This window comes from Pseudonocardia yunnanensis (assembly GCF_039534065.1).
Classification (GTDB): domain Bacteria; phylum Actinomycetota; class Actinomycetes; order Mycobacteriales; family Pseudonocardiaceae; genus Pseudonocardia; species Pseudonocardia yunnanensis.
In genome coordinates this window covers 201,393-313,969 of the sequence record NZ_BAAAUS010000008.1, presented here as the reverse complement: position 1 = coordinate 313,969, position 112,577 = coordinate 201,393, and the positions used below count along the sequence as shown (strand labels likewise).

General features: G+C 70.9%; 113 protein-coding genes and 1 riboswitch (2 of these 114 cut by a window edge). Of the genes, 58 read left to right on the top strand and 55 right to left on the bottom strand.

The features are described 5' to 3' along the window. On the bottom strand, positions 1-112 hold the 5' portion of the coding sequence (locus tag ABD743_RS12710) for an acetyl-CoA C-acetyltransferase (RefSeq protein ID WP_344722016.1). The gene continues 1,109 nt to the left of window position 1, outside the view; 112 of the gene's 1,221 nt are visible here — the first part of the coding sequence; it begins with the start codon at positions 110-112; the stop codon falls past the left edge of the window. A 136-nt stretch (positions 113-248) separates the two neighbouring features. On the opposite strand from ABD743_RS12710, the gene ABD743_RS12705 reads away from it, so the two are divergent. From ABD743_RS12705 to ABD743_RS12695, 3 genes are all read left to right on the top strand, one after another. Then, positions 249-704, top strand: a complete 456-nt coding sequence (locus ABD743_RS12705) for a pyridoxamine 5'-phosphate oxidase family protein (RefSeq protein WP_344722014.1) — start codon at positions 249-251, stop codon at positions 702-704. A gap of 147 nt (positions 705-851) precedes the next feature. After that, positions 852-1,202 (top strand): YciI family protein, encoded by a 351-nt coding sequence (locus ABD743_RS12700; RefSeq protein WP_344722171.1) that lies wholly within the window; start codon positions 852-854, stop codon positions 1,200-1,202. Next, a complete protein-coding gene (locus ABD743_RS12695; RefSeq protein WP_344722012.1) occupies positions 1,199-2,446 on the top strand; it encodes an RNA polymerase sigma factor in 1,248 nt (415 codons plus the stop codon). Before ABD743_RS12700 ends, ABD743_RS12695 begins: the two co-directional genes overlap by 4 nt. Here ABD743_RS12695 and shbA read toward each other — a convergent pair. After that, on the bottom strand, positions 2,443-3,069 hold the full coding sequence (gene shbA / locus ABD743_RS12690) for an RNA polymerase sigma factor ShbA (protein ID WP_344722009.1): 627 nt from the start codon (positions 3,067-3,069) through the stop codon (positions 2,443-2,445). The two genes, ABD743_RS12695 and shbA, sit on opposite strands and share 4 nt — an antisense overlap. A 290-nt stretch (positions 3,070-3,359) precedes the next feature. Here shbA and ABD743_RS12685 point away from each other — a divergent pair, with 290 nt between their 5' ends. Both ABD743_RS12685 and ABD743_RS12680 read left to right on the top strand, forming a co-directional pair. Beyond that, positions 3,360-4,724, top strand: a complete 1,365-nt coding sequence (locus ABD743_RS12685; RefSeq protein WP_344722007.1) for a cystathionine beta-synthase — start codon at positions 3,360-3,362, stop codon at positions 4,722-4,724. Between the two features lie 108 nt (positions 4,725-4,832). Next, positions 4,833-5,981, top strand: coding sequence for a cystathionine gamma-synthase (locus ABD743_RS12680; protein WP_344722005.1), 1,149 nt, complete (start codon positions 4,833-4,835; stop codon positions 5,979-5,981). 26 nt (positions 5,982-6,007) lie between these two features. On the opposite strand, the gene ABD743_RS12675 is transcribed toward ABD743_RS12680, so the two are convergent. Continuing rightward, on the bottom strand, positions 6,008-6,235 hold the full coding sequence (locus ABD743_RS12675; protein ID WP_241038735.1) for a hypothetical protein: 228 nt from the start codon (positions 6,233-6,235) through the stop codon (positions 6,008-6,010). 92 nt (positions 6,236-6,327) lie between these two features. Between ABD743_RS12675 and ilvA the strand changes: the two genes are divergently transcribed. After that, a complete protein-coding gene (ilvA, locus tag ABD743_RS12670; protein ID WP_344722003.1) occupies positions 6,328-7,578 on the top strand; it encodes a threonine ammonia-lyase in 1,251 nt (416 codons plus the stop codon). 40 nt (positions 7,579-7,618) lie between these two features. Here ilvA and greA read toward each other — a convergent pair whose 3' ends face one another. Beyond that, positions 7,619-8,104: a transcription elongation factor GreA gene (greA, locus tag ABD743_RS12665; protein WP_241038737.1), complete on the bottom strand. Its 486-nt coding sequence runs from the start codon at positions 8,102-8,104 to the stop codon at positions 7,619-7,621. A 590-nt stretch (positions 8,105-8,694) separates the two neighbouring features. On the opposite strand from greA, the gene mca reads away from it, so the two are divergent. The 4 genes from mca (at position 8,695) to ABD743_RS12645 (ending at position 12,985) form a co-directional block, all read left to right on the top strand. Further along, positions 8,695-9,606 (top strand): mycothiol conjugate amidase Mca, encoded by a 912-nt coding sequence (gene mca, locus ABD743_RS12660; protein WP_344722002.1) that lies wholly within the window; start codon positions 8,695-8,697, stop codon positions 9,604-9,606. A gap of 21 nt (positions 9,607-9,627) precedes the next feature. Beyond that, positions 9,628-10,041 carry a hypothetical protein gene (locus tag ABD743_RS12655; RefSeq protein ID WP_344722000.1) on the top strand — a complete coding sequence of 138 codons (414 nt, stop codon included), beginning with the start codon at positions 9,628-9,630 and terminating at the stop codon, positions 10,039-10,041. A 13-nt stretch (positions 10,042-10,054) separates the two neighbouring features. Next, on the top strand, positions 10,055-12,073 hold the full coding sequence (locus tag ABD743_RS12650; RefSeq protein ID WP_344721998.1) for a thioredoxin domain-containing protein: 2,019 nt from the start codon (positions 10,055-10,057) through the stop codon (positions 12,071-12,073). Between the two features lie 303 nt (positions 12,074-12,376). Next, a complete protein-coding gene (locus ABD743_RS12645) occupies positions 12,377-12,985 on the top strand; it encodes a hypothetical protein (protein WP_344722169.1) in 609 nt (202 codons plus the stop codon). Between the two features lie 67 nt (positions 12,986-13,052). Here the strand turns inward: ABD743_RS12645 and trhA are convergent, their stop codons facing one another. Beyond that, positions 13,053-13,724, bottom strand: coding sequence for a PAQR family membrane homeostasis protein TrhA (gene trhA / locus ABD743_RS12640; protein WP_344722167.1), 672 nt, complete (start codon positions 13,722-13,724; stop codon positions 13,053-13,055). A gap of 122 nt (positions 13,725-13,846) precedes the next feature. Between trhA and ABD743_RS12635 the strand changes: the two genes are divergently transcribed. Further along, a complete protein-coding gene (locus ABD743_RS12635) occupies positions 13,847-14,620 on the top strand; it encodes an isoprenyl transferase (RefSeq protein WP_344721996.1) in 774 nt (257 codons plus the stop codon). 172 nt (positions 14,621-14,792) lie between these two features. Here ABD743_RS12635 and ABD743_RS12630 read toward each other — a convergent pair whose 3' ends face one another. The 3 genes from ABD743_RS12630 to ABD743_RS12620 form a co-directional block, all read right to left on the bottom strand. Continuing rightward, positions 14,793-15,209 carry a hypothetical protein gene (locus tag ABD743_RS12630; RefSeq protein ID WP_344721994.1) on the bottom strand — a complete coding sequence of 139 codons (417 nt, stop codon included), beginning with the start codon at positions 15,207-15,209 and terminating at the stop codon, positions 14,793-14,795. 503 nt (positions 15,210-15,712) lie between these two features. Next, a complete protein-coding gene (locus ABD743_RS12625) occupies positions 15,713-16,102 on the bottom strand; it encodes a hypothetical protein (protein ID WP_344721993.1) in 390 nt (129 codons plus the stop codon). A gap of 574 nt (positions 16,103-16,676) precedes the next feature. Next, the gene (locus ABD743_RS12620; RefSeq protein ID WP_344721991.1) at positions 16,677-17,066 is read right to left on the bottom strand and encodes a hypothetical protein; all 390 of its coding nucleotides are present in this window, start codon (positions 17,064-17,066) and stop codon (positions 16,677-16,679) included. A gap of 1,286 nt (positions 17,067-18,352) precedes the next feature. Between ABD743_RS12620 and phoH2 the strand changes: the two genes are divergently transcribed. Beyond that, positions 18,353-19,690 (top strand): RNA 5'-3' helicase PhoH2, encoded by a 1,338-nt coding sequence (gene phoH2 / locus ABD743_RS12615; RefSeq protein ID WP_344721989.1) that lies wholly within the window; start codon positions 18,353-18,355, stop codon positions 19,688-19,690. Positions 19,691-19,749: 59 nt separating this feature from the next. On the opposite strand, the gene ABD743_RS12610 is transcribed toward phoH2, so the two are convergent. After that, positions 19,750-20,715, bottom strand: coding sequence for a quinone oxidoreductase family protein (locus ABD743_RS12610; protein ID WP_344721987.1), 966 nt, complete (start codon positions 20,713-20,715; stop codon positions 19,750-19,752). Positions 20,716-20,800: 85 nt separating this feature from the next. Between ABD743_RS12610 and ABD743_RS12605 the strand changes: the two genes are divergently transcribed. Next, positions 20,801-21,394 (top strand): TetR/AcrR family transcriptional regulator, encoded by a 594-nt coding sequence (locus ABD743_RS12605; RefSeq protein WP_344721985.1) that lies wholly within the window; start codon positions 20,801-20,803, stop codon positions 21,392-21,394. A gap of 47 nt (positions 21,395-21,441) precedes the next feature. Here ABD743_RS12605 and ABD743_RS12600 read toward each other — a convergent pair whose 3' ends face one another. The 5 genes from ABD743_RS12600 to ABD743_RS12580 form a co-directional block, all read right to left on the bottom strand. Then, positions 21,442-22,881: a GuaB1 family IMP dehydrogenase-related protein gene (locus ABD743_RS12600; RefSeq protein WP_344721983.1), complete on the bottom strand. Its 1,440-nt coding sequence runs from the start codon at positions 22,879-22,881 to the stop codon at positions 21,442-21,444. A 109-nt stretch (positions 22,882-22,990) separates the two neighbouring features. Continuing rightward, positions 22,991-23,830 carry an SAM-dependent methyltransferase gene (locus ABD743_RS12595; RefSeq protein WP_344721981.1) on the bottom strand — a complete coding sequence of 280 codons (840 nt, stop codon included), beginning with the start codon at positions 23,828-23,830 and terminating at the stop codon, positions 22,991-22,993. 153 nt (positions 23,831-23,983) lie between these two features. Continuing rightward, positions 23,984-25,501, bottom strand: coding sequence for an ATP-dependent DNA ligase (locus ABD743_RS12590; RefSeq protein WP_465270067.1), 1,518 nt, complete (start codon positions 25,499-25,501; stop codon positions 23,984-23,986). A 31-nt stretch (positions 25,502-25,532) separates the two neighbouring features. After that, positions 25,533-25,928, bottom strand: coding sequence for a type II toxin-antitoxin system death-on-curing family toxin (locus tag ABD743_RS12585; RefSeq protein WP_344721979.1), 396 nt, complete (start codon positions 25,926-25,928; stop codon positions 25,533-25,535). After that, positions 25,925-26,131, bottom strand: a complete 207-nt coding sequence (locus tag ABD743_RS12580; protein WP_344721977.1) for a ribbon-helix-helix domain-containing protein — start codon at positions 26,129-26,131, stop codon at positions 25,925-25,927. Before ABD743_RS12580 ends, ABD743_RS12585 begins: the two co-directional genes overlap by 4 nt. A 237-nt stretch (positions 26,132-26,368) precedes the next feature. Between ABD743_RS12580 and ABD743_RS12575 the strand changes: the two genes are divergently transcribed. Then, positions 26,369-27,319: a phosphate/phosphite/phosphonate ABC transporter substrate-binding protein gene (locus ABD743_RS12575; RefSeq protein WP_344721975.1), complete on the top strand. Its 951-nt coding sequence runs from the start codon at positions 26,369-26,371 to the stop codon at positions 27,317-27,319. Between the two features lie 54 nt (positions 27,320-27,373). On the opposite strand, the gene ABD743_RS12570 is transcribed toward ABD743_RS12575, so the two are convergent. The 8 genes from ABD743_RS12570 to glpX all read right to left on the bottom strand — a co-directional run bounded on the left by ABD743_RS12570 (position 27,374) and on the right by glpX (position 36,061). Continuing rightward, positions 27,374-28,375, bottom strand: coding sequence for an ABC transporter ATP-binding protein (locus ABD743_RS12570; protein ID WP_344721973.1), 1,002 nt, complete (start codon positions 28,373-28,375; stop codon positions 27,374-27,376). Further along, the gene (locus ABD743_RS12565) at positions 28,372-29,163 is read right to left on the bottom strand and encodes an ABC transporter permease (RefSeq protein ID WP_344721971.1); all 792 of its coding nucleotides are present in this window, start codon (positions 29,161-29,163) and stop codon (positions 28,372-28,374) included. The genes ABD743_RS12570 and ABD743_RS12565 overlap by 4 nt, the downstream gene beginning before the upstream one ends. Beyond that, the gene (locus tag ABD743_RS12560) at positions 29,160-30,062 is read right to left on the bottom strand and encodes an ABC transporter permease (protein WP_344721969.1); all 903 of its coding nucleotides are present in this window, start codon (positions 30,060-30,062) and stop codon (positions 29,160-29,162) included. Before ABD743_RS12560 ends, ABD743_RS12565 begins: the two co-directional genes overlap by 4 nt. A gap of 9 nt (positions 30,063-30,071) precedes the next feature. Further along, a complete protein-coding gene (locus tag ABD743_RS12555; protein WP_344721967.1) occupies positions 30,072-31,208 on the bottom strand; it encodes an ABC transporter substrate-binding protein in 1,137 nt (378 codons plus the stop codon). 183 nt (positions 31,209-31,391) lie between these two features. Beyond that, a complete protein-coding gene (locus ABD743_RS12550) occupies positions 31,392-32,594 on the bottom strand; it encodes an EAL domain-containing protein (RefSeq protein ID WP_344721965.1) in 1,203 nt (400 codons plus the stop codon). A 128-nt stretch (positions 32,595-32,722) separates the two neighbouring features. Next, on the bottom strand, positions 32,723-34,135 hold the full coding sequence (locus ABD743_RS12545; protein WP_344721962.1) for a class II fumarate hydratase: 1,413 nt from the start codon (positions 34,133-34,135) through the stop codon (positions 32,723-32,725). Positions 34,136-34,275: 140 nt separating this feature from the next. Then, on the bottom strand, positions 34,276-34,830 hold the full coding sequence (locus ABD743_RS12540; protein ID WP_344721960.1) for a L,D-transpeptidase: 555 nt from the start codon (positions 34,828-34,830) through the stop codon (positions 34,276-34,278). 154 nt (positions 34,831-34,984) lie between these two features. Then, the gene (gene glpX / locus ABD743_RS12535; RefSeq protein ID WP_344721958.1) at positions 34,985-36,061 is read right to left on the bottom strand and encodes a class II fructose-bisphosphatase; all 1,077 of its coding nucleotides are present in this window, start codon (positions 36,059-36,061) and stop codon (positions 34,985-34,987) included. Between the two features lie 171 nt (positions 36,062-36,232). On the opposite strand from glpX, the gene ABD743_RS12530 reads away from it, so the two are divergent. Further along, the gene (locus ABD743_RS12530) at positions 36,233-36,889 is read left to right on the top strand and encodes a DUF4245 domain-containing protein (protein ID WP_344721956.1); all 657 of its coding nucleotides are present in this window, start codon (positions 36,233-36,235) and stop codon (positions 36,887-36,889) included. 13 nt (positions 36,890-36,902) lie between these two features. Here ABD743_RS12530 and ABD743_RS12525 read toward each other — a convergent pair whose 3' ends face one another. The 3 genes from ABD743_RS12525 to ABD743_RS12515 are packed head-to-tail and all read right to left on the bottom strand — an operon-like array spanning position 36,903 to position 39,060. Further along, the gene (locus ABD743_RS12525; protein ID WP_241038761.1) at positions 36,903-37,118 is read right to left on the bottom strand and encodes an exodeoxyribonuclease VII small subunit; all 216 of its coding nucleotides are present in this window, start codon (positions 37,116-37,118) and stop codon (positions 36,903-36,905) included. After that, on the bottom strand, positions 37,115-38,443 hold the full coding sequence (xseA, locus tag ABD743_RS12520; protein WP_344721954.1) for an exodeoxyribonuclease VII large subunit: 1,329 nt from the start codon (positions 38,441-38,443) through the stop codon (positions 37,115-37,117). The genes ABD743_RS12525 and xseA overlap by 4 nt, the downstream gene beginning before the upstream one ends. Continuing rightward, complete coding sequence (locus tag ABD743_RS12515) at positions 38,440-39,060, bottom strand: lipid droplet-associated protein (protein WP_344721952.1); 621 nt, start codon at positions 39,058-39,060, stop codon at positions 38,440-38,442. Before ABD743_RS12515 ends, xseA begins: the two co-directional genes overlap by 4 nt. 100 nt (positions 39,061-39,160) lie before the next feature. On the opposite strand from ABD743_RS12515, the gene ABD743_RS12510 reads away from it, so the two are divergent. Beyond that, complete coding sequence (locus ABD743_RS12510; RefSeq protein WP_344721950.1) at positions 39,161-40,135, top strand: 4-hydroxy-3-methylbut-2-enyl diphosphate reductase; 975 nt, start codon at positions 39,161-39,163, stop codon at positions 40,133-40,135. Here ABD743_RS12510 and ABD743_RS12505 read toward each other — a convergent pair. Together ABD743_RS12505 and ABD743_RS12500 are read right to left on the bottom strand one after the other, a co-directional pair. After that, positions 40,047-40,622, bottom strand: a complete 576-nt coding sequence (locus ABD743_RS12505; RefSeq protein ID WP_344721948.1) for a DUF6542 domain-containing protein — start codon at positions 40,620-40,622, stop codon at positions 40,047-40,049. The two genes, ABD743_RS12510 and ABD743_RS12505, sit on opposite strands and share 89 nt — an antisense overlap. After that, positions 40,619-42,145 carry a DNA recombination protein RmuC gene (locus ABD743_RS12500; protein ID WP_344721946.1) on the bottom strand — a complete coding sequence of 509 codons (1,527 nt, stop codon included), beginning with the start codon at positions 42,143-42,145 and terminating at the stop codon, positions 40,619-40,621. Before ABD743_RS12500 ends, ABD743_RS12505 begins: the two co-directional genes overlap by 4 nt. Before the next feature lie 772 nt (positions 42,146-42,917). On the opposite strand from ABD743_RS12500, the gene ABD743_RS12495 reads away from it, so the two are divergent. Further along, positions 42,918-44,537 carry an amidohydrolase gene (locus ABD743_RS12495; protein WP_344721944.1) on the top strand — a complete coding sequence of 540 codons (1,620 nt, stop codon included), beginning with the start codon at positions 42,918-42,920 and terminating at the stop codon, positions 44,535-44,537. A gap of 145 nt (positions 44,538-44,682) precedes the next feature. Here the strand turns inward: ABD743_RS12495 and ABD743_RS12490 are convergent, their stop codons facing one another. Both ABD743_RS12490 and ABD743_RS12485 read right to left on the bottom strand, forming a co-directional pair. Then, positions 44,683-45,183, bottom strand: coding sequence for a methylated-DNA--[protein]-cysteine S-methyltransferase (locus ABD743_RS12490; protein WP_344721942.1), 501 nt, complete (start codon positions 45,181-45,183; stop codon positions 44,683-44,685). A gap of 28 nt (positions 45,184-45,211) precedes the next feature. Further along, positions 45,212-46,738, bottom strand: a complete 1,527-nt coding sequence (locus ABD743_RS12485; RefSeq protein WP_344721940.1) for a DNA-3-methyladenine glycosylase 2 family protein — start codon at positions 46,736-46,738, stop codon at positions 45,212-45,214. 112 nt (positions 46,739-46,850) lie between these two features. Between ABD743_RS12485 and ABD743_RS12480 the strand changes: the two genes are divergently transcribed. The 3 genes from ABD743_RS12480 to ABD743_RS12470 all read left to right on the top strand — a co-directional run bounded on the left by ABD743_RS12480 (position 46,851) and on the right by ABD743_RS12470 (position 49,599). After that, on the top strand, positions 46,851-47,177 hold the full coding sequence (locus tag ABD743_RS12480; protein WP_344721938.1) for a hypothetical protein: 327 nt from the start codon (positions 46,851-46,853) through the stop codon (positions 47,175-47,177). Next, entirely contained in the window at positions 47,164-48,789 is a 1,626-nt protein-coding gene (locus ABD743_RS12475) for a sensor histidine kinase (protein ID WP_344721936.1), read from the top strand. The genes ABD743_RS12480 and ABD743_RS12475 overlap by 14 nt, the downstream gene beginning before the upstream one ends. Positions 48,790-48,939: 150 nt before the next feature. Further along, a complete protein-coding gene (locus ABD743_RS12470) occupies positions 48,940-49,599 on the top strand; it encodes a response regulator transcription factor (RefSeq protein WP_344721934.1) in 660 nt (219 codons plus the stop codon). A gap of 4 nt (positions 49,600-49,603) precedes the next feature. Here ABD743_RS12470 and ABD743_RS12465 read toward each other — a convergent pair whose 3' ends face one another. The 4 genes from ABD743_RS12465 to ABD743_RS12450 form a co-directional block, all read right to left on the bottom strand. Further along, positions 49,604-50,050: a hypothetical protein gene (locus tag ABD743_RS12465; RefSeq protein ID WP_344721932.1), complete on the bottom strand. Its 447-nt coding sequence runs from the start codon at positions 50,048-50,050 to the stop codon at positions 49,604-49,606. Positions 50,051-50,110: 60 nt separating this feature from the next. Beyond that, positions 50,111-50,797, bottom strand: coding sequence for a hypothetical protein (locus tag ABD743_RS12460; protein WP_344721930.1), 687 nt, complete (start codon positions 50,795-50,797; stop codon positions 50,111-50,113). Positions 50,798-50,878: 81 nt separating this feature from the next. Next, entirely contained in the window at positions 50,879-51,565 is a 687-nt protein-coding gene (locus ABD743_RS12455) for a DedA family protein (RefSeq protein WP_344721928.1), read from the bottom strand. After that, positions 51,508-52,104 (bottom strand): class I SAM-dependent methyltransferase, encoded by a 597-nt coding sequence (locus tag ABD743_RS12450; RefSeq protein ID WP_344721926.1) that lies wholly within the window; start codon positions 52,102-52,104, stop codon positions 51,508-51,510. Before ABD743_RS12450 ends, ABD743_RS12455 begins: the two co-directional genes overlap by 58 nt. 135 nt (positions 52,105-52,239) lie before the next feature. On the opposite strand from ABD743_RS12450, the gene ABD743_RS12445 reads away from it, so the two are divergent. The 6 genes from ABD743_RS12445 (at position 52,240) to ABD743_RS12420 (ending at position 56,757) form a co-directional block, all read left to right on the top strand. Continuing rightward, positions 52,240-53,460 (top strand): sensor histidine kinase, encoded by a 1,221-nt coding sequence (locus tag ABD743_RS12445; protein ID WP_344721924.1) that lies wholly within the window; start codon positions 52,240-52,242, stop codon positions 53,458-53,460. Further along, positions 53,391-54,065 carry a LuxR C-terminal-related transcriptional regulator gene (locus tag ABD743_RS12440; RefSeq protein ID WP_344721922.1) on the top strand — a complete coding sequence of 225 codons (675 nt, stop codon included), beginning with the start codon at positions 53,391-53,393 and terminating at the stop codon, positions 54,063-54,065. The genes ABD743_RS12445 and ABD743_RS12440 overlap by 70 nt, the downstream gene beginning before the upstream one ends. A 22-nt stretch (positions 54,066-54,087) precedes the next feature. Then, positions 54,088-55,161, top strand: coding sequence for a redox-regulated ATPase YchF (ychF, locus tag ABD743_RS12435; RefSeq protein ID WP_344721920.1), 1,074 nt, complete (start codon positions 54,088-54,090; stop codon positions 55,159-55,161). A 42-nt stretch (positions 55,162-55,203) separates the two neighbouring features. Beyond that, positions 55,204-55,434, top strand: a complete 231-nt coding sequence (locus ABD743_RS12430) for a hypothetical protein (RefSeq protein ID WP_344721918.1) — start codon at positions 55,204-55,206, stop codon at positions 55,432-55,434. Further along, a complete protein-coding gene (locus ABD743_RS12425) occupies positions 55,431-55,832 on the top strand; it encodes a TA system VapC family ribonuclease toxin (protein ID WP_344721916.1) in 402 nt (133 codons plus the stop codon). Before ABD743_RS12430 ends, ABD743_RS12425 begins: the two co-directional genes overlap by 4 nt. Before the next feature lie 136 nt (positions 55,833-55,968). Then, positions 55,969-56,757 (top strand): GNAT family N-acetyltransferase, encoded by a 789-nt coding sequence (locus ABD743_RS12420; protein WP_344721914.1) that lies wholly within the window; start codon positions 55,969-55,971, stop codon positions 56,755-56,757. Between the two features lie 69 nt (positions 56,758-56,826). On the opposite strand, the gene ABD743_RS12415 is transcribed toward ABD743_RS12420, so the two are convergent. The 3 genes from ABD743_RS12415 to ABD743_RS12405 all read right to left on the bottom strand — a co-directional run bounded on the left by ABD743_RS12415 (position 56,827) and on the right by ABD743_RS12405 (position 58,494). Then, complete coding sequence (locus tag ABD743_RS12415; protein WP_344721912.1) at positions 56,827-57,219, bottom strand: hypothetical protein; 393 nt, start codon at positions 57,217-57,219, stop codon at positions 56,827-56,829. Then, positions 57,216-57,413: a type II toxin-antitoxin system HicA family toxin gene (locus tag ABD743_RS12410; RefSeq protein WP_344721910.1), complete on the bottom strand. Its 198-nt coding sequence runs from the start codon at positions 57,411-57,413 to the stop codon at positions 57,216-57,218. Before ABD743_RS12410 ends, ABD743_RS12415 begins: the two co-directional genes overlap by 4 nt. 220 nt (positions 57,414-57,633) lie before the next feature. Continuing rightward, a complete protein-coding gene (locus ABD743_RS12405) occupies positions 57,634-58,494 on the bottom strand; it encodes an arylamine N-acetyltransferase family protein (protein WP_344721908.1) in 861 nt (286 codons plus the stop codon). 403 nt (positions 58,495-58,897) lie between these two features. Next, a riboswitch (guanidine-III (ykkC-III) riboswitch) is annotated at positions 58,898-58,967 on the top strand. Between the two features lie 13 nt (positions 58,968-58,980). Here ABD743_RS12405 and ABD743_RS12400 point away from each other — a divergent pair. Next, positions 58,981-59,295, top strand: coding sequence for a DMT family transporter (locus ABD743_RS12400; protein WP_344721906.1), 315 nt, complete (start codon positions 58,981-58,983; stop codon positions 59,293-59,295). A gap of 44 nt (positions 59,296-59,339) precedes the next feature. Further along, positions 59,340-60,089, top strand: coding sequence for an SDR family oxidoreductase (locus ABD743_RS12395; RefSeq protein ID WP_344721904.1), 750 nt, complete (start codon positions 59,340-59,342; stop codon positions 60,087-60,089). Positions 60,090-60,115: 26 nt separating this feature from the next. Here ABD743_RS12395 and ABD743_RS12390 read toward each other — a convergent pair whose 3' ends face one another. From ABD743_RS12390 to ABD743_RS12355, 8 genes are all read right to left on the bottom strand, one after another. Beyond that, positions 60,116-61,033: a Vgb family protein gene (locus tag ABD743_RS12390; RefSeq protein ID WP_344721902.1), complete on the bottom strand. Its 918-nt coding sequence runs from the start codon at positions 61,031-61,033 to the stop codon at positions 60,116-60,118. A gap of 225 nt (positions 61,034-61,258) precedes the next feature. After that, complete coding sequence (locus tag ABD743_RS12385) at positions 61,259-62,737, bottom strand: MFS transporter (protein ID WP_344721900.1); 1,479 nt, start codon at positions 62,735-62,737, stop codon at positions 61,259-61,261. A gap of 150 nt (positions 62,738-62,887) precedes the next feature. After that, entirely contained in the window at positions 62,888-63,841 is a 954-nt protein-coding gene (locus ABD743_RS12380; RefSeq protein WP_344721898.1) for a glycoside hydrolase family 25 domain-containing protein, read from the bottom strand. A gap of 471 nt (positions 63,842-64,312) precedes the next feature. Beyond that, complete coding sequence (locus ABD743_RS12375) at positions 64,313-64,624, bottom strand: hypothetical protein (protein WP_344721896.1); 312 nt, start codon at positions 64,622-64,624, stop codon at positions 64,313-64,315. A 130-nt stretch (positions 64,625-64,754) separates the two neighbouring features. Further along, on the bottom strand, positions 64,755-65,153 hold the full coding sequence (locus tag ABD743_RS12370; protein ID WP_344721894.1) for a rhodanese-like domain-containing protein: 399 nt from the start codon (positions 65,151-65,153) through the stop codon (positions 64,755-64,757). Next, complete coding sequence (locus tag ABD743_RS12365) at positions 65,150-66,268, bottom strand: LLM class flavin-dependent oxidoreductase (protein ID WP_344721892.1); 1,119 nt, start codon at positions 66,266-66,268, stop codon at positions 65,150-65,152. The genes ABD743_RS12370 and ABD743_RS12365 overlap by 4 nt, the downstream gene beginning before the upstream one ends. Further along, a complete protein-coding gene (locus ABD743_RS12360; RefSeq protein WP_344721890.1) occupies positions 66,265-67,635 on the bottom strand; it encodes an NtaA/DmoA family FMN-dependent monooxygenase in 1,371 nt (456 codons plus the stop codon). Before ABD743_RS12360 ends, ABD743_RS12365 begins: the two co-directional genes overlap by 4 nt. 169 nt (positions 67,636-67,804) lie before the next feature. Beyond that, positions 67,805-68,992, bottom strand: a complete 1,188-nt coding sequence (locus ABD743_RS12355; RefSeq protein WP_344721888.1) for an LLM class flavin-dependent oxidoreductase — start codon at positions 68,990-68,992, stop codon at positions 67,805-67,807. Positions 68,993-69,512: 520 nt separating this feature from the next. On the opposite strand from ABD743_RS12355, the gene gad reads away from it, so the two are divergent. The 6 genes from gad (at position 69,513) to ABD743_RS12325 (ending at position 75,530) form a co-directional block, all read left to right on the top strand. Continuing rightward, complete coding sequence (gene gad / locus ABD743_RS12350; RefSeq protein WP_344721886.1) at positions 69,513-70,901, top strand: glutamate decarboxylase; 1,389 nt, start codon at positions 69,513-69,515, stop codon at positions 70,899-70,901. Between the two features lie 90 nt (positions 70,902-70,991). After that, a complete protein-coding gene (locus ABD743_RS12345; protein WP_344721884.1) occupies positions 70,992-72,377 on the top strand; it encodes a chloride channel protein in 1,386 nt (461 codons plus the stop codon). Positions 72,378-72,416: 39 nt separating this feature from the next. After that, positions 72,417-73,025 (top strand): DsbA family oxidoreductase, encoded by a 609-nt coding sequence (locus ABD743_RS12340; RefSeq protein ID WP_344721882.1) that lies wholly within the window; start codon positions 72,417-72,419, stop codon positions 73,023-73,025. Between the two features lie 149 nt (positions 73,026-73,174). After that, positions 73,175-73,873, top strand: coding sequence for an alpha/beta fold hydrolase (locus ABD743_RS12335; RefSeq protein WP_344721880.1), 699 nt, complete (start codon positions 73,175-73,177; stop codon positions 73,871-73,873). Positions 73,874-73,950: 77 nt separating this feature from the next. Then, positions 73,951-74,295: a YciI family protein gene (locus ABD743_RS12330; protein WP_344721878.1), complete on the top strand. Its 345-nt coding sequence runs from the start codon at positions 73,951-73,953 to the stop codon at positions 74,293-74,295. Continuing rightward, positions 74,292-75,530 carry an RNA polymerase sigma factor gene (locus tag ABD743_RS12325; RefSeq protein WP_344721876.1) on the top strand — a complete coding sequence of 413 codons (1,239 nt, stop codon included), beginning with the start codon at positions 74,292-74,294 and terminating at the stop codon, positions 75,528-75,530. Before ABD743_RS12330 ends, ABD743_RS12325 begins: the two co-directional genes overlap by 4 nt. Positions 75,531-75,591: 61 nt before the next feature. Here the strand turns inward: ABD743_RS12325 and ABD743_RS12320 are convergent, their stop codons facing one another. Next, complete coding sequence (locus ABD743_RS12320; protein WP_344721874.1) at positions 75,592-76,650, bottom strand: 3-deoxy-7-phosphoheptulonate synthase; 1,059 nt, start codon at positions 76,648-76,650, stop codon at positions 75,592-75,594. Between the two features lie 159 nt (positions 76,651-76,809). After that, positions 76,810-77,499: a DUF2848 domain-containing protein gene (locus ABD743_RS12315; protein ID WP_344721872.1), complete on the bottom strand. Its 690-nt coding sequence runs from the start codon at positions 77,497-77,499 to the stop codon at positions 76,810-76,812. A gap of 102 nt (positions 77,500-77,601) precedes the next feature. Here ABD743_RS12315 and ABD743_RS12310 point away from each other — a divergent pair, with 102 nt between their 5' ends. After that, positions 77,602-78,960 (top strand): MFS transporter, encoded by a 1,359-nt coding sequence (locus tag ABD743_RS12310; protein ID WP_344721870.1) that lies wholly within the window; start codon positions 77,602-77,604, stop codon positions 78,958-78,960. Here the strand turns inward: ABD743_RS12310 and ABD743_RS12305 are convergent. Further along, positions 78,932-79,591 carry a GntR family transcriptional regulator gene (locus ABD743_RS12305; RefSeq protein ID WP_344721869.1) on the bottom strand — a complete coding sequence of 220 codons (660 nt, stop codon included), beginning with the start codon at positions 79,589-79,591 and terminating at the stop codon, positions 78,932-78,934. The genes ABD743_RS12310 and ABD743_RS12305 overlap by 29 nt on opposite strands. Positions 79,592-79,622: 31 nt before the next feature. On the opposite strand from ABD743_RS12305, the gene ABD743_RS12300 reads away from it, so the two are divergent. After that, positions 79,623-80,411 carry a carbon-nitrogen hydrolase family protein gene (locus tag ABD743_RS12300; protein ID WP_344721866.1) on the top strand — a complete coding sequence of 263 codons (789 nt, stop codon included), beginning with the start codon at positions 79,623-79,625 and terminating at the stop codon, positions 80,409-80,411. Positions 80,412-80,420: 9 nt separating this feature from the next. Here ABD743_RS12300 and ppk2 read toward each other — a convergent pair whose 3' ends face one another. Together ppk2 and ABD743_RS12290 are read right to left on the bottom strand one after the other, a co-directional pair. Continuing rightward, positions 80,421-81,215: a polyphosphate kinase 2 gene (gene ppk2, locus ABD743_RS12295; protein WP_344721864.1), complete on the bottom strand. Its 795-nt coding sequence runs from the start codon at positions 81,213-81,215 to the stop codon at positions 80,421-80,423. A 26-nt stretch (positions 81,216-81,241) separates the two neighbouring features. Then, a complete protein-coding gene (locus ABD743_RS12290; RefSeq protein ID WP_344721862.1) occupies positions 81,242-81,568 on the bottom strand; it encodes an ArsR/SmtB family transcription factor in 327 nt (108 codons plus the stop codon). Positions 81,569-81,656: 88 nt separating this feature from the next. Here ABD743_RS12290 and ABD743_RS12285 point away from each other — a divergent pair, with 88 nt between their 5' ends. Next, positions 81,657-82,850: an MFS transporter gene (locus ABD743_RS12285; protein ID WP_344721860.1), complete on the top strand. Its 1,194-nt coding sequence runs from the start codon at positions 81,657-81,659 to the stop codon at positions 82,848-82,850. A 6-nt stretch (positions 82,851-82,856) separates the two neighbouring features. Here ABD743_RS12285 and ABD743_RS12280 read toward each other — a convergent pair whose 3' ends face one another. The 4 genes from ABD743_RS12280 to ABD743_RS12265 are packed head-to-tail and all read right to left on the bottom strand — an operon-like array spanning position 82,857 to position 86,111. Then, entirely contained in the window at positions 82,857-83,153 is a 297-nt protein-coding gene (locus ABD743_RS12280) for a 4a-hydroxytetrahydrobiopterin dehydratase (protein WP_344721857.1), read from the bottom strand. Positions 83,154-83,212: 59 nt separating this feature from the next. Further along, positions 83,213-84,073: an ABC transporter permease subunit gene (locus tag ABD743_RS12275; RefSeq protein WP_344721856.1), complete on the bottom strand. Its 861-nt coding sequence runs from the start codon at positions 84,071-84,073 to the stop codon at positions 83,213-83,215. Beyond that, positions 84,070-85,044 (bottom strand): ABC transporter ATP-binding protein, encoded by a 975-nt coding sequence (locus tag ABD743_RS12270; protein WP_344721854.1) that lies wholly within the window; start codon positions 85,042-85,044, stop codon positions 84,070-84,072. Before ABD743_RS12270 ends, ABD743_RS12275 begins: the two co-directional genes overlap by 4 nt. Next, positions 85,041-86,111, bottom strand: a complete 1,071-nt coding sequence (locus ABD743_RS12265) for a LolA family protein (RefSeq protein ID WP_344721851.1) — start codon at positions 86,109-86,111, stop codon at positions 85,041-85,043. Before ABD743_RS12265 ends, ABD743_RS12270 begins: the two co-directional genes overlap by 4 nt. 75 nt (positions 86,112-86,186) lie before the next feature. On the opposite strand from ABD743_RS12265, the gene ABD743_RS12260 reads away from it, so the two are divergent. The 14 genes from ABD743_RS12260 to ABD743_RS12195 all read left to right on the top strand — a co-directional run bounded on the left by ABD743_RS12260 (position 86,187) and on the right by ABD743_RS12195 (position 105,228). Next, a complete protein-coding gene (locus tag ABD743_RS12260; RefSeq protein WP_241038895.1) occupies positions 86,187-86,870 on the top strand; it encodes a response regulator transcription factor in 684 nt (227 codons plus the stop codon). A gap of 16 nt (positions 86,871-86,886) precedes the next feature. Further along, the gene (locus ABD743_RS12255; RefSeq protein ID WP_344721849.1) at positions 86,887-88,281 is read left to right on the top strand and encodes a sensor histidine kinase; all 1,395 of its coding nucleotides are present in this window, start codon (positions 86,887-86,889) and stop codon (positions 88,279-88,281) included. 305 nt (positions 88,282-88,586) lie between these two features. After that, positions 88,587-89,447 (top strand): NUDIX domain-containing protein, encoded by an 861-nt coding sequence (locus ABD743_RS12250; protein WP_344721848.1) that lies wholly within the window; start codon positions 88,587-88,589, stop codon positions 89,445-89,447. A gap of 414 nt (positions 89,448-89,861) precedes the next feature. Continuing rightward, positions 89,862-90,743, top strand: coding sequence for an endonuclease domain-containing protein (locus ABD743_RS12245; protein ID WP_344721846.1), 882 nt, complete (start codon positions 89,862-89,864; stop codon positions 90,741-90,743). Positions 90,744-92,931: 2,188 nt separating this feature from the next. Then, on the top strand, positions 92,932-94,860 hold the full coding sequence (gene typA, locus ABD743_RS12240; RefSeq protein ID WP_344721844.1) for a translational GTPase TypA: 1,929 nt from the start codon (positions 92,932-92,934) through the stop codon (positions 94,858-94,860). A gap of 83 nt (positions 94,861-94,943) precedes the next feature. Then, positions 94,944-96,836 (top strand): ABC transporter substrate-binding protein, encoded by a 1,893-nt coding sequence (locus ABD743_RS12235; protein WP_344721843.1) that lies wholly within the window; start codon positions 94,944-94,946, stop codon positions 96,834-96,836. A 228-nt stretch (positions 96,837-97,064) separates the two neighbouring features. Continuing rightward, positions 97,065-98,813, top strand: a complete 1,749-nt coding sequence (locus tag ABD743_RS12230) for an ABC transporter family substrate-binding protein (RefSeq protein WP_344721841.1) — start codon at positions 97,065-97,067, stop codon at positions 98,811-98,813. 139 nt (positions 98,814-98,952) lie between these two features. After that, positions 98,953-99,933 (top strand): ABC transporter permease, encoded by a 981-nt coding sequence (locus ABD743_RS12225; RefSeq protein WP_344721839.1) that lies wholly within the window; start codon positions 98,953-98,955, stop codon positions 99,931-99,933. Beyond that, positions 99,926-100,867: an ABC transporter permease gene (locus ABD743_RS12220; protein WP_344721837.1), complete on the top strand. Its 942-nt coding sequence runs from the start codon at positions 99,926-99,928 to the stop codon at positions 100,865-100,867. Before ABD743_RS12225 ends, ABD743_RS12220 begins: the two co-directional genes overlap by 8 nt. A 65-nt stretch (positions 100,868-100,932) precedes the next feature. Further along, positions 100,933-101,982: an ABC transporter ATP-binding protein gene (locus ABD743_RS12215; RefSeq protein ID WP_344722165.1), complete on the top strand. Its 1,050-nt coding sequence runs from the start codon at positions 100,933-100,935 to the stop codon at positions 101,980-101,982. A gap of 70 nt (positions 101,983-102,052) precedes the next feature. Further along, positions 102,053-103,108, top strand: a complete 1,056-nt coding sequence (locus tag ABD743_RS12210; RefSeq protein WP_344721835.1) for an ABC transporter ATP-binding protein — start codon at positions 102,053-102,055, stop codon at positions 103,106-103,108. An 84-nt stretch (positions 103,109-103,192) separates the two neighbouring features. After that, on the top strand, positions 103,193-104,095 hold the full coding sequence (mshB, locus tag ABD743_RS12205) for an N-acetyl-1-D-myo-inositol-2-amino-2-deoxy-alpha-D-glucopyranoside deacetylase (protein ID WP_344721833.1): 903 nt from the start codon (positions 103,193-103,195) through the stop codon (positions 104,093-104,095). Further along, complete coding sequence (locus tag ABD743_RS12200) at positions 104,088-104,486, top strand: hypothetical protein (RefSeq protein ID WP_344721831.1); 399 nt, start codon at positions 104,088-104,090, stop codon at positions 104,484-104,486. Before mshB ends, ABD743_RS12200 begins: the two co-directional genes overlap by 8 nt. Beyond that, on the top strand, positions 104,479-105,228 hold the full coding sequence (locus ABD743_RS12195; protein ID WP_344721829.1) for a hypothetical protein: 750 nt from the start codon (positions 104,479-104,481) through the stop codon (positions 105,226-105,228). The genes ABD743_RS12200 and ABD743_RS12195 overlap by 8 nt, the downstream gene beginning before the upstream one ends. 10 nt (positions 105,229-105,238) lie before the next feature. Here the strand turns inward: ABD743_RS12195 and ABD743_RS12190 are convergent, their stop codons facing one another. Next, positions 105,239-106,204, bottom strand: a complete 966-nt coding sequence (locus ABD743_RS12190) for a GNAT family N-acetyltransferase (protein ID WP_344721827.1) — start codon at positions 106,202-106,204, stop codon at positions 105,239-105,241. A gap of 113 nt (positions 106,205-106,317) precedes the next feature. Between ABD743_RS12190 and fdxA the strand changes: the two genes are divergently transcribed. The 3 genes from fdxA to ABD743_RS12175 are packed head-to-tail and all read left to right on the top strand — an operon-like array spanning position 106,318 to position 108,975. Beyond that, positions 106,318-106,644, top strand: a complete 327-nt coding sequence (fdxA, locus tag ABD743_RS12185; protein ID WP_169396823.1) for a ferredoxin — start codon at positions 106,318-106,320, stop codon at positions 106,642-106,644. 31 nt (positions 106,645-106,675) lie between these two features. Continuing rightward, entirely contained in the window at positions 106,676-107,773 is a 1,098-nt protein-coding gene (dapC, locus tag ABD743_RS12180) for a succinyldiaminopimelate transaminase (protein ID WP_344721825.1), read from the top strand. Then, entirely contained in the window at positions 107,770-108,975 is a 1,206-nt protein-coding gene (locus tag ABD743_RS12175; RefSeq protein ID WP_344721823.1) for an MFS transporter, read from the top strand. The genes dapC and ABD743_RS12175 overlap by 4 nt, the downstream gene beginning before the upstream one ends. A gap of 4 nt (positions 108,976-108,979) precedes the next feature. Here the strand turns inward: ABD743_RS12175 and dapD are convergent, their stop codons facing one another. Further along, on the bottom strand, positions 108,980-109,939 hold the full coding sequence (gene dapD / locus ABD743_RS12170) for a 2,3,4,5-tetrahydropyridine-2,6-dicarboxylate N-succinyltransferase (RefSeq protein WP_344721821.1): 960 nt from the start codon (positions 109,937-109,939) through the stop codon (positions 108,980-108,982). A gap of 70 nt (positions 109,940-110,009) precedes the next feature. On the opposite strand from dapD, the gene dapE reads away from it, so the two are divergent. The 4 genes in view from dapE to folP are tightly spaced (at most 55 nt apart) and all read left to right on the top strand, a layout consistent with a single transcriptional unit that may run on beyond the window. Continuing rightward, positions 110,010-111,074 (top strand): succinyl-diaminopimelate desuccinylase, encoded by a 1,065-nt coding sequence (gene dapE, locus ABD743_RS12165; RefSeq protein WP_344722163.1) that lies wholly within the window; start codon positions 110,010-110,012, stop codon positions 111,072-111,074. A 55-nt stretch (positions 111,075-111,129) separates the two neighbouring features. Then, positions 111,130-111,909, top strand: coding sequence for an LOG family protein (locus ABD743_RS12160; protein ID WP_344721819.1), 780 nt, complete (start codon positions 111,130-111,132; stop codon positions 111,907-111,909). Then, positions 111,906-112,469: an LOG family protein gene (locus ABD743_RS12155; RefSeq protein WP_425566913.1), complete on the top strand. Its 564-nt coding sequence runs from the start codon at positions 111,906-111,908 to the stop codon at positions 112,467-112,469. The genes ABD743_RS12160 and ABD743_RS12155 overlap by 4 nt, the downstream gene beginning before the upstream one ends. A 1-nt stretch (position 112,470) precedes the next feature. Further along, positions 112,471-112,577, top strand: the 5' portion of a protein-coding gene (gene folP / locus ABD743_RS12150) for a dihydropteroate synthase (protein ID WP_344721815.1). It continues 751 nt past the right edge of the window; only the first 107 of its 858 coding nucleotides appear in the window; the start codon lies at positions 112,471-112,473; the stop codon falls past the right edge of the window.

Below are 112,577 nucleotides of genomic sequence, written 5' to 3'. Positions count from 1 at the left end.
CGGCGCGCACGAGCTGGACGGTCAGGTCATCGGGTCGGATGGTGGTCAGCGACCCCTTGTGGGCGCGGCCGATCGGGGATCGGGCCGCCGCGACGATCACGGCTTCGGGCATCGTCTTCTCCTCGCACTGGGTATGGCTACCGGCCGGAGAATACCCGCGGGTAACCGCATCAGGGGATCAAATCGGATGTGACCCTGCCGGGTGGAACGTGACCCGAGTTGTCAGGTTTCGGCCTCATGATCCCGGCATGGCCACATGGAAAGACGTCGAGATCGCCGAGCCGGGGTTCGCCGCCCGCGTACGGAAGATCTTCGACGCGCACAAGCACAAGACCGTCGCGACGCTTCGCTCCGACGGCTCGCCGCGCATCTCCGGAATCGAGGCGCAGTTCGCCGACGGCGAGCTGACGTTCGGGTCGATGCCGGGGGCGCGCAAGGGCGCCGACCTGCGCCGGGATCCGCGGTTCGCGCTCCACAGCGCCTCGGAGGACCCGGGGGAGGGCAACGAGGCGGCCTGGTCCGGTGACGCGAAGATCGCCGGCCGGGCGTTCCACGCCGGCGACGTGGACGGTGACCTGTCCGGCGACCTGTTCCGTGCCGAGATCGACGAGGTCGTGCTCACGGGCCTGAACGAAGCCGCAAGCATGTTGGTGATCGAGGCCTGGACACCCACACGCGGACTGCGGCGGATCGAACGGGAGTAGAGGCCGGCACAGGGCCGGTGACCGACACCGAGCAAGGTGTACCGGTTGTGTCGATTTCGCCCCGGGTCGTTCGTCGTCATGCTGTGGTGGCACCCCGGCCACCCATGTCGACCCCGTGACGACGACAGGGAGCATCTCGTGAAGTACATGCTGCTGATCTACGGTGCCCAGCCCACCGAGCCCCCCACCGAGCAGGCGATCCAACAGGAGATGGACGAGTACTGGGCCTACGAGAAGGCCGTCGCCGATGCGGGCGTGCGGCTGTCCAGCGACGCGCTGCAAGGCGTCGAGACCGCCACCACCGTCCAGATGCGTGACAACGGCGAGCGGGTGGTCACCGACGGGCCGTTCGCCGAGACGCGCGAGATCCTCGGCGGCTACTACCTGATCGACGTCCCCGACCTCGATGCGGCGCTGGACTGGGCGGCCCGATGCCCGGGTTCGCACCGCGGCGGGAAGGTCGAGGTGCGCCCGATCATGGAGTTCGAAGCGCCGTGACCCTGGGGGCAGCCGGCTCCGTCGAAGCAGTGTTCCGTGAGGAGCGGGGCCGGCTGCTCGCCACTCTCGTGCGTCAGTTCGGCGATCTCGACCTGGCCGAGGAGGTCGCCTCCGAGGCTGTTGCCGCCGCGCTCGAACACTGGCCGGTCGACGGCGTGCCGACGAAACCGGCGGCGTGGCTGCTCACGACTGCGCGCCGCAAGGCGGTCGACAGGCTGCGCCGGGACAAGGCCTACGCCACCCGGCTGGCCGTGATGCGGGCCGAGGCCGAGCGCGAGGGCGCGGCCGTCCCCGCCACGGAGGACGAGGACGTCCCCGACGAGCGGCTCCGGCTGTTCTTCACCTGCTGTCATCCGGCCCTGCCACTCGAGGCTCAGACGGCGCTGACCCTGCGATGCCTCGCCGGGCTGGGCACGCCCGAGGTGGCGCGTGCGTTCCTCGTGCCGACCGCCACGATGGCGCAACGCATCGTGCGCGCCAAGCGCAAGATCCAGGCGGCGCGCATCCCGTTCCGCGTGCCGGACGCGCGCGAGTTGCCCGGCCGGCTCCCGGGCGTGCTGCGTGTCATCTACCTGATCTTCACCGAGTCCTACGCGGCGAGCGCCGGGCCCGAGCTCCTGCGCGCCGATCTCGCCGACGAGTCGATCCGGCTGGCTCGGATCCTGCACGGCCTGCTCCCCGGAGAGCCGGAGGTGTCGGGGCTGCTGGCTCTGATCTTGCTGGTCGACGCCCGGCGAGCCGCCCGCATCACCCCGGACGGGGACCTGGTGCTGCTCGACGAACAGGACCGGTCGCTCTGGGACCGGGACCGCATCTCCGAGGGACGCAGGCTCGTCGTCGAGGCGCTGCGCCACGGCGCACCCGGGCAGTACGCGCTACAGGCGGCCATCGCGGCACTGCACGACGAAGCAGCGGACGTCGCCACCACCGACTGGCCCCAGATCGTGGCCCTCTACGACGTGCTCGGAGACGTTGCGCCGTCACCACTGGTGCGGCTCAACCGGGCGGTGGCGGTTGCGATGCGGGACGGTCCGGCAGCCGGACTCGAGCTCCTCGACGCCCTGGCTGACGACGAGCGGCTGCGCGGCTACCACCTGCTGCCCGCCGCACGTGCCGACCTCCTGCGCAGGCTCGGTCGCCACCGCGACGCCGCGCTCGACTACCGGCGGGCGCTACAGCTTGTGGGCAACGAACCGGAGCGGGCCTACCTGGAGCGCAGGTTGTGCGAGGTGACGCGCTCCTAGGTTCGCTCGGCGGCGAGCTGGCGCAGCTTGGCGAGCGCCCGGTGCTGGGTGACGCGCACGGCGCCTGCCGTGGAATCGACGGTGCGGGCGGTCTCCTCGGCGCTCAGGCCCAGCGCGATCCGCAGCACGAGCACCTCGCGGTGGTGCTCGGGGAGCTGATCGAGGAGGTGGCGCAGCTCGGCGATCTGGGTGCCGAGCACGGCGATCGTCTCGGGGCCCGCAGCGGCGTCCGCCGCGTCGGGAAGCGTGTCGGTGGGGACGGAACGGTTGCGCCCGGCAGCACGGAACGCGTCCACCACCTTGTTGCTCGCGATCCCGTAGACGAAGGCCATCACCCGCGTCTCGCCGGGACGCCAGCGCTCGAGCGCGTTGTAGAGCGCGATCAGCACGTCCTGGGCCACGTCGTCGGGCGTGGCCATGCCGACCGTCACGCCGATCCGCGCGCGGCAGTAGCGCACGACCAGCGGGCGGACCTCGTGCAACAGCTGCTCCAGCGAGAGCTTGTGGCCGTCGGCGGCGCGCCTGGCGAGCTCGTCCAGCTCGGCGTCACGGATGGCGAGGCGCTGGGCCTCGGCCCGGTCGCGGTCCTCGACCCCGTAGACGTCGTCGCCGACCGATGGCACCGGTGCGCCCCTCCTGCTCATCGGTCCTGGCCGGGAACGGCCGGGGAGGCCGGACCGCAAAAGTCTCCGGCCCCCGGCCACTCTCGGGAGTCGTCGGATCAACCGGCCGCGGCCCGCTCGGTCGGTGAGGTTCGTCCCGTGTTGGGGAAGACTAGTCCGTTCGCCACGTTTTGTGCTCCCGATCGGCCGGACGACTGAACGCGCAACCATTCGACTCTGCGCAACTCCCCACGTCGCAGGTCATGCGGCACCCCCGGGGCGCCCCGCGCACAGGGTGCGACCATTGAGCTATGCGCTACGTCGAGCACGTCACCGACCTGGTCGGGAACACCCCGCTCGTCCGGCTCGGCACGGTCGCGGAAGGGGTCGCCGCGCCCGTGCTCGCCAAGGTGGAGTACTTCAACCCGGGCGGCAGCGTGAAGGACCGGATCGCGCTGCGGATGATCGACGCCGCCGAGGCATCGGGGGAGCTGCGCCCCGGCGGCACGATCGTCGAGCCCACGTCGGGCAACACCGGCGTCGGCCTCGCCATGATCGCCCAGCGCCGCGGCTACAAATGCATTTTCGTGTGCCCGGACAAGGTGAGCGAGGACAAGCGCAACGTCCTGCGCGCCTACGGCGCAGAGGTCGTCGTGTGCCCCACCGCCGTCGAGCCGGACCACCCCGACTCCTACTACCGCGTCTCCGACCGGCTGGTCGCCGAGACCGAGGGCGCCTGGAAGCCGAACCAGTACGCCAACGAGCACAACCCCGAGTCCCACTACTTCGGCACGGGCCCGGAGATCTGGGAGCAGACCGAGGGCCGGATCACCCATTTCGTGGCCGGGATCGGCACCGGCGGCACCATCAGCGGCACTGGCCGCTACCTCAAGAAGGCGTCCGGTGGCCGCGTCCAGGTGATCGGCGCCGACCCCGAGGGATCGGTGTACAGCGGTGGCGGCGGCCGTCCGTACCTCGTGGAGGGCGTCGGCGAGGACTTCTGGCCGACGACGTACGACAAGGACATCTGCGACCGGATCGTCGCGGTCTCCGACGCCGACTCGTTCCACATGACCCGTCGGCTCGCCCGCGAGGAGGCGCTGCTGGTCGGCGGGTCCTGCGGAATGGCGGTGGCGGCGTCGCTGGTCGTCGCGCGCGAGCTCCCGGCCGATGCGGTGGTCGTCGTGCTCCTGCCCGACGGCGGCCGTGGCTACCTCGGCAAGGTCTTCAACGACTCCTGGATGGCGAGCTACGGGTTCCTGCCCCCGGCGCAGGGCGCCACCGTCGGCGACGTGCTGCGTCGCAAGGACGGTGCGATTCCCGCCCTCGTGCACGTCCATCCGAACGAGACCGTGGCCGACGCCGTGCAGTACCTGCGCGAGTTCGGGGTCTCGCAGATGCCCGTGGTCCGGGCGGAGCCGCCGGTGATGGCCGCGGAGGTGGCGGGCGCCGTGGTCGAGCGCGACCTTCTCGACGCGCTGTTCACCGGCCGGGCGCAGCTGTCGGACCGGCTGGAGAAGCACATGTCGCCGTCGCTGCCCACCATCGGTGCCGGCGAGGCGCTGGCCACGGCCATGAGCGCGTTCGCCACCGCTGACGCCGCGCTCGTGCTCATGGACGGCAAGCCTGCGGGCGTCGTGACCCGTTCCGACGTGCTGGCCTTCCTCGGCAGCTGACCCCGGCCACGAGCCACGTTCACGCCATCGGATGGCGTGGACGTGGCTTTACGCCGACAGGGGCCACCACACGGCCGGGGCCGGCTGCGGTCCGCGTAGCGTGCTCACATGCGCGGCTTCTCCACCAACGCCATTCACGCCGGCCAGGAGCCGGACCCGACGACTGGCGCGGTGATCACACCGATCCACCAGTCGTCCACCTTCGCCCAGGACGGGGTGGGTGGGCTCCGCGGCGGTTACGAGTACTCGCGCAGCGCCAACCCCACCCGTACCGCGCTACAGGAGTGCCTCGCCGCGCTCGAGGGCGGGCGTCACGCGCTCGCGTTCGGCTCCGGAATGGGCGCCTCCGACGTCCTGCTGCGTGTGCTGCTGCGCCCGGGTGACCACATCGTCATCCCGCACGACGCGTACGGCGGCACGTTCCGGCTCGTCGACAAGGTGCTGGTGCCCTGGGGGATCGAGTACACGCCTGCTGACCTCTCGGACATCGACGCGCTGCGTGCGGCGCTGCGACCGACCACCCGTGCCATCTGGTGCGAGACCCCCACCAACCCGCTGCTCGGCATCGCCGACATCGCGGCCCTCGCCGACATCGCCCGATCGGCCGACGCGCGGCTCGTCGTCGACAACACGTTCGCGTCGCCCTACCTCCAGAACCCGCTCGGCCTCGGCGCCGACGTCGTGCTGCACTCCACCACCAAGTACGTCGGCGGCCATTCCGACGTGGTGGGCGGTGCGCTCGTCACGAGCGACGACGAACTCGCCGAGCGGCTGCGTTTCACCCAGAACTCGGTGGGGTCGGTTCCCGGCCCGTTCGACGCGTGGCTCACCCTGCGCGGGGCGAAGACCCTCGCGGTGCGGATGGAGCGCCACAGCGACAACGCGGAGCGCATCGCCGAGCTGCTCGCCGGGCACCGAGGCGTCGAGCGCGTGCTCTACCCCGGTCTGCCCGAGCATCCCGGCCACGAGGTTGCGGCGAAGCAGATGCGCCGGTTCGGCGGAATGGTGTCCTTCACCGTTTCGGGTGGCCGGGAGGCGGCGCTGCGGGTGTGCGGCGCCACCACGCTCTTCACGCTGGCCGAGTCGCTGGGGGGCGTCGAGTCGCTCATCGAGCACCCCGCCGCCATGACCCACGCCTCGGTGGCAGGTTCGGCGCTGGAGGTGCCGGACAACCTGGTGCGGCTCTCGGTGGGCATCGAGGACGTCGAGGACCTCGCGGAGGACCTCCGGGAAGCGCTGGACACCGCCACCCGCTGAGCCGTGGGCAACAGCACCCCGGCGGATCAGCTCTTCGCCGGGGTGTCCAGGTCGGCGGTAGTGGGCGGCTGCTGGGCGGGCTCGGGCACCACGAGGTCGCCGGGAGCGATGCAGCCGCCCACAAGTTCGTAACCGTCGGCGTTCAGCTCGTAACGGCCGGGATCGTCGCAGCCGGCGCCTTCAACGGTGGCAACGGCCACCGCTGCCAGCACGGCGGCCACGAACAACGGTGCCATCGCCCGCAGCCGAGTCATCCGACCTCCCCGCCAGCGGCTCCGTCGGATGCCGCTACCCACTGGTTCACAGGTTACCGGGGGGCGTGGGCCCTCGCCTCCACGGTGCGAGGATGGGTGACATGGTCACCGTCGGTTCCGTCGCGCCGCCCGTCGGGCTCGCGGACGTTCGTAGCGCCGCTGAGCTGCTGCGGGGGGTGGTCGCTCCCACGCCGATGGCAGGGTCCCGTGCGCTGACGGAGATGTGCGGTGGTCCGGTGTGGCTGAAGTGCGAGAACCTGCAGCGCACCGGGTCGTTCAAGATCCGTGGCGCGTACACCCGGCTCGCCCGTCTGGATGACGAACAGCGATCCCGTGGGGTGGTGGCGGCCAGCGCCGGCAACCACGCCCAGGGCGTGGCCCTGGCCGCCCAGATGCTGGGGATCGAGGCCACAGTTTTCATGCCCGAACAGGCGGCTATCCCGAAGGTCGGCGCCACTCGTGGTTACGGCGCACAGGTGCATCTCGTCGGCCAGACGATCGACGGCAGCATCGCCGCGGCCACCGAGTTCGCCGAGCGCACCGGGGCCGTGTTCGTGCACCCGTTCGACCACCGCGACATCATCGCCGGCCAGGGGACGGTCGGGCTGGAGCTGCTCGAACAGGTGCCGGACGTACGCACCGTGCTCGTCTGCACCGGTGGAGGCGGCCTGCTCGGCGGCATCGCGGCAGCGGTCAAGGAGCAGCGCCCCGATGTCGCTGTGGTGGGGGTGCAGGCCGCCGGCGCCGCCGCCTGGCCCCCGTCTCTCGCCGCAGGCGAGCCCTTGGCGTTGGAGTCCATGCGCACGATCGCCGACGGCATCGCCGTCGGGCAGCCGGGGAAGGTGACGTTCCCACAGGTGGCGAGCCTCGTCGACGAGATCATGACGGTCGACGACGATGCCCTCTCCCGAGCCCTGTTGCACTGCTTGGAGCGCGCGAAGCTACTGGTGGAGCCTGCGGGAGCGGCAGCGGTGGCCGCTCTGTTGCAGCACCCGCGCCGGTTCGCCACACCTGCCGTGGCCGTGCTGTCCGGCGGCAACGTGGATCCCCTCGTGCTGCTGCACGTGATCCAGCACGGCATGGCCTCCGCCGCCCGCTACCTGTCGTTGCGGGTACGCGTGGGAGACCGGCCCGGCGCGCTGGCCGAGCTTTTGGCACACGTGGGTTCACTCGGCGCCAACGTGCTGGACGTCGAGCATTCACGTATCTCGGGCACGCTCCCACTGGGAGAGGTGGAAGTGGCGTTGGCGCTCGAAACTCGTGGCCCTGATCACTGCACGGAGCTGGTGGAAGCGCTGCGCGGCACCGGCCACGACGTGGTCGAGGTGGCCGGGCCGCGTTGAACCGCGCTCCGTGCGATGTAGCCGGGGTGTCGAGTGCGGATCAGCCTCGGAACGGCTCCGCTGACACGAGCGCAACCTTCATGTTGCCGCCGTCGGGAAGCTGGTACTCGCGCGACTCGCCGACCCGCGCGCCGAGCAGCGCGGCTCCGAGCGGCGAGTTCGGGGAGATCACCTGCAGGTCACCGTGGCTGCCCTCCTCGCGGGAGCCCAGCAGCACGGTCTCGGTGTCCTCGTCGTCGTAGCGGATCTTCAGCACCATGCCGGGAGCGGCGACATCGGAGGACGTGGGCGGCGTGCCGACGTGCGCGGTGCGGAGGAGCTCCTGGAGCTGGCGGATGCGCGCCTCCTGCTGGCCCTGCTCCTCGCGCGCGGCGTGGTAGCCGCCGTTCTCCTTGAGGTCGCCCTCTTCGCGGCGGGCGTTGATCTCAGCAGCGATGACGGGGCGGTTCGCGATCAGCTCGTCGAGCTCCTGCTTGAGCCGATCGTAGGCATCCTGGGTCAGCCAGGTCACCTGGGTTTCCGTCACGGTCATCACTCCTCCAGCCTGTCGCGGTCCATGCAGCCACGGACCGTTCGCCCGCGGGGTCGGGCACCGCCGGTGCGCAGCCCCGTTCTCGAAGGCGGCACTAGCCCCGAGTAAGGAAAAACACGACCCGCCTGCGGGCCGTGTCGGCTCACGGTAACACGGTGGCAGCCGCTCGTCGCAGCTATTCGACGAACGGTTGGGGCGTTCGGGAAGTTCCCGGCAACGTCATCGTCGCAGGTCAGTGACCCTGCGAGACCGAGGCCGACCGGTGGCTGCGGCCGGACGGGGGTCCGGTTGACCGCTCAGGGTAGCGGTGCCGGGCGTCTCCTGTCCGCAGGTCGGAATCCCCGGCGTGCCGCGCGTCGGACGCCCGTGCGGACGGTTGCACAGCGTCACGAAGCGGGCACCGACGCGGTCACGGGGAGCCACCACAAGGGGATCGCGAACCGGAGGGGAAGTACGTGGGGACCATCGGTGTTGACCAGGAAGGAACAGGTTGTCGGGCCGATCTGACACCATCGTTCCGGTAGATGATCTGTCCGAATGATCTATCCGACGCATGTTCGACCGGAAGGACCGCAGCGACCGCCATGTCCTCACTAGCACTGCACAACTCGGGACCTCTGCGGCTCATGGCTGTGCACGCGCACCCCGACGACGAGTCCAGCAAGGGTGCCGCCACCATGGCGCGCTACGTCGCGGAAGGCCACGAGGTCATGGTCGTCACCTGCACGGGTGGCGAGGCCGGAAGCATCCTCAACCCGGCGATGGACCGGCCCGGCGTGCTCGACGACCTCCCGGCGGTCCGGCGTGCCGAGATGGCCCACGCCGCCGAGATCCTCGGCGTGGAGCACCGCTGGCTCGGCTTCGTCGACTCCGGCCTCCCCGAGGGCGATCCGAAGCCGCCCCTCCCCGAGGGCTGCTTCGCGGTGCAGGACCTCGAGGTCGCCACGAGGCCGCTGGTGGCCCTGATGCGCGAGTTCCGCCCGCACGTCGTGATCACCTACGACGAGACCGGCGGCTACCCGCACCCCGACCACATCCGTTGCCACGAGATCTCGGTGGCGGCCTTCGACGCTGCGGGCGACCCCGACCTGTACCCCGGCACCGGCGAGCCGTGGCAGCCGCTCAAGCTCTACTACTCCCACGGCTTCTCCAAGAAGCGCATGGTCCTGTTCCACGAGGCGCTGCTCGCCCGCGGTCTCGAGTCGCCCTACCACGAGTGGCTGCAGAACTGGGCCGACCGTCCCGACGCGTCGGAGCGCGTCACCACCCGGGTGCAGTGCGGCGACTGGTTCGAGGTTCGTGACAGGGCCCTGCTCGCCCACGAGACGCAGATCGACCCCACGAGCCGCTGGTTCTTCGTGCCGCTGGACATCCAGCGCGAGGTGTGGCCCACGGAGGACTACGAACTCGTCCGCAGCTTCGTCGATTCACCCACTCCGGAGGATGATCTGTTCACCGGTGTCGATGCCGGGGTGGCGGTGCGCCCGGCCGTCTGACCGGCGCGTACCGTTCTTCGGGTGAGTCCCGTCGAGCCGCTTGTGGCCGAGCCCTTCCTGATCCACGGGAATGGCGCGGCTCCGGTCGTGCCCGTGGTGATGGCGGTCCCGGCGCAGGACCCTGCGCCCCCGCCGGGAAAGGGACCGGAGTTCGGCGAGGCATCGCCCGTTGCGCTCGTCGTCATCGTCTTGCTGGCGATCGTCACGATCTTCCTGATCCGGTCGATGACCAAGCGGCTCAAGCGCCTGCCGCCCAGCTTCGGGCCCGTCGAGGACGAACCCGACAAGGCAGGCGACAAGCCGGAGGCGTCGGCGGACGACGAAGCCGACGACGACAAGGCCCAGCTCACGGCCAACGGCAAGAAGACCGGGGCCGAACGCGGGGCAGGCGAGGCCGAACACCGCCCAGAGGATGCCGGGGGCAGCCGGGCCTGACAGGGTTGACGGCATGCCGAATCGGCTCGCCACAGCCACCAGCCCGTACCTGCTCCAGCACGCCGACAACCCCGTCGACTGGTGGGAGTGGTCCGACGAGGCCTTCGCCGAGGCGGCCCGCCGGGACGTCCCCGTGGTGCTGTCCGTGGGGTACGCGGCCTGCCACTGGTGCCACGTCATGGCCCACGAGTCGTTCGAGGACGAGGCCACCGCCAAGCAGCTCAACGCCGATTTCGTCGCGGTGAAGGTCGACCGGGAGGAGCGCCCGGACATCGACGCCGTCTACATGGCGGCCACGCAGGCCATGACCGGCCAGGGCGGATGGCCGATGACGTGCTTCCTCACCCCGGCCGGTGAGCCGTTCCACTGCGGCACCTACTACCCGCCCAGCCCCCGCCCGGGCATGCCGGGGTTCCGCCAGCTCCTCGACGCCGTCACCAGGGCATGGCGCGAAGACGGCGAGCGCGTGCGCCGCTCGGCCGGGGAGATCGCCGCCCGCCTGGCCGACAACGCGGCCGCGGCGCTGCCTCCGTCGCCCGTCGATCCGGAGTCCCTGGACCGGGCCGCCGCCACCCTCATCGAGATGTTCGACGGGCGGTTCGGTGGATTCGGCGGGGCACCGAAGTTCCCGCCGTCGATGGCGCTGGAGTTCCTGCTGCGCCACTACGAGCGCACCGGCGCCGAGCCCACGCTGCGCCCCGCCGCGCTCACCTGCGAGCGGATGGCCCGCGGTGGCATGTACGACCAGCTCGCCGGCGGCTTCGCCCGCTACAGCGTCGACGCCCAGTGGATCGTGCCGCACTTCGAGAAGATGCTCTACGACAACGCGCTGCTGCTCCGGGTCTACGCACACCTCGCGCGGATCACCGGCGAGCCGTTCCCGCGCCGCATCGCCGAGGAGACGGCGGCGTTCCTCCTCGGCGACCTGCGTACCGCGGAGGGCGGCTTCGCCTCCGCGCTCGATGCCGACACCGACGGCGTCGAGGGACTGACCTACTCATGGACGCCACAGCAGCTGCGCGACGTGCTGGGCGACGACGACGGGAACTGGGCCGCGACCCTGCTCACCGTCACCGAGCGGGGCACGTTCGAGCACGGCTCGTCGACGTTGCAACTGCTGACCGACCCCGACGACCCCGAGCGCTGGGAACGAGTCCGCGCCGCGCTGCTCGCGTCACGCAACACGCGCCCGCAGCCGGCCAGGGACGACAAGGTGATCACAGCGTGGAACGGGATGGCGATCCTCGCGCTCGCCGAGGGAGGCGCGGCGCTGGACCGTCCCGACTGGGTGGACGCCGCGGCCCAGGCCGCTGATCTCCTGCTGCAGCTGCACGTCGTGGACGGACGGCTGCGCCGCTCGTCCCGGGAAGGTGCGGTGGGCAGCGCCGCCGGGGTTCTGGAGGACTACGGCTCCTTCGCCGAGGGGCTGCTTGCACTGCACCAGGCCACCGGCTCGCCGCGCTGGCTCGCCGCGGCCACCGAACTGCTCGACGTCGCGCTCGAGCACTTCGCCGACCCGGAGCGCCCCGGCTCCTTCTACGACACGGCCGACGACGCGGAGACCCTCCTGCACCGGCCGCGCGAGTTCACCGACAACGCCACCCCGTGCGGGAGCTCGGCCACGGTGTCGGCCCTGCTGACGGCATCGGTGCTGGTGGCCGACCCGACCCGGTACCGGGACGCCGCCGAGGAGGGCCTGCGCGGAGCGGGCACGCTGGCCGAGCACCACCCGCGGTTCGCCGGCCACTGGCTCACCGCCGCCGAGGCGATGGTGCGCGGGCCGCTGCAGGTGGCGGTCGTCGGGCCCGACGGTGACGCGGGCCGGGACGCGCTGCTCGCCCACGCCCGGCACATCGCCGCAGGCGGCACCGTCATCGTGCCCGGTGAGCCGGGCGCGGCCGGGGTCCCGTTGCTCGCCGACCGCCCCCTCGTCGACGGCGTTGCCGCGGCGTACGTCTGCCGGGGCTTCGTCTGCGATCGCCCCGTGACGGCGACGGAGGAGCTCACAGCAAGCCTCGGCCTACGCCCCTGACCCTGCCCCGCGAGTCGCCCGGTTCCCGCGGGTGAGTGGCGTGGATTCCGTCCGTGAGTGGCCCGGTCGGTGTGTCTTGCGCGCTGGACCTCGTGGGGGACGTCCCGATCCTGTGCGTGATCCGGGGCGACACCGGCTCGGGCGTCGCCTGCGCCCGCGGGCGGGTCGTCCGCTTCGCCTCTGAGTCCCCCGATCGGGTGGGCCGTCCGGTTCGCTCACCGTGAAACTCTGCGGTGCAGCGGTGTTGCTGTGTAATCTCGTAATCGGCACACAGCAGTGGAGGTGGAGCAGATGTCTGGACGGATGCACCGTGGGTGGCACGGGCCCGGTGGCCGAGGTGGTCGCGGTCCTGGCCGGGGTGGCTGGCAGCAGGCGGACCTTCCCGGTGCGGACGACGCTGCGGCGTGGCTGCAGGGGCGGCTGCCGGACGCGTGGTTCGTCGACGCCCCGGACGTGACGGTGGACCGTGAAGAGATCCTGATCGTGGGCGAGCTCCCACCGATCGACACCGAGTTCCCCGACACGGAGGCAGGTCGGGCGGATCGGGCAGCGGCGGTGGCGGGGCGCATCTCGCGCTTCCGCGAGTCCACGCGTGACGAGCGCATCGAGATCGCTCGCCAGGCGGAGCACCGCTATCAGCGCAAGGTGGCCTGGGGCGCCCGCCTCGGAAGCACCATCGAGCTGTTCACCGTCGCCTCGGTGCCGGTGATGACGCGGCTGCGCCAGCCGGAGCGCATCGTGCTCGACACGCTGGTCGACTCGGGCGTGGCCCGCTCCCGTTCCGACGCGCTGGCCTGGGCGGTGCGGCTTGTCGGGCAGCACGCCGACGAGTGGCTGAACGAGCTGCGCGAGGCGATGGCGAAGGTCGACGAGCTGCGTGCGAAGGGTCCGACCGGCAACGACGGCGCATGACCGACGCATCAAGGGGCCACCGCACGACCGGACGGGGCGGCTCGCGACTCGCGGGCCGTGGCCGGGTTCAGAAGAGGATCAGCCAGATCGCGATGTAGTGGCAGATCGCGGCGAGCACGGTGGCTGCGTGGAAGAACTCGTGGTAGCCGAACGTGGCCGGCCACGGGTTCGGCTTGCGGGTCGCGTACATCACCGCACCCACGGTGTAGAGCAGGCCACCGGCCAGGATGAGCACAAGCGCCGCGACGCCGCCGCCCCTCAGGATCGCGGGGAGCACGAAGACGGCCACCCAGCCGAGCGCGACGTAGATGGGCACACCGACCCACGCCGGGGCGTGTGGCCACACCGTCTTGAGCACGACCCCGGCGAACGCGCCCGCCCAGACCAGGATGAGCACCCAGCGTGCGGTGCCTGGGTCCATCGCGAGCGCCGCCACCGGCGTGTACGTGCCCGCGATGAACAGGAAGATCATCGAGTGGTCGAGCCTGCGCATGACGGCCCGGCTGCGGGGGGTGCGCCAGGTGCGGCGGTGATAGAGCGCGCTCGTGCCGAACAGGCCGAGGATCGTGACGCTGTAGACCGAGGTGGCGAGGGCGGCCCACGACCCCACCAGCGCGGCCGAGACGGCGATCAGCGTGGCGCAGGCCGCGATCGACACGGTGAACGACCAGAAGTGGAGCCACCCGCGCATACGCGGCTTGACCAGCGGCGCGCCGGGAGGCACGGGGACGGTCCGCATGCTCACCTGAGCGAGGCTACGGCACTTCCGTCGACGCCCTCATGTACCGGCGGTGAACCGCAGGCTGCCAGGTGGACCGCGCGTCGAAGGGGGTGACGGCCGCGGGCGTACGCTGACTGCCCGTGGGCGTCCGTGACGTGCTGTACTCGCTGTACGAACGCAAGCTCCGCCTCGAACTGGGCAGAGGGCCGGCAGAACGACCGCGGCACGTCGCCCTGATGCTCGACGGCAACCGCCGATGGGCGCGCGGAGAGGGATACGCCGACGTCAACGACGGCCACCGCGCCGGTGCCGCCAAGATCGCTGATCTGCTGGAGTGGTGCGAAGAGGCCGGCGTCGAGGTCGTGACGCTCTGGTTGCTCTCGACCGACAACCTCAACCGCCCGGCGGAGGAGCTCGAACCGCTCCTCGAGATCATCACCGGCGTCGTCGACGATCTGACCGGGCCGGCCACCCGCTGGCGCCTGCGGATCGTGGGAGCGCTGGAGCTGCTGCCGTCGGAGATGGCGCACCAGCTCTCCGCTGCAGCGGCTCGCACCGTCGGACGCACGGGGCTCGAACTGAACATCGCCGTCGGCTACGGCGGACGCCAGGAGATCGCCGACGCGGTGCGCAAGCTCCTGCTCCAGCACGCGGAGTCGGGCACCTCCATCGAGGAGCTCGCCGAGGTGCTCGACGTCGACCACATCGCGGCCCACCTGTACACGTCCGGCCAGCCGGATCCGGATCTGGTGATCCGCACCTCCGGCGAGCAACGGCTCTCGGGCTTCCTGATGTGGCAGTCCGTGCACTCGGAGTTCTACTTCTGCGAGGCCTACTGGCCCGCCTTCCGGCGGGTGGACTTCCTGCGCGCCCTGCGTGACTACGCGGCCCGCCACCGTCGTTTCGGCTCCTGACATCGGGGATGGCCGGTCGCAGAGAAACGGCCGGCGCGGTGTAGCTCCGTACAAGGCGAATGCCCTTCCGACCGGTGACGGGCCCTTGGCAAGTCCGTCACCGAGTCAGAAGGGCATTCACGGGGTGCGACCCGATGGCGCCGGTCTACTTCTCGCCGGCGTCAGGCCTCGATCAACCGCCGAGAGGGGCCGTCACAGGGGCCGACTGGTTGAAGGAGTCGGTGACGCTGTAGTCGTCGTCCTGGCGGTTGTCCTCGAAGGTGAGGTTGTCGCAGCTCGCGATCGGGGCCCCTGCCTGAATCGGCGCGGTGACCGGGGCGAATGCCTGGGTCAGCACGTTCGCGGCCGCGCCGAGGAGCGCGATGCCGGTCGAGGTGCCGTCGTTCGCGTTGGCGGTCTCCGCGGTGTTGTCGTAGGCACAGTCGGCTCCGTCGTACTCGGAGTCGATGTCGAAGAACCCAACCGTCGAGCTGTCGCCCCCGCGGGGACCGTTGTCCGAGCCGCCCCTGTCCGCCGCGAAAGCCAGCGGAGCCACGGCGAGCAGACCGGCGGTGGCCGCAGCCACGACAATTCCAGCCTTCTTCAGCACAGTTCATCTCCTGTTGATTCATCGGAGCCGACCAGGGGTCGATCCTCATCAGAGTCAGCGGCATGACTGGGGGAGCCCTCGCTGACCAAGGAAAATCTAGCAATGTAGCGGGATCGGAACAAATTCCCTACTTCTATCGTGTGAAGCGATCACTCTGTGTTTGGTTACGCCTTCTTTTGGACACGTTTCTGTGGGCGATTCGTCGAGTGGAGAACGGCATTGTTGTACGGTGTGTCACCGCGATTCACTCGCCAGAGCCCGTATCCTTTTTGCGGCGTGCGCGGTGTGACTGCGTCCGCGGGGCGTACCGTCGGGAAGACGCTGCGGGTCGGCCTCAGCCGCGCAGATGTTCCGGCGTGCGGGTGCTGGACCGGGCCGGCCGCGGCCTGCCGCACCGCCGCGGAAGAGAAGTCGAGGCCCAGTGTTGCAGAGGGCGGCGTGCAGAAGCGGGCCCGGACCGTGTCGGTCCGGGCCCGCTTCTGCGGCTCGAGATCAGGCGAAGATCACCCGTTGAGCGAGCGCTGAATAGAGGTGTCGTTGTCCGTGCTGTTGTCCTCGAAGGTGATGTTGTTGCAGCTTGCGATCGGAGCGATGGCCTGAATCGGCGCGGTGACCGGGGCGACCACCTGAGACAGCGCGTTCGCCGCCGCGCCGAGCAGTGAGAAGGAGTTCGAGGTGCCCGCATTGTCGTTGGTGACCGCTGCGTCGTTACCCATGTAGCACGCGGCCCCGTCGTACTCGGAGTCGACGTCGACGACCCGGACCGACGCGTTGTCGTTCCCGCGGTCCGAGCCGCGGTCGGAATCTCCCTTGTCTCCCGCGAAGGCCAGTGGGGCCACGGCGAGCAGACCGGCAGTGGCCGCAGCCACGACAATTCCAGCCTTCTTCAGCACAGTTCATCTCCTGTTGAGTCATCGGAGCCGACCGGAGCCGATCCCCATTCAGAGCCAGCGGTGTGATGGGGGGAGCCCTCGCTGACTGCCGAAAATGTAGCGGCCGGGGCGGAGCTGAAACAAATTCCGTAACACGATCGTGTGAACCAATTACGCAGCGTTTTGGTTACGCCTTCTTTTGGGGGGCTTCAGGAGTCGGTGCTTCGGGTGGATCGTGATTCTGCCGCACGATGCGTGACTGCTCATCACCCGCACGGTCGCGTATCCTTTTTGCTGCATACGCAGCGTGTTCGTCCTTCGGAGGCATGCCGCAGCGGATGGGCCTGCGAAATCGTGCGACTCGTGCAGACGTGCCGTCGCGCTGGAGAACCGAGTCGGGCCGGTGGCATCCGGCTGATCACCGTGGTGCGCCGATCGATCTGGTCGGCCGGCGGAGTGACCGGCGCCGTATCGGCCGCACGGCTGCACCGTCTTTTCGCCAGCGGGCTTCTCGTAGGGCAAGCGTCGGGCATGAAGAGGGGCCCGGACCGACACGGTCCGGGCCCCTCTTCAGCGGGTTGCCGTCAGGCGAGGGTCACTCGTTGAACGACCCTTCGACTGCGGTGTCGTTGTCCGTGCGGTTGTCCTCGAAGGTGAGGTTGTCGCAGGCCCCGACCGGGGCCAGCGTCTCAACCGGCGCAAAGGCCGGGGTGAACGTCTGGGTCAGGGCGCCCGCCGCCGCGCCGAGCAGCGCGAGGGTGTTCGCGGTGCCCGCGTTCTGGTTGGCGGCCTCCGAGTAGTTCCCGTAGTCACACGTGGCCCCGTCGTACTCGGAGTCGACGCCGACGTATCCGACCGACTCGCTGGAGCTCCCGCGGTCCGCGCGGTCGTTGGAGTCGCCCCTGTCTGCCGCGAAGGCCAATGGGGCCACGGCGAGCAGACCGGCTGTGGCCACGGCCACGACAATTCCAGCCTTCTTCAACACAGTTCATCTCCTGTTGTGTCATCGGAGCCGACCGGAGCCGATCCCATTCAGAGTCAGCGACATGACGGGGAGCCATCGCTGATCGAGCGGAAAGCTAGCGGTTGGGCCAGGCCTGCAACAATTTGGTTACGACTATCGTGTGAATTGATAACGTTACGTTTGGTTACGCCTTCCTTCGGGGGTGTTCTGGAGCGTGCTCTCCGGCTGGAGTGGGGGTTCGACTCACAATGTGTGAGCACTTATCACCTGGAAAGTACGTACCCTTCCGGCCACGGAAGCGTTTGCACGGCCCTGCAGGTGAGGCCGCTCGGCGCTCCGGGACGCTGTTGAGGCGCTTTCCCGTGACGCTTGTCGGAGTCTATGAGGGCTGGTCTCCTCCATGATCAGCGTTTGGGGCGGGGCGCCGTGTTATCTGCGGTTGGGGGGTCCGTTCCGGCGATCATGGGTTCGCGGGCTGGGCTGGGCCGGTGGGCGAGTGGCCCGTTCATCCGGATCTATCGCGCGAATGGGCCGCTCGTCGGAGCCGGAGCGGACCCGATGCGGACCGGCGCTCGCGTGCCCGAGCTCGTTGGCTGAGGGCTTGCATGCGCGGTTCCCGACGCATCGGAGACCCCGGATGCCGACGAGTCGGGCAGTTCTCGGAGGCGTGCTCGGTGGCGGGCGCGCCGGCTGGACCGCCCATCGGGCCAGGCGCCGAACGATCGGGCCTCTCGTCCAATAGGTCTGCTCGGACGGCCCGCTCGCTCGGTCTGTCGGAACTCCGGTCCGGCGATCCTCACCCCGGTGAGGGAGGTCTGCGCCGGTTGCTCCATTTGGCTGGCCGGGCCCTGGCCAGAGCCATGTAGCCCGACCGCCCTTCTAGCAGCGGAACTTCGCGAATCAGGCGAAAGTGCCAAAGATCACGACAGACGGTGGCCTCTCATCGGTAAGTGGTAGGCCGTTACGGGAGATCTTGCCGTTAGCGGACGACTCGACACGGTCTTGCTGTTGACCGGACCGGGGTGACCGCCGGTAGCGTTCTCATCAGCGGGCCGTACCCCATGCGGACCGCTCGGGAGGCCCTGGTCGTGGTGTCACTTGCACCCGAGGGGGCCGGCACCCGGCCCTCGCGGGCGTGGACGGCGGCGAACGTCAGGCCGCCGGAAACGCCCGGGCCAGGGCCGGCCGGCCCACCGGTGACGTGGGCGCGGTGCCGCGCCCACCAGGGAGCAATCGTCGGCCGCTCATCCCGAGTCGCCTCTGACGACTCGGGGTTCGGCTGAGACGAGCGCTAGCGAGGAGCCTTCGTGACCGACCGTCGTACTGCCCCCGCTTCGCACACGACCCGCTGCTACGTCCTCGACACCTCGGTACTGCTCGCCGACCCGTGGTCGATGACCCGGTTCGACGAACACGAGGTCGTCCTGCCGTTGGTGGTCATCTCCGAACTGGAGGGCAAGCGGCACCACCCGGAGCTCGGTTGGTTCGCCCGCACAGCACTGCGCATGCTCGACGAGCTTCGTATCGAGCACGGTCGTCTGGACGCCCCGGTGCCGATCGGTTCAGCGGGCGGCACGCTGCACGTCGAGCTGAACCACACCGACCCGGAGGTGTTGCCGGCCGGATTCCGCACCGACTCGAACGACAGCCGCATCCTCGCCTGCGCGCTGAACCTGGCCGCTGAGCGCAAGCTCGAAGGCCGGGGAGCGGTGGTGCTGGTCAGCAAGGACATGCCGCTGCGGGTGAAGGCCGCTGCTGTCGGGCTGCAGGCCGACGAATACCACGCCCTCGACGTGGTGCCGTCGGGGTGGACCGGCATGACCGACCTCGACGTGACGTCTGCGGACGTGGACGCCCTGTTCCGGGACGGAGTCATCGACCACGACGCTGCTCGTGACCTGCCGTGCAACACCGGTCTGCGGCTCACGGGTGGCGGTTCGGCGGCGCTCGGTCGCGTCACGGCGGACAAGCGGGTACGACTGATCCGCGGTGACCGCGAGGCATTCGGTCTGCACGGACGCTCCGCCGAGCAGCGGGTTGCCCTGGACCTGCTCCTCGACCCCGAGGTCGGGATCGTCTCCCTCGGCGGCCGGGCCGGCACCGGAAAGTCGGCGCTCGCGCTCTGCGCGGGCCTGGAAGCCGTGATGGAGCGCCAGCAGCACCGCAAGGTGGTGGTCTTCCGTCCGCTCTACGCCGTGGGTGGGCAGGAGCTCGGCTACCTGCCGGGCAGCGAGAGCGAGAAGATGGCGCCGTGGGCGCAGGCCGTCTTCGACACGCTCGGCGCGCTGGTCAGCCAGAACGTGCTGGAGGAGGTCATCGCCCGCGGCATGTTGGAGGTGCTGCCGCTCACGCACATCCGCGGTCGCTCGCTGCACGACAGCTTCGTGATCGTCGACGAGGCGCAGTCGCTGGAGCGCAACGTGCTGCTCACGGTGTTGTCGCGGCTGGGCACGGCGTCCCGCGTGGTGCTGACCCACGACGTCGCGCAGCGCGACAACCTCCGTGTTGGGCGGCACGACGGCGTGGCGGCGGTGATCGAGAAGCTGAAGGGCCACCCGCTCTTCGCGCACGTGACGCTCACCCGCAGCGAGCGCAGCCCGATCGCCGCGCTCGTGACCGAGATGTTGGAGGGTCCGGCCGCCTGATGCGGTCCTGACGGAGAGGCGCCCTCCCGCCGTTGGCGGCGGTGGGAGGGCGCTGTTGTTCAGGGGACGAGCACGAGCTTGCCGCGCGCCGCCCGGGATTCGATGTGCCGATGGGCCTCCTCGGCGTCCTCGAGGGTGAATGTGCGGTCGATCGAGGGCGTGAGCATCCCGTCAACAGCAAGTGTGAGCGCCCGGCTGCGCCCGGTCGTCACACGCTCCATCCAGCCTGCGCCGCCGCAACCCGTCAGGGTCAGCCCGCGGGCCAGCAGGTCCATCGGTGCGATGTCCGGTGGGCCCGCGAGCAACCCGTAGAGCAGGATCCGGCCGGCGCCGGGTGTCATCGCGTCGAGGTGGCGCGCTGTCGTCGCGCCGCCGATCGAGGTGAAGGCCAGGTCGACCGTCGCGCCCGCGGCCTCGGTGACCTGGTCGGGCCAGTCCGGATCGGTGTGGTCGAGCACGACGTCCGCGCCCGCTTTCAGTGCGAGGTCACGTTTGGCGGCGCCGCCGGCGGTCGCGACGATCCGCCGCACGCCGTGCGCCCGCATGAGCTGGGTGACGTATCCACCGATGAGCCCACTCGCGACCTCCACGAGCACGGTCTCCTCGTGCTGGCCCTGCCCTGCGACGCACAGTGCCAGTGCGACCGATCCCTGCAGCGCGAGTGCGACGGCGTCGGGGCTGCTCAGCGTCTCGGGGATCGGCGTGATCGCCGAGGCCGGCACGGCGACCCGCTCGGCGTACGTGCCGCCCTGGGAGGTGTCGACGGCGACGACGCGCTGCCCGATCAGCCCGGGGTCGGTGCCCTCGCCCACTGCCTCGACCGTGCCCGCCGCCTCGAAGCCGAATACCGCGGGCAGCGGCACCGGCATCGGGAAGGCGCCCGTGCGCATGGCTGTCTCGTGGTAGCTGACGCCTGCGGCTTCGACGCGGAGGAGCACCTGGCCGGCCCCTGGGACGGGCTCGGGGACGTCTTCCAGCCTCAGTACCGCAGGCCCTCCGTGCTCGTGCATGACAATGGCGCGCATTGGTTCCCTTGCTCGTGGACTAACTGGACCGCTGGTCAAGATCGAGCGTACTGGACCGGAGGTCCACTTTTCTAGGAGGTCCTACGTGCGTGAACGTGCCGACGCTGCCCGGAACCGGCGCTTGATCCTCGCGGCGGCCGAGGAGCTACTCGCCGTTCACCGTCCGGATCAGGTCTCGGTGGAGCAGGTCGCAGCGGCCGCCGGTGTAGGCAAGGGCACCGTCTTCCACCGGTTCGGCAGCCGCAGGGGACTGATGGTTGCGCTCGCCGAGCAGCGGGCCTTCGCGATGCACGAGGCAGTGCTCTCCGGGCCACCGCCACTCGGGCCGGGCGCCTCGCCCCGCGAGCGGCTCCTGGCCTTCCTCGACGCGATCGTCGAGCTGGTCTCGCGCAACATCGGCCTGATGGCGGCGCTCGACCACGCGACCGTCACGCACCGGACGGAGGATGAGCAGGACGGCCCACATCCACTGCACGTCTTCTGGCACGGGCACATCGCCGGGCTCCTCGCGGAGTCCCGTCCCGACCTCGACGCCGAGCTGCTCGCCCACATCCTGCTGGGCGGGCTGCGCAGCGACGTCGTGGTGCAGCTCGTGACGTCGGGCGAGACCGCGCGCCTTGCCGCGGCGCTGCGCACCACGGCGACAGCGCTGCTGGACACCCCGACCGACGGGGCATGAACCTCGGAGCGGCTACGAGTGCCTCCGCCCTCGTAGCCCGCCACCCGTCACAAACCGTGCGGTGTGCCTTCGATGAAGCCCGCCATCGTCTGCACGCCCACCACCGCTCGCTCGTGGAAGTCGTCGAGAGTGCGTGCGCCCGCGTAGGTGCACGCCGAGCGGACGCCGGAGCAGATGCCGTCGAGGACGTCCTCCACGCCGGGACGGGCCGGGTCGAGGAGCTGCTTCGAGCTCGAGATGCCCTCCTCGAACAGGGCCTTGCGGGCCCGCTCGAAGCTGCCCTCGTCGCGGGTCCGAGCGCCGACCGCGCGCTTGGACGCCATCCCGAACGACTCCTTGTAGGGCTGCCCGTTCTCGTCGCGCAGCAGGTCGCCCGGTGACTCGAAGGTGCCGGCCAGCCAGGAGCCGATCATCACCGCGGACGCGCCGGCCGCGAGGGCGAGGGCGACGTCACGAGGATGACGCACTCCGCCGTCGGCCCACACCCTGACGCCGTGGTCGCGTCCGGCCTCGGCGCATTCGAGCACCGCGGAGAACTGCGGTCGCCCGACGCCCGTCATCATCCGCGTGGTGCACATCGCACCCGGGCCGACGCCGACCTTGATGATGTCGGCCCCCGCCTCCGCAAGGTCGCGCACGCCCGCAGCCGTCACCACATTGCCTGCCGCGATCGGGACCGCCGAGCCCGCACCGGCGACGACCTTCCGTACGGCCCGCAGGGCGTCGAGCATCTTGTCCTGGTGGCCGTGGGCGGTGTCGACGACGACCACGTCCACCCCCGCCTCCAGCAGTGCCTCCGTCTTGACCGCGACGTCACCGTTGATGCCGACCGCCGCCGCGGTGCGCAGCCGCCCCCGGGCGTCGAGCGTGGGGGAGTAGATCGCCGCGCGCAGCGCCCCGAGCCCGGTGAGCAAGCCTGCGAGGCGGCCGTCCGCGTCGAGGCCGAGGGCCACCCGCCGCGTGCCGAGCGCGTCGAACACCTCACGAGGCGGCGTGTCGAGCGGCAGCGTGAGCGGCGAGGGGTCGAGCACGTCTCCGAGCCGCGTGAAGCGGTCGACGCCGGTGCACGCGCCCTCGTCGACCGTGCCGACCGGGCGCCCGTCCCCGTCGACCACGACGATCGCGCCGTGAGCCCGCTTGGACAGCAGGTTGAGCGCATCGGCCACGGCGTCGGCGGGCGTGAGCACGAGCGGCGTGTCCCAGACGGGATGCCGGGCCTTGATCCAGGCGACGATCTCGGCGACCGCGTCGGAGGCCACGTCCTGCGGCAGCACGGTGAGCGCGCCCCGGCGGGCGAGCGTCTCGGCCATCCGCCTGCCGGCGACCGACGTCATGTTGGCCGCGATGACCGGAACCGTGGCGCCCGAGCGGTCGGCGGTGGTGAGGTCGACGTCGAACCGCGACGCCACGGATGACCTGCCTGGAACGAGGAACACGTCGTCGTAGGTCAGGTCGTGGTGGGGCTCTTTGCCCTCGAGGAATCGCACGAAACGGCAACGCTACGCGCGTACGGCGCATTGCGCTTCCCGTCGTGCGCCGGATCGACTGCTGCGGTCTCGTCGCCGCACGTCACAGCGGTGGCGACGGTGCCTGGTCTCAGCGCTTGCGGCCCATTGCAGCGGCGAAGAGCGTGTGCACCGCGCTGTCGACGGGCGTCTCCTCGTCGGGGCGCCAGTCGTTGGCGTAGACCAGGCCGGGCTCGATCAGGTCGAGCCCCTCGTTGAACCGGCGTAGCTCCGCCCAGGTGCGGAAGCGACCCGTGCCGAGTCCGCCTTCGAGGAACGCCCTCTCGAGCTCCTTGGCCCGTGGCTCGTCGTCGTCGACGAAGTTGGCGAGCAGGAGGTAGGCGCCGGGGTTCAGCCGCGCCTTGAGCGCCTCCGCCGTGACCAGAGCGTCCTCATCGTGCAGGTGATGCAGGATGCTCACCGCCAGCACCGCGTATGGCTTGTCGTAGTCGATGAAGTCGCGGGTGGTGGGGTTGTCGAAGATGGCGTCGGGGTCACGGATGTCGGCGGTGATCACGGTGGTGCGCTCCTCGTCGGCGAGCAGCGCGCGGCCGTGCGCGAGCACGATCGGGTCCTTGTCGACGTAGACCACGTGGACGCTGGGGTCGACGCGATGGGCGATCTCGTGCACGTTGCCCACGGTGGGCAGGCCCGAGCCGATGTCGATGATCTGGCGGATGCCGACGTCGGCGACGAGGTGCTTCACCGTGCGGCGGATGAGGTCCCGGCCGGATCTCGCGAGGTCGCCTGTCTCGGGCACTGCGGCGTAGAGCGCGTCGGAAGCGCGTCGGTCGACCTCGAAGTGGTCCTTGCCTCCGAGGATGAAGTCGTAGGCACGGGCGACGGAGGGGATGTTCAGGTCGATCTCCGGAGGCGGCACCGTGCCGTCCAGCCCGCGGTTCTCCGTGGAGGGTGCCCGGTCGAACTTCACGCTTTTCCTCCAACTGACGCATCGAGCCGGCGCCCAGCCCCGGCGCCGGAGCGGCTGCCCGCTCGATGCTGATCATGCACTGTTCTCATACCTCAGCGCACGCGCTGGGCGGATTTGTTCAGTAGAACGTTGCGGGTCGCCGGTCGCCGAGCGTCAGTCGCGCAGGAGCGCGCGGACGGTGTCGATCGAGTCGGCCTCCGCGGGAGTCTTGTCCGGGCGGTAACGCAGCACCCTGGCGAACCGCAGCGCCACACCACCCGGGTAGCGAGGGCTGCGTTGGGCGCCGTCGAGCTCGATCTCGACGACGAGCTCGGGCCGCAGCAGCACCACGTGGGCGGACTGCTCCCGTGCGAGGGCCGGGAACGTGCTGGTCTGCCAGGCCAGCAGCTCGTCGGTCATGCCCTTGAACGTCTTGCCGACCATGATCGGCTCGCCGCCGTCGGGATCGCGGGCACCCAGGTGGATGTTCGAGAGCTGGTTGGAGCGGCGGCCATGGCCCCACTCCGCACCGAGCACGACGAGGTCGAGCGTGTGGACCGGCTTGACCTTCTGCCACGCCCGGCCGCGGCGGCCGGCGGCGTAGGGCGCGTCGAGCGACTTGACCATGACGCCCTCGTGGCCGGCCGCGATGGCCTGGTCGAGGAGCGCGGCGGCCTCTTCGCCGGTGGGGGCCACCAGACCGGGCATGCGGTGGCCGCCGACGGCGGTGTCGAGGGCGTCGAGCCGCTGCGCGAGCGGTGCGTCGAGCAGGTCGGTGCCGTCGAGGTGCAGGCAGTCGAAGAAGAACGGTTGGAGCAACAGTTCGCCCGCCGCCGCACCGAACCGGCTCATCGTCTCCTGGAACGGGCGGGGACGGCCGTCGTCGCGCAACGCGAGTGTCTCCCCGTCGAGCACGACCGAACGGCACGGCAGCGATCGCACCAGCTCGACGAGCTCCGGGACGCTCGAGGTGATCTCGCGCAACGTACGGGTCCAGACCCGTACGTCGTGGCCCTCGCGGTGCACCTGGATGCGAGCGCCGTCGAGCTTGTACTCGACGCTCGCGCGCGGCCCGATCTCGGCGAGTGCGGCATCGAGAGTGTCGGCGGGCGAGGCGAGCATGGGCCGCACCGGCCGCCCGACCTGCAGCGAGACGGCATCGAGACCCGCGACGCCTTCGGTGAGCGCGAGCCGGGCTGTGGCAGGCAGCTGCCCGGAGAGCATGAACGCGCGCCGGACCGCCGCCGCGGGCACCTCGGCCGCCGCGGCGATGGCCTCCAGCATCACGCCTTCCAGAGCGCCCTGACGCAGCTCCCCGGTGAGCAGCCGGCGCAGGAACGATTGCTCGTCGGCGGTGGCGGCGCCGAACAGCTCGGCGAGCAGCGCGGCTCGGCGCGCCGTGGAGCCGGCGCCGGTGGTGGCTGCCAGTGCGTCGAGGGTGGCGTCGACCGCGGCGACCTCCAGCCCAGGCTCGGCCGCCGGCGCTGCGTCGATCGCGACGAGGGTGCGCCAGCCGGTGCCGAGACGGTTCTGCCGTGGCTCACCCGCCAGCCACGCTGTGGCCGGCTCGACCTCGTCGCCCTCGGCCCGGCGCAGGAGGGCGGCGAGCGTGGCCGCCTTGGCGGTGCGGGAGCGCGTGGCTCCCACCTCCGCTGATGCGGCGACGACGTCGGCGAGCAACACGTGGCCCATCCTGACAGCGCACACCGACATTCCGCGCCCGTTACGAGGACGCCCTCGGCTCGGTGGCGCGGACGAGCTCCTGCCTGATGTGGTCGACGTCGTCCAGCGGCGCGTTCCTCGCGGCGACCCCGACGACCAGCCGGAAGATCTCGTCGTCGGTTGCGACCACGTCATACCCGTTGATCCACAAGAAGGTCGCAGTGGCAAGCCACCCCAACCGCTTGTTCGCGTCGACCAGGCCGTGATTGCTCACCAGCGACTGCAGTAGCGCGGCCGCCTTGCCGTGCAGGCTCGGATACGCGTCCTTCCCGAACACGGTGGCCTGATGGCGCGCCAGCGCGGACTCCAGCAGCCCGTAGTCACGCACCTCGGGTCTGCCCGCGACAGCATGCCGCGCGATCTGCATCAGTGACTCGAGCGTGAGGAATTCCGTCACGCCTTACCGAGCCGGTCGAGCAGCTCCTCGTAGCGCGGCGTGAGTACGTCGAGCGCGCCGTGAACCCGGGACAGGTGCGCGTGGCGGGCGATGTACTCACGCACGGCTTCGCGGGCGACGTCCTGCATGGAGCGGTGCTCGATCTCGGCCTGCATCCGCAGGGCCTCGGACTCGTCGTCCGTGAGCCGGAGTGTCATGGCCATATGCGGATGATACCACTATGATACCGACGAGCGGGAGGTGGCGCGAGCACGCCGAAATGAGCGGGCATGGGTTCGGAAGCGTCGGTCCTCGTTCCGCTCCGCGCAATCCGCCGGACCGCCCGCCAGCACAACCGGCTCGGACGCTCGGCCCATGCCGGAAGTCCGGGCGACCCCGAATCGAATTGTCCTTCCTCTGCCGCCATCGACCCCCTGTGAACAGGGAGGTCACCGACTGCGATGAATCGCACCCTCCGTCGCGCGTTGCCAGCCGTGGCCGCTGTGCTCCTCGCATTTCTGGCCGGTTGTGGCGCGAGCGCCTCCACCACCGCCCAGAGTGGAGCGGGAGGTTCCGACCCGGACACGCTCGTGTTCTCCGCGGTGCCCGGAGAACAGACGACGCGGATCCAGCAGCGCTACGCGCCCGTCCTCGACATGCTCTCCAAGGTCACCGGGAAGAAGATCGAGTTTCACCAGGCCACGAACTATGCGGCCGTGATCGAGGCGCAGCTCGCCGGGCAGGTCCAGATCGCCGAGTACGGCCCGCTCTCGTACGTGCTCGCCAAGGAGCAGGGCGCCGACATCACGGCTGTCGGCGCCTCGATCGACCACAAGGGCGAGTCGCCCGGCTACCACTCCTACGGGATCACGAAAGCCGGGTCACCGATCACGTCGATCAAGGACTACGCCGGAAAGAAGATCTGTTACGTCGACCCGGATTCGACGTCCGGATTCCTGTATCCGTCGGCGGAGCTGCTCCGGAACGGGATCAACCCGATGACGGGTGTGCAACCGATCTTCGCCGGTGGGCACGACGCATCCGCGCTCGAAGTTCTTTCCGGACGATGTGACGCCGGGTTCGCCGACGACTCGATGGTCGACACGGTTCTGCCGCAGTCGGGTCAGCTCAAGCCCGGGCAGCTGAACATCCTCTGGCGCTCCGACGTCATCCCGGGCTCGCCGGTGGCGATCAGCAACTCGCTCTCGCCTCAGCTCAAGACGGAGCTGATCGACGCCTTCCAGAACAAGGCGAACATCGACTACCTGAAGGCCAACGGCTTCTGCGGGCAGGACTGCGCGTTCGGGGCGAGCGGTACGTGGGGGTACGCACCGGTCGACGACGCGTTCTACAACCCGATCCGACAGGTCTGCGCGGTCACCAAGAACAAGAACTGCACAACAGGATCCTGATCTCGGACGGCCGCCGCCACCCGGGGGGAGACCGGGTGGCGGCGACCGTGCGGGTCAGGGGGCGAGCGTCACCGTGGTCGGCTCGCCGACGCCGGGAAGGCCCGGGCGGCTCGTGACGTCGACGATCAGCTCGCCGACCTCACTGGTGACCACGAGCCGGGTGACCGCACCGAGGAACGTGCTGGTCAGCACGGTGCCCGGAAAGCCGTCGGGTTCTCCGACGGTGAGCCCTTCCGGACGCACCTGACGCGTCGGCGCGTCGGGCCGGATCCGCAGCCCGGCGCCCTCGTCGACGGGGACGTGGTTGGTGACCCCGACGAACTCCGAGACGAAGTCGGTGGCCGGGCGGGTGTAGACCTCCTGTGGGGTGTCCACCTGCTCGAGCCGACCCTTGTTGAGCACCGCCACCCGGTCGGCCACGGCCAGGGCCTCTGCCTGGTCGTGGGTGACGAACAGCGTGGTGATGCCCTCCGCGAGCTGCACGCGGCGGATCTCGTCGCGCAACTGCACGCGCACCCGCGCGTCCAGCGCCGAGAGGGGCTCGTCGAGCAGCAGTACCGACGGGGAGACGGCCAGCGCGCGGGCGAGCGCCACGCGCTGCTGCTGGCCGCCGGACATCTCGTGCGGGTACGAGCCGCCACGGTCACCCAGGCCGACGACCTCGAGCAGCTCGGCCGCCCGCTTGGCCCGCTCGGCCGCACCGACCCGCCGCATGCGCAGCCCGAAGCCGACGTTCTCGGCAGCCGTCATGGTGGGGAAGAGGCTGTAGGCCTGGAACACCATGCCGGTGTCGCGCTTCGACGCCGGAATGCCGGTGACGTCCTTGCCGCCGATCAGCACCTGGCCGGACGTCGGGGTGTCGAAGCCGGCCAGCAGCCGCAGCGCGGTGGTCTTCCCGCACCCCGACGGGCCCAGCAGGGCCAGCAGCTCACCGGGCTTCAACGCCAGGTCGAGCCCGTCGAGGGCGTGGGTGGTGCCGTAGCTGCGCCGCAGGGAGCGGAACTCCACGGCGGTGCCGCGTTCCGTCGCCGGCGGTGCGGTGATGACGTCGGTCATGCGGAGGTCCTCCTCGAACGGGTGCGGCCGCCACCGGCGAACGACACCGCCAGCAGCAGCAACCACGTGAGCAGCAGGCTGGCCAGCGACAACGCCACCGAGACGCCCGCGGCGCTGCGCCCCACCTCGACGACAGCGATGGGGAAGGTGTCGGTGTAGAGCAGGATGCGGGCGATGACGATCTCGCCGAGCACGAGCGCCAGCGTCAGGAACGCGGCTCCGAGCACGGCCGTGCGGATCGCCGGCAGGACCACGCGCACCAGGGCCGACGACAGCCCGGCGCCCAGGTTGCGAGCCGCCTCCACGAGCGTGCGCAGCGGGATCGCCGCGAGCCCGTTGTCGACCGCCCGGTAGGCGAACGGAAGTGCGAGCACCACGTAGAACGGGGTGAGCGCGGTGGTGGAGGAGGCGAACAGGGTGCGGAACACCGGGCCGCCGAGGTTGGCCTGGACGAACGCGATGCCGGCCGCCATCACGACGGGCGGCACGACGATCGGCAGGATCGTGGCGCTTTCCAGCAACCCGGCCACCGAGGGGAAGCGCAGCCGTACCCACACCGCTGTGGGTACGACGAGCACGAGCACGACCACCGCGGTGAGCACCGCGATCTGCAACGACGTGAACAGCGCGGTGAGCAGCACGTCGTCGCCGGCGATCGCCAGGTAGTTGCCCACGCCGTAGCCACCGCCGGGGATCCGCAGGCTGAACTCGGCTGCGGACAGCAGCGGCACCAGGAAGTAGATCGCCGCGATCGTCAGGACGACGACGCGCCAGCGCCGCCCCCTCATCGGGCGCTCCAACGGGCGGCCCGGCGCTGCAGCACCAGGTACGCGACCATCACGATCGCGATCACGACCACCATGTCGACGCCGAGCGCGAGCCCCACGTTCTGCTGGTTGGCGAGCACGTTGCCCGAGAGGGCGGACGCGATCGCCGTGGGCAGCAGTGGGATCGAGCCGCTGGTGAGCGCGAGCGCCGTGGCGTAGGCCGCGAAGGCGTTGCCGAACAGCACCAGCGTGGCACCGCCCAGCGCGGGCGCGAGCACCGGCAGCGCAACGTGCCGCCAGTACGTCCACGCGGACGCGCCGAGGTTCTCCGCCGCCTCACGCCACTGCGGCAGCAGTCCCTCCAGGGCCGGGGTGATCAGGATGACCATCAGCGGCACCTGGAAGTAGACGTAGGTGAGGCCCAGACCGGTGAGGGAGTCGATCCGGAACCCACCCGCGTACAGGTCGATGCCGATGCCGCGCAGGAAGACGGTGGCGAGCCCCGTCTGGCCGAGCGCGGCGATGAAGGCGAAGGCGAGCGGCACGCCGCCGAAGTAGGCGAGCACACCGGACGCGGTGGCCACGATCCGGCGCAACGGGCTGTCGGGGCGGGAGGTGAGCACGGCCTGTGCGAGGAACGTGCCGAACACCGCGCCGATCACGGCCGTGATGGCCGAGATGAGCAGGCTCGACAGGAACGCCGCGCGGTACTGCGGCTCGCTCACCGACGCCACCAGGTTGGCCAGTGTGGGCCGCCCGTCCGCGTCGGCGAATGCGCCGTTGATGACGAAGAAGAGTGGGCCGCCGAGGAAGACCAGCATGTAGCCCAGGAACGGCACCAGGCCCAGCGCCGCGGTCCAGGACCGGGTGGCGCGCACCCGTTCCGGGGGCGCGGCGGGGGCCTCGAGCAGTGCGGTCATCACCGCTCCTTATGCGGTTGCACCGGACCAGCCCTCGGCGACAACCTTCTGAGCCGCGTCGGTCTGGGCCTGGGTCGGGAACTCCGGCTCGCCGCTCACCGGGGGAAGCGCCGCGGCGAGATCCTTGTCGACGGTGCCGGCCTTGGTCATCGCGTCGAGACGCACCGGGCGGGCCTTACCCGCCAGCCAGAGGTTCTGGCCCTCGTCGGAGTAGAGGAACTCCTGCCAGAGGCGCGCCGCGGCCGGGTGCGGGGCGTTCTTGTTGATCGCCTGCGTGTAGTACTGCGCGAAGAGGCCGTCGGACGGCACCGCGACCTTCCACTCGAACGACGCCTTCACCTTGTCGGCCTGTGCGACGTTCAGGTAGTCCCAGTCGAGGACGATCGGCGTCTGCCCGCTCTCGACGGTGGCCGGCGTCGGGTCGACCTTGAGGAGGTTGCCGCTCTTCGCGAGCTTGCCCCAGAACTCGACGCCGGGGGCGATGTCATCGAGCGACCCCCCATTGGCGAGCGCTCCCGCCCAGACGCCGGCGAACGCGGCAGCCGCCTGCGTCGGGTCGCCGTTGAGCGCCACCTTGCCCGAGTACTCCGGCTTGGCCAGATCGGCGAAGGTGGTGGGGCAGGTCGGGATCAGCTTGGCGTTGCAGCCGATCGACATGAAGCCGCCGTAGTCGTTGACCCAGGCGCCACCGGCGTCCTTGTTGCCGGACGGGATGGAGTCCCACGTCTGCACCTGGTACGGCGCGAAGAGGGGAGTGTTGCCGGTGGCGAAGGACTGCCCGAGGTCGAGCACGTCGGGGGCGCGGTCCTGGGTGCCGAGCTGCTGGACGGCGTTGATCTCGTCCTGGCTGCTTCCCTCGGGGTTCGCCGAGTTGACCTTGATTCCGTACTTGTCGCCGAAGGTCTTGATGATGGCGCCGTAGTTGGCCCAGTCCGGCGGAAGTGCGATGACGTTGAGCTCGCCTTCGGCCTTGGCGGCGGCGACGAGAGCGTCGAACCCGCCTCCTGCCTGGGCGGAGGTGGCGGTGGCCCAGCCGGCGCCGCCCTCTGTGGGCGCGCTGCTCGAGCCACCTGAGCTCACGCATCCGGCCGCGCTCAGCGCCAGCGCGGCGCCGATCGCGGCCACCAGTACGCGGCGTGCGGTCATGGGGAGCTCCTTTTCCCTGATCACCCGATGGGGACGCCGCAGCGTGCGCTGTTGACGTTTCCGGTTTGTGGAGATCATCCGGCCAGGGCATGTATCAGCGGATACTGGCGCATTGCGAGAGCGTCACGGAAAGGTCGCGGCCGTCCGGGCCGCACTGCCACGAAGGCCGGGACGAGGCGCGGCTCAGGCGGCCGACGGGCTCCCGGCTGCTTCCTGCACCAGGTCGGTCACCCGCACGATGCCGATGCACACGCGGTTGCCGTCGAGCAGCACCAGGTCGTCGTAGCTGCGGCTGCGGTCGCCGGACAGGCAGTACTGGAGCGCGCCGCGAGCGTCCACGGTGGTCGGAATGGTGCGCGGCTGCTCGGCGAGCGCCATCGCAGGCCTGTTCGCGTACAGCGCGCGGCCGAACGGACCCGAGATCGCCAGCATGAAGCGGTTGCGGTCGAGAAAGCCGGTGGGGCGCCCGTTCGCGTCGAGCAGGACCACGCTGCCGGCCTGCGGGTGGTCGGCCAGCGCCTGGCGGACCTTCTCGGCGGTGGCCGTCTCGGGCAGGGCCACCGCGGCCTGCGCGAGGTCGGCCAGGGTGTGGCGGGTCTGCTGGGGTTGCTGCTGGCCGACGGTGGCGGGGGCGTGCTGCGACGGCTGCCGCGACGCGTGGGCCTGCGGCATCAGCTCCACCGGCAGCAGGATCCCGCTCGTCGACGGGCGCCTGCGGGGCTCGGCGAGCAGCGGGCCCTGCGCCCAGGGGACGCCGTGGTCGCGTACCGCGGCGAGTTGGTCCGGGGTGCTGACGCCGGTGGCGGACACGCGTACGCCGACGGCGTGACAGACCTCGACCAGCGCCTGTACGACGGTGCGCGCCCGAGGTGTGTGCGGCAGCCGTGCCACCAGCCCGGGGTCGATCTTGACGAGATCAGGCTCGAGTTCGGCGACGAGGTCGAGCCCGAAGCCCCGGCTGACCGCGTCGAAGCCGATGCCGAAACCGTCGGCCCGCAGCTCCGCCACTCCCTCGGCGAGCGCGTCGGGCGGTGCCGCCGACAGTGCCGGGTTGATCTCCAGCAGGATCGGCGGCGTGAACCCGCTGGGCTCGCGCTTCTGCAGCGAGGAGCGCAGCTGGGTGACGCGGCGGCGGGCCGTCACCACCGTGTCCGCCAGTACGTCCACGTGCAGCGGCACCGTGGCGTCGTAGCCGGTGCCTGCCAGCACGGAGGCGATCGCGATGCCGGAGTCGAACTCGGCGAGCTGCCGGGTGCCCCACACCGACTGGCGCGCGACGACCTGGACCTGGTCGCGCGCCTGGGCGCGCCGCACCTCCATGCCCACGGGCCGGCCGTTCACGAGATTGAGCAGCGGCTCGAACGTGAACCTGCCGTGATCGCTCATCAGGCCCCCTTCCGCTGCGCGTGAGGGAACTCAATCACGTGGCGTAGCGCGAAGGGTGAACATCGGATGAATCATCACCGAGGGCTACAGGCTTCGAACCCTTCGGGTGATATTTCGCGCCCGATCGGTCAAGAAGTCTTGCTTCCCCGCGCCATCGTCAGGACGTCCAGCGCGGCGTCGAGTTGGTCGGCCGTGAGCTTGCCTGCGTCCACGTGACCGCGTTCGAGCACGACCTCGCGGATCGTCTTGCGCTCCTTCAGCGACTGCTTCGCGATCGACGCCGCCTCCTCGTAGCCGAGGTACCGGTTGAGCGGCGTGACCACGGACGGCGAGGACTCCGCGAACTCGCGCGCCCGCTCGACGTCCGCCTCGGCCCCGGCCACCACCTTGTCGGCCAGCAGGCGGGCCACGGCGGCGAGCAGCCGCGCGGACTCCAGCACGTTGCGTGCCATGACCGGCATCATGACGTTCAGCTCGAGGTTGCCCTGGCTGCCGGAGAACGCGACCGTGGCGTCGTTGCCGATCACCTGGGCGGCCACCATCATCGTGGCCTCACAGATCACCGGGTTGACCTTGCCGGGCATGATCGAGCTGCCCGGCTGCAGATCCGGCAGGTGCAGTTCGGCAAGCCCGGTGCGGGGGCCCGAGCCGAGCCAGCGGATGTCGTTGGCGATCTTGAACAACGAGACGGCCACGGTGCGGAGCGCTCCGGACGCCTCCACCAGACCGTCACGCGCCCCCTGGGCCTCGATGTGGTCGGGCGCCTCGGACAGCACCTCCAGCCCGGTGGCCGACCGCAGTTCCTCGACGACGGCCGCGCCGAACCCGTCCGGTGCGTTGAGGCCGGTGCCCACCGCGGTGCCGCCGATCGGGAGCTGCCCCAGCCGGGTGAGGGTGTCGTGCAGCCGGGCGGCCCCGTACTCGGCCTGCGTCGCCCAGCCGCCCGCCTCCTGGCCCAGGGTGATCGGCACAGCGTCCATCAGGTGGGTGCGCCCGGCCTTGACGACCTCGGCCCACTCTGCGGCGCGCCGGCGCAAGGTGGCTGCGAGGTGTTCCAGCGCGGGGATCACGTCCGCGCCGACCGCCTCGGTGGCGGCGAGATGGATCGTGGTGGGGAACACGTCGTTCGACGACTGCGACGCGTTCACGTGATCGTTCGGGTGCACCTCGACGCCGGCACGGGCGGCGACGGAGGCGATCACCTCGTTCGCGTTCATGTTGGAGCTCGTGCCTGACCCGGTCTGGAACACGTCGACGGGGAAATGGGCGTCGTGCTTGCCGGCGGCCACCTCGTCGGCGGCCGCGGCGATCGCATCGGCGACCTCGGGGGAGAGCACCCCGATCCGGCCGTTGACGCGCGCAGCAGCACCCTTGACCAACCCCAGTGCGCGGATCTGGGCCCGCTCGAGACCGCGGCCGGAGATCGGGAAGTTCTCCACGGCACGCTGCGTCTGAGCCCGCCACAGGGCATCGACGGGCACCCGCACCTCGCCCATCGTGTCGTGCTCGATGCGGAACCCGGCCTCGGCGTCGTCGCTCATGTGGCCCAGTCTTCTCGTCGGCCCGGCCGTGCGCATCGAGGAGTGCTCGACGGCACGGTGCGACCGTCTGCGGGGTGGCCGCCCAGGAGGGTGCTGAACAACTTCGCCGCGCAGTAGGGCCGAGTTGTTCAGCGCGCTCCTTAGGGGACGACCTGCACGACGTCGCCCGTCTGCAGCGTGTTGAAGAAGTTCTGGGCGGCTGCGCGGGAGAGGTGGACGCACCCGTGGGAGAGCTGCCGGAGGCTGCCCTGGTGGAAGGCGACGCCGCCGTTGAAGAACACCGAGTAGGGCATCGGGGCGCTGTTGAACAGCGAGCTCTTGTGGTTCATGTCCTTGAACGACACCCGGAAGGTGCCGGGCGGGGTGAGGAAGCCCTGGCGTCCGTGGGTGATCGGCACCGGGCCGTACTGGACCTTGCCGTCCTGCATCAGCCAGGCGCGGTTGGCGGACAGGTCGATGCACGCCCTGGCGCTCGACGAGCAGGGCGTGCCGGCCGCCGTCGGTGCCGTGCCGCTGCCCGGGTCGGGCGTGTTCGCTACCGGAGCGGCGGGCGGCGGTGCGTGCACAGGGGCGGGTACCGCCGGGCTGGGCGGGTTGATCGAGGCCTCAGCGGGAACCGCTCCGACCGCAGCGCTCCCCAGGAACACCGCCGCGGCCGTGGCCCCGGCGAGACCGAGGAGCTTCAGTGCACGCATGAACGAACCCCAATCGACGACCCTCGTGCGGGTCGCTCAACCCCCGCTTCTGTAGCTATCCGAAGCATTCCGTGTCGCCTTCGGGCGGATCAACCGTGATGGCGGTCCCACACCCTGACGATTCCATTACGGAATGGTGCGTTTCGAAATGAGGCTACGGGAGTGGCGGGGCGGAGTGCTCCACTGCGGCCAACTGCTCATCGGACAGATCGAAGTCCACTGAGGAGTACTCGCGCAGCTTGGTCAACCGGTGGTAGCCGTCGATCATCCGGACGGTACCCGACTTCGACCGCATGACGATGGACTGCGTCGTGCACCCACCCGCCCGGTAGTGGACACCGCGCAACAGGTCGCCGTCGGTGATGCCGGTGGCGCAGAAGAACACGTTGTCGCCGCGGACGAGGTCGTCGGTGGTGAGCACCCGATCCAGGTCGTGACCTGCGTCGATGGCCCTGGCCCGCTCCTCGTCGTCCTTGGGCCAGAGCCTGCCCTGCATCGCGCCGCCCATGCACTTCATCGCCGCCGCGGTGATGATCCCCTCGGGCGTGCCGCCGATCCCGTAGAGCAGGTCGACACCCGTGTTGGGGCGGGCCGCCGAGATCGCTCCGGCCACGTCGCCGTCGGAGATGAAGTGGATGCGAGCGCCCGTGCGGCGGATCTCCTTCACCAGAGACTCGTGGCGCGGCCGGTCGAGTACGCACACCGTGACGTCCGTGATGTCGGTCTGCTTCGCCGCCGCCACCCGGCGGATGTTCTCCGCCACCGGCACCGTGATGTCGATGACATCGGCCGCCTCCGGCCCGACGGCGAGCTTCTCCATGTAGAAGACCGCGGACGGGTCGAACATCGCTCCACGCTCGGCCACAGCGAGCACGGCCACCGAGTTGGGCATGCCCTTGGCCATCAGGGTGGTGCCGTCGATCGGGTCGACCGCGACGTCGCACCACGGGCCTTCGCCGTTGCCCACCTCCTCGCCGTTGAACAGCATGGGCGCCTCGTCCTTCTCGCCCTCGCCGATCACGACGACCCCGCGCATCGACACGGTGCCGATGAGCTGGCGCATGGCGTCGACGGCCGCGCCGTCACCGCCGTTCTTGTCGCCGCGCCCGACCCATCGTCCGGCGGCCATCGCGCCGGCCTCCGTGACGCGCACGAGCTCCATGGCCAGGTTGCGGTCGGGCGCCTCGCGGCGCCGCTCGCGGGGGGTGCTGGCGTCCTCCGCCGAACTCATCTACGGCCTCCTTCTCCCCGGTGGCTTCTCCCCGTGGCGAGCACGCGCGGTGCCAGCGGGGGCCGTTCGGGGTTGCTTCAGATCCTGGCAGATCGGTCGCAACAACGGTTGTCCAACAGTCCGAAACCATTGCGGCTGAGACGATGCGCACGTGCTGGGAGGATGGGACGCGTGACTTCCCAGCCGGATCCGACGCCGCGGCCGTCCGCCCGCCCCGCCGCGGGTCCGCCGTCCAAGCCGCCGCGGTCGGCGATGACCATGCGGGACATGCTCGTGGCGCTGGGCGTTCTCGTGCTCATCGTGATCGGGTTCGGTGCCCTGTCCGGGTCGTGGTCGTTCGCGCCCACCGGGCCGTCCATCGACCCCGGCTCCGTCCCGGTCGTCGACGCTCCTGCTGAGCTGGGCAGGCTCGCGCCGCTCATGCCGTTCCCCGTCCGGGACCCGTCGGTGCCGGCGGGCTGGCGGGTGAACTCGGTGGACCAGGACCCCATCACCGGGGGTGGCCAGGCCGTCCGCTCCGGGTACGTCACGCAAGGTGGCCGCTACCTGCAGTTGCTGCAGAGCGACGCTCCGGAGGCGGCGTTGCTCACCACGGCGGCCGGGCAGGCGCCCGTCCCGGGACGCGGCCCCGTCGACGTCGACGGACAGCAATGGGTCGTCTACGGCGGGCAGGACAGTGCAGGGGCACGCGCCGAGCCCGTCTGGATCACGGAGGTCGCCACGCCGGGTGGCAGCCCGGTACGCATGCTGCTCACCGGCAGCGCCAACGAGGAGGAGTTCCGCACCCTGGCCGTCGCGGCTGCCGGTGCGACCCCGCTCCCGCGCTGACCTGGCTACCGCGTCAGTCGGATGCGGGCGGATCCAGCACCTTCTGGACGCGTTCGCGCGCTCCGGCGAGCTGCTGCTCACAACGCCGGGCGAGCGCCTCGCCCCGCTCCCACAGCGCCACCGACTCGTCCAGGCCGAGGCCGCCGGTCTCCAGGGTGCGCACCACTTCGGCGAGCTCGTCGCGGGCCTGCTCGTAGCCCAGCCCGTCGACGCCAGGCTGTTCGGTCATGTCGTGCTCGCCCTTCTCCTGCGTGGGCGGGCGCCCGGCGGCTTCGCCGTCCCGCTGTCCACGGCCCCGCTCTCAGCGCCCCCTGCGTGCGTGTCGTCCCCGACGGCGGCGGTGACCGCTCCGTCGGCCACCCGGATCCGCAGCCGGTCGCCGGGTCCGACCTCGGTGACCGACCGCAGCACGGGCAGCACCGTTCCCGGATCGGCGCCGTCCGACAACCGCTGCACCACCGCGTAACCGCGCGCCAGGGTGGCGGCCGGCCCGAGTGTGGTCAACCGCGCCCGGACGTGCTCCAGGTCGGCGCTCCTGCGGTCCAGGCCGCGCAGCAGGCAGGACCGGGCCGCCTCGCGCAGCCGCTCCACCTCAGCGGCACGTGCGTCGATGGCCTGCAGTGGGTCGGCCAGCACGGGGCGCCCGCGCAGGGCTGTGAGCAGCCGTTCCTCGCGGTCCACCCATCCCGCCAGTGCGCGCCGCGCCCGGTCGCGCAGCCCGGCGATGCGGGACGTCTCCTCCGCCAGGTCCGGTACGAGCCGCCGGCCGGCCTCGGTGGGCGTGGAGCAGCGGACGTCCGCGACGTGGTCGACGAGGGGAGTGTCCGGCTCGTGCCCGATCGCCGACACGACGGGCGTGCGACAGGCCGCCACCGCGCGGCACAGCGTCTCGTCGGAGAACGGGAGCAGATCCTCCACGCTGCCGCCGCCCCTGGCCAGCACGATCACGTCGACCTGGGGGTCGCGGTCCAGTGCGCCGAGCGCGTCGACGATCTGCGGGACCGCCAGCGCGCCCTGCGTGGCCGTGTGCTCGATCCGGAAGCGAACCGACGGCCAGCGCGCCGTCGCGTTCGACACGACGTCGTGTTCCGCCGCCGACGCCCGGCCCGTGACGAGGCCGATGCAGCCGGGCAGGAACGGGGGCCGTCGCTTACGTGCCTGGTCGAACAGGCCCTCGGCGGCCAGCAGTTTGCGCAACCGCTCGATCCGGGCGAGCAGCTCTCCGATGCCGACGGCGCGGATCTGGTCGACTCGCAGGTTCAGCGTGCCGCGGCCCAGGAAGAACGACGGCTTCCCGTGGACGACGACCCGGTTGCCCTCGGCCACCGCAGGCCCACCGTCCCGGACGAGCCCGATCGGCGCCGTGAGCTGGAGCGACACGTCAGCGGCGGGATCACGGAGCACCAGGAAGGCGGTGCCGGTGCCGGCGCGCGCGGTGACCTGGGCGAGCTGGCCCTCCACCCACACGGCCCCGAGCCGGTCGACCCACTCGGCGATCTTCCTGGCGACCGTGCGGACCGGCCACGGCTGGTCGGCCGAGTTCGGGTGGGTCACCCCTCGTTGACCGTGGTGATCCGGTTGGAGAGCATCGTGACGAACGGCGGCCGGTTGTCGTGGGCCGTCTCCCAGTCCAGGAGCGCCTGCAGGTCGTCCACGGTGAGGTGGCGCAACCGGCCGCGCAGCTGCGGGATCGTCAGGTCCCGGTAGCCGGGCAGGACGTTCGGGCCGGTCGCGGTGTCGGCCGCAGGCGCGTGCCGCTCCGGCGCCGCGGGTGTCGCCGTGTCTGCGGCGGTCTCTGCTGCGACCTCGGCGGCCGTCTGCACGGGTGCCTCGGGCTGGGCAGTCTCGGCTGCGAGCGTGACGACGGCGTCGCGCGCGGACCGCTGGTGCAGCGTGCTCACGGTGCTTGCGCCGTTGCGCTCCATCGGCTCCTCGTCGTCGAAGACGGCCCAGGCAGGCCGCTCCTCGACGGGACGTAGCGTTCCCAGTGCGCGATCGCCCTTGATGGCCAGCTCGGTGACCTTCTGCTGCACGCGCATCGACGCCTGCAGGGCCTGGCTCACGGCGGTGACGGGAAACTCGACGACGAGGCGGGGCAGGTCACGGGCCTGTTCGACAGCTGTGGCGACAAGGCCGGCGGCAAGCCGCACCGGCAGCGGCAGCGGGCTCATGACCCCCAGTCTCCTCTGCCGGGCCGCAGGGAGCAGCCTGGGGGTTTCGGGTGGATGCGTGACGTCTGCGAGAACAAGAGGGGCCCGTACGCTGGGGCCCATGTCCGGAGCGAACAAGCGCGTCCTGCTGGCCAAGCCGCGCGGATACTGCGCAGGCGTCGACCGGGCCGTCGAGGCCGTGGAGCAGGCGCTCGAGCAGTACGGCCCGCCGGTCTACGTCCGGAAGCAGATCGTCCACAACGTGCACGTCGTCGAGACGCTCACCGAGCGCGGAGCGATCTTCGTGGATGACGCCGACGAGGTGCCCGAAGGCGCGCTCGTGGTGTTCTCGGCCCACGGTGTGTCCCCCGCGGTCCGCGACCAGGCACGCGAGCGGCAGCTGCGCACGATCGACGCCACCTGCCCGCTGGTCACCAAGGTCCACCAGGAGGCCAAGCGCTTCGCCCGCGAGGACTTCGACATCCTGCTCGTCGGCCACCACGGCCACGAGGAGGTGGAGGGCACCTCGGGCGAGGCGCCGACGAACATCCAGCTCGTCGAGACGGCGGCCGACGTAGCGAGCGTCACCGTGCGCGATCCGGAGCGGGTGGTGTGGCTGTCGCAGACCACGCTGTCGGTCGACGAGACGATGGACACGGTCCGCGCGCTGCGCGAGCGTTTCCCGTCGCTGCAGAACCCGCCGAGCGACGACATCTGCTACGCCACGCAGAACCGCCAGGTCGCCGTGAAGGCGATGGCCGCCCAGTGCGACCTCATGCTGGTGGTGGGGTCGCGCAACTCGTCCAACTCGGTGCGGCTGGTAGAGGTGGCGCTGCAAGCAGGCGCAGGCGCCGCCTACCTCATCGACTACGCCCGGGAGATCGACGAGAGCTGGCTCGAGGGCGTGGGGACGATCGGGCTCACCAGCGGCGCCTCCGTGCCCGAGGTGCTGGTGCGGGGCGTGCTCGACCACCTCGCCGAGCGTGGCTGGACCTCCGTGGACGAGGTCACGACCGCCGAGGAGACCCTGACGTTCTCGCTGCCCCGCGAGCTGCGGCCCGCCCGCGGCCCGCAGCAGAGCTCCGCCGCGGGCTGACGGGCGGTTCGTCGGGCGCGGTGGCGGCCGGGGTGGGGGCGTCGAGCGGGCGCTGCACGATGAGCCGGACCAGGCCGATGACCAGCACGATGCCGGTGGTCGATGCCATGGTCGGGAACGCGTTGACCAGCGGTGCGCCCACGACGAGCAGCCGCTCGGCCACCCCGGCGCCCGGCTTGGGCGAGCCCGCGAGCAGCACGACCACCGGCACGGCCACGGCCACCAGGAGCGGCGGCTGGACCATCGGCCCGAACAGCCCGTCGCGACGCACCCACGCGACCGCGAGGACACACCCGGCGATGTAGCAGATGGCGAAGACCATGCCGAGGCTTCCGATGCGCACGAGGTCGCCGATCACGCCGACCGCGGTGAGCGCAGCGCCGACGCCGACCGCCGCGACGGGTGGGATCCCGAGGACAGTCGGGACCACCGACCGGTCACTCATCGGCCACCTGCCGCCCGCGCCGCGTTCACCGCGATTGGTCACCTCGTCACGGTAGCTCTGCCCTCCGGACGGCCTTCGCCTGCGGGTCGTTCCCCGCGGGCCAGCTCGTGCAGGGCGACCAGCGAATCGTCGGCCGAGGCCACCAACTCGGGTGCGGCAACGGTGCGCGGAGCCCGCTCGACCTGGGCCGGAGCCCCGATCTCGTCGTCGGCGACCTCGAGGTCGGTGAACTTGCGGGCCGTGACCAGCACGCGCGCCTCGAGCGAGGACACTGTCTGGTTGTAGCTGGCGACGGCCGAGTCGAGGCTGCGGCCGAGCTTGGCCACGTGGGTGCCCATGGTGGCGAGGCGGCTGTGGAGCTCCTTGCCGAGCTGGTGGACCTGGGCCGCGTTGCGCGCCAGCGCCTCCTGCCGCCAGCTGTAGGCGACGGTGCGCAGCAGGGCGATGAGGGTGGTGGGCGTGGCGACCACGACGTTGTGCGAGAAAGCGTGCTCCAGCAGCGCAGGATCGGACTGCAGCGCGGCCTCGAGGAACGGATCGCCCGGCACGAACAGCACGACGAACTCCGGCGACGGCTCGAACGCCGCCCAGTAGTTCTTGGCCGAGAGCGCGTCGACGTGCTGGCGCAGCTGCCGGGCATGGGCGGCGAGGCGCTCGCGGTGCACGTCGGGGTCGCGGCTCTCGACGGCCTCGAGGTAGGCGGCGAACGGCACCTTCGCGTCGACCACGATCTGCTTGCCGCCGGCCAGGTGCACGACCATGTCGGGCCGTACCCCGCCGTCCTCGCCCTGGCCGGTGACCTGAGTGGAGAAATCGCAGTGCTCGACCATCCCGGCCAGCTGCACGATCCGCTCCAGCTGCAGCTCACCCCACCGGCCGCGCACCTGGGGCGCGCGCAATGCGTTGACCAGCGCCTTCGTCTCGTGCTGCAGCTGCTCCGAGCTGAGGCGCATGGCGCTGACCTGCTCCCGGAGCCCCGCGTAGGCCGACTCGCGCTCCTTCTCGACCGTGCGTAGCTGGCCCTCGACGCGCTGCAACGTGGACGCCACCGGGTCGAGCAACTGTGCGATGGCCTGGGCGCGGTTCGTGGCGTCGCCCTCGGCCTTGGCGTGCAGCGCCGCGGTGGCCTCCTTGATCCGCCCCTCGGCGAGGGCCACGAACTGCTCGTTGTTGCGGGCAAGTGCGTCGGCCGAGAGCGCCTGGAAGGCCTGCCGGAGCTCGGCGTCGCGCCGGGTGAGCAGGTGCTCGCGCTGCGCCCCGGCCTCGCGCTCGCTCTGCAGCGCCGCCAGGGCCGCAGCCGCCTCCGACTCCGCACGGCGTAACCGCTCGGTGGCGCGTTCGTGCTGCTCCATGAGGTCCTCGAGCCGCTCCAGCAGCCCGGCGCGTTCGGCACGCAGCCCGGCCGCGTCCGCCCGCGCCATCGCGGAGGCATCGGCCGCCGCCCGCCCGGCCTCCGCCGCCGCCACGCGGGACCGGGACGTGACGAGGAACCAGACGACGCCCGCGCCGAGCACGGCGCCGACGATCAGGCCGATGAGCAGCACGGAGACGGCGGCGGTGTCCACGGCGATCAGCGTGCACCGGCCCTCCGACGGAAACCGGGCAGACTCGCCGAACCCCTGGGTCCAGCGGGCGACACGAATCGGTGAACGGTCGAACAGATGGTCGAGGTCGGAGGTCACCCGATCGGGCGGTTCCGGGTACGGCGGACTGACGGGCCGCTCGTCGTGCGCGGGTGCGTGTGGCGGGTTGGGTGGTCTCGAACGAACCTCGCGCCCTCAGCGGGTGGAGTTGAGCGATCTGCTGCGGCGGGTCGCGGAGTTGGATGAGCCGGCCGGGCTGGGGACGGTATTCGTCGTTGCCGGAGCGGGAAGTCATCGCTGTGGGGCGGATGTGCGGGCTGGGGGTGCGGGCGATCGCGCGGTTGTTGGGCGGCCTCGGCGGTGAGTCGGGAGATCGCCGCTTGGATACTGGCTGACTAAATCCCCGGATGTGCCTTGCGAGGCTCGTTCCTCCCTTCGGCGGGTGACAAATGGCGAGGCCTGTCACTCGGGTGTCACTCGCTGTTCGCGTTGTTGGGAGGGCATTTCTGGATAGGGTGACAGAGAATTTCGGGGAAGCGAGTGAGGCTCCACACGTCGTCGTTCGCAAAGTGAAGCCCGTCAGGGTTCATGACCATCAAATTTGCGGGCCATATCGTGGAAGGAATGCCGTCCGCATGATACGTAACTTGCCGCTGGGCGCCCATGAGTCCCCCATCACGGGCGAATACCCGCACCGGCGCGACAAGCAGGTCGCCAGGAAGGTGAATGCTGTCCTGATCGGCCGGTCCGTTCGATGAGTGCTGCATCCGCCGAATCGGTGCATCCCCGCATCCACCTCGCGCGCCGCGTGATCACTCCGGCTGGGCCGCGCCGGGCCGTAGCGGTGATCGGTGGGCTCGTCGCCGCGACCGGCGAGCCCGACGAACTGCGGGCCCGGTTCCCGGGCGCCGGGGAGACCGACCACGGCGACGCCGTGATCGCGCCGGGCTTTCGGGACGCACACATGCACCCGTGCTTGGCTGCGATGTCTGCCCTGGAGATCGACGTCGAGACCCTGCAGTCGAAGGACGAGCTGCTGTCCGCGTTGCGCGAGACAGCCCGGTCGACCCCGCTGGGCGGCTGGGTCCGGGCGTGCCGCTACAACGACGCGCGCATCGGGGGCGGAAGACTCACTCGTCAGGAACTCGACGCAGTCACCGGTGGTGTACCGACGCTGGTGGGGCACATCGCCTACCACTGGGGAGTGGCGAACTCGGCGGCGTTGGAAGCAGCCGGTTTCAGCGAGGATTCGCAACCACCGCACGGCGGGGAGTTCGGACGTGACGCCGACGGTCGCCTCGACGGGACGGTCTACGAGCGGGCGTTCTCCGCCTTCCTGACGGGCGACAACGAGCGGGCTGCGATCATCCCGCCTCACGCGCTCGAGGACCAACTGCGTTCGCTGTGCGAGCTGCAACAGCGGTTTCACGCCGCCGGAATCACAGCGGTCTGCGATGCGTACGCTTCGCCGGAAGCCATCGAGCTGCTCACGGCTGCGCGCGCCCGGGACGCGCTGAGCATGCGTGTCAGCTTCCTCGTCCCGTTCGACCGCTACTCCGGGCTACGGTTCAGCGGAGTGCACTCCGGCTTGGGCGATGACCGGCTCCGCTTCGTCGGCGTCAAGGCGTTCCTGGACGGTGCGGTCGCGGGCCGTACCTGCCTTCTCGACGAACCGCACGCCGAGACCGGTGAGCACGGCCTGCAGAGCCTGACCGATGCCGAGCTTGCCGAGATCGTGCACACGGTGCACAGCGCGGGCGACCCGTTGTGCGTGCACGCCAACGGCGACCGCGCGATCCGGCTGCTGCTCGACCACGTGGAGGCAGCGCAGCGGGAGCACCCCCGGCCTGACCTGCGCCACCGCGTCGAGCACTGCGCCTTCGTGGACGAGGAGATCCTCGAGCGGCTGTCGGCGGCACGGATGATCGCCGTGCCCGTGTCCGGCTACGTCGCATTTCACGGTGGCCGGTTCATCGACTGGTACGGCGACCGCGTCCACCGGATGATCGCGTACCGTTCGCTGCTCGACCACGGCGTCTCGGTCGCCGGCTCGTCGGACTACCCCACCTGCCCCTTCGAGCCGCTCCTGGGAATGCAGAGCATGGTCACCCGCACCGGTCTCGACGGAGTCGAGGTCGGTGTCTCGCAACGGATCTCCAACGACGCCGCGCTCGCCGCCTACACCACCGGCTCGGCGTTGGCCACCGGCGAGCACGGCCGCGTCGGGGAACTCGCACCAGGTCAACTGGCCGACATGGTCGTGCTCGACGACGACCCACTCGAGGTCGCCGGCGGCGAGATCGCCGCGATCCAGGTGCTCGGCACCTACATCGGCGGCAAGCAGGTGTGGCCGAACAACCAACCCGCGGACTGACCTCCCGCCCGCCATCGCCCACCCGGTATGGAGCACCCCCGAAAGGACGCGGCGGTCGATCGCTCAACGGCCCGCGTACACGGGGAAGCCTCCTCCGCGGGTGTGCTCCATCGTCGGTTGAACTCGGCCACTGCTTGTGCCGTGCTCAGCCGCGGGGGCTCTCGTGCTGCAGAAGCCAGCGCTTGGCGTCGATGCCCCAACGGAAGCCGCCCATCGTGCCGTCGAGGCGGAGCACCCGGTGGCACGGCACGAACAGGGCGGCGGCGTTGCGGGCGCACGCCGAGGCGGCGGCGCGGACCGCGGCGGGGCGGCCGGACTTCGCCGCGTACTCCGTGTACGTGACGGGGGCGCCTGCCGGGATCGTGCGCAGCACGTCCCAGGCGTGCTCGAGGAACTCGCCCGACCGCTGCTTCACCGGCACGTCGTCCACAGCGGACACATCGCCGTCGTGGTAGCGGACGATGACGTCGCCGACGGCACCGAGATCGCCTTCTGCCAGCTCGGTGGGCCGCAGGGTCGGGTGGATCTGCGGGACGAGCTCATCCAGCGACGCCGTCCAGCCGGAGGCGATGACGGCCCCGTCCTCGTCGACGATGGCCGTGAACGGTCCGATGGGCGTGTCCAAGGTGGACCAGGTGGCGTTCATGAAGTCCTCCGGATTCTCGGTGTGGTGGCTAGGGGGTGAGGGCCGAGGCGCGCGTCAGGTGCATCGCGGCATAGGACCGCCACGGCTTCCAGTTCTCGCCGTGGGCCACGAGCGGGCCGGCCTCGGACGGCAGACCGAGCACACCGGCCCCGCGGCGCACCGCGAGGTCGGTGGCGAGAAGTTCGTCGGGATCGCCGAGCACGCGGATCGCGAGGTAGCCCGCGGTCCACGGCCCGATGCCGGGCAGGGCGGTGAGCGCCGCCCGCATCTCGGCCGGGTCGCGCCCGGCGTCGAGCACGAGTGACCCGTCCGCCATCGCCTCGGCCAGCCCGAGCACGGTCGCGATGCGCGTGGCCGGCCCGGTCAGCACCTCGGCGCCACGTTCGGCGATCGTGGCGGCCGTCGGGAAGAGCAGGTCCGCCGTGCCCGCGGATGGATCGTCGGCGGCGCCGATGAGCTGGGTGGGCAGCCGCTCGCCCAGCGCCGCGGCCAACCGGGACGCAGCCGTGCGCGCCGCGGCCACCGACACCTGCTGCCCGAGCACCGCGCGCAGGGCCGTCTCCACGCTGTCGACGCTGCCCGGGAGCCTGATCCCCGGCGTGGTGGCCACGGACGGCGCGAGCGCGGGGTCGGCCCCGAGCAGCGCGTCGACGGCGAGCGGGTCGGCGTCGAGATCGAGCAGGCGCCGGAGCCGGGCAACCGCGGGGCCGAGGTCGCGCGGGTCGCCCAGGCGCACGGTCGCGACGACGTGCTCGGCGCCGGCGGCACGTCGACTGCCGTTGCCGGGCGCGGTGGGTCGCAGGTCGAGCGCCACGGTCGCGGCCGCGTGCGGCAGCCGCAGCGTCCGCCGGTACGTCCCGTCCACGACGGACTCGACGCCGGCCAGCGCACGTGCGGAGAAGAACGAGAGCAGGCCGTTGCCGTCGAACGGCGGGCGGTACGGCAGCCGCAGCACGAGCGTCCCGGCCGCGGTCGGCATCGCTCCCCGGCGGCGGCCGGCTTCCGTGCGCAGCGTGGTCGGCGGAACCCCGTAGACCTCGCGCACGGTGTCGTTGAACTGCCGGACGCTGGCGAAGCCTGCCGCGAAGGCGATGTCGGCCATCGCGAGCGGCGTGGTCTCGACCAGCAGCCGGGCGGTGTGCGCCCGGTGCGCCCTGGCGAGCGCGAGGGGCCCGGCTCCCAGTTCGGCCGTGAGCACCCGGTTGAGATGACGCTCGGAGTAGCCGAGTCGGGTGGCGAGGCCCACGACCCCCTCGCGCTCGACCACGCCGTCGGCGATCAGCCGCATGGCTCTCGCGGCGAGGTCGGCACGGATGTTCCAGTCCGGCGAGCCGGGCACTGCGTCGGGCTGGCAGCGGCGGCAGGCGCGGTACCCGCGTTGCTGCGCGGCGCCCGCGGTGGGCAGGAACTCGACGTTGGCCCGCTTCGGAGTCATCGCCGGGCACGACGGCCGGCAGTAGATCCGGGTCGTGCGTACCGCGGTGATGAACTGCCCGTCGAAGCGGGCGTCGCGAGCAGCGACGGCGCGGTAGCAACGTTCCTCATCGAGTAACACGGCGACGACTCTGCCACCGTAAACGTCCTCACACTGGCGGGAATCGGACGCGAACAGCAGATGAGAGTCCTCTCATCTCCGTCTCACGTCGTGGTCACCTGCGCTGCCCAGCATGGTCGTTGTGCGCCTCCCCCTCACGATCGTGACCACCGTGCTGCTCGTCGTCGGTGTCGTGGTGGGCATGGCAGCGCTGGGTTCGGCGCGGACAGGTGACGGCGAGTCCTTGGACCCGATCACGGTGCAGGCCCCCGCTGCTCCCGATCCGGGCGTGCGCCCACCCGAGCAGCCACCTACGGACCCTCAGGGTTACGTCGCCCCGCCGCCCCCCGTGCGCGACGGGGACGACGACGGGCCCGGTGACGACGGCGGCGACGACGGACCCGGCGATGACGGCCCCGGTGACGACGGTCGCGATGACGGGCGCGATGACGACGACTGACCGTCCCGCCGAACTGGGCCCCCGACCCGATCTCGGCGACGATGGACCGCACCGGCGCCCCACCGATCGGGCCGGCGCCCCGGAGGCCACGACGAGGACGCCGATGCCCGCGACGCTCGACCGCTCCGACCCGCGGGCCGACAGAGGGACCGCCGTGGTGCGCCGGGCCGTTCTCCCACGGTTGCGCACTGTGCTGTGGACCGCGCGCACCCGGATCATCGGCTGGGTCCTGCTGCTCGTGCTCGGCGCCCTCGCCGTGGTCACGTTCGTGACGTGGCGGCTGCTGATCCAGGCGACCGACGAGCGGATGGAGGACGCGCTGCGGTCCGAAGTGGACGAGTTCGCCGAGCTGACGGCCACCGGGATCAATCCGCGCACCGGCTTGCCGTTCGCGACGGTCGGCGACGTGATCGGGGAGGCGATCGCGTACAACATCGCGCGGCCCAACGAGAAGTTCCTCGGTTACGTCGACGGTGCGTACCGGTCGCAGAGCCGTCAGGAACCGGGCACACCCGAGGTGCTTGCGCGGGACCCGGAGTTCGCGAGCCTGGTGGCCGCCGTGCCGGTGCCGCGGGACGGGCGCTACGAGAGCCCGGAAGCAGGGGAGGTGCGCTACCTGGCGATCCCGGTCTCGCTCGAGGGCGACCCGTCGCGCGGGGTGATCGTGGCCGCTTACCTCGCCGACGCCGAACGTGCCGGCGCCGACAGCGCCGCCCGGCTCATGCTGCTGGTCGGGGGCATCACGCTCCTCGGTGCGGCCGCGGGAGCCTGGCTGGTCGCCGGGCGCATCCTGCGCCCGCTGCGTGACGTCGCCGCGACCGCCCGCACGATCACCGACACCGACCTGTCCGGACGCATCCCCGACCCCGGCGAGCGTGACGAGCTCGGCGACCTGGTGCGCACGGTCAACGCCATGCTCGACCGCGTCGAGATGGGGGTTGCGGCGCAGCGCCGGTTCGTCGACGACGCCGGGCACGAGCTGCGCACGCCGATCACGATCGTTCGCGGGCACCTCGAGGTGCTGGATCCCGCCGACCTGTCCGACGTCGCCTCGACGATCGCGCTGGTCGACGACGAGCTGGGCCGGATGAACCGGATGGTGTCGGACCTGCTGCTGCTCGCGCGCTCGGAGCAGCCGGCGTTCCTGCAGCTCGAACAGGTGGCCGTCGGGGAGCTCACCGAGGACGCGTTCGAGAAGGTCGCGCGGCTGGGGGACCGGGAGTTCGTGCTGGAGACCGTCGCCCGGGTCGACGCCGTGCTCGACCCGCAACGGATCACGCAGGCGATCGTCGCTCTCGCCGACAACGCGTGTCGCTACACCCGTCCCGGCGACCGGATCGCGATCGGCTCGCAGCTCGCGGGTGGCCTGCTGCGCTTCTGGGTCTCGGACACCGGCCCGGGCGTCACCGCCTCCGACCGGGCCCGGATCTTCGAGCGGTTCGCCCGCGGCGCGGCGGCGGGCCCCCGGTCCGACGGGGCCGGTCTGGGACTGTCGATCGTCCGGGCCATCGCCGTGGCGCACGGCGGCCAGGTGCTGCTGGACAGCGTGCCCGGAACGGGCGCCACGTTCACCGTCGTGGTGCCACCGGTCCCGCACCCGGTGGCGTCGTGAGCGAGCTTGCGAGCTCACCATCGGGCGCAGCAGCCCTGCGAACGCGGCCGACGAGCGTCAGCGAGGTGGGCTCGTGAGCGAGCTTGCGAGCTCACCATCCGGCGCAGCAGCCCCGCGAACGCGGCCGACGAGCGTCAGCGAGGAGGGCTCGTGAGCCGCATCCTGATCGCCGAGGACGAACCACGCATCGCGGCGTTCGTCGAGAAGGGACTGTCGGCCAACGGCTTCGCCGTGACGGTCGTCGGCGACGGCCCATCGGCCTACGACTACGCGATGACCGGCGGGTTCGACCTGATGGTGCTCGACATCGGCCTACCGGGAATGGACGGGTTCGCGGTGCTGCGCAAGCTCCGGGCGGAGCGTTGCCCGATGCCGGTGATCGTGCTGACCGCGCGTGACAGCGTGCAGGACACGGTCGCCGGGCTGGAGGGAGGCGCCGACGACTACATGCCCAAACCGTTCCGCTTCGAGGAACTGCTGGCCCGGGTGCGGCTGCGGCTCGCGACCGACCGGACCGCGGAGCCCACGGTGCTCGCGCACGGCGGGCTCCAGCTCGACCTGCGCACCCGCCGGGCGCGGGTGGGTGGGCGCACGGTCGATCTGTCGGCCCGCGAGTTCGCGATGACGGAGACGTTCCTGCGGCACCCCGGGCAGGTGCTCTCGCGTGAGCAGTTGCTCAGCCACGTGTGGGGCTACGACTTCGACCCGGGCTCGAACGTGGTGGACGTCTACGTCCGCTACCTGCGGCGGAAGCTCGGTGCCGAGCGGATCGTGACGGTACGCGGGATGGGCTACCGGCTCGACGGCTGAGGCGTCACCTGTTGCAGATCTCGCCGCGCATGCGCCCGTCGTCGCACGCCTGCCGGAACTGGGCCGTCCACCGGCGGAAGGTCTCGTCACCACGGTCTGACCTGGAGTCGGCCTGGTGCTCGTCCTGCGCCCGGGCCGCGGCCGCCTTGGCGGCCTGCGCCTTCGCTGCTTCGGCTGCCGCAACCTGTGCGCGTTCCGCGATGATCGCGTTGACCCGATCGCGGGCCGGGGTCAGGACGAGACCTGCGATCTGCGCTCCCGTCACGGGGGGCACGATGGCCGGCGCACCGGTGGCGCCAACGGGGGTGGGGGTCGCGGCGTGGGTGTCGAAGTCGGGCACCTTCACCGCCGCGTGGGCACTGGGGGGCGCCAGCGTGAGGACTGCGGTGCTGCCGGCGGCCAGAACCCCGATCACCGAGCTCGCGAGCATCCCCCGGGACGAGAAAGCCACGATTTCCCCCATTCCACGCCGACGAGATCCATCTGGACCATCGACGCAGAGCGACGGACGTTAGCCAAGACCACCCGAACGGGTGACGCCGGTAAGGAGGCCGCCTCCCCCACACGCCAGTGCGCCGACGACCGGCAGTCGCTCGCAGGTGCCCAGCACGGGACGGCTGATCCCGTCGATCAGCCTGCCGACGGTGCGACGGCGCTCGTCGTCGGTCCGCGGGATGACGACGATCCTGCGCAGACGCTCCTCGACGCGGCGCTCCGAGTCGAGGGAGGGCTTCCGGGCAGCCGTGCTCCGCTCCGGCTTCTTGCGCTCGGGCGACTCGGATTCAGCAGCCCTGGGCTTGGCAGGGGCGGAGGCCTTCGCGGTGGACCTCTGGGGCGCAGGCTCGGCCCGGCGCGATGGTGCATCTGCCTCGGACCGGACGGCAGGCTTGCGCAGCACCACGTCCTGCTCCTGCCGCTTCACGCTTCTGTTCGCGCGCTCGGTGGCGGCCGAAGCCTGCTGCTCAACGGCTTCGACCACAGGTGCTGTGACCGGTGGCGGCGCGGGCGCGGCCACCGCTGGGGCCGGCGCCTCGGCGACCCGGGCTGGTGCGGCGGCGGGAGCCCTCGGGGCGGCGACCGCCTGTGTGGCGGCCGCGGGCGTGGGGGATGGCGTGGCCAGGGTGAACACCGCACCCCCGCTCGCGACCACCGCGGCGCCGACGGCGGCGGCGAGCAGGATCCTGATGGTGGAACGCACGGGCTGCCTCCGCGGGTCGGCCGGCTCCGGAGGGCCGAACACGGTCCGTATCTGGTCTAGCTCATCCGGGTGAGCGGCACTCTACCGAACGGCCGACCCGGCCGCGATGGTCTTGTGGCGGCATCGTGAGTGCAGCATCAAGGCCCCGATCAGCAGCGCCACGACCACCAGCGGCACCGCCCCGACCTGGGTCAGCACGTGCGGCCCGACCTGGTTTCCCAGCAGGACGAGGGTCGCGGCCCACGCGGTGCCCGTGAGCATCAGCGGTGGTCCGGCGATCAGGTACGGCACTCCCGCCCCGCCGGCGACCCGCGGCATGAGCGGCCGGGCCGCAGCAGCCCAGTGCCCGCAGGCGAGCAGCGCGGCCGTCGCCACCGGTCCGCGGCCCGCGAGCCATCGGTGCGCCCGGGCCGTGCCGGTCCGGATCACCCGTCGATGCCTTCCGTCCCCGTCCAGCGCCGGTACCCCGCGGCCGGATCGGCCCCGCCACCAGCCGATATGGGCGCCGGCGACCGTGGCGGCGGCCGACATCGCGATCGCGGGCACCAATGCGTCGGGGCGGATGTGCGACCACAGCCCCAGCGCGACCAGCAGCGTGGTGCCCGGCAGGGCGACGCCGACAAGGGTGCCGCTCTCGACCACCAGCACCATCGCCGCGACGACGAGGACCGCCGCTGCCGGCCAGTTCGCGATCGTGTCGAGCAGAGCCGTCAGCACGCCCGGGGGCCGCGGCAGACGAAGAGCCTCGACGGTGGCACGTTGCGCCACACCGGCTCGGTCGCGACGACCTCGCCGAATGTGGCCTCCAGGTTGCGGCGCAGCTCGCGTACCCGCGCCGGCAGCGCGGTCAGGGTCGTGATGGTGGTGAAGACGCCCCCGGGGGCGAGGGTGGCCGCGATCCCGGCGAGCATCTCGCACTGCTGCTGCGGGGGCACCAGCGTCCACGGCAGCGACGAGACGACCGCGTCCACGGGCCCGACACCGGCGTTCGCGAGTAGCGCCGGGAGGTCCGCGGCGTCGCCCTGCAGCACGTGCAGCCACGGCATCCGGTGTCGCAGGTGCGCGACCAGCTCGGCGTCCAGTTCGACGGCGAGGTAACGGGCGCCGGGGGCCAGCCGGGCGCTGATCGCGGGGACGAGCGCCCCGGTGCCCGTGCCCAGCTCCACCACGGTCGGCGCACCCGTCGCCGGCAGCACTGCTGCGATCGCCGCCGCGAGTGTGGGGCCGGTCGGCGCGGGCGCCCCGATCAGGGCGGGCCTGCGCAACGCGCGGCGCAGGAAGGTGCGGTGGTCGGTCCATGCGGTCATGGCGATCACACTCGTGCCGCCGGGGCCACAGAACCATGAGGCTGGACCGCCTCTGGGTGGGTGGGCTGGCCCGACGGTGGATGGTGGGTCCAGCCCCACTGCACGTGCCGTCCGTGATCGGCCAGACTGGCCGGCGTGACGAGCATCCGGGTCTGGCTGCTCGCCGCCGGACGGCTGTTCGCCTCGATCGTCACGGCCATGATCGCGCTGGTGCTGCTCCTCGCGCTGGTCACCGGGTTCGTCCTGGTGCCGGTCCTCGGGCTCGGCGTGCCGGTGGTGGCAGGCGCTCTCGGCGCCACCCGCGTGCTCGCCGACCTGCACCGCCAGGAGGCCGGACGCGTTCTGCGTGTCGAGCTCGTCGCCTCCTACAGCTCAGAGCCCGGGTGGGGTTGGCGCGACCTGCTGGCATGCCTGCGCGACCCGCAGAACGGCCGGGATGTCGTCTGGCTCGGCGCGCACGCGGTGGCGGGAATCGTCGTCTTCTGGGTGCTCTACGCGCTGCTCGCCGCGGTCTCGAGTCTCGCGATCGGTGCGAACGGCCCGTTCTCGGTGCTGACGATTCCGGTGCTGGTGCTCGTGGCGGTGATCTGGTGGACGGTGCCGTGGGCCGTGCGCGGGTTCGCGCTGCTGGTCCGCCTCCTCCTGGCTCCCGACACGACGCTGGCCCGGCGGGTCGAGCAGCTCACGGAGTCGCGCGCGGCGGCCGTGGACGCGCAGGCCGCGGAGCTGCGCCGGATCGAGCGTGATCTCCACGACGGGGCGCAGGCGCGGCTCGCCGCCGTGGGCATGGCGCTGGGGCTCGCCGCACAGGCCGTCCGCTCCGACCCCGACCGGGCCGCCGCCTTGCTGGAAGAGGCGCGTGCCGACGCAGGCAAGGCGCTCGCCGAGCTGCGCGACCTCGTCCGCGGCATTCATCCGCCGGTGCTCGCCGACCGCGGTCTCGTCGGCGGGCTCGAGGCCGCCTCCCTGCTGTGCCCGGTGCCCGTCGCGCTCGACTTCGACCTGCCCGCGCGGCCGCAGGCCCCGGTCGAGTCGGCGCTGTACTTCACCGCGACCGAGGCCCTGGCCAACGTCGGACGGCACTCGGGTGCGACGAGGGCGTGGCTGCGCGCCCGCTACACACGCGGTCGCCTCACCGTCCTCGTCGGCGACGACGGCCGCGGCGGAGCCGACCCCCGGCGCGGCACCGGCCTGCGCGGCATCGAGCGCCGCCTCGCCGCCTTCGACGGGACGCTGCACGTCAGCAGCCCGCCCGGCGGCCCCACAGAGATCACGATGGAGTTGCCGTGCGCCCTGCCCCCGCCGGTCTCAGGACCGTCATCGCCGAGGACCACGTCCTGCTCCGCGACGGTCTGATCCGGCTGCTCACCGCCAACGGCTTCGACGTCGTGGAGGCCGTCGACAACGGTCCGATGCTGCGTGAGGCACTGGTCCGCAACCGTCCGGACGTCGCGGTGGTCGACGTGCGGCTCCCGCCGACCTTCACCGACGAGGGCCTGGTGGCGGCGATCGCGGCGCGCCGGGACGTCCCGGGACTGCCGGTACTCGTGCTCTCGCAGTACGTCGAACAGCTGTACGCCCGCGAGCTGCTCGCCGACCAGGCCGGCGGGGTCGGGTACCTGCTGAAGGACCGCGTCGGGAACGTCGAGGAGTTCGTCGAGGCGGTGCGCCGGGTGGCGGCAGGTGGCACCGCGATGGACGCCGAGGTGATCGGCCAGCTGCTCGGCCGCCGCTCCGCACCGCTCACCCGGTTGACGGCGCGTGAGCGCGAGGTGCTGGAGCTCGTCGCCGAGGGCCGCTCGAACGTCGCGATCGCCGCCGCGCTGTTCGTCACGGAGAAGGCGGTGGGCAAGCACATCAGCAGCATCTTCGCGAAGCTCGACCTGCCGCCCTCCGACGACGACAACCGCCGCGTGCGGGCCGTGCTCACGTACCTGCAGGCGGCACCCGGAGCCCGCTGACCCGCGACTACCCTGGACTCCCGTGTCACTCACCCTCGGCATCGTCGGCCTGCCCAACGTGGGCAAGTCGACGCTGTTCAACGCCTTGACCCGCAACGACGTCCTCGCCGCGAACTACCCGTTCGCCACGATCGAGCCGAACGTCGGTGTGGTGCCGCTGCCCGACCCTCGCCTCGACGTGCTCGCCCGCATGTTCTCCTCGGCGAAGGTCGTGCCGGCCGTCGTCTCGTTCGTCGACATCGCGGGCATCGTGAAGGGCGCATCCGAGGGTGCGGGGCTGGGCAACAAGTTCCTCGCGAACATCCGGGAGTCCGACGCGATCTGCCAGGTCGTGCGCGTGTTCGACGACCCCGACGTCGTGCACGTGGACGGGCGCATCGACGCAGCGGGCGACATCGAGACGATCTCCACCGAGTTGATCCTCGCCGACCTCCAGACGTTGGAGAAGGCGGTTCCGCGCCTCACCAAGGAGGCGCGGATGCAGAAGGACCGGCGCCCGGTGCTGGAGGCTGCTGAGCGGGCGGTCGAGATCCTCAATGGCGGCACCACGCTCTTCGCCGCCCGCGTCGACCCCGAGCCGCTGCGCGAGCTGACCCTGCTCACCACGAAGCCGTTCCTCTACGTCTTCAACGCCGACGAGGGCGTGCTCTCCGACGAGGCGAAGCGCAAGGAGCTCATCGAGCTCGTGGCTCCCGCCGACGCCGTCTTCCTCGACGCCAAGGTGGAGGCGGAGCTGCTGGAGCTGGACGAGGAGTCCGCCCGCGAGCTGCTGGAGTCGATCGGCCAGCACGAGCCCGGCCTGCACGCCCTCGCCCGCGCCGGCTTCCACACGCTCGGCCTGCAGACCTACCTGACCGCCGGGCCCAAGGAGTCACGCGCCTGGACGATCAAGAAGGGCGACACCGCGCCCCAGGCGGCCGGGGTGATCCACAGCGACTTCGAGCGCGGGTTCATCAAGGCCGAGATCGTCTCCTACGACGACCTCGTCGAGGCCGGGTCGATGAACGCGGCCAAGGCAGCGGGCAAGGTGCGGATGGAGGGCAAGGAGTACGTCATGGCCGACGGCGACGTGGTGGAGTTCCGGTTCAACGTCTGATCGCGAGTCCTGCATCGCCGCTGATGCAGCTATGATGCGGCTATGCGCACCACCGTCGACCTGCCGCCGGGCGTGCATCGGCGCGCCCTCGAGATCGCCGAGCGCACCGGGCGCTCATTGTCGGCCGTGGTCGCCGATCTGACGATCCGGGGTTTGAGCCAGCTCGACGAACCGGTCGTGGTGCGCACCGACGATCGGTCCGGGTTCCCGGTCATCAGCGTCGGTCGCAGGGTGACGTCCGAGCAGGTGGCGGCGGCGCTCGACGAGGAGTGACGACCTACCTGCTCGACGCGAACGTGCTGATCGCGTTGACCGTCGCCGAGCACGAGCACCACGAGCGGGCGACTATGTGGGCGGCGGAGAGCGGTCGGTTCGCGATCTGCCCGGTGGTGGAGGGCTCCCTGGTTCGGTTCCTCGTGCGCAGCGGCGAGAGTCCGGCTGTCGCGAACCGGCTGCTCGGGGCGATCCACGCGATGCGCAGCTGCGAGTTCTGGCCGGATGGGGTGTCCTATGTCGATGTGGATCTCCGGCACGTCCGCGGGCACCGGCAGGTCACCGACGCCTACCTCGTGAGTCTGGCGGCAGCTAGGCCTGGCGCCAAGTTGGCGACGATGAATGAGGGGCTGTGCCAGGAACTGCCTGATCTGACGCTCCTGGTGCCCAGGATCTGACCGGTTCGCCACGTTGATCGGCGGCGCCGCTTGGTGGAGTTCAGCTAAAACGCGTAGGTCGCTTCCGTTCACCGTGTGGCGCGGCGACTCCGTAATCGGTTTGTCGTTCCAGCCGCGGGCCACCACTGTGATCGCGATGACGGGCACGACGCTTCTCCTGCGGGCGTACGACGAGCAACTGCGTACCGATGCCGAGACGCCGAGCGCGGTCTCGGTCATCCGGCACGGCCCGCTGCGCCTGGCGAGGTTCGGCGGCGGATGGGGGTTCGTGACCTACCGCGACCTCGGCGGAGCCGACGCCGACGAGATCGCCCGCCTGGTCACGGAGGTGTTGACGCACTACCGGGCCGACACCGGGATCGAACGGGTGGAGTGGAAGACGCGTGGTCACGACCACGCCCCCGGACTCCACGAGGCGCTGGTGGGCAACGGGTTCGTCCCGGATGAGCCAGAATCGATCATGGTCGGTGACGCTGCGGTCCTGATCGCCGAAACACCTCTGCCGGAGGGAGTCACCCTGCGTCGGGTGACCGAGGAGCCGGACGTCCGCGCCATGAGCGCGATGCAGAACGACGCGTTCGGTGAGCCGGCCTCCGAACGGACGGCTGACGCGCTGCTGCGCCGGCTCGCGCTCGGTGACGGGGTGGAGTTGTGGGTCGCTGAGGCGGGGGGTCGGATGGTCGGCGCCGGCCGACTCGAACCGGCCGCAGGCAGCGACTTCGCCGGGATCTGGGGAGGCGCGACACTGGAGCAGTGGCGCGGTCGGGGTATCTACCGTGCGTTGACGGCGGCGCGCGCCCGATCCGCGCTCGCCTGCGGTAAGACGCTCATACACAGCGACTCGACCGAGTACTCCCGTCCGATCCTCGAACGCGCAGGTCTCGTGAAGGTGTCGACGACGACTCCTTACGTGTGGCGGCGCTGAGAGGTTGTTCGGCCGCGCAACATGGTCGAGTTCCGCTTCAACGTCTGACCGCTGGGCAATGAGCTGCGGCTAGCTGACCAGCTGTTGCACGCGGCCGTAGCTCACCCCGAGCACGATGGCCGCGTCTCGCAAGCTCAGATGGTCATCGCGGACCAGCTTCCGCGCTGCCTGACGCCATGTCTTGGCTGCCTCGCTGTTGATGGCCTCTGCCCTGGCTTGCTCGGCTCGTGCCTGGTTCATGAGGGTCAGGGCGTCCGGGTCGATCCGCGAGTAGTCCATCTCGACGGAGATCGTCTCGGGGTCGACGTCGAGCCAGAGCGCGATCAAGGTTCGTGCGGTGTCGGCCGCGGAAGCCAGGGTGCGTGTCTGTCCGACGGCGTCGATCTCGGGGACCTCGATCACCCACAGACCGCTGTCGCGGAACGCCTGCACCGTGTAGATGCGTGCTTCGGTGGGGGTCACCGCCACCACTCCTTCCCGAGGCAGGGCATCTGCTGGCCGATCTTGCCGATCACATACGAGGAGACTTCGTGGCGGGGCACTGCAGTCTGGTGCTTGCCGACGCAGTTGCAGCGCCAGATTTCGTGTTCTCCACCCTCGCGGACGAAGTAGACGTCGTGGTCGCGTAGTCGCCGTGTGACCTCGGTGTACTTCATCTTCGGAGGCTTAGGCACAGCGTATGTGTAGCAGCCCTACACGGCAAGCGTTAAGAGGGGCTACACGCGAGGGGAGGCACGAGACGACGAAGCCCCGCCCGGGGCTCCCGGGCGCCGGGACCAGCCGCGGTTCGGACCGGTGTCCCGACCATCCATCCGGCAGGCTGCCGTGCGTCGATCGTGCGGAGGGCGTGCCGCATCGGGTGCCGGAAACCCGCGATCAGAAGAGCGTCGTGAGGGCGCGGTCGAGATCGGGCAGGCCGGAGAGGTCGATGAGAAACTGATCCTCGAGGGCACGACGGACAGCGGCCGGTGACTCCAGAGCGCGGCGTTCGCTGGGGCCGTCGACGTGGTGCACGGCAAGGCTCAGCCCGGTGGACCTGCGGCCACTGAGTGCGTAGCGGCGGTCGGTGTCGGCGCGGCCGATCAACAGCCCCCCGACCATCATGGAATCGGGATGGTGCGAGTTGTAGAAGTTGCTCATCGAGAAATCGGCCATGTACGACTCGGCGAGGTCGAACCGGTACAGCGCCATCCAGCGCCCGCCGAGCCTGGCCTCCATCACGAACGCAGATCCATCGGGCCGAATGCGAAGAAGTCCGTGCGGTGTCGGCTGCTCCGTGTCCGACTCGAGTGCCAGCACGCCGGTGAGTCTGAGTCCGAAACCTGCATCGACGATGTATGGGCCTTGTGGCAGTTCGACACGAAGCAGCATGTGGGTGCGCGGCGGCATCGGTGTGTCGGCCGGCCGGCCCCACAGGACGCGCCCGGTGAGGAGGGTAGTGGTGTAGCCGAGGGCGTCGAGCACACCGCACAGAAGCAGATTATGTTCGTAGCACCCGCCACCGCGACGTGACCGGACGATCTTGGTGATCAAGGATGCCTGGTCGAGGTGCACCTCGCGGCCGGTGAACTTGTCCAGGTTCTCGTAGGCGATCGCCTGCCCGTGAGCAGCGACGATGCGCGCCAGTGTCGCAAGGTCCGCCGGAGGTCGCGCTCCTTCCCACGCACCGGACAGGCCGATTCGATGCAGGTAGGCAGCGATGTCGAAGTCGATCTCTGTTGTCGTGGTGACGCTCACGGACCCTCCTTGCGGGGGCGTGGATATGTGACGGGCCGGCTGTCCGAATCGCCGTTGTTCCATCGGGCCGCTCTTCGCGTGCAGCTGAATGCTATGTCGAGGTGCCTGCGGCATGCTCGATTCTAGCTGGAGTCGACGAGTCCGAGCTCGGACATATGTCGCATTATTCGGCGAAGGGACTCGACTATTCTCATTCAATGAGAGTTTCCCAGGTCACTCTCGCTACCCGCACCGGCGCAATGATGGTCGGCCGGTGACGTCGATCCAACGTATTGGTGGGGCTTTCCTCCGCGCGGCATGGCGATGCTGCGCGTCACGGACACCGACGTTCTACGGCCCGGGCTGGAGACCAGGGCCACCACGCTGCGACGTTGCCCCGTCGGGCAGTCTTTGAGACGCTCGGGTCGGGCTCCTGAGAGCGGGGCTTCCTGGACGAGCGGCGCCGTACCCAGACCGCGACAAGACGGCGACCTTCAGGAGCCTGTCATGGCTTGGTTGGTGCTCATCCTGTCCGGGGTCTTCGAAGCGGTGTGGGCGACGGCTCTCGGGAAATCCGTCGGTTTCACGCGGTTGATCCCCTCGATCGTCTTCCTCGTCGGGCTCATCGTGAGCATGGGAGGCCTTGCCTACGCTCTGCGTACCCTGCCGGTCGGCACTGCCTACGCCGTCTGGGTCGGCATCGGGGCCGCCTCGACCATTGCCTACGCGATGGGAACCGGCGAAGAGTCCGTGTCCGCACTCAAGGTTGTCTTCCTCCTCGGCATCATCGGCTGTGTCATCGGCCTGAAGGCACTCCACTAGTCGGGTGTGCCGGGACGACGCGCGGCAAGGAAGAGGAGAACATCGTGCGGATAGCAGTCGCCGGCGCGACCGGGAACATCGGTTCCCTCACCGTCAGCTCCCTCGAACGGGACGGGCACGACGCCGTGCGCATCAGCCGGTCGCTCGGGGTGGACCTGACGACCGGTGACGGGCTCGACGAGGCCCTGGCCGGTGTGGAGGCGGTCATCGACGTCACCAATGCGCCGGCAGCCGACCGGATCGGGTCGGTGGCGTACTTCGCCACCACGACGCAGAACCTGCTCGCCGCCGAGGAGAGGGCCGGTGTACGCCACCACGTGCTGCTCTCGATCGTCGGGATCGATCGCGTCGAGGGCAATGCGCACTACGCAGGCAAGCTGGAGCAGGAGCGCCTCGTCGCCGCGGGACCGGTGGCGTGGACGATCGTCCCGGCCACGCAGTTCCACGGCTTCGCCGAGATGGTGGCGAGCTGGGCCGAGCAGGACGGCGTCGCCACGATCGCGCCGCTGCTCGTGCAACCGGTCGCCCCCGCGGACGTGGCCGACATCCTCGCCGAGGTCGCGGTGGGTGAGCCGCAGGGACGACATGTCGATGTCGCCGGGCCCGAGACGCAGGACCTGGTGGACATGGCCCGGCGCACCAACGATGCGCGCGGCCGCGCGGTGAAGCTCGTGCCGACGTGGGCGGCGCTGTACGGCCCGGCGATGGCCGGCAATGTGCTGCTGCCCGGCGAGGGGGCTCGCATCGCGCCGACCACCTTCGACGAGTGGCTCGCAGGTCAACGACAAGGCTGACGTCGACGTCCGATCGGAACGGCTGTTCACCCCGCGGCGGCCGTGTCCCGGTCGGTGATCGGGGCCCGGGCAGGGGAGTCGTCCTGGCCGGTGAGGTGCGCCAGGGAGCCTGCTTCCAGGGCGACCCACAGCGACTCGTCGGCGGCGATGGCGATGCCGTGCGGTTCGGCTCCCGGCGTGAAGTTCGCCTCGGCGATGATCTGTCCGTCGCGGTCGAGCCGGACGGCCGAACTGGTGGCCCACAGCGTCGCCCAGCACCCCCCGTCCGCGGTGCTCGCCACCGCGTGCGGGCGGCAGGATCGATCGGGAAGGGGGAACTCGTCGATCCGGCCGTCGGGATGGATCCGTCCGATCTGACCGGCGCCGATCTCGGCGAACCACACCGCGTCCCGTCCCGCATGGATTCCGACGGGAGCCGCGCCGGGCGTCGGCAGCGGATAGGTGGTGACCTCGCCCGCGGGAGTGATCCGTCCGATGGCGTTGGCCTGGTTCAGCGTGAACCAGAGCGCGCCGTCGGGTCCGGCGGTGATCAGGGCGGGCATGCTGCCCGCTGCCAGCGGGAACTCGTCGGTCGTGCCGTCGGGCGCGATCCGTCCGATCCGGTCGCCGGACATCAGCGTGTACCACAGCGTTCGGTCCGGGCCGGCGCACAGGCCGTAGGGCGTGCCCGTCGGGGTGAGCACCGGCAGCGAGGAGATCGTGCGGTCGGCGTCGACGCGGCCGATTCTGCCGTCGCCCCGGCTGAACCAGATCGCGTCGTCAGGGCCGGTGGTCAGCACCATCGGGCGGCTCTGCTCGGCGTCGAGCCGGAAGCGGTCGACCTGCCCGTCCTTGCTGAGCCGTGCCAGCTCGCCGAGTTCGACCAAGGTGGTCCACACCCCGCCGTCCGCATCGATGGCGACGCCGTAGGCGCCCGGTCCGACCTCGTACTCGGTGATCGACATCCCCGTCCCCCTTCTCCTGTGCGCGACATTAGAGCGATCCGGACGACTGGCAGGCCCCGGACACCGGCTCCCTGGAAGGCGACCTGATCGCGATCGACCGGGAGGTCTGCGACGCCATGATCGCCGAACCGTCGCCGACCGGGCCGCTCTACCACCAGCGGATGCTGATGCGTGAGCCGCTCACCCATGCCGACGCCGATTCCTACGCCCGTGTGGCTCTCGGTCTCATCGGCGGATCGCGAAGGCTGCGAGAAGGGCGGTGATGGCGAGGCCGGCGGCCCCGGTGAGCAGCACTCCCTGCAAACCGTCGACGAAGGCCTCGTTCGCAGCGGCGACCGGTGCGCTGCGCAGTTCCGGCGGCATCGACGCGACCAGAGGACTCCTGGCGTCCTCGAAGAGGAGGCTGTCGATCGCCTCCTGCTGGTCCGCAGTGAAGTCGGTATCGGATCGCGACAACAATCTGTCTCGAGATCTCCATTCCAGGGCGGTCAGCAACGCTGTGAGAACCGCCAGGCCGACGACGCCGCCGATCTGGCGCGCCTCGATGGTGAGGCTGGCGGCGACGCCACGGGACTGCTCGGGGAGCCGCGTGAGCGTGAGGGTGCTTGCCGGAATGTAGACGCACGCCGTCGCCGCACCGAGGATCACCAGAGGCGGAATGAGGAGCGGCCCTTCGCCCAGGTCGGTGCCTCGGCTGAGCCAGATCATCGCGCCGGCGCCGGCGAGCAGGCCTCCGATGATGAGCCGGCGTGCAGATCCGCGGTCGGTCAGTCGCCCGGCCAGCGGGAAGAACAGCAACGCCCCCAGTGCACCGGGCAGCATCAGCAGGCCCGCGGCGGCCGGCGTGAGGTCGATGACCTGCTGGAGATAGAGCATCAGGAAGACCGTCACGGCGAGTGCGGCGCCCTGCATCGTGGCCAGACATGTCAGTGCGGCGGAAACGGTTGTGTTCCTCAGTTGCCGCAGATCGAGCAGGGGGTCGGTGACCCGATGTTCGAACCTGACGAAGGCGCCCAGCAGGAGCAGGCCCGCGGCGAGCAGGCCGAGTGTGCCGAGGTGTCTGATCCCCCAGTAGTCGGATCGCTCGCATGCGAGCACGACGAACGTGAGCCCCATCGACAGGAGCACGACCCCCCACAGATCGAGCGACTGGCCCGGCGGTCCCCGCGTCTCGGTCACGTACCTGCGTGTGGCCGCGATGACCAGGAGCGATACCGCGAGATCCGTCCAGAAGAGCCATCGCCAGCCCGAGGACGTCACGAGGAATGCCAGCAGCAGTGGGGCGATCGTCGTGGCGACGGTGGTGCCCGCCGCCATCGTGCTGACCGCCCACCCGCGATGCGCGTCCGGCAACATCTCGGTCAGGTTGGTCAGGGCGAGCGGCACGACCAGGGCGGCGCCGATTCCCTGGAGCAGGCGGCCTCCGATCAACACTCCTGCACTCGGCGCGAGCGCGCACACGAGAGAGGCCAGGCCGTAGAGAATCATTCCCGCGACGAACAGTCGGCGTCGGCCGAAGAGGTCGCCGAGCCGGCCGCTCACGGTGACGAGAGCGGCAATCGGCAGCAGCGCCCCGATGACCACCCAGTTGACGGCCCCGCGCGAGACGTCGAACTCATCCTGGAAGCTCGGCAGGATGACGGCGATGCTGGTCATTCCGGAGAATATCAGCGCATTCGCGGTGACCGTGGCAAGGGTGGCCATCCGTTGCTGATGATTCAAAATCTGCAACACGGCCACGCGCAACGATAACAAAATCGTCTTATGGTGCCCGGAGTAGATCGACAGTCGGACAACGAACGGGACTCTCGCCGCGGATCGCGACGAGAGTCCCGTTGATCGAGGAGCGGACGGTCAGCAGACGAGGTTGGTGTCGAAGCCCCCTTCGTCCTCTCCGTACTGGACCAATCTCGTTTTGGCACCGGTGAAACTCGTGGTGCACATCGTCTTTGCGGCGTTGCTGTCCGTGTACGTCGCGAGCCACAGCGGCGCGTTGTCGAGGGAGTACATCGGCGTGAACTGTGGCTTCCACGCCGTCCGGTAGTTCGCGGCGGTCGACGCGGTGTACCCGCCGGTGATCTTGCGCCACTGGTAGCCGGTCGAGTAGAGCCCGACCTCGGCCACGCCGTGGCTGCGCAGGTAGTCGTTCATTCCCTGCACCATGGCGGTGTTCGACATGCCGTTGCCGCTCCACCGGTTCTCGATCTCCACGTCGAGCCACCAGGTGTGCTGTGTCATGCCCCGGTCGACGGCCATGGCCGCACTGAGCGCGTTGGCGGCAGCGTGCCAGCCGTAGTCGTAGGTGCACCCGGCGTCGGTTGTGGAGCGGGCGTCGATGCACAGCACCGGATCTTGGCTGCCCGACCGTGGCCAGTAACCGTAACCGGCACCGCCCGGTGCCGGGTTGCTGGTGTTGAGGTAGACCCCGGCTCCGTACGGCGTGCCCTTCGCCCACTGATACTGGGCGCTGATGCAGGGGTTCGTGGTGAAGGGGCGCCCCTCGTTGATCCCGACGATGCCGAAAGAGCCGTTGTCCGTGGGGAGCGCTACACCGCACTGCGGGTGGGACACGTCGTGGCCCATGTCGCCCGACGGGGAAACGCGGCGAGTGAGGGGAACCGCGGTGTCGTTGCGGGGCGTGCCACCAGGAGGTCTGTGTGAGCGGCTGGGGGGTGGGGGATGAGTTCCGGCGCGGCCGCGCGGAGTCTCGGCCCAGGCGGTCGACGCAACAAGTCCGGTGGCCATGATCGCCAGCGCAACCACCATCACGACCGTTCGCGTCAACTTCTGGGCCAGCGTCAGAAGCATTCGCCCATTCCTCTACTGCTTACCGTGCGCGGGCGGTCTTTCCGCCATCGCGATCCTGATCGGGTCACGAGTCGCGGACGTGCCGGCACAGCTGCAGCCGCCTGGACCGAATCATGACCATGAGGCTAAGCCCAGCCGGTGCTCGGAGCAGCGAAAGCGTGTCTCATTTCATGTGATACTTGACGTTGCAGTACTGCGTGTTGCATGGGTGGAGAGTGGGTCTCCGTCGAACCGGCTCGAACTGCGCACCCGGCTCGATTTCGCCGAATGTATGGCCCTCGCGGATGGCACAGGTGGGACATATCGAGCGCAGCTACAGCCTTCATTCTTTTCAATTCGAAAATGTATCGGACTGAAAATCATCGACCGGCGCAAGTCTTCCGGAAAAGGGGGGGCTCACCGCCCGGACCGTCGGCGCGCCGGGCGGACCGAGTGTGCGGCGGCCGCGGAGATCGTGGAGCGGGACACAGCCTATGGAGCAGTGATCCAGCGCGCCGCCGCTTCGGCGCTGTCCATCGGACTCGTGTTGAAGGCGATGGCTGCGTCGGGCGCATGCTGCCGGATCAGGTTGACCACCTTTTCGAAGAACGGGAGCATCGGTTCCGGCTTACGAATTCCGCCGCCCACGACGACGCAGGCATAGGAGTGCCGGGTCAGGTAGTCCACGATCTTCGTCTCGGCGGTCCCGTCGAGACCGACCAGGCAGAGATCCGCCGAAACTCCTCGCTTCTCGAACTCGGCCTTCCCCTTTTCGAGGGCGGCTTCTATGACGTCGGCGTCCATCCCGGGGACCGCACGCGGATCGATGCCGACGACGAGAACGTTCGGTGAGTGCAACTGCGGCCACCGGGTGCGGGTGAAAGGAACGCCGACGTACCGATCATCGCGCTGTTTCGAGCCGAACGGCGGGGAGTCAGCTCTCCTGCGGAGTCACCGGCTCCTCCGCGGGCAGGCCTGCCGCCTTCCAGGCCGGGAACCCGCCCTCGACGTGCACGACGTCGTGGAAGCCCTTGGCCAGCAGCGCGGCCGCGGAGGGGCCGGAACCGAGTACCGAGCCGCAGATCACGACGATCGGGGTGTCGAGCGACGTCACTGCTGGGAGGTGGGTGCCGGCGCCGAGATCGAACGCGGTGTCGATCGCGGCCTTGTCCACCACCGTTGCGCCGGGGATCTCACCGGCGCCTGCCCGCCCCGTGGCGCTGCGGACGTCGACGAGGAGGGCGCCCGACTCCACCCGCTTCGCAGCCTCGGCGGGCGGGACGAGCGGAGCCAGCGCACCGGCTTCCTCGAGCGTGGGGGTGGTGTCGGTCATGCTCCTGCTCCCTGCTGGTCGACGGCCGTGAAGCCCGCCGCGCGGCCGGGGTCGTCGGGTCCCCAGAGAGTGGTCGAGACCTCTCGGCGCACCAGCGGTGCCACCTCCTCGGCGAACCGGGTGAGCACCTCGTGCTGCTGCGCGTAGGGCAGCATCGGGAACACCGAGACCGACTGGACGTCGTGGTGGTAGGCCTTGTGGTAGTCGAGGATCTTCGCCGCCACCCGCTCCGGGGTGCCGACGAGTGCGGGGCCGTGTGCGATGGCCTCCTCGATGGTCGCGAACGAGGTGGCCTTGCCCGGCCGGTTGTCACCGGCGTGCTTGGCCCGCATCTTGGCGGCGATGCCCTCGTAGATGGGGCGGTACTGCTCGATCGCCTTGGCGTCGGTGTCCGCGAGGAAGAGCCCGCCCGAGCCCGAGCCGACGTAACCCACGGCCGGGTCGTGGCCGTTGGCCTCGAGTTGCTCGCGGTAGCGGTTGATCAGCACCAGATAGTTCTCGCGGGGCTGCAGCGCGTTGGCCGAGAAGATGGGGTCGCCCCACTTCGCGGCGAGGTCGACCGCGGCCGTCGAGGTCGCGGAGCCGTGCCAGATGCGGAACGGGCCCGAGAACGGCCGCGGGTAGGTGGTGACGCTGTCCAGGTCGGCGTGGTGGGTGCCCTTCCACGAGACGTTCTCTTCGCGCAGCAGCCTGCGCAGCAGTTCGTAGTTCTCGGTGAGGTACTCGTACTGCTTGGCGAGCTCGAGGCCGAAGAGCGGGAAGTGCTTGTCCTCGTTGCCCTTCCCGATGACGATCTCCAGGCGTCCGCCGGAGAGCTGGTCGATCGTGGCGTAGTCCTCGGCGACGCGCACCGGGTCGAGCAGCGAGAGCACCGTGACACCGGTGCTGAGCAGGATGCGGTCGGTGGCATTGGCGAGCGCCCCGAGCAGCACCGTCGGGGCTGACGAGACGAACTCGCCGGCATGCCGCTCACCAACGGCGTAGGAGTCGAATCCGAGCCGCTCGGCCAGCACCGCGTTCTCCACCACGCGTTCGAGCCGCTCGTGAACGCTGATGATCTCTCCGGTCACCGGATGCGGCGTGTGGGGGACGATGTCGAGGATCTGGAACCTCATGGCCGGACTCCTTCTCGGGCGGCGGGGACGGGACGGAGACCCAGGTGCTCGCGCAGCGTCGTGCCCTCGTACTCGGTGCGGAACACCCCGCGCTCCTGCAACAGCGGAACGACGGTGTCGGCGAACTCGTCGAGCCCACCCGGCGTGATGTGCGGGACGAGCACGAAGCCGTCGCTCGCGTCGGTCTGTACGAACTCGTCGAGCGCGTCGGCCACCTGCGCCGGCGTGCCGACGAACGACTGCCGTGCGGTGACCTGGACCATCAGCTCCCGGATCGACAACCCCTTCTCCTCGGCGAGGGCACGCCACTCGCGCGCGGTGGTGATCGGGTCGCGGTGCTGGCGCACGCTCGCCCGCCCGCGGGAGATGTGGTTCTCGCCGACGAGCGGGTCGATCTCCGGTAGCGGGCCGTCCGGGTCGTAGGCCGACAGGTCGCGGTTCCACAACTGCTCGAGGAACTTGATCGCGGTCTGCCCGCTCACCTGCTGGTGCCGGATCACGTCGGCCTTCTCGTGGGCCTCGGCGTCGGTGTCGCCGAGCACGAAGGTGGCCGCGGGGAGGATCTTCAGGTCCTCCGGCGACCGGCCGTACTTCGCGAGCCTGCTCTTGACGTCGGCGTAGAAGGCCCGCCCGGCCTCCAACGTGCCGTGCCGGGTGAAGATCGCGTCGGCGTCGGACGCGGCGAACTCGCGACCCTCCTCCGAGTCGCCTGCCTGAAGGATCACCGGGTGGCCCTGCGGGCTGCGCGGGACGCTGAAGCGGCCGCCGATGTCGAACTGGTCGGACGTGATCCGGAAGCGCCCGGCGTCGGGGTCGGAGAGGAAGGTGCCCGAAGCCGCGTCGGCCACGATCTCCCCGCCCGACCACGAGTCCCACAGCTCCTTGGCCGTGGCCAGGAACTCCTTGGCCCGCAGGTACCGCTTCTCCTGGGGTAGGAAGCCACCGCGGCGGAAGTTCTCGCCGGTGAACTCGTCCCACGACGTCACGACGTTCCAGGCCGCGCGGCCATCTGACAGGTGGTCGAGCGAGGCGAACTGGCGGGCGACCTCGTAGGGCTCGTTGAAGGTGGAGTTGATGGTGCCCGCGAGCCCGAGGCGCTCGGTGACGGCGGCCAGCGCGGCGAGCACCGTGAAGGTGTCCGGACGGCCCATCACGTCGAGGTCGTAGATCACCCCGTTCTGCTCACGCAGCCGCAGTCCCTCGGCCAGGAAGAGGAAGTCGAACTTCGCCCGCTCCGCGGTGCGCGCGAAGTGGACGAACGATCGGAAGTCGATGTGGCTGCCGGCTTCCGGATCGCTCCAGACGGTGGTGTTGTTGACGCCGGGGAAGTGGGCGGCGAGGTGGATCTGCTTGCGGGGCCGGCTCATCGCACGGCCTCGCTGCGCTCGGCCGTCGCTTCGCACAGGCGCTGTATCGATGATTCGCTCGCACGCTCGCTCATTGCACGGCCTCGCTGCGCTCGGCCGTCGCTTCGCACGGGCGCTGTATCGATGATTCGCTCGCACGCTCGCTCATCGTTTTCCTCTCCACGTGGCCTCAGGCCACCGCGTACCGGTTGGCGGGACGGGGCAGGCCGAGCAACCCGCGCAGGGTGTCCGCCTCGTAAGCGGTGCGGAAGGCACCGCGGCTCTGCAGCTCCGGGACCAGGCCGCGGGTGATCAACGGGAGGTCGTGCGCGACACCGGCCGGACGCAGGCGCACACCGCTCAGCCCCGCGTCGTGCCACTCCTGCACGAGGTCGGCGAGCTGGACCGGGGTGCCCGTGAAGATCCGCGCGTCGCTGCGGAGCACGGCTCCGTCCAGGTCGTCGAGGCGGGCCCTGCGGGCGGCGGCCTCGCCGGGGTCCTCGTCGAGGAAGACCAGCACATCGCCCAGGACGTGCACGGTGTCGTCCGCGCGGCCCGCGGCGGCCTGCTCGGCGCGGATCTCCTGCAGGATCGCGTCGATGTCCACCCAGGTCTGCGGGGTGACGAAGCCGAGGTCGGCGGAACGGGCGAGCAGCCGATAGGCGACGGTCCGGTGGGCGAGTGCGCCGACGATCGGCTGGCCCTGCGGTGGCCGCGGCGTGATCGACGGTCCGCGAACGGAGAACTGGGCGCCCGTGAAGTCGATGTAGTGGAGCTTGTTCCGGTCGATGAACCGCCCGGTGGCGACGTCGCGGATCTCCGCGTCGTCCTCCCAGCTGTCCCAGAGCCTGCGCAGGACCTCGACGTAGTCCGCGCCCTCGTCGAACAGCCCGGCGAGCGCGTCGTCCTCGAGCCGGACGGGCGGGAACTCCCTGCGGCCGAACAGCGCGGCCTCGTCGGGGCGGGCCGAGACGCGGACCCTGACCCCGGCACGGCCCGTGCTGACGAAGTCGAGGGTGGCGATCGCCTTGGAGAGATGGAACGGCTCGGTGTGAGTGGCGACCACGGTGGGGACGAGGCCGATGTGCGCTGTCAGCGGCGCGACCCTGGCCGCGACGAGCACCGCGTCGAGCCGCCCCCGGACGTGGTCCGTGCGTTCGTCCGGCCTGAACCGGTGATCGGACTGCAGTACGAGCGAGTCCTCGATCGTCACGAGGTCCAGCAGCCCGCGTTCCGCCTCCTGTACCAGCTCGGTCCAGTACGCGGCGGTGAGCAGCTCGGACGGCCGCGCGCCGGGTTCGCGCCAGGAGGCCGGGTGCCAGCCGGTGCCGTCGAGCGCAACGGCGAGGTGCAGTGTGGACGGTGCCAAGGTGGTCATCGCTCCTCCGCGATGCGGCGCACCCACGAGCGGGCGGGTTGCCGCGGTCGTGCGACGCGCACTGGAACAAGGTCCTGGTCGTCGCCCACGGGCTCGATGAGCGGATGGGCGGAGCGGTCAGCTCCGACAGCTCGCGCTGGCCACCCGGAGGAGGTCGACGTGCAACCGGTGAGCCGCGCAGAAGGACAGGCGTGCGCGCACCACAGCCTCCGTCGCTCCCGGTGTGGGACTCCCGCGCCCCCGCGTGCGGGTTGCGCGCGATGCCGAGCCGGGTGGTCCGACAATCCGGATGGTCGGCCAGTCATGGCCGTACAACGACTGTAAGTAGCTGGGCCCTGTGCTTTCAACCACGGGCCGTCCGCGTCACACATGATCGGTGGGCCCGGTTCTCCGCGGAGGTCGGGCCTGCCTCGACGTTGCGACCCCGCGGTCCGAGCGTCGGACTCACCCGCCTCGGGTGTCGGCACCAGACTGTCGGGCCCTCAGGATGGGCGCTCTCCGACGCCTGGCAGGAGGATCCATGGTTCATCGGCATCTGTCGCGAAAGGACCCGGAGGCCGAGTCGGCGGTGGCACCGGCCTACTCCCATCGGCTCGATCTGGAGCCCATACCCAAGTACCGGTTGCCCGAACAAGGGGCCCGCCCAGAGGCCGCCTACCAGCTGATCCATGACGAGTTGCTGCTGGACGGCAGCTCGCGGCTGAACCTGGCCACGTTCGTGACGACCTGGATGGAACCCGAGGCGGACCGGCTGATGGCCGAGGCCTTCGACAAGAACATGATCGACAAGGACGAGTACCCGCAGACCGCCGAGATCGAGCGGCGCTGCGTGAACATGGTCGCGCACCTGTTCAATGCGCCGGAGGACGGCGACGCCATCGGCACGTCGACCATCGGATCCAGCGAGGCCGTCATGCTCGCCGGGATGGCGCTGAAGTGGCGGTGGCGGGCGCGCCGTGCCGCCGCCGGGCAGTCCACCGACCGGCCCAACCTGATCCTCGGATCCAACGTCCAGGTCGTCTGGGAGAAGTTCTGCCGGTACTGGGACGTCGAGCCCCGCTACATCCCCGTGCAGCACGGCCGGTACGTGATCACCCCCGACGAGGCGGTTGCGCGGATCGACGAGAACACCATCGGCGTCGTCGCCATTCTCGGTACCACCTACACCGGTGAGTTCGAACCGATCCAGGAGATCCACGACGCCGTGGTCGCCCACAACGAGGCGACCGGTCAGGACGTCCCGGTACACGTGGACGCCGCCAGCGGCGGTTTCGTCGCACCGTTCCTGCACCCCGACCTGGTCTGGGACTTCCGGTTGCCGATGGTCAAATCGATCAATGTCTCGGGGCACAAGTACGGGCTGGTCTATCCCGGGGTCGGCTTCGTCGTCTGGCGTGACCGGCGGGATCTGCCCGAGGACCTCGTCTTCCACGTGAACTACCTGGGCGGGGACATGCCCACGTTCACCTTGAACTTCTCGCGGCCCGGGAACCAGATCATCGGCCAGTACTACAACTTCCTGCGGCTGGGCAGATCCGGCTATCGCACGGTGATGGAGTCGCTACGCGATCTCGCCGTGCACACCTCGTCCCGGATCGCGGCGCTCGGGCCGTTCGAACTCCTCAGCGACGGCAGCGCGATCCCGGTGTTCGCGTTCCGGCTCGCGGACTCCGCGCCCTACACCGTCTTCGACGTCTCAGAACGGCTTCGGGCCGGGGGTTGGCAAGTGCCCGCCTACACGATGCCCGATGCCGCCACCGACGTCGCGGTCATGCGGGTAGTGGTCCGCGAAGGCTTCAGCTACGACCTGGCCGAGGCCCTGGTCGGCGCTGTCAAGGGCGCCACCGACCACCTCGCAGCCGACCCACCACGGACCCCCGCCGCCCAGGGCGGCTTCAGCCACACCTGACAGCGGCGTCTGGCACCCGCACGGACGCAGCTCATGCCCCGTCCAACGGCTTTGCATCGGCACCCCGGGCTTGGAAGCGAGGAGGTCGAGATGGCTCCATCCGGGCCTGCCACCGCCGCGGCGTCGCCCGACCCCACGGCGCTGCTGCGCAGTCGCAGTTACGTGCAGCTCCTCGTGCTGGCCGCGCTCGTCGGGATCCCGGTCTCCGCGGCAGCCTACGGCTTCCTGGCGCTCGTCTCGGCGCTGCAACTGTGGCTGTTCCGGGACCTGCCACCTGCGCTCGGTCTCGGCCGGGCGCCGCTGTGGTGGCCGTTCCCGCTGCTGCTGATCGGTGCCGTGCTGGTCGCCGTCGCGATCCGGTACCTGCCGGGGCGCGGTGGCCATTCGCCCGCCGACGGCTTCCACGCCGGCGGTGCCCCCACCCCGCGGGAGCTGCCCGGCGTCCTGGCCGCCGCCTTCGCCACCCTGGTCTTCGGTGCCGTACTCGGACCCGAGGCCCCGCTCATCGCCCTCGGCGGCGGGCTCGGGATCTGCGCGGTCCGCCTGGTCCGCCGCGGAGCCTCCGCGCAGACCGCCGCGGTGGTCGCCGCCGCGGGGAGCTTCTCGTCGGTCAGCACCTTGCTCGGCTCCCCGCTGCTGGGGGCGTTCCTGCTGATGGAGGCCTCCGGGCTCGGCGGAGCCATGCTCGGGCTGGTGCTCGTCCCCGGGTTGTTGGCCGCCGGTGTCGGCTCGCTGATCTTCATCGGGCTGGACTCGCTGACCGGCCTCGGGACGTTCTCATTGGCTCTGCCCGACCTACCCCCGTTCGACCGGCCGACGGGCGCCGCGTTCGGCTGGGCGATCGCGATCGGAGTCGCGGCCGCGTTCACCGCGACGGGGATCCACCGGCTGGCCTTGTTGATGCGGCCGTACATCGAGGGGCGACTGCTGCTGCTGACGCCCGTGGCGGGGCTCGTCGTGGCGGGCTGCGCCGTGCTGTACGCGGCAGTCACCGGCAAGAGCTGGTCGGATGTGTTGTTCTCCGGGCAGAACCAGCTCAGCCCGCTGCTCGCAGACCACGCCGGCTACCCGGTGGGCGCCCTCGTGCTCTTGCTGGCCTGCAAGGGGCTGGCCTACAGCGTGTCGTTGAGCAGTTTCCGGGGCGGCCCCACGTTCCCCGCCATGTACATGGGAGCTGCGGCCGGCATCGCGTTGTCCCATCTGCCGGGCCTCCCGCTCGTCGCCGGGGTGGCCGTCGGCATCGGCGCCATGTGCGTGGCGATGCTGCGGCTGCCGCTCACGTCGGTGCTGCTGGCCACGCTGCTGCTCGGATCGGACGGGATCGCCGCGATGCCGCTGGTCATCGTCGCTGTTGTGGTCGCGCACGTGGTGACAGCCAGGCTCACTCCACCGGCCCCGGCAGCACCCCCCACCGGTGAACCTGCCCTGGACGGATCCACCGCGGAGAGCGCACCCGAACGGTCCGGATCCACCTGAACCGGGAATACACGGGACATGACCGTGCGATCTTCCGTCATGAGCTCTGTATTCGCCGTGACCTGGGACTACCGCTGCCCGTTCGCGCGCAACGCGCACGAGCACATCCTCACCGGCCTGGCCGCAGGCGCCGACTGGGACGTCCGGTACCTGGCGTTCTCGCTCGGCCAGGTGCACGTGGAAGAAGGCGAGCCCGACATCTGGGACAGGTGGGAGGAGGACTCGGGACTGCTCGCGCTGCAGGCGGGTGTCGTCGTGCGCGACGAGTTCCCCGAGCGGTTCCCCGAGGTCCATCGCGCTCTCTTCGCCGTCCGCCACGACGAGGCCCTGCACCTGAACGACCGCGAGGTCGTGGCGCGCACCCTGAGCGAGCACGGCGTCCCGGCTGACAAGGTGTTCGAGCGGATCGACTCCGGGACGGCGCTCGCTACGGTCCGGGCGGAGCACGAGGAGTTCGCGAAGTCGCACTCGGTGTGGGGCGTGCCGACGTTCGTCGCGGGCGACCAGGCGGTGTTCGTGCGGCTGATGGACCGGGCACCGGCCGGCGCGGACCCCAGCGTCTCCGTGCGGGCGGTGGAGCGGGTGGTGGACATGCTCACGGGCTGGCCCGAGCTGAACGAGTTCAAGCACACGTCGATCCCACGCTGACTGCCGGCCGCCTTCTCCTGGGCGGCCTTCCCCGTCGCCGACCCCGGGTGTGCCGGTGAGCTCGTTCTGCGCGCAAGACCGATGAGTTCTCGCTGCTTCGGTTGTCTCTTCAGCGGACCGGACGAGCAGCCCGACGGCGAGGAACGCACATGAACGATCGATCGAGCCCCACCTTCGTCCTGATCCCGGGCGCGGGTGGAAGCGCCACCTACTGGTACCGGCTGGTCGAGGAGTTGCGTCAGCGCGGGCGCGACGCCATCGCCGTGGGCCTGCCCGCCGCCGACGACTCGGCCCGGCTCGCGGAGTACGCCGACGCCGTGGTGGCCGCGATCGGAGACCGGAGCCGGATCGTCCTGGTGGCCCAGTCGATGGGCGGATTCACCGCCCCACTCGTGTGCGAGCGGGTGCCGGTCGAGCTGTTGGTGCTGCTCAACGCGATGGTGCCCGCGCCGGGCGAGTCACCGGGGCAGTGGTGGGAGAACACCGGGCAGCCCGCGGCCGCGGCTGCGTACGCGGCGAGCGAGGGGCGGCCGTCCGGGGGCGCGTTCGACCCGCTCGTCGAGTTCTTCCACGACGTCCCCGACGAGGTGAGGACGGTCGTGTTCGCCGAGCCCGAGCCGGAGCAGTCGGGCACCCCGTTCGAGAAGCCGTGGCCGCTCGAGAAGTGGCCGGACGTTCCGACGAGGTTCCTGCAGGGCCGTGACGACCGCTTCTTCCCGCTGGAGTTCCAGCGGCGGGTGGTGCGGGAGCGGCTGGGCATCGCCGTCGACGAGATGCCCGGCGGACATCTCCTCGCCCTCAGCAGGCCCCGCGAGCTGGCCGATCGACTGGAGGGATATCTGTCCTGAGATTTCCGGCCGGGACTGTCGATCCTGGCGTTCCCCGGTTGTCGTAGTACCGACCGCTCGGAACGAAGGAGAAGACGATGCAGTACATGCTGATGATCTGCGGCACCGAGGGTGCGGAGCCGGAGCCCGGCTTCGACATGGCGGCGGCCACAGAGGCCTGGGTATCCGAGATGGACGGCCGCGGGGTGCGGCTGCAGGGCCACCGGCTGCGTCCGGAATCCGACGCCACGACCGTCCGGATGCGCAACAACGAGGTGCTGATCTGTGACGGCCCGTTCGCCGAGACCAAGGAGCAGATGTTCGGCTTCGACCTGGTGGAGTGCGCCGACCTCGACGAGGCGATCGAGGTGGCCTCGAAGCACCCGGTGGCGCGCTACGGGATGATCGAGGTCAGGCCGTTCTGGCCGCTCGACGCGGAATGACCGGCGGCGCCGAACCGGACGCCGCCGTCGCGGAGGCGTTCCGCGCGGAGTGGGGCCGGGTCGTCGCCACGCTGATCCGGATGACGGGCGACTGGGATCTCGCCGAGGAGTGCGCCCAGGACGCCGTCGCGCAGGCGCTCGAACGCTGGCCGCGCGACGGCATCCCCCGCAACCCAGGCGCCTGGCTCACCACCACAGCGCGGAACGCGGCGCGCAACCGGCTGCGTCGCTCCGCGATCGAGTCGGCCAAGCTGCGGGAGATCGCGATGGAACCGGCTGTCCCCGAGGAGACTGGTGACGCCACCGCGGTGCAGGACGACCGGCTGCGGTTGATCTTCACTTGTTGCCACCCGGCCCTGCCCCTGGAGGGCCGGGTGGCGTTGACACTGCGGACGTTAGCGGGGCTCACCACCGCGGAGATCGCGAGGGCGTTCCTCGTGCCGGAGCCCACGATGGCGCAGCGGCTCGTGCGCACCAAACGCAAGATCCGCGACGCCGGAATCCCGTTCCGCGTGCCGCCGGACCACCTCCTGCCTGACCGCACGGCAGCCGTCCTCGGCGTGATCTATCTGCTGTTCAACGAGGGGTACGCCGCAGCGGCCGGCCCTGAGCTGATGCGCCACGACCTGTGCGCCGAGGCCATCCGCCTCGCCCGCACACTGGCCCGGTTGATGCCGGACGACCCCGAGGTACTCGGCCTCGCGGCGCTGCTGCTCCTGCAGCACTCCCGGCGCGCCGCCCGGCTGGACGCCGCTGGCGAACCGGTGCCGCTCGACGAGCAGGACCGCACCCGCTGGGACCGCCCCGCGATCGACGAGGGACTCGGCCTGCTCGACGCCGCACTCCGGCGCCGGCAGCCCGGGCCGTACCAGGTGCAGGCGGCGATCGCCGCGTGCCACGCCCGCGCCGATCACGCCGCCGACACCGACTGGCCCCAGATCGCAGCTCTCTACGGGAGGCTCGTCGAGCTGGTGCCGTCGCCGGTCGTGCGGCTCAACCGGGCTGTTGCCGTCGCGATGGCGGACGGCCCCGCCGCCGGCCTGGCGCTGGTGGACGAGCTGGCCGGCGAGCTGGCGGGCTACCGCCTCCTCCCGGCCACGCGTGCCGATCTCCTCAGGCGCCTAGGGAGGATCGAGGAGGCGGCGGAGGCGTACCAGGAGGCGCTGAGCCGTACGGAGAGCCCGACGGAACGCCGCTTCCTACAACGCCGCCTGACGGAGGTGACGGCGAGGTGAGATCGGCACCAGCGCGCTCCAGGACGTTCCGGGGAGCGCTGGTGTCGATCTCACGGCCGGTTCAGCGCCGCGCCGCCACCGCCTCCGCCAGTTCGTCGAGGAGGTTCGCCGTGGTGCCCCAGTCCAGGCAGGCGTCGGTGATGCTCTGCCCGCGGGTCATGTTCGGGCCGAGGTCCTGCCGGCCGGCGACGAGGAAGCTCTCCATCATCACGCCGACCACGCCCGCCTCGCCCGTGGCGATCCGGCCGGCGATGTCCCGCACCACTTCCGCCTGCCGGACGTGGTCCTTGCCGCTGTTGCCGTGGCTCGCGTCGATGATCACACGTTCGGGCAGGTCGGCCGACCGCAGGCGGGCGGTGGCGGCCGCTACGGAGGCGGCGTCGTAGTTCGGGCCGGGGGAGCCGCCGCGCAGGATGACGTGGCAGTCGGGGTTGCCGGTCGTGGTGATGAGGGCGGCCAGACCGTCGCGGTTGATCCCCATGAAGACGTGGCTCGCGGCGGCAGCGCGGATCCCGTCCACGGCGGCCTGGACGTCGCCTTCGGTGGAGTTCTTGATGCCCACGGGCATCGACAGCGCGCTGCACAGTTGGCGGTGCACCTGGCTCGCTGCCGTGCGGGCGCCGATCGCGCCCCAGCTCACGACGTCGGCGAGGAACTGCGGGGTGATCGGGTCGAGGAACTCGCATCCGACGGGGAGACCGAGCGCCGAGACGTCGAGCAGCAGCCGCCGCGCCGTGCGCAGGCCGGTGTTCACGTCGAACGTCTCGTCAAGGCCCGGGTCGTTGATCAGGCCCTTCCAGCCGACGGTCGTGCGCGGCTTCTCGAAGTAGGCGCGCATCACGACGCGCAGCTCGCCGGAGACCTTCTCGGTGTGCTCGGCGAGGAGGTGGGCGTAGTCGAGCGCGGCCTCGGGGTCGTGGATCGAGCACGGGCCCACGACGACGATCAGGCGGTCGTCGCGGCCGTCGAGGATGTCGACGACCTCAGCCCGACTTCGTGTCACCGTCTCGGCCACGGCCTCGTCGATCGGGAGTTCGTGGCGCAGCAGGGACGGGGACAGCAGCGGGCTGATGCGGGCGGTGCGGTGCTCGTCCAGGGCGGGGACGGCGATGATGGGCATGACGTGGGCGCTCTCTCTCAGGCGAACCGCCCCGTCGAGATCTCGCGCCGAGCCGGTTCGTCGTCCGGCTCGTGGGGAAAAGGTCAGCGCAGCGGTTCGCCGGCCGACCCGTCACGGGCCGGAGCGGTAAACCAGTACTGACGCTGCACGGCCGCGACTCTAGCCGATCGGTTCCGGCATGCGCTCCACCCGGTAGGCGAGTTCGAGCGTGCGGCCGTTGCGCGGGTCGGCGAGCTCCACCCGCCAGCGGTCGGCGAACTGGTCGACGCCCGGCAGCATCGCCACGGTGCCGGACAGCAGCACGGTGCCGGGCGCCAGCATCTCGGCCAGCTCGTCGAGCCAGAATCGCGGCGCCAGCAGAGCGGCGAGCCCCGCGTCCTGGATCAGCTGCTCGGCACCGTCCTCCTGTGCCACCCATGCCCGCAGCCGCAGCTCGTCGAGATGGTCCTCGACGTCGACGAGCCGCCACGCGCCGCGGCCCAGCACGTCGAGTCCGGCGTTCTTGCTCCATGCGACGCCGTGCACCTCGAGCTCCCGGTCGGTGTGGTCGCACGCGACGGTGAGCAGCAGATCCTCCGGCGCCGGGCCCGCGACGACGAGTGCCCACTCGGCCTCGCCGGACGTCCGCCCGTGCTGCACGGGCACCCCGTCGACCTGCGCGGCGAGGTAGGGCGCCACCGGATACATGGCGGGCGTGACCGTGGGAGCGGGTATCCCGAGCTCGGCCAGCTCGGCGACATGGGCCGCGACCTCGCCCTGCTCACGGCCCGCGTACCCGGCGTTGAGCAGCCGGGTGACGGTGACAGGAACGGTGGTGCCGTCGGGCAGGTCGAAAACGAGGTCGCTCATCGAAGATCCTCCGAGGTCTTGCGCATGCCGCTTGTATACAGCAAGTATTGCGGCTCCCGCGACCGTGTCGCCCGTCACCGTCCCCACGGACAGGAGAACCCCATGCCCGATCCGAGGCCAGGGTCACAAGCACCCGAGGTCGACCGGCGCTCGCTGGCGAAGGCCTTCATCGCGAGCCTCACCGGCACGTCCCTGGAGTGGTACGACTTCGCGGTCTACTCCGCCGCCGCGGCCCTCGTGTTCCCGCAGCTGTTCTTCCCCGGCTCCGACCCGCTCACGGGCACACTCCTGGCGTTCTCGACGTACGCGGTGGGCTACGTCTCGCGCCCCCTGGGCGGGTTCGTGTTCGGCCGCCTCGGCGACGTCATCGGTCGCAAGCAGGTGCTCGTGCTGACCCTGCTGTTGATCGGGGTCGCCACGTTCCTGATCGGGCTCCTGCCGACCTACGCCACGATCGGAGCCGCCGCGCCGATCATCCTGGTGCTGCTGCGGTTCGCCCAGGGTGTCGGCGTCGGTGGGGAGTGGGGCGGCGCGGTGCTGCTCTCCAGCGAGTTCGGCGATCCGCGCAGGCGGGGGTTCTGGTCCTCGGCCGCCCAGATCGGACCGCCCGCGGGCAACCTGATGTCGAACGGCGTCCTCGCCGTGCTCACCGTCTCGATGTCCGACGAGGCGTTCCTCTCCTGGGGCTGGCGTCTCGCGTTCCTGCTGTCCGCGGTGCTGGTCGCCTTCGGGTTGTGGATCCGGCTCAAGCTGGAGGACACCCCGGTCTTCCGCGCCATCAAGGAACGCGGTGACCGGCCCGCGGCCCCGATCGGCGACGTCTTCCGTACCCAGGGCCGCCCGCTGCTCGCCGGCGTGCTCAGCAGGATCGGCCCGGACGTCAGCTATGCCCTCTTCACCGTCTTCGTGATCACCTACGCAACGACCGTGCTCGGCATGAGCCGCGGCTCGGTGCTGACCGCGATCCTCATCGGCTCCGCGTGCCAGCTCGCGACGATCCCCCTGGCGGGCGCGATCTCCGACCGCGTCAACCGCAGGCTCGTCTACGGCATCGCTGCCGCGGGGGCGGCCGTCTGGCCGTTCGTGTTCTTCCCCGCGATCAGCGGGGGGTCCGAGCTGCTGCTGATCATCGGCGTCGTCGTCGGCCTTGCGCTGCACTCGTTCATGTACGGGCCGCAGGCCGCGTTCATCACCGAGCAGTTCTCCGTCCGGCTGCGCTACACGGGCAGCTCGCTCGCGTACACGATCGCCGGGGTGTTCGGCGGTGCCGTCGCACCGCTCGTGTTCACGGCCCTGCTGAGCAGCTGGGGGACGTGGGTGCCGGTGGCGGTCTACGTCCTGGTGGCGTCGCTGCTCACGCTGGCGGGCCTGGTGATGGGCCGCGATCCCGACCGGGCGGAGGAGGAGGCCTACCTCGTGCCCGGGTCGCCGGTCACGCCTCCAGGAACAGTCGCAACGTGATCTGCAGGTGGTCCTCGATCGCCGCGTGGGCGGCCGTCTCGTCGCCGGACTCGAGCGCGTCCACGATCTGACGGTGCTCCACGCACACCGCATGCTGCCGGTCGGTGGCCCGGAACAGGGCCGCCACCCCGACCCGCACCTGTCGGGTGCGCAGGCCCGCGTAGGTGCGTGCGATGAGCTCGTTGCGGGCGGCGTCGACGAGCGACTGGTGGAAGCGCCGGTCCCACTCGATGAACACCTTCGCGGTGTCGGCGTCGGTGGGGTGGTCGACCAACTGCTCCTGCTCGGCCAGTGCCTCGTGCATGGCGGCAAGCGGCACCGCGCCCGTGGCGAGTGTGACGGACGCGGCATGTCGTTCCAGCAGGGCGCGGAGCTCCATCAGCTCCTTGATCTGCCGCCCGGACAGCGGAGGCACGTACGCTCCGCGTTTGGGCACCATCTCGACCAGGCCCTCGGAGACGAGCAGCAGCAGGGCTTCGCGTACCGGTGTGCGCGATACGCCGACGGCCTGGGCGAGCCCCACCTCGTTGAGGAAGGTTCCTTGCACGGCCGGATCGACCAGCACCGTCTCCCGCAGGTAGCGGTAGGCGCGCTCGCGCCCCGACTCGAGGGACGCGGACCCAGCTTGCATGCAGCATGTATACATTAATTGGAGGTTCCCTGTGCGCATCGCGCTCGCCCAGATCCTGTCGACACCCGACCCGGCACACAATCTCGGCCTGATCGAGGACGGCACTCGCCAGGCGGAGGAGGCGGGGGCCGACCTCGTCGTCTTCCCCGAGGCCGCCATGTGCTGCTTCGGCGTGTCGCTCGGCCGGATCGCCGAGCCGCTGGACGGTCCATGGGCCGAGCGGGTGCGGGCGATCGCCGCCGACTCCGCCATCACCGTCGTCGCCGGAATGTTCACCCCCGCCGACGACGGCCGCGTCTTCAACACGCTGATCGCCACCGGCAACGGCGTCGAGGCCTCCTACGACAAGATTCACCTGTTCGACGCGTTCGGGTTCGCCGAGTCGCGCACCGTCGCTCCCGGCACGAAGCCCGTGAGCATCACCGTCGACGGCGTGACGGTCGGCCTGGCCACCTGCTACGACCTGCGGTTCCCGGGGCTCTTCCAGGAGCTCGCGAACGGCGGCGCCTCGGTGATGGTCGTGCCGGCGTCGTGGGGTGCCGGTCCCGGCAAGCGCGAGCAGTGGGACCTGCTGGTCCGGGCGAGGGCCCTCGACAGCACCGCGTTCGTCGCCGCGTGCGACCAGGCCGACCCGGCAACCGCGGGTCGCGACCCGGGTAGCGCTCCGACGGGGATCGGGGCGAGCCTCGCGGCAGGCCCCCTCGGGAGGGTCATCGACCAGATCGGTGCAGAGCCCGGCCTGCTGGTCGCCGACCTCGACATCGAGGAGGTGCACCAGGCCCGGCGCACCGTGCCGGTGCTGGCCAACCGCCGGTACTGACAGCGGCCCTCAGTCGGCGATCTTTGCCGCGTGGTCGGGGACCTCGCGGAAGAGCTCGCGCGGCGGACGCCGGTAGCCGCGCACCGGTGGCCGGTCCGGGAACTCGAGGTCGCGCGGGGGCACCGGCTGCCACGGGACGCTTCCGAGCAGGTGCGCGATCATGTTGATCCGCGCGCGGCGCTTGTCCTCGGCCTCCACCACCAGCCACGGCGCGGCGGCGATGTCGGTGTGGGCGAACATCTCGTCCTTCGCCTGGGAGTACTCCGACCACCGGGTGATCGACTCGAGGTCCATGGGCGAGAGCTTCCACTGCTTCATCGGATTCTCTATCCGGCCACGGAAGCGGCGTTCCTGCTCCGCGTCGCTCACCGAGAACCAGTACTTGCGCAGGAGGATCCCGTCCTCGATCAGTAGCTGCTCGAACACGGGGCACTGACGCAGGAAGCGGGTGTACTCCTCAGCGGTGCAGAAGCCCATCACGCGCTCGACGCCTGCGCGGTTGTACCAACTGCGGTCGAGCAGCACGATCTCCCCGGCGGCGGGCAGGTGCTCGATGTAGCGCTGGAAGTACCACTGCGTGCGCTCACGTTCGGACGGCGCCGGCAGGGCGACGATGCGGCAGATCCGCGGGTTGAGGAACTCCGTCACCCGCTTGATCGCCCCGCCCTTGCCGGCGGCGTCACGCCCCTCGAAGACAACGACGAGACGGGCGCCGCTGGTGCGGACCCACTCCTGCATCTGCACCAGCTCACCCTGCAGACGTAGCAGTTCCTTCTCGTACGGCTTGCGAGGCAGGCGCGTCATCAGGGCATAGTGCCAGGTCACGGGCCTCAGTGCGAAGCGCTGAGCACGGCGTCAACCAGACCGGGGTAGAGGGCGTCGAGGTCGTCTCGGCGCAGCCAGGTAATCCGCCGCGTGCCCTTCGCGCGCACCGTGATCACGCCTGCGCGGCGGAGGAAGCGCATGTGGTGAGTCCGCGTGGAGTTGGTGACGGGCAGGGGGATGACGCCACAGGCCAGGCCGTCGGCGGCCTTGGCGAGCGCGCGGACGATCTGCAGGCGCACCGGGTCTCCGAGAGCCTGGAGTACCTGCTCGATGCGAATTTCCTCCAGCTCGGGCTGAGGGAGGGTGGTCTGCACCTCGGCGCTGGGCGACATGTCGCCATAATACGACGAGCATCGAAGTTTGACGAAAGTCGTACTACGATAATCGTCGTACTAAGGACCCCGGCTCGGAAGGCTCTCGATGTCCGCACGTACCTACCTGCTCGCTGCCGGGGCGTTCGCCGTCGGCACGAGCGCCTACGTCGTATCGGGCGTGCTGCCCGCCGTCAGCGGGGAGCTCGGCGTCTCGCTGTCCGCGGCCGGCCAGCTCGCCACAGCCTTCGCGCTCGCCTACGCCGTTGGTGCGCCGTTGCTCGCCACCGTCACCGCACGTTGGGACCGCCGCACGGTCCTGCTCGCCGCACTTGTCGTAGCCGCGGTCGGCAACGGTCTCTCCGCCCTCGCCACCACGTACCCGGTGCTGATCGTCGGCCGGATCATCGCCGCGCTCGGCGCTGCTGCCTACACGCCGGCCGCCACGCTCGTCGCCACCGCGCTGCTCCCGCCCGCCCAGCGCGCCCGTGCCGTCGCCCTCGTGTTCGGTGGCCTGACGCTGGCGCTCGCCATCGGCGTTCCGGCGGGCGATCTGCTCGGCTCCAGCATCGGCTACGCCGGTGTGTTCGGGGCGGTGGCCGTCGTCAGCGCCATCGTCGCGGCCGTCGTGCCGCTCTGCCTGCCCAGGATCGCGCCCCCGCCTGCGGTGCCGCTGCGCGAACGCTTCGCCGTCGCGGCCGACCGGCGTGTGCTGACCGTGCTCGCGATGACCGTGATCGGCGTGCTCTCCGCCATGGTCGTCTTCATCTACGTGACGCCGCTGCTGAACGCCACGGCCGGCATCCACGGCGCCACGATCGCGCTCCTGCTGCTCGTGTACGGCGTCGGGGCGATGGTCGGCAACACGTGGGGCGGTCGTGCCGCCGACCGGTTCGGCACCGTCCCCACGCTCTTCGCGGTGCTCGCCGGGATCGGCGTCACGGTCACGGTGCTGTCGCTCACGGCGAGCACCGTGGTGGGCGCGGCCGTGGTCCTCGCCCTGTGGGGCGTCTTCTGCTGGGCCTTCAACCCCCCGGTGCAGTCGCTGCTGCTGGAGCTCGCGCCCACCGGCGGCCTGGTGCTGTCGCTCAACGCTTCAGCGATCTACCTCGGCACCGCTCTTGCCGGGGTGGTCGGCGGCACCGTGATCGGCATGGGCGGCATGTTGATGCTGCCCCTGGTGGCCGCCGCTCTCGTGCTCGTCGTGATCGTCCTGCTGCTGACGCTGCGGCTCGGCCGCCGACGCGTCGAGGCAGAGGCGGAAAGGGTGCCCGCCCGCGCGGGGGTGGCCACGGCCGAATAGCGGAACTCAGGCGCCGGCCGCGTCGATCTGCTCCGAGATCGACGCGGCCAGCGCCGTGTCCTTCTCCGTGATGCCGCCCTCCGAATGTGTCGAGCAGCGGAACGTGAGCGTCCGCCAGCGGATGTCGACGTCCGGGTGGTGGTCGCGGCTCTCCGCGATCTCCGCCACGCGGTCCACGACCGTGATCGCGGCGGGGAACGACGGCAGCTTCGCGGTGCGCACGATCGCGTCGCCCTCCCGTTCCCATCCGGGCAGGTCGGCCAGTGCGGCGGCGATCGCGGAGTCGTTCAGGAGTTCGGCCATGACGAGCATCCTGCCCGCCATCGCCCGACTCGTGCCCGGAAACGGACGACTCGCGGGTGTCAGGCGTCGCGGCGCAGCATCCGGTGGACGGTCAGGCCGGCGCCGATGGCGACGTAGCAGAGGGCACGCAGCGAGCTCCGCACCAGGTCGCCGAACGGGAGAGGGTCGCGCAGCGCGTCGGCGCCCGCCCTCCAGCCGCTGGTGAGCAGGTAGGGCTCCAACCAGTCCAGGGCGGGGACCGCCGCGAGGACCCCGAAGACGATCAGCCCGCCGAGCACCGACGCCATCACGACGAGCGGATGCTCGGTGTACGACGAGATCGCCAGAGCGATCGCGCCCACCGCCGCGAGCTGCCCGACCGTCCAGACCACCACGAGGGCCACCCGCGCCAGCGCCTCCCCGATGCCGACGGTGGTGCCGGAGAGCGTGACGAGTTGACCGTCCGCCCCCCCGACCACGACCAGCCCGGCCACCACTCCCACGACCGCGAGGGCCAGCGTCGCGAGCGTGGCGACGACGAGTACGCCGAACGCCTTCATCGTGACCAGCCGAAGCCGTCCGACAGGGGCGATCAACAGCCCGCGCAGTGTGCCCTGCGCCGCCTCGCCCGCGATCGCGTCGGCCGCCGCCATCGCCACGGCAAGGGGCAGCAGCAGCGCCAGGGTCAGTGTCATCGCCGCGACCGGGAGCACCAGCCCGTTGCCGGCCACGGCGCTGATGAGGCCCGCGTCCCCACCGGCGTTGCGGTCGGCGACGGCGACACCGACCGCGATGAGCACGGGCACCAGCGCGAAGATCGCGAGCATCACCAGGGTGCGCGGGCGCCGCAGCACCCAGCGCAGCTCCGCCCCGAGCAGTCGGCCCAAGGGGGCGCTCCGCGGAGCGTCCGCGGGAAGGGCGGTGAGAACGGCTCCGGTCATGCCGGCTCCTCGGTCAGCCGGGCGAACAGTTCCTCGAGCTTGGCGCGGTCGCGACGCGCCTCGTGCACCGCGACGCCGGCGCGCACCAGCAGGGCGATCACCTCCGGTGCAGGCAGCGCGCCGTCGTCCACGACCACCGCCTGCTCGTCCCCCTGCGCCCGATAGGCCGTGGCACCGGCCCCGCGCAGCGTGCGCAGCGCGAGGTCGACGTCCGGCGTGGCGATCAGCAGCCCGCCCGTGCCCGCCTGCAGCAGACTGCCGAGCTCTCCCGCTGCGACCAGCGAGCCCGCCTGCAGAACGGCCACGTGCGTGCACGTGGCCTCCACCTCGGCCAGCAGGTGCGAAGAAACGATCACCGTGGCCCCACCGGAGTGCAGCTCCGCGATGATGCGCCGGACGTCGCGCGTGCCGGCGGGGTCGAGGCCGTTGGTCGGCTCGTCGAGCACGACGAGCGCACGGGGGAGCAGCAAAGCCGCGGCCAGGCCGAGCCGCTGCTTCATGCCGAGCGAGTAGGCACGAAACCGTCGGTCCGCAGCGTCTGCCAGCCCGACGCGCTCGAGCGCCGCGTCGACCGCCCCGCGGATCTGTCCGCTACCGAGCAGGGGCTCGGCGGCAGCCACCCGGCGCAGGTTCTCGCGACCGGAGAGGAACGGATGGAAGCCCGGGCCCTCGACGAGCGCGCCCACCTGCGGCAACGCCTGCGCCGACTCCTCCGGGATCGGGTGGCCCAGCAGCTCGGCGGTGCCCGCTGTGGGCCGGGTGAGGCCGAGGAGCATGCGGATCAGCGTGGTCTTGCCCGAACCGTTCGGCCCGAGCATCCCGAGCACCGAACCGGCCGGGACCTCCAGGTCGATCCCGTCAACCGCGACGGTACGGCCGAAAACCTTGCGCAATCCGACGGCGCGCGCGGCCACGGGAGCCGCGGCGCTGGGACGGAGCGGCGCAGCGTCGAGTCGGGAGGCGGTCGTCACGCGGAGAGAGCCGAGGAGAGGACCTGCTCCGGCACGGCCCCGGCGGCGACGCGGCCGTCATCCGTGATGATCGCCCCTCCCACCGTCGTGGTGATCAACCGTCCGTTGCCCCACGGTCCGCTGACCGGCGTGCCGAGAGTGGACAGGTCGGGAGCGCCGGCACGGCGCTGCTCCGTTCCGGAGGACTCACGGGCCGGCGCCTTCGCGACGACGACGGAGTCCCAGCCGTCGCCGACCACCGTGGGCCGCGCCCCGTTCGCCTTCTCGTGCTCGGCTCGGGGCTCCCGATCCTTGACCGTGGCGCCGGGCGGCGGGGTGAACGTGAAGAGCGACCCGTCCTGCGCGCCGAAGGAGACGTCGGTGAAGCCGAGCTGCAGCGCCGGGTCGGACGAGCCGTTGGCCAGCACGGTGAGCCGCAACGGCACGCGCGTCGCGGAGTCGACGGCGATCCGCACCTCGCGCAGCAACGTCCGTTCCGACGGCAGCGGGGCGAGTACGAGCTCGTAGGCGGGACGGCCCGCGACCTCCGCGGTGCCGTCGACGTCGATCGTGCTGCTGGGCCGGAGCGCGGCGAGCGCCATGGTGGCGGCCGCCGTGGGATCGGTGCTGGCGTCGGGCCCGCTGGTGTGCCGCTCCGCATGCTCGGTGGACCGGACGACGGTGCGGTCCGCGGAGTCCCACGACCAGAGCGTGGAGCCGTCGGAGACGAGCGTGCGCTCACCCGAGTCGGAAGGCACCTGCACCCGGCCGCGACCCTCGCCGTCGGACCACACCCGCACGGTGCGCGTGCCACTGGCGGCGTCGGGCATGTTCGGCAGGGCCGGAAGGCCCAGCTGGTTGTCCAGCGTGACGGTGCCGTCGAACGGACCGGGGCGGGCCTTCAGCACCGAGCTCACCAGCTCCTCCGGCGTGACCGGCGGCAGCTCGGGCGCCGCTCCTGCACCGGCGGGCAAGGCCAGCAACGCGAGCCCCACCGCCCCGGCGACCGCGACGACCGCCCCGACCACGCGTCCGGTCGTCCCGGCGTGACCTCCGCCCCGGCGACCCGTCCTGCTCCGATCTGACATGCGTACAGCGTGACTCATTTGTGCTGAGAGTGTTCTGAGGTGATGGTCTCTGCCGCCCGGTAGCGTCGGACAGTGATGGCACGCGTGCTGGTGGTCGATGATGAACCGGGTATCCGGACGGCCCTTGCACGCGGACTGACGGCCGAAGGCATGGAGGTCGTCGCGCTCGCGGACGGTCCGTCCGCCCTGAGCGCCGCGCTCACCGGAGGCTTCGACGCGGTCGTACTCGACATCATCCTTCCCGGCCTGTCGGGCTACCGGGTGCTCGAGCAGCTGCGCGCGGCCGGCGTCGACACGCCGGTGCTGCTGCTCTCGGCGAAGGACGGTGAGTTCGACCAGGCCGACGGCCTCGACCTCGGCGCCGACGGATACCTCGTCAAGCCGTTCGCCTTCGTGGTGCTGGTCGCGCAGCTGCGCGCGATGCTGCGCAGGCGCAACGCCACCCTCGGGCGCACCGGGCAACGGGTTCGATTGGGGCCGCTGATCGTCGACCCCATCACGAGGGCGGTCAGCTGGGAGGGGGCTGTCGTCGAGCTCTCGCCCAGGGAGTTCGCGCTGCTGCACGCGCTCGCCTGCCGGCCCGACACGGCCGTGGCGAAGGACGAGCTGCTGCGCCTGGTCTGGGGCGACGAGCAGGCGGCCAGCCGCAACGTCGTCGAGGTGTACGTCGGGTACGTGCGCCGCAAGCTCGACGCGGTCGGGGCCGGGCACGTCCTCAAGACGGTGCGCGGATTCGGCTACATCGTCGAATCGCCATGAACGCCGGCGGGCCACCGTGAGCCGGCGACTGCGGCAGTGGTGGGGCTCGCGGACTCTGCGGTTCCGGATCACCACCGTCGTGGGTGTCGTCGCCCTCATCGCGTTGTTGGGCCTGAGCCGACTGGGCGTCGGCCTGCTCTACGGCACGATGCTCGGCGCGGCCGACGCGGAACTGCGGGGCGTGGCCCACGGGACGGCGGTGCAGCTGGCGACCGGGACCCCCGCAACCGCCGTGCGAAGTCCGGAAGTGCGGGTCGTCGACAGCGCCGGTGCGCCGGTCGACGGCGGCCCACCCCTGCCTCTGAGCCCCGCACAGGTCCGGGATCTCGCGGCGGGTGAGGCGATCACAGCAGGGCACCTCAAGGAGCTGCGCCGCTGGCTCGCGATCAGCGCCGTGACACCCGACGGCTCCACCCGCCTCGTCGTGGTGACGGCGGACATCGTGGGCGGGGTGACCCTGCTGGCGCATGCCGCTGTGGGGTTCCTGCTGGGCGCCCTCCTGGTGGCGGCCGTCGTCGTGCTCGCCGCCTGGGTGGCCACCAGGGCCGCGTTGCGGCCCGTCGACCGGATGCGCACTGCGGCTGCCGTCCTGCCGCCGGGCGAACGGCTGCCTGTTCCCCTGCCGCGCGACGAGCTGCGCTCCCTGGCCGAGGAGATCAACCTCCTCCTGGCGCGGCGTGACGAGGCCGTCGCCCGGATGGAGCGGTTCACCGGCGACGCCGCCCATGAACTCCGGTCCCCGGTGGCGGCCATCCGCGCGCAGGCGGAGGTGGCGGTCGCGCACCCCGACCCCGAGTTCTCTCAGGAGTCGTTGCAGTCGGTGGCGGAGGAGGCGGCGCGCCTCTCGACTCTGCTCTCGGACCTGCTCGCGCTGGCCCGCGCCGACGCCGGGCAGCGGCCGGCGGCGGAGCCGGTCGATCTGGTGGCCGCCGCGCGCGCGGCGATCGAACGGGCGAAAGGGAGCGGCGCCGACGAACCCGTCCTCCAACTGGTCGCCCCGACCCCGGCCCACGCCCTCGCCAGCCCCTCGGAGGTCGCGCTGGTGCTGGACAACCTCATCGCCAACGCACGTCGCTACGCCCGCTCGCTGGTGCGGATCGGCGTGCTGCCGGCGCGCAGATCAGTGCGGCTGCTCGTGGAGGACGACGGTCCGGGCATCCCGGAAGCCGATCGGCAGCGGATCTTCGACCGATTCACGCGCCTGTCCCCGGAGGCAGGTGGGGGCGCAGGGCTCGGACTCGCGCTGGTAGCGGCGCTCGTGCGGGGCCGCGGCGGCTCCGTCACGGCCGGCGCGTCGTCGTCGGGCGGGGCCCGTATCGAGGTGCGCTGGCCGGCCCCGGACCCCGCGAGTCGCCCGGTTCCGGAGGGTGAGTCGCCCCGGGCGCCGGGAGCCCGGACGGGCCCGGAGTAGGGCAGGCGGCTGGTCCGAGATCTCGCGAGTTGCCCGGTTCTGGAGGGTGAGTTGCCCTGCACGTCGGGACCCCGGGGGGCGGGTTCGGGGTAGGGGCAGGTGGCCGCCCCGAGACCTCGCGAGTCGCCCGGTCCGGAGGGTGAGTTGCCCGAGCGCCGGGAGTCTGGGGGTTCGGGGTGGGGCAGGTAGCCGGCTGCAGATCTCGCGAGTCGCCGGGCATTGGACGGGCGCCGGGAGCCCGGACTGGCCCGGAGTAGAGGCGGGCGGCCAGAGCTCGCCCTCCCGGTCGCTGGGAACATCGCAGGGTGCCCGTACTCCGGTCGACCGTCCTCATCGACGCCCCCGCCCGCACGGTGGCTGGGTTGCTCAGGGACTCCGACGTGGCCGCAGCCGCCCTGCGACGCTGCGGCCATCGCCTCACCGCGCCCGTCCGGCTACTGGCGCCGGGGGACGAGATCCGGGTCGGCACGCATGTCGGGGCGGGCGTCCGGGTCCCGGTGCGAACCAGGATCGAGACGATCACACCCGCCGGGATGACGTCGACGCTGGTCGCCGGCCCCCTGCGGGAGCTGACCCACACCGCCACCCTCACCCCGACCGGGGCAGGCACCCTCGTCCTCGACGAGTTGCAGTGGACGTCACCGCTCGGGTTGCTGGGCCGCGTCGCCGACGTGGTGCTGCTGCGCCGGCTGATGCTGCGGATCCTCGCCGCGCGGTCGGAGGTGCTTGTCGAGCGGGCGGCCGAACTCGCCGCCGCGCCGGTGGTCGTCGCCACCGCTCTGCTGCGAGATGGTCTGCTGCTCATCGCTCAGCGGACCCGTCCGCCGGCCCTCGCCGGCCGGTGGGAGCTGCCCGGTGGGCGAGTGGAGCCGGGGGAGACGGAGCCGGACGCCGTGGTACGGGAGTGTCGCGAGGAGTTGGCCACCGCGGTACGCGTGACCGGGCGGCTCGGTACCGACCTGCCGATCGACGCTGGGGTGCTCCGGGTGCACACGGCCGAGCTCGACGCCGCGGCGCCCGACCCGCAGGCGCTGGAGCACGCGGCTGTGCGTTGGGTGGGACCCGACGAGCTGGCGGAGGTGGACTGGGTGGACGCCGACCGCGCCGTCCTCACCGACCTCGTCTCCCTCCTGCGCTCGGGCGTCGCCGCGGTGGAGGGCGCCTGACCGGCGGGGACAGCGCCGCGTGGGGTTGCCTGGCTGGGAGGGCCCGCGGTTGGGGCGTCTGGCTGGCGTGGGTGGTGCCGCGCGGGCGCTTGACCTGCGAGGACAGGGCCGTGCAGAGGCCGTCCGACTGGCGGGGAGCCCGGTGGACGGCGTCCAACTGGCACGACCGGCGGATCTGGTGCCGGTGGCGTCTCGCTGGCGGGGACAGTCCCGCGTTGGGGGGTGTCCAACCGGCGAGGACACCACCGCTGGCGGGACCGCCCGATTCGGCGCGTGCCTGGGCGGATATGGAGAGGCGGCGGCATCTCGTGCGTGACCGAGGCCGTGGTCGTGTCCTGAAGCTGACGTGTTCCCGATGGCAACGGGCGTGGCCGTGTCGGGAACCGGCGCAGGGCGGCCGGCGTCGGTGGCGGCATGTCCATCGACAGCATCCTCGCCCGTCAGGCCGGCGTGATCGCCCGTGACCAGGCGCTGCGCGCCGGGCTCTCCCGCGAAGCGGTCGACCACCGGCTGCGGTTGCGGCGCTGGCGGCCGCTGCATCCCCGGATCTACCTCGCGAGCGGCCACCGTTACGACGACGAGGTGAGGGTCCGTGCGGCTGCGCTCTGGGCGGGTGACGGCTCCGTCCTCTGCGGCCTTGCCGCCGCCTGGTGGCACGGCATGGTCGAGCGGCCACCGACGACGGTGGCGGTCACGGTGCCACGGCTGCGGCACCCGCGCCGACGCCCAGGCGTGAGCGTGCGGCGCCGCGAGCTCGCGGCAGAGGACGTCGTCGAGCAGCGCGGTCTTGCCGTCACCGACTGCGCGCTGACCGCGCTCGAGGCGGCCGTCGAGCTCGGCGACCGCGGGAGCGTGCTGCTCGACCGCGCGCTGCAGCGCCAGGTCGGGTTCGCGGCGGTGTACCAGGCCTACTGCCGCAACCTCGGCTCCCACGGCTCGGCCAGCGCCAGGCGGATGCTGACGGCCGCTGCCGATCGGTCGGCCTCAGCGGCAGAGCGCCTGCTGGTGGCGATGCTGCGCGAGTCGGGCGCCACGGGATGGCAGTGCAGCTTCCCGGCCGCGGGCTACCTGATCGACGTGGCCTTCCCCGCTTCCCGGGTGGCGATCGAGGTGGACGGGTGGGCGTGGCACATGGACGCGGAACGGAGCCAGGGCGACAAGCGCTGCCAGAACGCGCTGGTCCGCAACGGCTGGACGATCCTGCGCTACACCTGGCACGACCTCTCCGGCAGGCCGCGGGCCGTGCTCGCCGAGATCGCTCACGAGGTCGAGCGAGGCCTGACCATCGCCGGATGATCACCGGTTCGGTACCGGGAACCGGGTCATGGACTGCTGCGCGTCCCGAGACGTTGATCATGGGCCCGTGCTGGGTCGGCAGCCCGATTTCGATCCGGGCGCTCAGCGGGCGTGTCGGATTGCCGGGCGGATTGCGCGGGCCGGTAATGCGAGTTGGTTGCTGAGCTCCTGGTCCTGGCTGGCGGACCGTTCGCCGGGCGCTCGGATGCTCATTTTGCTCATGATCATCGGTTCGGGGTCGAGAACCGGGTCATGTGCTGCTGCGGGGCCCGAAGCGTTGATCATGGGGTCCACGTGCCGGAGCTGGTGGGGTTCAAGAGGGCGATTGGGGGATCGGTATCGCCCCCGGCGCGACCGGCCGCCGCCGGTTTCGAACACTGAACCGCCCCACCCGGAGTCGGGGATTTCCGCATGATCATCGGTTGGGGGCCGACAGCCGGGTCATGTGCTGCCGTTGGGCCCGAAATGTGGATCAACGGATGCCCCGGAGGGGATCGTCGGCTCGGGTATCGCCCCGGGCGACGGGTTACCGCCGATCTCGGATGGTGGTCCGCCGGGCGGGGTCAGGGGTTGGTTTCGTCATGATCATCGGCTCGGGAGCGGCGGCCGGGTCATGTGCTGCTGTCGGGCCCCGAAGGGTTGATCAAGGAGCCCGGCGGTGCGTTGGGGCAGCGGGGCTCCTCGGCTTCGTCGGGTCGGCCGTGCCGTATGGCCCGCCGGACGAGGGGGCCGCCGATTTCGAATGCTGGACCGGCTGACTGGGGTCGGGGGATTCCGCATGATCATCGGTTAGGGGGTCGAGAATCGGGTTATGCGCTGCTGCGGGGCCCGAGATGTGGATCAACGGATGGCGCCCGGAGGGATCGTCGGTTCGGTATCGCCCTGGGGAACGGTCGCCGTCGATCTCGGACGGTGGTCCGCCGTGGCGGGATGATCATCGGCTCGGGCCCGGCTGCCGGGTTTGTGATCCTGCCGGGCCCGAAGGGTCGATCAAGGGGCCAGGCGGCGTGCCGGGCAGGCGGGTGTCTCGGCTTCGTGGCAGATCGCCCGTGATGTGACGGCCGCCGGGAGACGGGTCGCCGCCGGCTGTGGGCTTTGGACCGCCGGGCCGGGATCAGGTCGCCGGGGTGCTGGTCCGTCATGATCACCGGTTTGGGACCCGCGGCCGGGTCATGTGCTGTTGCGGACCCCCAAAGTGTTGATCAACGCGCCGCCTACCCCGCCCGCGATGCCCCGGAGCCGGCCGCCCTCGACGTGGTCGAGGCAGTCGAGCCGGCAGCGCTCGGATGGACAGGTCCGCGAGTTGTCAGGTCCGGAAGGGCGATCGTTGGCGCGGTATCGCCCCGGCAACGGATCGCCGCCGATCTCGGACGGGCCGGGTTCGGGGGGTGCTGGTTCTGCATGATCATCGGTTCGGGGTCGAGAACCGGGTCATGTGCTGCTGCGGGGCCCGAAACGTTGATCAAGGGGTCCAGCGGTGCGTGTGGGCAGTGTGGTGCCTCGGCTTCGTGGGGTCGGTCGTGCGGTACCGCCGGCCGGCCGAGGGGCCGCCGCCGTTCTCGAACGCTGGACGGCCTGACTGGGGTTGGGGACTTTCCGCATGATCGTCGGTTGGGGACCGACGGGCGGGTCATGCACTGCTGTGGGGCCCCAGGTGTTGATCAACGGAGCGGATGGATCACCGGGCTGCCGGCGCATGGTGATCATCGGTTCGGTGCCAGAAGCCGGGTCCTGCGACGTCGAAGAGTCCGAAGTAGCGATCATCAACGCGCGCCTGGTCGCCCCAGCCCCAGCCCCAGCGAGCAGATCAAGCCCATGCCAAGAGGTGATATCCGACACGTCTTGTGCCCCGGGGAGCGGCGCATCGGGCCGACGGGCGCCGCTTCTCCGCGCCCTTCCCGCCCCAGCCGGCTGGTCGCCGTGTCCCGGAGCCTGCACACCGCAACGCCCCGCGGAGACCGTCCGGCCTCCGGTCGTGGCCGCTCGGCGCGTTCGCGGGCCGAGTCGGTTCAGCTCAGGAGCGCCGGTGCGGCCGTTCGGCGCGGTGCTGCGCCGATCGTGCGGTGCGGCGAGGGCCGTGGGGGAGGTCCCGGTCGTGCTGGGAATCGCGGATCGGGGGCGCCCAGGGCAGCTGAGGCTGCGCTCACTCCCGCGGCAGACCAGGGTGTCGGCCGGGCTATCCTGAATCGTGAGCACAGCAGCATCTACTCTCGCGGCCCCCGCGGACAGTTCTCGCGAGACCCGCGGGACGGGCTCCTCGCTCCGCAACGTCGCCATCGTCGCGCACGTCGACCACGGCAAGACCACTCTCGTCGACGCCATGCTCCGCGCCTCGGGCGCGTTCGGTGAGCGTGCCGCCCTCGTCGACCGGGTCATGGACTCCGGCGACCTGGAGCGGGAAAAGGGCATCACCATCCTCGCCAAGCACACGGCGATCAACTGGCACGGCATGACCGTGAACGTCGTGGACACCCCCGGTCACGCCGACTTCGGCGGCGAGGTCGAGCGCGGACTGTCCATGGTCGACGGCGTCGTGCTCCTCGTCGACGCGAGCGAGGGTCCGCTACCGCAGACCCGTTTCGTGCTTCGCAAGACGCTCGCCGCGGGCCTGCCCGTCGTGCTGGTCGTCAACAAGACCGATCGTCCGGACGCCCGGTGTGCCGAGGTCGTCGACGAGAGCCTCGAGCTCCTCCTGGAGCTGGCCGACGAGCTCGACCTCGACGAGGCCACCACCGCCCACCTGCTCGACCTGCCGGTCGTCTACGCAAGCGGGCGTGCTGGTCGTGCGTCGCGCACGCGGCCGGCCGACGGCGACCTGCCCGACGAGCCCGGCCTCGAGTCGCTCTTCGACGTGATCGCCGCGACGGTCCCGCCGCCCGCGGACGACCCGAACGCTCCGTTGCAGGCCCACGTCACCAACCTCGACGCCACCCCGTTCCTCGGCCGCATCGCGCTGTGCCGGGTCCGGGCGGGCGTGATCCGCCGGGGTCAGCAGGTCGGCTGGTGCACCGCCGACGGCAAGGTCACTCGCGTCAAGATCACCGAACTGCTGCGCACCGAGGCGCTCACCCGCGTCCCGGCCGAGTCGGCGAGCGCAGGCGATCTGGTGGCCGTGGCCGGCATCCCGGACGTCACGATCGGCGACACCCTCGCCGATCCCGAGAACCCGGTGGCCCTGCCGCGCATCCACGTGGACGAGCCGGCGATCTCGGTGACGATCGGCATCAACACCTCGCCGCTCGTGGGTCGTGACGAGCACCCCGGCACCAAGCTCACCGCGCGCCAGGTGAAGGGCCGGCTCGACTCCGAGCTGGTCGGCAACGTCTCCCTGCGCATCCTGCCCACCGAGCGTCCCGACTCCTGGGAGGTGCAGGGCCGCGGCGAGCTGGCGCTGGCCGTGCTCGTGGAGACGATGCGCCGCGAGGGCTTCGAGATGACCGTGGGCAAGCCCGAGGTCGTCACGCGGATGGTCGACGGCAAGCTGCACGAGCCGTTCGAGCAGCTGTCCTGCGACGTGCCCACCGAACACCTCGGCGCCGTCACGCAGCTTCTGGCCAGCCGCAAGGGCGAGCTGAACCAGATGGTCCACGGCGAGACGCGGGTCCGGATGGACTACCGGGTGTCGTCGCGGGGCCTGATCGGCTTCCGCACGGAGTTCCTGACGATCACCCGTGGCGCCGGCATCGCCAGCCACGTCTTCGACGGCTACGGCCCGTGGGTCGGCGAGCTGCGCACCCGGCTGCGCGGATCGTTGATCTCCGACCGCTCCGGGCCCGTCACGGCCTACGCGGTGGACCAGCTGGCCGACCGCGGCGTGCTGTTCGTCGGGCCGGGCACGCTCGTCTACAACGGCATGGTCATCGGTGAGTACACGCGTGCGGAGGACCTCGAGGTCAACATCTGCCGCGAGAAGAAGCTGACGAACATGCGCTCCTCCACCGGCGACGAGCTCGTGAAGCTCACCCCGCCGACGGTGCTCAACCTCGAGCAGGCGCTGGAATTCTGTGCCAACGACGAGTGCGTGGAGGTCACGCCGGAGTCGGTGCGGATCCGCAAGGTCGAACTCGATTCGCACACACGGGCCCGGCAGCGTTCGCGGGCCCGGTCGGTCTCCTGACCGCCCGGTCGGCGCCACCCGGCGGCGGTGCGAGGATGGCCGCCCGCGGGCGGAGTGCTCGCCGGACCAGGTGGAGGTCGAGGGTGTCGGTGCACGTTCCGCTCGCACGGCGTACGGGGGTGGGGCTGTTCCTGCTGCTCGCCGTGTTGCTGGCGGCGTGCACGAACAGCCCTGTCGAGCAGCCCCCACCTCCGCCTGCGCCGGTCCCGTCGCCGCAGCCCGAGCCCACCAAGCTCGTCGTCGGGGTGAGCGAGCTGGGTGCGGGGTTCAACCCGCACCTGCTCGCGGACCAGTCGCCGGTCACCACGGCGCTGTCCACGCTCGTGCTGCCGTCGGTGTTCCGCCCGGACGCGAACGGCGTCCTCCAGCTCGACACCACGGTGGCGACCAGCGCGAAGGTGATCTCCACCGCACCGTTCACGGTCAACTACGAGCTCAACCTCGAGGCGGCCTGGTCGTCGAACGCCCCCATCGCGGCTGAGGACTTCGTCTATCTCTGGGAGCGGATGCGCAGTGAGCCGGGCGTCGCCGACGCCGCCGGCTACCGGTTGATCACCGACGTACGCTCGCGCGCCGGTGGCAAGGCCGTCGACGTCGTGTTCTCCCAGCCCTACCCGGCGTGGAAGACCCTCTTCTCCGGCCTGCTGCCCGCGGCGATCCTCAAGGACGCGCCGGGCTCGTGGACGGGAGCCACCAGCGACGGGCTACCGGCCTCGGGCGGGCCGTTCCGCATCTCGTCGGTGGACCGGGCGCGCGGTGAGATCGTCCTGGATCGCAACGACCTCTACTGGGACACGCCCACGGTGCTCGACCGGCTCGTGCTGCGCAGGATGGACGGGCCTGTGCTGGCCGCCGGCCTGGCGAGCGGCGAGGTGAACGTGGCCCTGCCCGAATCGACACCGGCGATCCGGACGGTCCTCCAGGGGCTGCAGCCCGCCCCCCGGCTGCAGCCCGCGCCCGAGCCCGTTGTCACGCAGCTCGGTATGCGCGGAGACTCCGGTCCGCTGTCCGATCCGCGAGCACGACGCGGCATCGCGTTCCTCGTCGACCGCGATGCGCTACGCAACGCCGTGGCCCCCGAGGCGCTCCCGGCCGACTCCTTCGGGCTCGCGCCTTCGGAGCCGGGTTACGCGTCCACCGCACCTCCCGACGCCCCGCTCCACCCGGATCCGGTGGCGGCGGCCCAGCTGCTGGCTGCGGCGGGCTGGAAGCGCGACGCGTCCACGGGGCGCTGGGACCGCGCCGGTGAGCCGGTCCGGCTCGTGCTGGCGGCCGCCGCCGAACGGCCCGAGGACGTGCGTGTGGCGCAGGTGATCGCGGCGCAGCTGAACGCGGCCGGGATCGACGTCACGGTGATCGCTCCGCCCGGTGTGCAGCTGTTCGGGCAGTCGGAGGTGCCGGCCGTGACGCCCACCCCGACCCCGACGCCCACCTCGACGCCGGAATCCGCAACCGCCACACCGACCCAGCTCCAGCCGGTGCCGCGGGCCGCACGGCTGACTCCCTCGACGACTCCGGCCGCGCCGACGACTCCGGCGACACCACAGGCGTCGTCCGAGGCGACTTCGTCGGCCACGTCGACGCCGTCGCCGTCGCCCACCGGCGGGAGCGTCGAGGCGGACATGATCATCCTCCCGCGCACGGTCGGAAGCGATCTGGGCACCGAACTGGCGTCGGACTTCGGTTGCCCGAACCCCACCGCGCTCGTGCCCGATCCGCCCCGTTCACCGACGGGTTTCTGCTTCCCGGCGCTCCAGCCGTTGTTCGACGAGCTGGTGTCGGCCGACCCGCGGCCCACCACGGCGGGGGTTGTGGAACGAGTGCTGTGGGCACAGTTGCCTGCTCTTCCGCTCTTCCAGCCCGAGAATCTGGTCGTCAGCACGCCTGCGGCCGACACGGCTACGGGCGTCACTCCGGGGCCGCTGTCCACTGGTCCGTTGACGGGGGCCCAGCGCTGGCGTCCCACGAAAGAGTGACATGATGCGCGCCGAACGGGTTACCGCTAAGTAATCTGATTGTGTCGGTGTGTTCAGCCCTGATCACCCTTTCATCACGATCAGTGAACCTCGGGTGTACGGGTGAGACCTCGGTTCCTACCGTGCCCTGGGTCGGTACGCCCGGTTCGACGACATGACCCGGGTCAGTCGCCTGGCGCATGTGAGCGTCCGACCAGGACGGTCCCGTAGATGAGAGGTCAGGAATCGATGAGCAGAACGAGGGCTGCGTCCCTTGCCGCGGTGGTCGCGGCGGCGGCGCTGGTGCTCGCCGCGTGCGGTGGCGGTGGCGGGGGGAGTGAGGACGCTTCGGAGGGCGGGGTCTACGCCGACTGCGCAACGAGCCCGAACACCTGCAACTCGGTGCCGGCCGACCAGCTGCAGCAGGGCGGGACGATCACCGTCGCGTCCGAGAAGAACATCGACAACTGGAACGTCATCTCCGCCGAGGGGAACGTCGACTGGACGGGCATGGCCACCAAGCCGCTCGTCCCGTACGCCTTCTACACCGCGCCCGACCTCAAGTCGACGATGAACACCGACCTGCTCACGTCGGCCGAGGTCACGAGCGACAACCCGTTCACCGTCACGTACAAGATCAAGCCCGAGGCCGTCTGGAACGACGGGACCCCGATCTCGGCCGACGACTTCGTGATGAACTGGAAGTGGCAGAACGGCCGTGACTGCCCCGACTGCCAGACGGCGGGCAACGGCGGGTACGACCTCGTCACCAGCATCGTCGGCTCCGACGGCGGCAAGACGGTCACGGCGACGTTCAGCAGGCCTTACACCGACTGGCAGGGTCTCTTCGCCTCGGGCTCGCCGCTCTACCCGGCACACATCGGTGCCCAGCAGGGCGACCTCAACACCCCGGCGGGGCAGGCGGCCGCGTTCAACTACTTCGGCTCAACCCCGCCGAACTGGACCGGTGGCCCGTTCCAGGTGAAGAGCTGGGAGAACAACGTCGCGCTGACGCTGGTGCCCAACCCGAAGTGGTACGGCGCCACCAAGCCGAAGCTGGACCAGATCATCTTCCGCGTCATCACCGACGCGACGCAGGAGCCGATCGCCCTGCAGAACAACGAGGTCCAGGTGCTGTTCCCGCAGCCGCAGGTTGACCTGGTGTCGCAGCTGCAGCAGATCCCGAACGTCTCGCAGTTCCAGAACCAGGGTCTGACCTGGGAGCACTTCGACTTCAACCTGCAGAACAAGTTCCTGGCCGACAAGGCGCTGCGTCAGGCCCTGTTCACCGCGGTGAACCGCCAGGAGATCATCGACAAGACGGTGGGGCAGTTCAACAAGGACGTCAAGCCGTTGAACAACCACATGTTCATCCCGCAGCAAGAGGGCTACCAGGACAACATCACCGCGACGGGCCAGGGCACCGGTGACATCGAGGCGGCGAAGAAGATCCTCACCGACGCCGGCTACACGGGCGTCGGCACCGCGCTGGTGGCTCCGGACGGCCAGGCCGTCCCGACCCTGCGGATGCGGTACACCACGGGCAACGCCGTGCGGCAGAACGAGTGCGAGCTCTTCGCCGGCTACGCCAAGCAGCTGGGTGTGAACATCGACATCACCACCACCGACTCGTTGGGTGACACCACCACGTCGGGTGACTACGACGTGATCGTGTTCGGCTGGATCCAGTCGCCGTACGCCTTCAACGGCGCGCAGCAGCTGTGGTTGTCCAACTCGGGCAGCAACTACGGCAAGTACCAGAACCCCGCGATGGACGAGCTGATCAACGAGGCTGCGGCGTCCACGGACGTCGCCGACGCCACGGCCAAGCTCAACCAGGCCGACGAGATGCTGTCCGCGGACGCGTACGTCCTGCCGCTGTACCAGAAGCCGACGCTGGCCGCGGTGCAGAACAACATCGGCAACGTCCGCAACAACTCCTCGCTCGACGGCATCAGCTACAACACGTCGGAGTGGGGCATCAAGGCCTCCAGTTGACCTACCCGCGGGGTGCCCATGACGGTCGGCCGTCACGGGCACCCCGCCGGGTCGTACCCTTGATTAGTCAACAAGGGCGGTGCTCACCTGCAGCCGCCCACCGGCCGCCCCTCCGCCCGGAAGAAGCAGGACGACCTCCATGCTCGCTTTCGCCGTGCGCAGGATCCTCATATCGATCCCGATCCTGCTGCTCGCCTCGTTCATCGTGTTCGCGCTGGGCGTCAGCTCCGGCAACCCACTGGCGCCGCTTCTGGAGAAGAACCCACCGGCGCCCCCCAACGTCATCGCCGCCGAGACGGCGCGGCTGCACCTCGACCAGCCGCTGATCCCGCGTTACTTCTCCTGGCTGGGCGGACTGCTCCACGGGGACTTCGGCCCGTCGGTCATCTCCACCCAGAACATCGGTACCGAGCTGGGCACCCGGTTCTGGGTGACGATCCGGCTGATCGCGCTCGCGATGGTGATCGCGCTCGTCCTCGCCGTCGTGGTGGGCGTGCTGAGCGCCGTGAAGCAGTACACGGTCACCGACTACACCACCACGTTCCTGGGCTTCCTGTTCCTCGCCATGCCGTCGTTCTGGCTGGCCATCCTGCTCAAGCAGGGCGGGATCGAGTTCAACAAAGCCGTCGACGCGCAGGTGGTCTACACGATCGGGGCGACGTCGATCCCGCCGCCACCCGGCACCGGCGCGCAGATCGTCGACGTGCTCGGGCACATGGTGCTGCCCACCATCGCGCTCGCCCTCATCTCCTACGCGTCCTGGAGCCGGTTCACGCGCGCCTCGATGCTCGAGGTGATGAACAGCGACTACGTGCGGCTCGCCCGGTCGAAAGGACTCTCGCGCCGCACCGTCATGGTCAAGCACGCGCTGCGCACCGCGCTCATCCCGCTGACCACGGTCACCGCGCTCGACATCGCGTCGATCATCGGTGGCGCCGTCGTCACGGAAACCGTGTTCCAGTGGAAGGGCATGGGTGACTTCCTGCTGAACGCCATCCGCACCGAGGACGTCTATGCCGCCTCGTCGTGGCTGCTCCTCACGGGAGTCATCGTCGTGTTGTTCAACCTGATCGCCGACCTGCTGTACGGCGTACTCGACCCCAGGATCCGCTATGCGTGAGGTAGCCCCGACGCCCGAGACCACGCCCGTCCCGGCCCCCGGGCCCGGCCGGGTGCCTGCGGCCGAGCGCGAGTTCACCGTGGCCGAGCGCAGCCAGGCGCAACTGGTGCTGCGGCGGTTCCTGCAGCACAGGGCAGCGATGATCAGCCTCGTCGTCCTGGTGCTCGTGGTGCTGCTCGCCTACGTGGGCGGCTTGCTGTGGCACTACCAGGCCGGTGACATCACGCCGGACAACTCTCAGCCCCCGTCGCTCGACCACCCGTTCGGCACCGACGCCGTGGGCAAGGACCAGTTCGCGGAGGTGCTGCGCGGCACCCGGATCTCGCTCCAGGTGGCGGTGTCCGTCGCGGTGTTCGCCACGGTGGTCGGCACCGTCTGGGGTTCGCTCGCGGGTTACTTCGGCGGCCGCACCGACTCGCTGCTCATGCGGCTCGCCGACCTGATCCTGACCCTGCCGCTGATCGCGGTGGCCGCGATGCTGGCCCACAACTTCGGCGGTACCTGGTACCTCATCGCGGTGGTGATCGCGGTGCTCTACGCCCCGTACGTCTCGCGCGTCTCCCGCGGCGTGGTGCTGTCACTGCGGGAGAAGGAGTACATCGAGGCCGCCCGAGCGCTCGGTGCCACGAACACCCGCATCATCATGCGTCACCTCGTGCCCAATGCGCTCGGCGCGATCCTCGTCAACCTGACGATTCTCGTCGCGCTCGCCATCCTCCTGGAGACGGCGCTGTCCTACCTGGGCTTCGGCGTGCAGACCCCCGACACGTCGCTCGGCCTGCTCGTCAGCCAGGCGCAGACGGCGCTCACCACCCGGCCGTGGCTCTTCTACTTCCCCGGGCTGTTCATCATCCTGATCGCTCTCACCATCAACTTCATCGGTGACGGTCTGCGCGACGCGCTCGACCCGCAGCAGAGGAAGGTGCGCCAGTGACGGAGGACCCCCTCGCCGTCTCGACCACCGCGACCACTCGGCGAAACGGTTCCGCACACGAGCTCGTGCTGGAGGTCAGCGACCTCACCGTCGGCTTCCCGAGCGACGACGGGCTGGTGCAGGCGGTGCGCGGAGTCAGCTACGGGCTGCGCGCCGGAGAGGTCCTCGGGATCGTCGGGGAGTCCGGCTCCGGCAAGTCCGTCACCTCGCTCGCGGTGATGGGGCTGCTGCCGGGCAACGCGAAGGTGTCGGGTTCGGTGCGCTTCCGGGGCAAGGAGCTGCTGGGCGCGCCGGAGTCGGAACTGAACACGGTGCGCGGGCGCAGCGTGGCGATGATCTTCCAGGACCCCATGACGTCGCTGAACCCGGTGTACTCGGTGGGCTACCAGATCGCCGAGGCCGTCCGCGCTCATCACAACGTCAGCAAGGCCGCCGCCCTCGACCGGGCCGCCGAGCTGCTCGACACCGTGCGCATCCCGAACCCGCGCCAGCGCCTGGAGAACTACCCGCACGAGATGTCGGGCGGCATGCGCCAGCGCGTCGTGATCGCGATCGCGATGGCCAACGACCCCGACGTGATCATCGCCGACGAGCCCACCACCGCGCTCGACGTCACGGTGCAGGCGCAGATCATGGACGCCCTGCAGCTCGCGCAGCAGGAGACCGGCGCTGCGATGGTGCTGATCACGCACGACCTCGGCGTCATCGCAGGCCAGGCCGACCGCGTGATGGTGATGTACGCGGGCAAGCTCGTGGAGGTCGGCACGGCGGAGGACGTGTTCTACACCCCGCGGATGCCCTACACGTTCGGGCTGCTGGGCAGCCTGCCGAGGCTCGACCGGCCCAGCGAGCGGCTCACCCCGATCGAGGGTTCGCCGCCGTCCGTGGTCAACATGCCGCCGGGGTGCCCGTTCACCCCGCGCTGCCCGCTGGCCGTGGCCATCTGCGACGAGGTCGAGCCGGACCTGGAGATCACCACGGGGCCCGGTCACCTCGCCGCCTGCCACCGCTCCGACGCGCTAGTCGGCGCGAGCCCCGGCGACGTGTTCGAGACCGAGGTGGTCGACACGGAGGCGCTTGCGCACTTCGTGAACGAGGACGAGGGGAAGGCATGAGCGAGCTCGCGAGCGAATCATCGACACAGCGCCCGCGCGAAGCGCCGGCCGAGGGCAGCGAGGGCGAGCGATGAGTGCGCCGGCGATAGACCACAGCGGTTCGGCCGCTGCCGGTTCCGAGCCGATCCTGTCGGCCCGCAACCTGGTCAAGCACTTCCCGATCCGTTCGACGGGCCTCATCCGGCGCCAGGTCGGCACGGTGCACGCCGTGTGCGACGTGTCGTTCGACCTCGGCCGTGGCGAGACGCTCGGGTTGGTCGGCGAGTCGGGGTGCGGCAAGTCGACCACGGCGCGGATGGTCCTGAACCTCATCGAGGCCACGTCGGGCGAGGTGCTCTACGACGGCACCAACCTCACCACGCTGCCGCCGAAGAAGATGCGCGAGCTGCGCCAGGACCTGCAGATCGTGTTCCAGGACCCCTACGCCTCGCTCGATCCGCGGATGCCGGTGAACGAGATCGTGGCCGAGCCGCTGCGCATCCACGACCGGTACGACCGGGGCGGACGCACCGCGGTGCAGGATCTGCTGCGCACGGTCGGGCTCAAGCCCGAGCACGGCAACCGGTTCCCGCACGAGTTCTCGGGCGGACAGCGCCAGCGGATCGGGGTGGCCCGGGCGCTCGCCCTGCGGCCCAAGGTGCTTGTGCTCGACGAGCCGGTGTCCGCCCTCGACGTCTCGATCCAGGCGGGCGTGCTCAACCTGCTCGACGAGCTTCAGGCCGAGCTGGGTCTGTCCTACCTGTTCGTCTCGCACGACCTGTCGGTGGTGCGCCACATCGCCAACCGGATCGCCGTCATGTACCTGGGACGGATCGTGGAGACGGGCACGGCGAGTGAGCTGTTCGAGGGCCCCGCACACCCCTACACCCAGGCGCTCATCTCGGCGATCCCGCTGCCCGACCCTCGCAAGCAGCGGGCCAGGGAGCGGATCACGGTGGTCGGCGACGTGCCCAGTCCGGCCGACCCGCCCAGCGGGTGCCGGTTCCGCACGCGCTGCCCGAAGTTCGCCGCCGAGCTGAGCGACGCCGAGCGCAGCCGGTGTGTGGACGAGATCCCGCAGTTGGTGGACCGCGGCCAGGGCCACCCGGCCGCGTGTCACTACGCGGAGCGCAAGAGCCTGATCTGACGTGGGAGCGAGCGTTCGGCAGGCGACGGTGCCCGGCGGACAGCGTGATCAGCGCACCGCCGGGGCCGCCCGTAGAGTGCGCTCGTGACGCTCGTTCCCCGGCGCCGGCTGCTGCTGGTGCACGCCCACCCGGACGACGAGACGCTTGCCACCGGCGGCACGATCGCGCACTACGCGGCCGAGGCGGACACCTCGGTCACCGTGGTGACCTGCACCCTCGGCGAGCAGGGTGAGGTGATCCCGCCGGAGCTCGCGCTGCTCGCCCCCGACGAGGCCGACCAACTCGGCGGCTACCGGATCGGTGAGCTCGCCGGCGCCTGCGCCGCGCTGGGGGTGCGGGATCACCGGTTCCTCGGCGGCGCGGGGCGCTGGCGCGACTCGGGCATGGCACTCGCAGGCCACGGCGTCCGCGCCGCCACACCGGAGCACCTGCATCCGCGGGCGTTCGCGCGCCCGGAGTCGTTCGCCGAACAGGTGGACGCGCTGGTCGCCGTGCTGGACGAGGTGCGCCCCCAGGTGGTGGTGACGTACGCGGCCGATGGCGGCTACGGCCATCCCGACCACGTCCGGGCCCACGAGATCACCGTGGCCGCGGTGGCGCGGGTGCCGGCCAAGCTGTACTTCAGCGTGATCGCCCGCTCCACACTCGATGCCGGGCTGGCCGCGCTCGCCACGGCCACCGGGCTGCCGTTCCGCCTGCCGGCGCCCGACGAGCTGCCCAGCGTGCCCGACAAGGCGATCGGCGCGCGCGTCGACGTCAGTGGGCAGCGCGGGGCACGAATCGCGGCCATGCGGGCGCACGCCACCCAGATCGCGCTCTGGGAGAGCGGCGACGTCGTCGCGCTCGCCATGAGCAACCTCGTTGCCCAACCGCTGCTCGACGTGGAGGAGTACGTGGCGGCCGACGATGCCGGTGGGCCCGTGGAGGATCTGATCGAGGACCTCTTCGACGGTGCCGGCGACGGGTCCGGCGACGGCGATGAGTGAGCCCGTGAAGCCCGAGCCACCCACGACGTCCGACGGCGCTGTGCTCGGTCTGCTCGTCGTCGACGGCGTGTTGCTCGGCGCGTTGGGACTGGTGCTCACGCCGCTCTACGTAGGTGGTGTGCCGGTGCCGGTGGGCGTGGTGCTCTCGGTGCTGATCGTGCCGTGGCTCGTGTTCCGGGCCGCCGAGGTCGACCCACGGCCGTCACGGGCGGGGGCGCCGCTGCTGGCGTGGGTGGTCGCCGTCGCGGTGCTCGGTCTCACCGGGCCGGGCGGTGACGTGATGCTGCCCGCCACGTGGCAGTCGCTCCTGTTGGTCATCGGTGGTATCGGGGCGGGGCTGTGGGCCCTGCGCAGCGTGCTCAACTCGGAGCACGGGAGGAACGGTGGCTGAGGCGATCCCCGACTCGGCGATCGTCGCGGTACTGCGGCCGTTCGTGCGCGCGACCCGTCCGGTGCTCACCGGCCTGCGCGAGTCCGACCCGTTCGACCTGCGGGCGCGCGTTCTGTCCTCCGGCAACGGCGAGCGCGGCCTGGGGGAGAAGCTGCTCGACATGGTGGCCGCCGTCGAGGTGCCGGGCACCGCGGCCTGGGCTGCGATGGACATCCCCGCCCGCTCGCGCTGGTGGGTGCACCGCGTCGGCCGGTTCACCACCCTGGTCGCCGCTGTGCCCGGGCTGGGCGGCGCGTGGCTGAGCCGGCTGCCTCTGTCGAAGGTGCTCGGCGCCGCAGGGCAGGGGCTGCTGCTCGTCGCGATCGCGGGTGAGCACGGCGTCCACGACGAGGAAGAGCTCGTGAAGCTGCTGGGCGCGGTGATGTTCCAGCGCGAGCTGACGGTGCAGCCGCCGAGCAAGGCGGATGACGTCGCTGCCGACGCGCGCGCCGCCGAGCTGACCGGCGATCTCGACGAACCGGGGCGACCACCCACGGTGAGGCGGGTGGCGAACGCGGTGTGGCGGCTCGGGCGCGCCCTGCTCGCCGTGGAGGACGAGTTGGACAAGCGCCCGCACGGAAACATCCTGCACGAGGGCCTGGGAATGCTGCCGGTTGTCGGAGCGGTGGGGAAGTACCTCGGTGAGTGGTCGGGACTCAAGCGTGCTGCGCGTGACGCCGAGAAGCGCCTGCAGAGCCGGTGACGGGGCGGCCTCAGCCTGTCGGCGGCACGAGATAGCGGTACTGGTGGTGCTCCACGTAGCCGAGCCGGTCGTAGAGCGCCATGGCCCCCGTGTTGTGCAGCGCCACCTGCAGCACGGCCCAGCGCGCGCCGTGCCCGCTGCCCCACTCCGCCGCCGAGGCGAGCAACGCGGTTGCGAGCCCCTGGCGCCGTGCCGCCGGGGCCACCTCCAGCACGGACATGTGCAGGTGATCCTCCACCACGGTCGCGCGCACGCACCCGATGACCGTCCCGTCCGGGCCGGCGATCTGGCCGAACGCGGTGCGAGGGTCGCCGCCCGGATCCAGGACGTGCCGCTGCGCAGCTGTCGGGAGATCACCGAGCCCCAGCCGCCACCATCCGTCGGAGGGGCGCTCGGGCAGCTCCACACGTGGGTCGTGGGTGCCCTGCAGCGGCGCCACCAGCACCGCGACTTCCGCGCCCCGCTCGTGCGCCACGTCGAGCCCCCAGCCCTCGGCCGCCACCGCCTTGTCCCAGGGCGAGCCCGCCGGGACCTGCACGCGTGGCCGGATCCCGTGCTCGCCCGCGAAGGCGCGCACGGCGTCGAGCGCCGCCGGAACGGGCATCCCGGGGTCCCCGATCGCGAGTCCGGCGTTGGCCCGGCCGGTGAAGCCGTCCGCCGCGCGGAGCCGCCAGGCGCCGAGTCGCCGGTCCACCACGGCGGGCCAGGCGTCCGCGCAGAGGGCCTCGAGCCGTGTCACCGCAGCAAGCGGTGCCCGCCGTGGTGGCGCGGGCGGTACGGCGCGCACGGCGACAACGGCGGCGCGGTCGACGCGCACCGGGCCGCGCCGGGTCTCCACCAGCACCGCGCCCGGGCCGTCCGGACGGAGCTCGCCGACGGCGTCGGTGTAGAGCGGCCGTCCATCACGGTCGCCGATCCGGTACCGCAGCGCCACCCGTTCGCCGATGAGCTCGCTCGCTATCTCCACCAGCCCCATCTGTCCAGGATCCCGCTGTCGGTACGAGCCTCGTCACACTCCCCCGACTCCCGCTCGAAAGGGCAGCCGGGACATACTGGAACCCATCTGAACGCCCGAGTGGAGGACCACCCGTGACCTACGTGATCGCCGAGCCCTGCGTCGACCTACTGGACAAGGCGTGCATCGAAGAGTGTCCGGTGGATTGCATCTACGAGGGCGGCCGGATGCTCTACATCCACCCTGACGAGTGTGTCGACTGCGGAGCGTGCGAGCCGGTCTGCCCCGTCGAGGCGATCTACTACGAGGACGACGTCCCCGAACAGTGGAGCGCGTACACGAAGGCGAATGTCGACTTCTTCGACGAGCTGGGCTCACCCGGCGGCGCGTCGAAGATCGGCAAGGTCGAGCGCGACGTCGAGCCCGCGCTGAGCCTGCCGCCGCAGCAGCACGACGAGTGAGGAGACTCGAACCTGTGACAGCCGCTGCAGCATGGTGAAGATCGACCTCCCGGACTTTCCCTGGGATTCCCTCGCCGAGGACACCAAGCTCGCCAAGGCCCACCCGGGCGGGATCGTGGATCTGTCGGTGGGCACCCCCGTCGACCCCGTTCCGGGCGTGGTGCGGGCAGCGCTCACCGGTCCGGCTGCGGACGTTCCCGGCTATCCGACCACCCACGGGCCCGACTCACTGCGCGAGGCGATCGCGGGCGCCATGGCCCGCCGGTTCGGCGTCACGGTCGATCCGGTCGCGGTCGTGCCCACGATCGGTCTCAAGGAGACCGTCGCGTGGCTGCCCACGATGCTGGGCGCCGGTGCGGGCGACACGGTCGTGATCCCCGAGCTGGCGTACCCGACCTACGAGGTCGGTGCCCGGCTGGCCGGGGCCGACTTCGTCCGCTCGGACTCCACCATCGCGCTGGGTCCGCGGCGGGTCGCCCTGGTGTGGCTGAACTCCCCGTCCAATCCGACGGGGCGGGTGCTGCCGGCCGAGCACATGCGCAAGGTCGTGGAGTGGGCCCGCGAGCGCGGAGCCGTGGTGGCGTCCGACGAGTGCTACCTGTCGCTCGCGCCCACCGAACAGCGTGCGGTGTCGGTGCTGCATCCCGACGTCTGCGGCGGCTCCCACGAGGGCCTGCTGGCCCTGCACTCCATGTCGAAGACCTCGAACATGGCCGGTTACCGCGCCTCGTTCGTGACGGGTGACCCAGCGCTGGTCGCGAGCCTGCTGGAGCTGCGCAAGCACATCGGCATGATGGTGCCGCGGCCGGTGCAGGCCGCGTTGGCCGCCGCGACGTCCGACGATGCGCACGTGACGGCGCAGGCCGAGATCTACGTCCGGCGCCGGGCCACGCTGCGAGCCGCGGTGGAGGCCGCCGGTATGCGCGTGGACCACTCCGAAGCCGGGTTGTACCTGTGGGCCACCGCGGGGGAGGACTCCCGGTTGACGGTGCACAGGCTGGCGAAGCAGGGTGTCCTGGTGGCGCCAGGCGAGTTCTACGGACCGGCGGGAACCCAGCACGTGCGGGTCGCCCTCACCGCGTCCGACGAGCGGATCGCGGCGGCGGCGGAGCGGTTACCAGCAGCGTGACCACCGGCTCCGGGACGACGTCGTCCAGCGGGGCCGGAGCGGGAACAGTCCGGCCGGTCGTCGTGCTGCTCGGGTTGCTCGCCCTCGCGGCGAACCTCCGTGCGGCGCTGGCGGGCTACCCACCGCTCTTGGAGACCGTCCGCGAGGACCTCGGGACGTCCGCGGGTGTCGCCGGGTTCGTGCAGGCCTCCGCCGTGTTGATGATGGCGGCCGGCTCCTTCGCCGGCTCCGCGCTGGGCGCCAGGTTCGGCCGGGAACGTGCGCTGGGCGTCTCCGTCGCGATCCTCACGCTGGGCAGCGTGGTGCGCGGCGTTCCGGCGCTGGCCGCGCTGATCGTGGGGAGCCTGCTCGTCGGGCTCGGTATCGGGCTTGCCGGCGTGCTGCTCGCCGGTGTCGTCAAGGAACACCTCGCCGAACGGGCCGGCGCCGTCACCGGCGGCTATGTGGTCTCCATGGCGATCGGCGCCACCATCGCGAGCGCCCTGGCCGTGCCGCTGGCCGCGGCGCTGGGGGGCTGGTCGTTCTCGCTCGCGGTGTGGGCCGTACCCGCTGCGCTTGCCGTGGTGATCTGGGTGCCGGTGGCGCGGCGCGTGGGCGCGCCCGACCGGGCCGCCGTACGCCATCCGCTGCCGTGGCGGCACGGGTTCGCCCGCATCGTGGCCAGCTACCAGGCCGGTACATCGCTGCTGTTCTACGGCTGGATCACCTGGTTGCCGCCGTTCTACGAGTCTCAGGGCTGGAGCCCGGGACGCGCAGGACTGCTGCTCGCCGTGTGGAGCGTCTCGCAGATCCCTGCCGCCCTCATCGTCCCGATCCTCGCGGAGCGGCACCGGCGCTGGCGGTTCTGGGCCGGGCTGACGCTCGGCTGTGTCGCGGTCGGCACGCTCGGTGTGATGCTGGTTCCGATGCCGGGCACGGCCGTCCCGTGGATGTGGGCGGTGCTGTTGGGCATCGGGGTGGGGGCCGGCTTCCCGCTCGGCCTCACCGTGATCGCCTGGCGCACACCCGACGGTGCGGCGAACGCGGCCACCAGCGGGCTCGCGCTCGGTGTCGGGTACATCAGCGCGGGCCTCGGCCCGTTGCTGATGGGCGTGCTGATCGACCTCACGAAGGGTTTCCCCGCCGCGATCGCGGTGCTGCTGGCTGCGGCCGCGCTCCAGGGCTGGGCGATCTGGCGGATCGGCGACCGGCCGGCCGCCTGACCCGTCAGTTGTGGTGGAGGGCGGCGTTGAGCGCGATGCCCTCACCGGTGCGGGCCAGCACCTCGACGGCGCCGGTCACCGAGTTGCGGCGCAGCAGGATCCCGTCCTGCCCGGACAGGGTGCGGGCGGCTGCGGTCTCCCCGGACGGGAGGACCACCTTGGTGCCCGCGGTGACGTACAGCCCGGCCTCGACCACGCAGTCGTCACCCAGCGAGATGCCGATCCCGGCGTTGGCCCCGAGCAGGCACCGCTTGCCCACCGACACCACCGTCTTGCCGCCACCGGAGAGGGTGCCCATGATCGACGCGCCGCCACCGACGTCGGAGCCGTCACCGACGACCACGCCGGCCGAGATCCGCCCCTCGACCATCGACGCCCCGAGCGTGCCCGCGTTGTAGTTGACGAAGCCCTCGTGCATGACGGTGGTGCCCTCGGCCAGGTGCGCTCCCAGCCGCACCCGGTCGGCGTCGGCGATCCGGACGCCCGTGGGAATCACGTAGTCGACCATCCGTGGGAACTTGTCCACGCCGAGCACGGTGACCGGCCCGCGGGCGCGCAGGCGGGCGCGGGTGAGCTCGAAGCCCGGCACCGCGCACGGACCCTGGTCGGTCCACACGACGTTGGCGAGCAGCCCGAAGACCCCGTCGAGGTTCGCCTCGTGGGGTGCGACGATGCGGTGGCTGAGCAGATGCAGCCGCAGGTAGACGTCGTGCGGGTCGGCAGGCGGGTCGGCGAGCGACTCGATGGCCGTGCGGACCACGACGGTGCGTACGCCGCGTGCCTCGTCGGTGCCGACGAGGTGCTCGAGATCGGCCGCGACGTCCGGTGCCTGCCCGCCGAGTGCCGGCGCGGGGAACCAGGTGTCGAGGACGACGCCCTCGGTGCCGTCGGCGGGCACGGTGACGGTGGCGAGGCCGGTGCCGGAGGCGCCCTCCCGGCGCGGTGCGGTGCTCACAGCGGCCAACGGTATCCGGCAGGGGGCAGTGACCGCGGGCCGCCCGACGACTCTGGAGGTAGCGTCGCCGTTCGTGACGATCCCCGTGCTGGACCTCACCTCCGACCCCATCGACCTGTGCGCCGCGCTGGTCGACGTGCCGAGCGTCTCCGGCGACGAGGCGACGCTGGCCGACGCCGTCGAGCTGGCGTTGCAGAAGCAGGCTCCCCACCTGGAGCTGCTCCGCTCCGGCGACGCGGTGCTGGCCAGGACGAACCTCGGGCGCGAGCGGCGGGTGCTGCTCGCCGGTCACCTCGACACCGTGCCGATCGCCGACAACGTGCCCAGCAGGCGCGAGGGCGAGCTGCTCTACGGCTGCGGCACCACGGACATGAAGTCCGGGGACGCGGTCCTCGCACACCTCGCGGCCACTCTGACCGAGCCGCGCCACGACCTCACGCTCGTGTTCTACGACTGCGAGGAGGTGGAAGCCGCTCGCAACGGGCTGAACCGGATCCAGCGCGAGCACCGCGACTGGCTGCGCGCCGACCTCGCGATTCTGGCCGAGCCGACCAACGCGGGTGTGGAGGCAGGCTGTCAGGGAACACTGCGCGCCGAGATCACCACGCGCGGGCGGCGCGCCCATTCGGCACGCTCGTGGCACGGCAATAACGCGGTGCACGCCGCGGCCGCGGTGCTCGACCGCCTGAACGCGTACACCGCCCGTGAGGTCGACATCGACGGCTGCGTCTACCGCGAGGGGCTGCAGGCCGTCCGGATCGACGGTGGCGTGGCCATGAACGTCGTACCCGACGAGTGCGTGGTCACGGTGAACTTCCGCTTCGCCCCCGACCGGGAGGGTGCGGCCGCGGAGGCGCACGTGCGTGAGGTGTTCGACGGGTTCGAGCTGGCGGTCACCGATCTCGCGCCCGGCGCGCTGCCCGGCCTCACGGAGCCCGCGGCCGCCGAGTTCATCGCGGCGACCGGCGCCACGCCGTCGGCGAAGTTCGGCTGGACCGACGTGTCGCGCTTCGCTGCTCTCGGCATTCCCGCGGTGAACTACGGACCCGGCGACCCGAACCTCGCGCACACCCGTGAGGAGCACGTCGACACGCGGCAGATCACGGACGCCGTGGCCGTCCTGCGGCGGTTCCTGGCTCCGTGAGAGCCGGTGGGCGGGCGCGGGCGCGGACCGTACGGATCTCATTACTCTGACTGCCATGACCGCGAGGGGGAACGGGAGCTCCGACAGGAAGCAGCCCGAGCAGAAGCAACGGGGCCCCGTGGTACTGCGACGTGAGTACCGCAACGAGAGCTCTACCACCGACCAGCGGTTGCTGGATTCCCGCGGCCCGAGCGACTGGGTGCACACCGACCCGTGGCGGGTGCTGCGTATCCAGGCCGAGTTCGTCGAGGGCTTCGGCATGCTGGCCGAGCTGCCTCGGGCCGTCACCGTGTTCGGGTCCGCCCGCACCTCTCGCGACCATCCCGAGTACGCCCAGGGGCAGGAGCTGGGCGCGGCGCTGGCGGAGGCCGGGTTCGCGGTGATCACCGGGGGTGGCCCCGGTGTGATGGAGGCCGCGAACAAGGGCTGTTCCGAGGCCGGCGGCCTCTCCGTCGGGCTCGGCATCGAGCTCCCCTTCGAACAGGGGCTCAACGACTGGGTCGACGTCGGCATCAACTTCCGCTACTTCTTCGCCCGCAAGACGATGTTCGTCAAGTATTCGCAGGCGTTCGTCTGCCTGCCGGGCGGCTTCGGCACGCTCGACGAGCTGTTCGAGGCACTGACCTTGGTGCAGACGAAGAAGGTCACCAAGTTCCCTGTGGTGCTCCTGGGCAGCGAGTACTGGAGCGGGCTCTACGACTGGATCGCGGGCACCGTGCACGAGAACGGCAAGGTCGGGGACAAGGACCTGTCGCTCCTGCACGTCACCGACGACGTCGACGACGCCGTGAAGATCGTCCAGGAGGCATGGCGGGCCTGGGAGGAAGCGCATTGAGTCGGCAGGGTCCGTTCGCCGTCTGCGTCTACTGCGCTTCGATCGAGGGCATCCCCTCGCACTACCTGGAGCTCGCCGCGGAGGTGGGCCGGGAGATCGCCGCGCGCGGCTGGGATCTGGTGTCCGGCGGTGGGCGATCGGCCATGATGGGCGCGGTCGGCGCGGCGGCACGGGCGGGCGGGGCACGCACCACCGGGGTGATTCCGCGTGCGCTGGTGGAGCTCGAGTGGGCCGACCACGACTCGGACGAGCTGCTCCTGGTCGACACCATGCGTGAGCGCAAGGCGCTGATGGAAGCGCACGCCGACGCGTTCCTCACCCTGCCCGGCGGGATCGGGACGTGCGAGGAGCTCTTCGAGGTCTGGACCGCGGGCTACCTGCGGATGCACGCGAAGCCTGTGGTGCTGCTCGACCCGGACGGCCACTACACGGGTCTCCTGGACTGGGTGCGCGGGCTGGGGGAGCGTGGGTTCGTGCGGCCGGAGGCGCTGTCGCGGCTCGTGGTCGCCACCGACGTGACCACCGCCCTCGACGCCTGTTGGAAGCCTGAGGAGACCTGACATGCGCCTCGGCTCACGGGTCGTCGACAGCTCAGCGCGGCTCGTCATGGGCATCGTGAACGCCACCCCCGACTCCTTCTACGACGCCGGGCGGGACTACGAGCTCGA

Coding starts and splice junctions, on each gene's coding strand:
- ABD743_RS12705 (WP_344722014.1), top strand. CDS start 249: ATGGCCACATGGAAAGACGTCGAGATCGCCGAGCCGGGGTTCGCCGCC.
- ABD743_RS12575 (WP_344721975.1), top strand. CDS start 26,369: ATGAATCGCACCCTCCGTCGCGCGTTGCCAGCCGTGGCCGCTGTGCTC.
- ABD743_RS12390 (WP_344721902.1), bottom strand. CDS start 61,033: ATGTCGATCACCGAGTACGAGGTCGGACCGGGCGCCTACGGCGTCGCC.
- ABD743_RS12275 (WP_344721856.1), bottom strand. CDS start 84,073: ATGACCGGAGCCGTTCTCACCGCCCTTCCCGCGGACGCTCCGCGGAGC.
- ABD743_RS12570 (WP_344721973.1), bottom strand. CDS start 28,375: ATGACCGACGTCATCACCGCACCGCCGGCGACGGAACGCGGCACCGCC.
- ABD743_RS12410 (WP_344721910.1), bottom strand. CDS start 57,413: ATGAAGTACACCGAGGTCACACGGCGACTACGCGACCACGACGTCTAC.
- ABD743_RS12320 (WP_344721874.1), bottom strand. CDS start 76,650: ATGCCCATCATCGCCGTCCCCGCCCTGGACGAGCACCGCACCGCCCGC.
- ABD743_RS12515 (WP_344721952.1), bottom strand. CDS start 39,060: ATGAGCCCGCTGCCGCTGCCGGTGCGGCTTGCCGCCGGCCTTGTCGCC.
- ABD743_RS12330 (WP_344721878.1), top strand. CDS start 73,951: ATGCAGTACATGCTGATGATCTGCGGCACCGAGGGTGCGGAGCCGGAG.
- ABD743_RS12680 (WP_344722005.1), top strand. CDS start 4,833: ATGCGCGGCTTCTCCACCAACGCCATTCACGCCGGCCAGGAGCCGGAC.
- ppk2 (WP_344721864.1), bottom strand. CDS start 81,215: ATGACGCGCCTGCCTCGCAAGCCGTACGAGAAGGAACTGCTACGTCTG.
- ABD743_RS12550 (WP_344721965.1), bottom strand. CDS start 32,594: ATGAGCGATCACGGCAGGTTCACGTTCGAGCCGCTGCTCAATCTCGTG.
- dapC (WP_344721825.1), top strand. CDS start 106,676: ATGGTGAAGATCGACCTCCCGGACTTTCCCTGGGATTCCCTCGCCGAG.
- ABD743_RS12290 (WP_344721862.1), bottom strand. CDS start 81,568: ATGTCGCCCAGCGCCGAGGTGCAGACCACCCTCCCTCAGCCCGAGCTG.
- gad (WP_344721886.1), top strand. CDS start 69,513: ATGGTTCATCGGCATCTGTCGCGAAAGGACCCGGAGGCCGAGTCGGCG.
- trhA (WP_344722167.1), bottom strand. CDS start 13,724: ATGCGGACCGTCCCCGTGCCTCCCGGCGCGCCGCTGGTCAAGCCGCGT.
- ABD743_RS12225 (WP_344721839.1), top strand. CDS start 98,953: ATGCTCGCTTTCGCCGTGCGCAGGATCCTCATATCGATCCCGATCCTG.
- mca (WP_344722002.1), top strand. CDS start 8,695: ATGTCCTCACTAGCACTGCACAACTCGGGACCTCTGCGGCTCATGGCT.
- ABD743_RS12220 (WP_344721837.1), top strand. CDS start 99,926: ATGCGTGAGGTAGCCCCGACGCCCGAGACCACGCCCGTCCCGGCCCCC.
- ABD743_RS12430 (WP_344721918.1), top strand. CDS start 55,204: ATGCGCACCACCGTCGACCTGCCGCCGGGCGTGCATCGGCGCGCCCTC.
- ABD743_RS12700 (WP_344722171.1), top strand. CDS start 852: ATGCTGCTGATCTACGGTGCCCAGCCCACCGAGCCCCCCACCGAGCAG.
- ABD743_RS12675 (WP_241038735.1), bottom strand. CDS start 6,235: ATGACTCGGCTGCGGGCGATGGCACCGTTGTTCGTGGCCGCCGTGCTG.
- ABD743_RS12590 (WP_465270067.1), bottom strand. CDS start 25,501: ATGGGCCACGTGTTGCTCGCCGACGTCGTCGCCGCATCAGCGGAGGTG.
- ABD743_RS12230 (WP_344721841.1), top strand. CDS start 97,065: ATGAGCAGAACGAGGGCTGCGTCCCTTGCCGCGGTGGTCGCGGCGGCG.
- ilvA (WP_344722003.1), top strand. CDS start 6,328: ATGGGTGACATGGTCACCGTCGGTTCCGTCGCGCCGCCCGTCGGGCTC.
- ABD743_RS12450 (WP_344721926.1), bottom strand. CDS start 52,104: ATGACCGCATGGACCGACCACCGCACCTTCCTGCGCCGCGCGTTGCGC.
- ABD743_RS12280 (WP_344721857.1), bottom strand. CDS start 83,153: ATGGCCGAACTCCTGAACGACTCCGCGATCGCCGCCGCACTGGCCGAC.
- ABD743_RS12260 (WP_241038895.1), top strand. CDS start 86,187: ATGGCACGCGTGCTGGTGGTCGATGATGAACCGGGTATCCGGACGGCC.
- ABD743_RS12365 (WP_344721892.1), bottom strand. CDS start 66,268: ATGAGGTTCCAGATCCTCGACATCGTCCCCCACACGCCGCATCCGGTG.
- ABD743_RS12560 (WP_344721969.1), bottom strand. CDS start 30,062: ATGACCGCACTGCTCGAGGCCCCCGCCGCGCCCCCGGAACGGGTGCGC.
- ABD743_RS12420 (WP_344721914.1), top strand. CDS start 55,969: ATGACGGGCACGACGCTTCTCCTGCGGGCGTACGACGAGCAACTGCGT.
- ABD743_RS12380 (WP_344721898.1), bottom strand. CDS start 63,841: ATGCTTCTGACGCTGGCCCAGAAGTTGACGCGAACGGTCGTGATGGTG.
- ABD743_RS12325 (WP_344721876.1), top strand. CDS start 74,292: ATGACCGGCGGCGCCGAACCGGACGCCGCCGTCGCGGAGGCGTTCCGC.
- ABD743_RS12580 (WP_344721977.1), bottom strand. CDS start 26,131: ATGGCCATGACACTCCGGCTCACGGACGACGAGTCCGAGGCCCTGCGG.
- ABD743_RS12650 (WP_344721998.1), top strand. CDS start 10,055: ATGCCGAATCGGCTCGCCACAGCCACCAGCCCGTACCTGCTCCAGCAC.
- ABD743_RS12340 (WP_344721882.1), top strand. CDS start 72,417: ATGAGCTCTGTATTCGCCGTGACCTGGGACTACCGCTGCCCGTTCGCG.
- ABD743_RS12685 (WP_344722007.1), top strand. CDS start 3,360: ATGCGCTACGTCGAGCACGTCACCGACCTGGTCGGGAACACCCCGCTC.
- ABD743_RS12245 (WP_344721846.1), top strand. CDS start 89,862: ATGTCCATCGACAGCATCCTCGCCCGTCAGGCCGGCGTGATCGCCCGT.
- ABD743_RS12355 (WP_344721888.1), bottom strand. CDS start 68,992: ATGACCACCTTGGCACCGTCCACACTGCACCTCGCCGTTGCGCTCGAC.
- ABD743_RS12375 (WP_344721896.1), bottom strand. CDS start 64,624: ATGGACGCCGACGTCATAGAAGCCGCCCTCGAAAAGGGGAAGGCCGAG.
- ABD743_RS12400 (WP_344721906.1), top strand. CDS start 58,981: ATGGCTTGGTTGGTGCTCATCCTGTCCGGGGTCTTCGAAGCGGTGTGG.
- ABD743_RS12385 (WP_344721900.1), bottom strand. CDS start 62,737: ATGGCCACCCTTGCCACGGTCACCGCGAATGCGCTGATATTCTCCGGA.
- ABD743_RS12200 (WP_344721831.1), top strand. CDS start 104,088: ATGAGTGAGCCCGTGAAGCCCGAGCCACCCACGACGTCCGACGGCGCT.
- ABD743_RS12545 (WP_344721962.1), bottom strand. CDS start 34,135: ATGAGCGACGACGCCGAGGCCGGGTTCCGCATCGAGCACGACACGATG.
- glpX (WP_344721958.1), bottom strand. CDS start 36,061: ATGAGTTCGGCGGAGGACGCCAGCACCCCCCGCGAGCGGCGCCGCGAG.
- ABD743_RS12360 (WP_344721890.1), bottom strand. CDS start 67,635: ATGAGCCGGCCCCGCAAGCAGATCCACCTCGCCGCCCACTTCCCCGGC.
- ABD743_RS12540 (WP_344721960.1), bottom strand. CDS start 34,830: ATGCGTGCACTGAAGCTCCTCGGTCTCGCCGGGGCCACGGCCGCGGCG.
- ABD743_RS12370 (WP_344721894.1), bottom strand. CDS start 65,153: ATGACCGACACCACCCCCACGCTCGAGGAAGCCGGTGCGCTGGCTCCG.
- ABD743_RS12565 (WP_344721971.1), bottom strand. CDS start 29,163: ATGAGGGGGCGGCGCTGGCGCGTCGTCGTCCTGACGATCGCGGCGATC.
- ABD743_RS12495 (WP_344721944.1), top strand. CDS start 42,918: ATGAGTGCTGCATCCGCCGAATCGGTGCATCCCCGCATCCACCTCGCG.
- ABD743_RS12305 (WP_344721869.1), bottom strand. CDS start 79,591: ATGCAAGCTGGGTCCGCGTCCCTCGAGTCGGGGCGCGAGCGCGCCTAC.
- ABD743_RS12480 (WP_344721938.1), top strand. CDS start 46,851: ATGGTCGTTGTGCGCCTCCCCCTCACGATCGTGACCACCGTGCTGCTC.
- ABD743_RS12475 (WP_344721936.1), top strand. CDS start 47,164: ATGACGACGACTGACCGTCCCGCCGAACTGGGCCCCCGACCCGATCTC.
- ABD743_RS12335 (WP_344721880.1), top strand. CDS start 73,175: ATGAACGATCGATCGAGCCCCACCTTCGTCCTGATCCCGGGCGCGGGT.
- ABD743_RS12645 (WP_344722169.1), top strand. CDS start 12,377: ATGCACCGTGGGTGGCACGGGCCCGGTGGCCGAGGTGGTCGCGGTCCT.
- ABD743_RS12490 (WP_344721942.1), bottom strand. CDS start 45,183: ATGAACGCCACCTGGTCCACCTTGGACACGCCCATCGGACCGTTCACG.
- ABD743_RS12210 (WP_344721835.1), top strand. CDS start 102,053: ATGAGTGCGCCGGCGATAGACCACAGCGGTTCGGCCGCTGCCGGTTCC.
- ABD743_RS12265 (WP_344721851.1), bottom strand. CDS start 86,111: ATGTCAGATCGGAGCAGGACGGGTCGCCGGGGCGGAGGTCACGCCGGG.
- ABD743_RS12555 (WP_344721967.1), bottom strand. CDS start 31,208: ATGACCGCACGCCGCGTACTGGTGGCCGCGATCGGCGCCGCGCTGGCG.
- ABD743_RS12190 (WP_344721827.1), bottom strand. CDS start 106,204: ATGGGGCTGGTGGAGATAGCGAGCGAGCTCATCGGCGAACGGGTGGCG.
- ABD743_RS12345 (WP_344721884.1), top strand. CDS start 70,992: ATGGCTCCATCCGGGCCTGCCACCGCCGCGGCGTCGCCCGACCCCACG.
- ABD743_RS12610 (WP_344721987.1), bottom strand. CDS start 20,715: ATGCGCGCCATTGTCATGCACGAGCACGGAGGGCCTGCGGTACTGAGG.
- ABD743_RS12160 (WP_344721819.1), top strand. CDS start 111,130: ATGACCGCGAGGGGGAACGGGAGCTCCGACAGGAAGCAGCCCGAGCAG.
- ABD743_RS12285 (WP_344721860.1), top strand. CDS start 81,657: ATGTCCGCACGTACCTACCTGCTCGCTGCCGGGGCGTTCGCCGTCGGC.
- ABD743_RS12510 (WP_344721950.1), top strand. CDS start 39,161: ATGTCCGGAGCGAACAAGCGCGTCCTGCTGGCCAAGCCGCGCGGATAC.
- ABD743_RS12315 (WP_344721872.1), bottom strand. CDS start 77,499: ATGAGCGACCTCGTTTTCGACCTGCCCGACGGCACCACCGTTCCTGTC.
- ABD743_RS12310 (WP_344721870.1), top strand. CDS start 77,602: ATGCCCGATCCGAGGCCAGGGTCACAAGCACCCGAGGTCGACCGGCGC.
- ABD743_RS12525 (WP_241038761.1), bottom strand. CDS start 37,118: ATGACCGAACAGCCTGGCGTCGACGGGCTGGGCTACGAGCAGGCCCGC.